107 protein-coding genes and 1 pseudogene (2 of these 108 running past the window's edge) are annotated in these 113526 nt (G+C 59.9%); 65 read left to right on the forward strand and 43 right to left on the reverse strand.

Features of this window, described 5'->3' with window-relative positions:
* Together FHP24_RS22520 and FHP24_RS22525 are read left to right on the forward strand one after the other, a co-directional pair.
* Positions 1-80: the end of a helix-turn-helix domain-containing protein gene (locus tag FHP24_RS22520; protein ID WP_139678482.1), read on the forward strand. Its footprint begins 472 nt before the window's first position; 80 of the gene's 552 nt are visible here — the last part of the coding sequence; the start codon falls outside the window, past its left edge; its stop codon occupies positions 78-80.
* Positions 81-331: 251 nt separating this feature from the next.
* The gene (locus FHP24_RS22525) at positions 332-730 is read left to right on the forward strand and encodes a response regulator (RefSeq protein WP_180356095.1); all 399 of its coding nucleotides are present in this window, start codon (positions 332-334) and stop codon (positions 728-730) included.
* Between the two features lie 6 nt (positions 731-736).
* On the opposite strand, the gene FHP24_RS22530 is transcribed toward FHP24_RS22525, so the two are convergent.
* Together FHP24_RS22530 and FHP24_RS22535 are read right to left on the reverse strand one after the other, a co-directional pair.
* Complete coding sequence (locus FHP24_RS22530; RefSeq protein ID WP_139678484.1) at positions 737-1714, reverse strand: agmatinase; 978 nt, start codon at positions 1712-1714, stop codon at positions 737-739.
* Positions 1715-1800: 86 nt separating this feature from the next.
* Positions 1801-3183, reverse strand: a complete 1383-nt coding sequence (locus FHP24_RS22535; RefSeq protein ID WP_139678485.1) for an aminotransferase family protein — start codon at positions 3181-3183, stop codon at positions 1801-1803.
* Positions 3184-3470: 287 nt separating this feature from the next.
* Here FHP24_RS22535 and FHP24_RS22540 point away from each other — a divergent pair, with 287 nt between their 5' ends.
* Entirely contained in the window at positions 3471-4673 is a 1203-nt protein-coding gene (locus tag FHP24_RS22540; protein WP_139678486.1) for a mandelate racemase/muconate lactonizing enzyme family protein, read from the forward strand.
* A gap of 11 nt (positions 4674-4684) precedes the next feature.
* Positions 4685-5599 (forward strand): DMT family transporter, encoded by a 915-nt coding sequence (locus FHP24_RS22545; protein ID WP_246091899.1) that lies wholly within the window; start codon positions 4685-4687, stop codon positions 5597-5599.
* 72 nt (positions 5600-5671) lie between these two features.
* Here FHP24_RS22545 and FHP24_RS22550 read toward each other — a convergent pair whose 3' ends face one another.
* From FHP24_RS22550 to FHP24_RS22575, 6 genes are all read right to left on the reverse strand, one after another.
* A complete protein-coding gene (locus FHP24_RS22550; RefSeq protein ID WP_139678487.1) occupies positions 5672-6679 on the reverse strand; it encodes a TRAP transporter substrate-binding protein in 1008 nt (335 codons plus the stop codon).
* Between the two features lie 50 nt (positions 6680-6729).
* Positions 6730-8007, reverse strand: a complete 1278-nt coding sequence (locus FHP24_RS22555) for a TRAP transporter large permease (protein WP_139678488.1) — start codon at positions 8005-8007, stop codon at positions 6730-6732.
* Between the two features lies 1 nt (position 8008).
* Complete coding sequence (locus FHP24_RS22560; RefSeq protein ID WP_139678489.1) at positions 8009-8542, reverse strand: TRAP transporter small permease; 534 nt, start codon at positions 8540-8542, stop codon at positions 8009-8011.
* Between the two features lie 19 nt (positions 8543-8561).
* On the reverse strand, positions 8562-9722 hold the full coding sequence (locus tag FHP24_RS22565) for a fumarylacetoacetate hydrolase family protein (RefSeq protein ID WP_246091900.1): 1161 nt from the start codon (positions 9720-9722) through the stop codon (positions 8562-8564).
* Positions 9723-9867: 145 nt separating this feature from the next.
* The gene (locus FHP24_RS22570; RefSeq protein WP_139678491.1) at positions 9868-10581 is read right to left on the reverse strand and encodes a FadR/GntR family transcriptional regulator; all 714 of its coding nucleotides are present in this window, start codon (positions 10579-10581) and stop codon (positions 9868-9870) included.
* Positions 10582-10605: 24 nt separating this feature from the next.
* A complete protein-coding gene (locus tag FHP24_RS22575) occupies positions 10606-12051 on the reverse strand; it encodes an FAD-binding oxidoreductase (protein WP_139678492.1) in 1446 nt (481 codons plus the stop codon).
* A 184-nt stretch (positions 12052-12235) separates the two neighbouring features.
* On the opposite strand from FHP24_RS22575, the gene denD reads away from it, so the two are divergent.
* From denD to minE, 6 genes are all read left to right on the forward strand, one after another.
* Positions 12236-13219 carry a D-erythronate dehydrogenase gene (denD, locus tag FHP24_RS22580; RefSeq protein ID WP_139678493.1) on the forward strand — a complete coding sequence of 328 codons (984 nt, stop codon included), beginning with the start codon at positions 12236-12238 and terminating at the stop codon, positions 13217-13219.
* On the forward strand, positions 13216-14106 hold the full coding sequence (locus FHP24_RS22585; RefSeq protein WP_139678494.1) for an NAD(P)-dependent oxidoreductase: 891 nt from the start codon (positions 13216-13218) through the stop codon (positions 14104-14106). The genes denD and FHP24_RS22585 overlap by 4 nt, the downstream gene beginning before the upstream one ends.
* Positions 14107-14381: 275 nt before the next feature.
* Complete coding sequence (locus tag FHP24_RS22590; protein ID WP_139678625.1) at positions 14382-15671, forward strand: MFS transporter; 1290 nt, start codon at positions 14382-14384, stop codon at positions 15669-15671.
* A gap of 307 nt (positions 15672-15978) precedes the next feature.
* Entirely contained in the window at positions 15979-16725 is a 747-nt protein-coding gene (gene minC, locus FHP24_RS22595) for a septum site-determining protein MinC (protein WP_139678495.1), read from the forward strand.
* A gap of 31 nt (positions 16726-16756) precedes the next feature.
* Entirely contained in the window at positions 16757-17572 is an 816-nt protein-coding gene (minD, locus tag FHP24_RS22600) for a septum site-determining protein MinD (RefSeq protein ID WP_139678496.1), read from the forward strand.
* Positions 17569-17832: a cell division topological specificity factor MinE gene (minE, locus tag FHP24_RS22605; RefSeq protein WP_139678497.1), complete on the forward strand. Its 264-nt coding sequence runs from the start codon at positions 17569-17571 to the stop codon at positions 17830-17832. The genes minD and minE overlap by 4 nt, the downstream gene beginning before the upstream one ends.
* A gap of 108 nt (positions 17833-17940) precedes the next feature.
* Here minE and FHP24_RS22610 read toward each other — a convergent pair whose 3' ends face one another.
* The 3 genes from FHP24_RS22610 to FHP24_RS22620 all read right to left on the reverse strand — a co-directional run bounded on the left by FHP24_RS22610 (position 17941) and on the right by FHP24_RS22620 (position 21371).
* Positions 17941-19200 carry an O-antigen ligase family protein gene (locus FHP24_RS22610; RefSeq protein WP_139678498.1) on the reverse strand — a complete coding sequence of 420 codons (1260 nt, stop codon included), beginning with the start codon at positions 19198-19200 and terminating at the stop codon, positions 17941-17943.
* Between the two features lie 10 nt (positions 19201-19210).
* Entirely contained in the window at positions 19211-20605 is a 1395-nt protein-coding gene (locus FHP24_RS22615) for a polysaccharide biosynthesis/export family protein (RefSeq protein WP_246091901.1), read from the reverse strand.
* An 85-nt stretch (positions 20606-20690) separates the two neighbouring features.
* Positions 20691-21371 carry a sugar transferase gene (locus FHP24_RS22620; protein ID WP_139678499.1) on the reverse strand — a complete coding sequence of 227 codons (681 nt, stop codon included), beginning with the start codon at positions 21369-21371 and terminating at the stop codon, positions 20691-20693.
* Between the two features lie 723 nt (positions 21372-22094).
* On the opposite strand from FHP24_RS22620, the gene FHP24_RS22625 reads away from it, so the two are divergent.
* The gene (locus FHP24_RS22625) at positions 22095-22391 is read left to right on the forward strand and encodes an exopolysaccharide production repressor protein (protein ID WP_246091902.1); all 297 of its coding nucleotides are present in this window, start codon (positions 22095-22097) and stop codon (positions 22389-22391) included.
* 111 nt (positions 22392-22502) lie between these two features.
* Entirely contained in the window at positions 22503-23513 is a 1011-nt protein-coding gene (locus FHP24_RS22630; protein WP_139678500.1) for a glycosyltransferase family 2 protein, read from the forward strand.
* Positions 23514-23577: 64 nt separating this feature from the next.
* Here the strand turns inward: FHP24_RS22630 and FHP24_RS22635 are convergent, their stop codons facing one another.
* A complete protein-coding gene (locus tag FHP24_RS22635; protein WP_139678501.1) occupies positions 23578-24546 on the reverse strand; it encodes a glycosyltransferase family A protein in 969 nt (322 codons plus the stop codon).
* Positions 24547-25209: 663 nt separating this feature from the next.
* On the opposite strand from FHP24_RS22635, the gene FHP24_RS22640 reads away from it, so the two are divergent.
* The 11 genes from FHP24_RS22640 to FHP24_RS22685 all read left to right on the forward strand — a co-directional run bounded on the left by FHP24_RS22640 (position 25210) and on the right by FHP24_RS22685 (position 38815).
* Entirely contained in the window at positions 25210-26130 is a 921-nt protein-coding gene (locus FHP24_RS22640; protein WP_139678502.1) for a glycosyltransferase family 2 protein, read from the forward strand.
* A gap of 80 nt (positions 26131-26210) precedes the next feature.
* Positions 26211-27707, forward strand: coding sequence for a lipopolysaccharide biosynthesis protein (locus tag FHP24_RS22645; RefSeq protein WP_139678503.1), 1497 nt, complete (start codon positions 26211-26213; stop codon positions 27705-27707).
* Positions 27708-27747: 40 nt separating this feature from the next.
* Positions 27748-28776, forward strand: a complete 1029-nt coding sequence (locus FHP24_RS22650; RefSeq protein ID WP_139678504.1) for a polysaccharide pyruvyl transferase family protein — start codon at positions 27748-27750, stop codon at positions 28774-28776.
* A 524-nt stretch (positions 28777-29300) separates the two neighbouring features.
* Entirely contained in the window at positions 29301-30452 is a 1152-nt protein-coding gene (locus FHP24_RS22655; RefSeq protein WP_394344659.1) for an acyltransferase family protein, read from the forward strand.
* A gap of 4 nt (positions 30453-30456) precedes the next feature.
* On the forward strand, positions 30457-31248 hold the full coding sequence (gene exoK / locus FHP24_RS22660; protein ID WP_139678506.1) for an endo-1,3-1,4-beta-glycanase ExoK: 792 nt from the start codon (positions 30457-30459) through the stop codon (positions 31246-31248).
* A 72-nt stretch (positions 31249-31320) separates the two neighbouring features.
* Positions 31321-32514, forward strand: a complete 1194-nt coding sequence (locus FHP24_RS28820) for a glycosyltransferase (protein WP_180356096.1) — start codon at positions 31321-31323, stop codon at positions 32512-32514.
* Between the two features lie 14 nt (positions 32515-32528).
* Complete coding sequence (locus FHP24_RS28825) at positions 32529-33557, forward strand: glycosyltransferase family 2 protein (RefSeq protein WP_180356097.1); 1029 nt, start codon at positions 32529-32531, stop codon at positions 33555-33557.
* Complete coding sequence (locus tag FHP24_RS22670) at positions 33554-34495, forward strand: glycosyltransferase family 2 protein (RefSeq protein WP_139678507.1); 942 nt, start codon at positions 33554-33556, stop codon at positions 34493-34495. The genes FHP24_RS28825 and FHP24_RS22670 overlap by 4 nt, the downstream gene beginning before the upstream one ends.
* Positions 34492-35448: a glycosyltransferase family 2 protein gene (locus FHP24_RS22675; RefSeq protein ID WP_139678508.1), complete on the forward strand. Its 957-nt coding sequence runs from the start codon at positions 34492-34494 to the stop codon at positions 35446-35448. Before FHP24_RS22670 ends, FHP24_RS22675 begins: the two co-directional genes overlap by 4 nt.
* Before the next feature lie 45 nt (positions 35449-35493).
* Complete coding sequence (locus FHP24_RS22680; RefSeq protein ID WP_139678509.1) at positions 35494-36399, forward strand: UTP--glucose-1-phosphate uridylyltransferase; 906 nt, start codon at positions 35494-35496, stop codon at positions 36397-36399.
* A gap of 70 nt (positions 36400-36469) precedes the next feature.
* Positions 36470-38815, forward strand: a complete 2346-nt coding sequence (locus FHP24_RS22685) for a polysaccharide biosynthesis tyrosine autokinase (protein WP_139678510.1) — start codon at positions 36470-36472, stop codon at positions 38813-38815.
* Between the two features lie 61 nt (positions 38816-38876).
* On the opposite strand, the gene FHP24_RS22690 is transcribed toward FHP24_RS22685, so the two are convergent.
* Positions 38877-39470, reverse strand: coding sequence for a TetR/AcrR family transcriptional regulator (locus FHP24_RS22690; RefSeq protein ID WP_394344662.1), 594 nt, complete (start codon positions 39468-39470; stop codon positions 38877-38879).
* Between the two features lie 72 nt (positions 39471-39542).
* Here FHP24_RS22690 and FHP24_RS22695 point away from each other — a divergent pair, with 72 nt between their 5' ends.
* The gene (locus FHP24_RS22695; RefSeq protein WP_139678512.1) at positions 39543-39761 is read left to right on the forward strand and encodes a hypothetical protein; all 219 of its coding nucleotides are present in this window, start codon (positions 39543-39545) and stop codon (positions 39759-39761) included.
* Positions 39762-40148: 387 nt separating this feature from the next.
* On the opposite strand, the gene FHP24_RS22700 is transcribed toward FHP24_RS22695, so the two are convergent.
* Positions 40149-40811, reverse strand: a complete 663-nt coding sequence (locus FHP24_RS22700) for a sulfite oxidase-like oxidoreductase (protein ID WP_139678513.1) — start codon at positions 40809-40811, stop codon at positions 40149-40151.
* A gap of 101 nt (positions 40812-40912) precedes the next feature.
* Here FHP24_RS22700 and FHP24_RS22705 point away from each other — a divergent pair, with 101 nt between their 5' ends.
* The 4 genes from FHP24_RS22705 to FHP24_RS22720 all read left to right on the forward strand — a co-directional run bounded on the left by FHP24_RS22705 (position 40913) and on the right by FHP24_RS22720 (position 44932).
* Complete coding sequence (locus FHP24_RS22705; protein ID WP_139678514.1) at positions 40913-42097, forward strand: aminotransferase; 1185 nt, start codon at positions 40913-40915, stop codon at positions 42095-42097.
* A 26-nt stretch (positions 42098-42123) separates the two neighbouring features.
* Entirely contained in the window at positions 42124-43398 is a 1275-nt protein-coding gene (locus tag FHP24_RS22710; protein WP_139678515.1) for a DUF763 domain-containing protein, read from the forward strand.
* Positions 43399-43558: 160 nt separating this feature from the next.
* Positions 43559-44590, forward strand: a complete 1032-nt coding sequence (locus tag FHP24_RS22715) for an alpha/beta hydrolase (protein ID WP_139678516.1) — start codon at positions 43559-43561, stop codon at positions 44588-44590.
* 135 nt (positions 44591-44725) lie between these two features.
* Positions 44726-44932: a hypothetical protein gene (locus FHP24_RS22720; protein ID WP_139678517.1), complete on the forward strand. Its 207-nt coding sequence runs from the start codon at positions 44726-44728 to the stop codon at positions 44930-44932.
* Positions 44933-44944: 12 nt separating this feature from the next.
* Here FHP24_RS22720 and FHP24_RS22725 read toward each other — a convergent pair whose 3' ends face one another.
* The 3 genes and pseudogenes from FHP24_RS22725 to FHP24_RS22735 all read right to left on the reverse strand — a co-directional run bounded on the left by FHP24_RS22725 (position 44945) and on the right by FHP24_RS22735 (position 48271).
* A complete protein-coding gene (locus FHP24_RS22725; protein WP_139678518.1) occupies positions 44945-46147 on the reverse strand; it encodes a pyridoxal phosphate-dependent aminotransferase in 1203 nt (400 codons plus the stop codon).
* An 11-nt stretch (positions 46148-46158) separates the two neighbouring features.
* A pseudogene (locus FHP24_RS22730) lies at positions 46159-46795 on the reverse strand (TetR family transcriptional regulator C-terminal domain-containing protein).
* Positions 46796-46909: 114 nt separating this feature from the next.
* The gene (locus FHP24_RS22735) at positions 46910-48271 is read right to left on the reverse strand and encodes an LLM class flavin-dependent oxidoreductase (protein ID WP_139678628.1); all 1362 of its coding nucleotides are present in this window, start codon (positions 48269-48271) and stop codon (positions 46910-46912) included.
* Between the two features lie 105 nt (positions 48272-48376).
* Here FHP24_RS22735 and FHP24_RS22740 point away from each other — a divergent pair, with 105 nt between their 5' ends.
* Together FHP24_RS22740 and FHP24_RS22745 are read left to right on the forward strand one after the other, a co-directional pair.
* Complete coding sequence (locus FHP24_RS22740; protein ID WP_139678519.1) at positions 48377-48931, forward strand: helix-turn-helix domain-containing protein; 555 nt, start codon at positions 48377-48379, stop codon at positions 48929-48931.
* Positions 48932-49020: 89 nt separating this feature from the next.
* On the forward strand, positions 49021-49593 hold the full coding sequence (locus FHP24_RS22745; RefSeq protein WP_139678520.1) for a phosphoribosyltransferase family protein: 573 nt from the start codon (positions 49021-49023) through the stop codon (positions 49591-49593).
* Here the strand turns inward: FHP24_RS22745 and FHP24_RS22750 are convergent.
* The gene (locus tag FHP24_RS22750; RefSeq protein ID WP_139678521.1) at positions 49590-50339 is read right to left on the reverse strand and encodes an endonuclease/exonuclease/phosphatase family protein; all 750 of its coding nucleotides are present in this window, start codon (positions 50337-50339) and stop codon (positions 49590-49592) included. The genes FHP24_RS22745 and FHP24_RS22750 overlap by 4 nt on opposite strands.
* 59 nt (positions 50340-50398) lie before the next feature.
* Between FHP24_RS22750 and FHP24_RS22755 the strand changes: the two genes are divergently transcribed.
* On the forward strand, positions 50399-51337 hold the full coding sequence (locus tag FHP24_RS22755) for a UPF0104 family protein (RefSeq protein WP_139678630.1): 939 nt from the start codon (positions 50399-50401) through the stop codon (positions 51335-51337).
* Here the strand turns inward: FHP24_RS22755 and FHP24_RS22760 are convergent.
* Positions 51317-52825 carry a phospholipase D-like domain-containing protein gene (locus tag FHP24_RS22760; RefSeq protein ID WP_246091903.1) on the reverse strand — a complete coding sequence of 503 codons (1509 nt, stop codon included), beginning with the start codon at positions 52823-52825 and terminating at the stop codon, positions 51317-51319. The two genes, FHP24_RS22755 and FHP24_RS22760, sit on opposite strands and share 21 nt — an antisense overlap.
* A gap of 79 nt (positions 52826-52904) precedes the next feature.
* Positions 52905-53111 (reverse strand): hypothetical protein, encoded by a 207-nt coding sequence (locus FHP24_RS22765; RefSeq protein WP_139678522.1) that lies wholly within the window; start codon positions 53109-53111, stop codon positions 52905-52907.
* A gap of 411 nt (positions 53112-53522) precedes the next feature.
* Here FHP24_RS22765 and FHP24_RS22770 point away from each other — a divergent pair, with 411 nt between their 5' ends.
* Entirely contained in the window at positions 53523-54029 is a 507-nt protein-coding gene (locus tag FHP24_RS22770; protein ID WP_139678523.1) for a ferritin-like domain-containing protein, read from the forward strand.
* Between the two features lie 57 nt (positions 54030-54086).
* On the opposite strand, the gene FHP24_RS22775 is transcribed toward FHP24_RS22770, so the two are convergent.
* The 6 genes from FHP24_RS22775 to FHP24_RS22800 all read right to left on the reverse strand — a co-directional run bounded on the left by FHP24_RS22775 (position 54087) and on the right by FHP24_RS22800 (position 59918).
* On the reverse strand, positions 54087-54299 hold the full coding sequence (locus tag FHP24_RS22775) for a hypothetical protein (RefSeq protein ID WP_139678524.1): 213 nt from the start codon (positions 54297-54299) through the stop codon (positions 54087-54089).
* A 200-nt stretch (positions 54300-54499) separates the two neighbouring features.
* Positions 54500-54712: a hypothetical protein gene (locus FHP24_RS22780; protein ID WP_112458929.1), complete on the reverse strand. Its 213-nt coding sequence runs from the start codon at positions 54710-54712 to the stop codon at positions 54500-54502.
* A gap of 98 nt (positions 54713-54810) precedes the next feature.
* Entirely contained in the window at positions 54811-55854 is a 1044-nt protein-coding gene (locus tag FHP24_RS22785; RefSeq protein ID WP_139678525.1) for a glycosyltransferase, read from the reverse strand.
* A gap of 162 nt (positions 55855-56016) precedes the next feature.
* A complete protein-coding gene (gene asnB / locus FHP24_RS22790) occupies positions 56017-57984 on the reverse strand; it encodes an asparagine synthase (glutamine-hydrolyzing) (protein WP_139678526.1) in 1968 nt (655 codons plus the stop codon).
* An 80-nt stretch (positions 57985-58064) separates the two neighbouring features.
* Entirely contained in the window at positions 58065-59432 is a 1368-nt protein-coding gene (locus tag FHP24_RS22795; RefSeq protein ID WP_139678527.1) for an FAD-containing oxidoreductase, read from the reverse strand.
* 9 nt (positions 59433-59441) lie between these two features.
* The gene (locus FHP24_RS22800) at positions 59442-59918 is read right to left on the reverse strand and encodes a DUF4126 family protein (protein ID WP_139678528.1); all 477 of its coding nucleotides are present in this window, start codon (positions 59916-59918) and stop codon (positions 59442-59444) included.
* Positions 59919-60153: 235 nt separating this feature from the next.
* Between FHP24_RS22800 and FHP24_RS22805 the strand changes: the two genes are divergently transcribed.
* The 5 genes from FHP24_RS22805 (at position 60154) to FHP24_RS22825 (ending at position 66952) form a co-directional block, all read left to right on the forward strand.
* Entirely contained in the window at positions 60154-61980 is a 1827-nt protein-coding gene (locus tag FHP24_RS22805; RefSeq protein WP_394344660.1) for a sensor histidine kinase, read from the forward strand.
* Positions 61977-63353, forward strand: coding sequence for a sigma-54-dependent transcriptional regulator (locus FHP24_RS22810; protein WP_139678529.1), 1377 nt, complete (start codon positions 61977-61979; stop codon positions 63351-63353). Before FHP24_RS22805 ends, FHP24_RS22810 begins: the two co-directional genes overlap by 4 nt.
* 346 nt (positions 63354-63699) lie before the next feature.
* Positions 63700-64683: a tripartite tricarboxylate transporter substrate-binding protein gene (locus FHP24_RS22815; protein WP_139678530.1), complete on the forward strand. Its 984-nt coding sequence runs from the start codon at positions 63700-63702 to the stop codon at positions 64681-64683.
* A 291-nt stretch (positions 64684-64974) separates the two neighbouring features.
* Positions 64975-65436, forward strand: a complete 462-nt coding sequence (locus FHP24_RS22820) for a tripartite tricarboxylate transporter TctB family protein (RefSeq protein ID WP_139678531.1) — start codon at positions 64975-64977, stop codon at positions 65434-65436.
* Between the two features lie 10 nt (positions 65437-65446).
* Positions 65447-66952 (forward strand): tripartite tricarboxylate transporter permease, encoded by a 1506-nt coding sequence (locus FHP24_RS22825; RefSeq protein WP_139678532.1) that lies wholly within the window; start codon positions 65447-65449, stop codon positions 66950-66952.
* A gap of 246 nt (positions 66953-67198) precedes the next feature.
* On the opposite strand, the gene FHP24_RS22835 is transcribed toward FHP24_RS22825, so the two are convergent.
* Positions 67199-68251: a LacI family transcriptional regulator gene (locus FHP24_RS22835; RefSeq protein ID WP_139678533.1), complete on the reverse strand. Its 1053-nt coding sequence runs from the start codon at positions 68249-68251 to the stop codon at positions 67199-67201.
* A 264-nt stretch (positions 68252-68515) separates the two neighbouring features.
* On the opposite strand from FHP24_RS22835, the gene FHP24_RS22840 reads away from it, so the two are divergent.
* The 6 genes from FHP24_RS22840 to FHP24_RS22865 all read left to right on the forward strand — a co-directional run bounded on the left by FHP24_RS22840 (position 68516) and on the right by FHP24_RS22865 (position 75990).
* On the forward strand, positions 68516-69766 hold the full coding sequence (locus FHP24_RS22840; RefSeq protein WP_180356101.1) for an ABC transporter substrate-binding protein: 1251 nt from the start codon (positions 68516-68518) through the stop codon (positions 69764-69766).
* Between the two features lie 252 nt (positions 69767-70018).
* Positions 70019-70945, forward strand: a complete 927-nt coding sequence (locus FHP24_RS22845) for a carbohydrate ABC transporter permease (RefSeq protein WP_210237864.1) — start codon at positions 70019-70021, stop codon at positions 70943-70945.
* Positions 70942-71823: a carbohydrate ABC transporter permease gene (locus tag FHP24_RS22850; protein WP_139678535.1), complete on the forward strand. Its 882-nt coding sequence runs from the start codon at positions 70942-70944 to the stop codon at positions 71821-71823. The genes FHP24_RS22845 and FHP24_RS22850 overlap by 4 nt, the downstream gene beginning before the upstream one ends.
* A 6-nt stretch (positions 71824-71829) precedes the next feature.
* Positions 71830-72930, forward strand: coding sequence for an ABC transporter ATP-binding protein (locus FHP24_RS22855; protein WP_139678536.1), 1101 nt, complete (start codon positions 71830-71832; stop codon positions 72928-72930).
* A gap of 244 nt (positions 72931-73174) precedes the next feature.
* Entirely contained in the window at positions 73175-74872 is a 1698-nt protein-coding gene (locus FHP24_RS22860) for a sensor histidine kinase (protein WP_139678537.1), read from the forward strand.
* Positions 74873-74961: 89 nt separating this feature from the next.
* On the forward strand, positions 74962-75990 hold the full coding sequence (locus FHP24_RS22865; RefSeq protein WP_180356102.1) for a DNA topoisomerase IB: 1029 nt from the start codon (positions 74962-74964) through the stop codon (positions 75988-75990).
* Positions 75991-76034: 44 nt separating this feature from the next.
* Here FHP24_RS22865 and FHP24_RS22870 read toward each other — a convergent pair whose 3' ends face one another.
* The 3 genes from FHP24_RS22870 to FHP24_RS22880 form a co-directional block, all read right to left on the reverse strand.
* Positions 76035-76595 carry a DJ-1/PfpI/YhbO family deglycase/protease gene (locus FHP24_RS22870; protein ID WP_139678539.1) on the reverse strand — a complete coding sequence of 187 codons (561 nt, stop codon included), beginning with the start codon at positions 76593-76595 and terminating at the stop codon, positions 76035-76037.
* A 53-nt stretch (positions 76596-76648) separates the two neighbouring features.
* Positions 76649-76846 (reverse strand): hypothetical protein, encoded by a 198-nt coding sequence (locus FHP24_RS22875; protein WP_139678540.1) that lies wholly within the window; start codon positions 76844-76846, stop codon positions 76649-76651.
* Positions 76847-77271: 425 nt separating this feature from the next.
* Entirely contained in the window at positions 77272-77532 is a 261-nt protein-coding gene (locus FHP24_RS22880; RefSeq protein ID WP_139678541.1) for a hypothetical protein, read from the reverse strand.
* Between the two features lie 211 nt (positions 77533-77743).
* Here FHP24_RS22880 and glgX point away from each other — a divergent pair, with 211 nt between their 5' ends.
* Entirely contained in the window at positions 77744-79822 is a 2079-nt protein-coding gene (gene glgX / locus FHP24_RS22885) for a glycogen debranching protein GlgX (RefSeq protein ID WP_210237865.1), read from the forward strand.
* An 80-nt stretch (positions 79823-79902) separates the two neighbouring features.
* On the opposite strand, the gene FHP24_RS22890 is transcribed toward glgX, so the two are convergent.
* Positions 79903-80163: a helix-turn-helix domain-containing protein gene (locus FHP24_RS22890; RefSeq protein WP_210237866.1), complete on the reverse strand. Its 261-nt coding sequence runs from the start codon at positions 80161-80163 to the stop codon at positions 79903-79905.
* On the reverse strand, positions 80150-80425 hold the full coding sequence (locus tag FHP24_RS22895) for a BrnT family toxin (protein ID WP_139678543.1): 276 nt from the start codon (positions 80423-80425) through the stop codon (positions 80150-80152). The genes FHP24_RS22890 and FHP24_RS22895 overlap by 14 nt, the downstream gene beginning before the upstream one ends.
* Before the next feature lie 155 nt (positions 80426-80580).
* Between FHP24_RS22895 and FHP24_RS22900 the strand changes: the two genes are divergently transcribed.
* The gene (locus tag FHP24_RS22900) at positions 80581-81105 is read left to right on the forward strand and encodes an antibiotic biosynthesis monooxygenase (protein ID WP_246091913.1); all 525 of its coding nucleotides are present in this window, start codon (positions 80581-80583) and stop codon (positions 81103-81105) included.
* Between the two features lie 24 nt (positions 81106-81129).
* On the opposite strand, the gene glgA is transcribed toward FHP24_RS22900, so the two are convergent.
* Together glgA and FHP24_RS22910 are read right to left on the reverse strand one after the other, a co-directional pair.
* Positions 81130-82608, reverse strand: coding sequence for a glycogen synthase GlgA (glgA, locus tag FHP24_RS22905; RefSeq protein WP_139678545.1), 1479 nt, complete (start codon positions 82606-82608; stop codon positions 81130-81132).
* A 355-nt stretch (positions 82609-82963) separates the two neighbouring features.
* Complete coding sequence (locus FHP24_RS22910) at positions 82964-83368, reverse strand: DUF2934 domain-containing protein (RefSeq protein ID WP_246091904.1); 405 nt, start codon at positions 83366-83368, stop codon at positions 82964-82966.
* A gap of 162 nt (positions 83369-83530) precedes the next feature.
* On the opposite strand from FHP24_RS22910, the gene FHP24_RS22915 reads away from it, so the two are divergent.
* Complete coding sequence (locus tag FHP24_RS22915; RefSeq protein ID WP_139678546.1) at positions 83531-83782, forward strand: hypothetical protein; 252 nt, start codon at positions 83531-83533, stop codon at positions 83780-83782.
* Between the two features lie 52 nt (positions 83783-83834).
* On the opposite strand, the gene FHP24_RS22920 is transcribed toward FHP24_RS22915, so the two are convergent.
* The 3 genes from FHP24_RS22920 to FHP24_RS22925 form a co-directional block, all read right to left on the reverse strand.
* On the reverse strand, positions 83835-84335 hold the full coding sequence (locus FHP24_RS22920) for a YciE/YciF ferroxidase family protein (protein ID WP_139678547.1): 501 nt from the start codon (positions 84333-84335) through the stop codon (positions 83835-83837).
* A 118-nt stretch (positions 84336-84453) separates the two neighbouring features.
* The gene (locus FHP24_RS28830; RefSeq protein ID WP_180356083.1) at positions 84454-84624 is read right to left on the reverse strand and encodes a hypothetical protein; all 171 of its coding nucleotides are present in this window, start codon (positions 84622-84624) and stop codon (positions 84454-84456) included.
* Positions 84625-84809: 185 nt separating this feature from the next.
* Positions 84810-85016: a hypothetical protein gene (locus FHP24_RS22925; protein ID WP_139678548.1), complete on the reverse strand. Its 207-nt coding sequence runs from the start codon at positions 85014-85016 to the stop codon at positions 84810-84812.
* A gap of 168 nt (positions 85017-85184) precedes the next feature.
* Here FHP24_RS22925 and FHP24_RS22930 point away from each other — a divergent pair, with 168 nt between their 5' ends.
* A complete protein-coding gene (locus FHP24_RS22930; protein ID WP_246091905.1) occupies positions 85185-85691 on the forward strand; it encodes a sigma-70 family RNA polymerase sigma factor in 507 nt (168 codons plus the stop codon).
* 28 nt (positions 85692-85719) lie between these two features.
* The gene (locus FHP24_RS22935) at positions 85720-86235 is read left to right on the forward strand and encodes a superoxide dismutase family protein (protein ID WP_139678549.1); all 516 of its coding nucleotides are present in this window, start codon (positions 85720-85722) and stop codon (positions 86233-86235) included.
* Between the two features lie 2 nt (positions 86236-86237).
* Here the strand turns inward: FHP24_RS22935 and FHP24_RS22940 are convergent, their stop codons facing one another.
* Positions 86238-86963 (reverse strand): glutathione S-transferase, encoded by a 726-nt coding sequence (locus tag FHP24_RS22940; RefSeq protein ID WP_139678550.1) that lies wholly within the window; start codon positions 86961-86963, stop codon positions 86238-86240.
* Positions 86964-87217: 254 nt separating this feature from the next.
* Here FHP24_RS22940 and FHP24_RS22945 point away from each other — a divergent pair, with 254 nt between their 5' ends.
* Positions 87218-89560: a glucose/quinate/shikimate family membrane-bound PQQ-dependent dehydrogenase gene (locus tag FHP24_RS22945; protein WP_139678551.1), complete on the forward strand. Its 2343-nt coding sequence runs from the start codon at positions 87218-87220 to the stop codon at positions 89558-89560.
* A 187-nt stretch (positions 89561-89747) separates the two neighbouring features.
* Complete coding sequence (locus tag FHP24_RS22950) at positions 89748-91106, forward strand: enoyl ACP reductase FabMG family protein (protein WP_139678552.1); 1359 nt, start codon at positions 89748-89750, stop codon at positions 91104-91106.
* A gap of 312 nt (positions 91107-91418) precedes the next feature.
* Here the strand turns inward: FHP24_RS22950 and FHP24_RS22960 are convergent, their stop codons facing one another.
* The 3 genes from FHP24_RS22960 to FHP24_RS22970 all read right to left on the reverse strand — a co-directional run bounded on the left by FHP24_RS22960 (position 91419) and on the right by FHP24_RS22970 (position 95003).
* Complete coding sequence (locus tag FHP24_RS22960) at positions 91419-91712, reverse strand: BON domain-containing protein (RefSeq protein ID WP_139678553.1); 294 nt, start codon at positions 91710-91712, stop codon at positions 91419-91421.
* Between the two features lie 53 nt (positions 91713-91765).
* Positions 91766-93694 (reverse strand): hybrid sensor histidine kinase/response regulator, encoded by a 1929-nt coding sequence (locus FHP24_RS22965; RefSeq protein ID WP_394344663.1) that lies wholly within the window; start codon positions 93692-93694, stop codon positions 91766-91768.
* 172 nt (positions 93695-93866) lie between these two features.
* A complete protein-coding gene (locus tag FHP24_RS22970; RefSeq protein ID WP_139678555.1) occupies positions 93867-95003 on the reverse strand; it encodes a helix-turn-helix transcriptional regulator in 1137 nt (378 codons plus the stop codon).
* A gap of 179 nt (positions 95004-95182) precedes the next feature.
* Here FHP24_RS22970 and FHP24_RS22975 point away from each other — a divergent pair, with 179 nt between their 5' ends.
* The 6 genes from FHP24_RS22975 (at position 95183) to FHP24_RS23000 (ending at position 102521) form a co-directional block, all read left to right on the forward strand.
* Entirely contained in the window at positions 95183-95668 is a 486-nt protein-coding gene (locus tag FHP24_RS22975) for a hypothetical protein (protein ID WP_394344661.1), read from the forward strand.
* 55 nt (positions 95669-95723) lie between these two features.
* Positions 95724-95996: a DUF4242 domain-containing protein gene (locus FHP24_RS22980; RefSeq protein ID WP_139678556.1), complete on the forward strand. Its 273-nt coding sequence runs from the start codon at positions 95724-95726 to the stop codon at positions 95994-95996.
* 173 nt (positions 95997-96169) lie between these two features.
* Positions 96170-96757: a TetR family transcriptional regulator gene (locus tag FHP24_RS22985; protein ID WP_246091906.1), complete on the forward strand. Its 588-nt coding sequence runs from the start codon at positions 96170-96172 to the stop codon at positions 96755-96757.
* A gap of 66 nt (positions 96758-96823) precedes the next feature.
* Positions 96824-97978 carry an efflux RND transporter periplasmic adaptor subunit gene (locus FHP24_RS22990; protein ID WP_139678558.1) on the forward strand — a complete coding sequence of 385 codons (1155 nt, stop codon included), beginning with the start codon at positions 96824-96826 and terminating at the stop codon, positions 97976-97978.
* A 28-nt stretch (positions 97979-98006) separates the two neighbouring features.
* The gene (locus FHP24_RS22995; protein ID WP_139678559.1) at positions 98007-101168 is read left to right on the forward strand and encodes an efflux RND transporter permease subunit; all 3162 of its coding nucleotides are present in this window, start codon (positions 98007-98009) and stop codon (positions 101166-101168) included.
* A 273-nt stretch (positions 101169-101441) separates the two neighbouring features.
* The gene (locus FHP24_RS23000; RefSeq protein ID WP_139678560.1) at positions 101442-102521 is read left to right on the forward strand and encodes an enoyl-CoA hydratase/isomerase family protein; all 1080 of its coding nucleotides are present in this window, start codon (positions 101442-101444) and stop codon (positions 102519-102521) included.
* 451 nt (positions 102522-102972) lie between these two features.
* Here FHP24_RS23000 and FHP24_RS23005 read toward each other — a convergent pair whose 3' ends face one another.
* The gene (locus tag FHP24_RS23005; RefSeq protein ID WP_139678561.1) at positions 102973-103371 is read right to left on the reverse strand and encodes a RidA family protein; all 399 of its coding nucleotides are present in this window, start codon (positions 103369-103371) and stop codon (positions 102973-102975) included.
* Positions 103372-103523: 152 nt separating this feature from the next.
* Here FHP24_RS23005 and FHP24_RS23010 point away from each other — a divergent pair, with 152 nt between their 5' ends.
* Complete coding sequence (locus FHP24_RS23010) at positions 103524-104129, forward strand: TetR/AcrR family transcriptional regulator (protein WP_139678562.1); 606 nt, start codon at positions 103524-103526, stop codon at positions 104127-104129.
* Positions 104130-104254: 125 nt separating this feature from the next.
* Positions 104255-106318 (forward strand): ATP-binding protein, encoded by a 2064-nt coding sequence (locus tag FHP24_RS23015; protein ID WP_139678637.1) that lies wholly within the window; start codon positions 104255-104257, stop codon positions 106316-106318.
* A 21-nt stretch (positions 106319-106339) separates the two neighbouring features.
* Here FHP24_RS23015 and FHP24_RS23020 read toward each other — a convergent pair whose 3' ends face one another.
* Positions 106340-107206, reverse strand: coding sequence for a DMT family transporter (locus FHP24_RS23020; protein ID WP_139678563.1), 867 nt, complete (start codon positions 107204-107206; stop codon positions 106340-106342).
* Between the two features lie 311 nt (positions 107207-107517).
* Between FHP24_RS23020 and cysP the strand changes: the two genes are divergently transcribed.
* From cysP to FHP24_RS23060, 7 genes are all read left to right on the forward strand, one after another.
* Positions 107518-108501 carry a thiosulfate ABC transporter substrate-binding protein CysP gene (cysP, locus tag FHP24_RS23025; RefSeq protein ID WP_139678564.1) on the forward strand — a complete coding sequence of 328 codons (984 nt, stop codon included), beginning with the start codon at positions 107518-107520 and terminating at the stop codon, positions 108499-108501.
* A 237-nt stretch (positions 108502-108738) separates the two neighbouring features.
* Positions 108739-109563: a sulfate ABC transporter permease subunit CysT gene (gene cysT / locus FHP24_RS23035; protein ID WP_139678565.1), complete on the forward strand. Its 825-nt coding sequence runs from the start codon at positions 108739-108741 to the stop codon at positions 109561-109563.
* A gap of 3 nt (positions 109564-109566) precedes the next feature.
* A complete protein-coding gene (gene cysW, locus FHP24_RS23040; RefSeq protein WP_139678566.1) occupies positions 109567-110445 on the forward strand; it encodes a sulfate ABC transporter permease subunit CysW in 879 nt (292 codons plus the stop codon).
* On the forward strand, positions 110442-111464 hold the full coding sequence (locus tag FHP24_RS23045) for a sulfate/molybdate ABC transporter ATP-binding protein (protein ID WP_139678567.1): 1023 nt from the start codon (positions 110442-110444) through the stop codon (positions 111462-111464). The genes cysW and FHP24_RS23045 overlap by 4 nt, the downstream gene beginning before the upstream one ends.
* A gap of 68 nt (positions 111465-111532) precedes the next feature.
* Positions 111533-111760: a DUF4160 domain-containing protein gene (locus FHP24_RS23050; protein ID WP_139678638.1), complete on the forward strand. Its 228-nt coding sequence runs from the start codon at positions 111533-111535 to the stop codon at positions 111758-111760.
* The gene (locus FHP24_RS23055; protein WP_139678568.1) at positions 111753-112166 is read left to right on the forward strand and encodes a DUF2442 domain-containing protein; all 414 of its coding nucleotides are present in this window, start codon (positions 111753-111755) and stop codon (positions 112164-112166) included. Before FHP24_RS23050 ends, FHP24_RS23055 begins: the two co-directional genes overlap by 8 nt.
* Before the next feature lie 165 nt (positions 112167-112331).
* Positions 112332-113526, forward strand: partial view of a DEAD/DEAH box helicase gene (locus FHP24_RS23060; protein WP_139678569.1) — the 5' portion only. It continues 860 nt past the right edge of the window; 1195 of the gene's 2055 nt are visible here — the first part of the coding sequence; it begins with the start codon at positions 112332-112334; the stop codon falls past the right edge of the window.

Consider the following 113526-nt stretch of genomic DNA (forward strand, 5'->3'; position numbering starts at 1 on the left):
TCCGGCGCGTCACCGGCACCACGCCCAGCGCCTGGCGCCGTTATTTTTCCCGTCCGGACGGCGCCGTCGCGCTGCAATAGGTGTCGGCAATGCCGTGCCGTATCGAGGCGCTGCAGGCTTCACCCCAAGGCCTGCCGCGTCTCGATTTGCACGCGGGTGTGATGCAGATGTGCCACAGTGATAAAGCATCTGCTGAGTTTGTATCAGAATGGGGAACCGCATCCCATCGATTGCGTTAGAGGTCCGGACGGAATGGCTTGAGACGTTTTGTCGAAGCCGGCAAGTTAGGATGCGGGTGGCAGATCAGTCGCCGCATCCGTTAGGACGGACCATGGCGGATGAGCTATCGATACAATTGCTTCTGGTCGAGGATGACCATCTCCTGCGGCTCGATGCCGAGGAACTGCTGACCGAAAACGGCTTCGAGGTTACGTCTTTTGCCTCGGCAGAAGAGGCGATTGCCGAGCTCGATGCCAATGCGGCGCAGTTTTCGGGTGTCATCACCGATATACGTTTGGGCAAGGGCGGCACCGGCTGGCAGGTCGGCCAGCACGCGCGGCAATGTGTATCGAGCATCCCAATCGTTTATGTGACGGCAGACAGTGCCGCCGAGTGGACATCGCATGGCGTGCCCAACAGCGTCCTGATCCAGAAACCTTTCGTGCCGGCGCAACTGATCGCCGCCATTAGCGGACTTCTCAACGACGCGAGCATGGCAAACGCTGTTTGAGCTAAGCTAGCCGGCTTTGCCGCGCTTTCCGATGATTTCAGCCATGACGCAGAGCAGCTCGAACATGACAGTGACGCCGAGGAAGGCCGTGGCGCCGCTGGTGTCGAAAGGCGGCGAGACTTCCACCATATCCGCGCCGACGATGTTGAGGCCGCGCAAGGCCCGCACGACCTGCAGCGCCTGATAGCTGTTCGGCCCGCCGATCTCCGGTGTACCTGTTCCCGGTGCGAAGGCCGGATCGATGAAATCGATATCGTAGCTGACATAGGTTTCGCCCGAACCGGCGATCTCCCGCGCCTCCAGCATGACATCATCAACACCGCGTGCGTGAAATTCCTCGATCGGGATGACGCGAATGCCGACGGCGTCGGCAAAATCGCGGTCCTCGAAATCGTAGGCCGGGCCGCGTATGCCGATCATGCAGACCCGTTTCGGATCGAGCAGCCCTTCTTCGACGGCGCGGCGGAAAGGTGTTCCGTGGGTGTATTTGAAACCGCCGAAATAGGAGTGGAAGAGATCGGTATGGCTGTCGAAATGGATCATGCCCAGCGGTCTGTCGCGGCCGAGAGAACGCAGGATCGGCAGCGAAGACAAATGATCGCCGCCGGCCGTGAGCGGCATGATGCCGGCTGCCTTCACCCGGTCGTAAAAGGCGGTGATGCGCTTCATCGAATCCTCGACATCGGCCGGGTTGGGTCCGACATCGCCCAGATCGGCGCAGTTGGCGAGATCATAGGGCCTTATCCGCGTTGCGCCATTTTCGTGCCTCACCATGCTGGAGAGATCGCGAAGCTGGCGCGGCGCGTGGCGCGGACCAGGCCGGTTGGTCGTACCGCCATCCCATGGCACACCGATCAGGCCGATATCCACCTGGCTCAAGCGCTCGTCATCCAGCAGAATATGCGGCAGGCGCATGAAGGTTGCGATGCCGGCAAAGCGCGGCAGGTCAACGCCCGAGACCGGGCGGAAGTCGGAATTGGTCATGCATGTTCCCCGGCGGCTTTACCGCTCATATCGCGCAAATCGATGCGGGCCGCCGTTTAAGGACGCAGCCCGCATTGCCTGGCCAATCAGCCGAACACCTTGGTGAGTGCCTTGTCGATCGCGCCGGTGACCTGATCGATCTCGGCCGCATTGATGATCAGCGGCGGGCTGAGGCACAGTGTGTTGTTTAGGCCCGGAACCGAACGGTTGGTGGCGCCGATGATGACGCCCTGCGCAAGGCAGTCGGCTGTGACGGCCTGGACCATCTTTTCCGGTGCCGGCTCCTTGGTCTCGCGATCCATCACCAGTTCCGCGCCGCAGAAAAGCCCGAGACCACGCACGTCGCCGATCACCTGATGACGGCTCTGCAACTCGCGCAGATTGTTCATCAGCCGTTCGCCCATCTTCAGCGTATTCTCCAACAGGCCTTCATCGACGATGATCCGCATGTTTTCGAGTGCCGCCGCAGGCCCCGAGGTGCAGCCGCCGAAAGTGGAGATGTCGCGGAAATAGGAGAGGGGATCGGATGGATCGTCCTTGAACATCTCGAAGACCTTTTCGGTCGTCACCGTGCAGGAGATCGCCGCATAACCGGAGGCCACGCCCTTCGCCATGGTGACGAAATCAGGCTCGATGCCGTAGTGCTGGTAACCGAACCATTTGCCGGTGCGGCCCATGCCGCAGACGACTTCGTCGATATGCAGCAGCACATCGTATTTGAGGCAGATTTCCTGCACGCGTTCCCAGTAACCCTTGGGCGGCACAATGACGCCGCCGCCTGCCGTCACCGGCTCGAGGCAGAGCAGGCCGATAGTTTCCGGGCCTTCGCGCAGGATCACGTCCTCGATCGCGTTGGCGGCGCGCAGGCCGTAATCTTCGACGTCACCCCACTGGCTGCGATATTCGAGGCAATGCGGCACCTCGACAAAACCTTCGGGCATCGGGCCGTATTGTTCGCGACGTTCCTTCTGGCCGGCGGCCGCCAGCGTGCCGAGCGTCGTTCCGTGGTAGTCGCGGTCGCGATAGAGGATCTTGTATTTGCCGCCATTGTGTTTGCGGTGCGCGATCTGGCGCACCATCTTGAACACCTTCTCGTTCGCTTCCGAGCCGGAGTTCGAATAATAGACGCGGGTCATGCCCGGCATCTTTTCGATCAGCTTTTCGGCAAACAGCGCTGCCGGAATATTGCCGGCGGCGCCGGCGAAATAGTTGAGTTTTATCAGTTGCTCGCGCACCGCATCGGCGATCGTCGTGCGGCCATAACCAACATTGACGGTCCACACCGCACCGGCGACGGCATCCAGATATTCCTTGCCCGTGGCATCCCAGACCCGTGTGCCCTTGCCCTCGACATAGATGCGGGGATCGGTGGCCTCATACTGCTTGTGCTGGGAGAGATGATGCCAGACATGGGCGCGGTCGGCCTCGATGACGGCCTGGATGTCGTTCGGACGGGAAGCGACGTTCATGATATTCCTCTTTCTGCCTTTATGTGTCGTCCAGGCCCTTTCCTCGGGGCATGGCGACGTTTCTTGACGCCATGAAAGATCCCTTCGTCGCTCATGTCAAAGGATTTGCGCGGGGAATTTTGCGAAAGCGGCGATGGCCGCATGGGCGGGCTCAAGGAGAGATCGCCAGACGCGCGAAAAACGCCGCAATTTTATTAGCTTCACGTACTATAGCGGCCTCAAACGGCTTTCGATCCCGCCTCAATTCCCTTAGAAATACAGGCTCTTGGGAACTTGTGGGAGGAAACATGAAGATCACCAAGCTGGAGACGGTGCGTGTCACCGAACGGAGCAACCTGCTCTGGGTTCTGGTTCACACCGATGAGGGCATTACGGGGCTGGGGGAGACCTTCTTCGGTGCCGAAACGGTTGAAAGCTACATACACGAATATGTCGCGCCGCGCGTCATCGGCCGCGATCCGCTGGCGATCGATCTGCTTGCGCAGGATTTGGTCGGGTATGTCGGCTTCCGCTCGTCGGGCGCCGAAGTGCGTGGAAATTCCGCCTTCGACATCGCGCTGTGGGATATTTTCGGCAAATTCACAGGCCAGCCGATCGCACAGTTGCTCGGTGGTTTTTCCCGCCGCGAAATCCGCACCTACAACACCTGCGCCGGCACCGAATATATCAAGAAGGCAACCGGCCAGACGACGGCCAATTACGGCCTGTCGACCGGCAAGGATTACGACGACCTGAACGGTTTTCTGCACCGTGCCGACGAACTGGCGGAATCGCTGCTTGCAGACGGCATTACGGCCATGAAGATCTGGCCATTTGATCAGGCGGCGGAAAAGACCAGAGGACAATATATCTCGTCTTCCGAGATGAAGGCGGCGCTCGAACCTTTCGAGAAGATCCGCAAGGCGGTTGGTGACAGAATAGATATCATGGTCGAGTTCCATTCCATGTGGCAGCTTCTGCCGGCGATGCAGATCGCCAAGGCGCTGACGCCATACGGTACCTTCTGGCATGAAGACCCGATCAAGATGGACAGTCTGTCCAGCCTGAAGCGTTATGCAGAAGTCTCGCCGGCACCGATCTCGGCCTCCGAGACCCTCGCCAGCCGCTGGGGTTTTCGCGACTATCTGGAAACCGGGGTCGCCGGCATCGTCATGCTCGATATCTCGTGGTGCGGCGGGTTGTCGGAAGCGCGCAAGATCGCCTCGATGGCGGAAGCCTGGCATCTGCCGGTCGCGCCGCATGATTGCACCGGCCCGGTCGTGCTCTGCGCTTCCACCCATCTGTCCTTGAACGCGCCGAACGCGCTGGTGCAGGAAAGCGTGCGGGCCTTCTACAACACGTGGTATCGCGATCTCGTCACCGCACTGCCCGAAGTGAAGAACGGCATGATTACCGTTCCGCCCGGTCCGGGTCTCGGCATGGAGCTCAATCCGGAACTGGACAAGGCCTTCACGGTTCATCGGCGTTTCTCCGATGCTTCAAGCGTGTAGGGAGCAGCAGGATGTCGCTCTCTTCCGCAGTCGGCCTGAGGAGCCTTTCGATGGCAGGCCCCGCGATCATGCTCTTGGGCATGCTGATGTTCGCGCTCAACGATACGTTGGGAAAATGGCTGGTCGCGAGTTATGGGCTTGGCCAGGTCGTTCTTCTGCGCAGCATCGCAGCACTCGTCATCCTCGTGCCGATCGTCTGGATGGCCGGCCTTCCGGCACTCACCAGGGCCGAGCGGCCGTGGATGCAGCTTGCCCGCGTGGTCTGCTCTACCGCCGAGGTGTTCTGCTTCTATTATGCGGTCATGTATCTGCCGCTCGCCGATGTGATGACCTACTGGCTGGCGGCTCCGATCTATGTCGCAGCTCTCTCGCCGCTTCTGCTCGCTGACAAGGTCGGCTGGCGGCGCTGGACGGCTATCGCCATCGGCTTCTTCGGTGTCATCATCACGCTTGAACCATCGACTGCGATGTTCACCATGCCGGCGGTGATTTCGATCATCGGTAGTGCCGCCTTCGCCTTCATGATGATTTCGGGGCGGTTCTTGCGCGGCACGCCGGATAGTACGCTGGTGTTCTTCCAGGTCTGCGGTGCAGGTCTTGCCGGGCTTTTCTTCGTGCCCTTCGACTGGTCGCCGATCCAGTCCGGTTTCGATCTCGGCTTGCTGGCACTTCTCGGGATCGTGTCGATGGCGGCGCATATGCTGGTCAACCGGGCGCTGAAAATCTCGGATGCGGCAACCGTCGCGCCGCTTCAATATACGCTGCTGCTGTGGGCGGTCATTTTCGGCTGGATGTTCTTCGGTGACGTACCGCGGCTCAGCATGATCGTTGGTGCCGCATTGATCGTCGCGTCCGGCCTGTTCATCTTCATCCGCGAGCAGATGCTGAAGAAGCGCGATACCGTTCTTCCGGCCATTCCGGAATGAAAAAATAAAGAAGCCCGCACCGGCGGGGTGCGGGCTTCACTCACGGTACTTTATCCGGGGAGTGTATCCGGATCAGTTGCCGCGGATGGTCTTCAGTTCGGCCAGAATGCCGTCGACCACGTCCGGGCCGATCTGGGCCTTGTGCTTTTCATAGACGATCATCGACTTCTCGCGGATGCGGGCCTGTTCTTCCGGCGAAAGCTGGTTCACCTGAAGGCCGGCTTCCTTGATCTTTTCCAGCGACTTCTTGTTGAGATCGGCAATCACCTGACGCTCCACATCGCGGCCGACGACCGCACATTCACGCAGGGCTGTCTGTTCTTCCGGTGTGTAGGTGTTGAAGATCGCCTTGGAGAAGAGGAACAGGAACGGCGTGTAGGCGTGGTTCGTCTCGGTTACGTATTTCTGCACTTCGAAGAATTTCGAGGTGTCGATCGTCACATAGGGATTTTCCTGGGCGTCGATCGCCTTGGTTTCCAGCGCCGAATAGACTTCGCCGAAGGCCATCGGCGTCGCATTGGCGCCAAGGTTCTGGAACGTGTCGAGGAAGATATTGTTCTGCATGACGCGGACCTTCAGGCCCGAGAAATCTTCCCACTTGGTCACCGGATGCTGGGAATTGGACAGGTTGCGGAAACCGTTTTCCCAGTATGCGAGATTGACCAGGCCGGAAGCGTCGAGCTTCTGGTTCATCTGGTCGCCGAACTTGCCGTCGAGAACCTTGTAGGCTTCCGCCGGGGTGGAGAACAGGAACGGCAGGTCGAAGACGCCGAGTGCCGGGATTATGCCGACGAGTGGCGAAGACGAGGTGACGACGGCTTCCTGGACGCCGGAACGCAGCGCCTGGGTTGCCTGAAGGTCGCCGCCAAGCGCGCCGCCCCAGAATGCAGTGAGTTTCAGTTTGCCGCCCGACTTCTGGTCAAGGCATTCCTGCATGGCCTTGATGCCGTTGCCGACCGGGTGATCGGCGTTGATGCCGTTCGACACGCGGATGTTGCGGCTGTTGAATTCGGCAAAAGCCGGAGCCGATCCCGAAATCGCCATGGCGAGCGCGGTGGTTGCGAAAAGAATTTTCCTCATAGTAGTCCTCCCAGTTAGACGTCAGATAGAAAAGGTTGTTGGTCAGGCCGTCAATGCAACCATCGTGCAGGTACGATCACGAGATCGGGAAACAGCACGAGCAGGAAAAGCACGATCGTCTGTGCAAGCAGAAACGGCCACACACCGGCGGTCACCTTGCCAAGCGGTATTCTCCCGACACCGCTGACAACGTTGAGGACAACACCGACCGGCGGCGTGATGAGGCCGATCGAGTTGTTGATGATGAAAAGGACGCCGAAATAGACTGGATCGATGCCCGCCTGCTTGATGATCGGCATCAATACAGGCGTCAGGATCAGGATGGTCGGCGTCAGGTCGAGGGCAGTGCCGACGACGAGCACGAGGATCATGATGACGAACATCAGGAGCGTCGGGCGGTCGATCAGCGGTTCGATGTAACCGGCGATTTCCGCCGGGATGTTCGCCGCCGTGATCAGCCATGCCGAAACAAGAGCTGCGCAGACGAGGAACATGATGACCGAAGTGGTCTTGGCCGCCTGCAGGATGACGCGGGGCAGGTCGCTCGGCTTGAGTTCGCGGTAGATGACCATGCCGACGAACATCGCATAGGCCGCGGCGATGACGGCGGCTTCGGTCGGCGTGACGACGCCGGCCTTGATGCCGCCGAGGATGATGACGGGCATGCCGAGCGCCCAGGCGGCACGTCCTGTTGCGCGCAGACGTTCCCTGTAGGATGTCTTCGGCAGTGCTTGGACATTGTCCTTGCGCACCACGATCAGCCAGGTCACGACCAGCGACAGGCCCATCAGGATGCCGGGAAAAATGCCGGCCATGAAGAGCTGCGTGATCGAGACGTTGGCCGCGACGCCGAAGACGATGAAGGCCATCGACGGCGGGATGACCGGGGCGATGATGCCGCCGGCAGCGATGAGACCGCCGGACCGCGGGATGTTGTAACCCGCCTTGGCCATCATCGGGATCAGGATGGCCGCGAGCGCTGCGGTATCGGCTGCAGCCGAACCGGAGATCGAGGCCATGATCAGGGCGGCGACGATCGCGACGATGCCGAGACCGCCACGGATGTGGCCGACGCAGGCGATTGCGAACTCGATGATGCGCTTCGACAGACCGCCGGAATTCATCAACTCGCCGGCGAGAATGAAGAAGGGAATGGCGAGCAGGGTGAACGTATCAGCGCCGGCGATCATGTTCTGGGCGATGATCTGGCTGTTGAACATGTCCATGTACCACATGAGCACGACGCCGCAGAACATCAGCGAAAAGGCGACGGGTACACCGATAGCCATGGCGCCCAGCAGGGAGCCGACAAAGACGAAAAGGGTCATATCAGGTGCGCTCCGCCATCTGCTCGATCGTCAGGTTTTCACCCGTGAAGGCTGCGATCTCGTCTTCGGTGACGCGACCGGTCAGCAGGCGGATAAGGCGTTCCAGCGCAATCAGCACGCAGCCTCCGCCGGTGAAGAAGCCGACACCGTAGACCCAGGCCATGGACAGGCCGGTAACCGGCGCGACCATGCTCGAATTGATCGGCAACTGCACCCAGGTGCCCCAGAAGAAGATGGCGGAACACAGGATGATGACGATGTTGCTGAGGACCATGCAGATGACGCGGCCCTTGCGGCCGAACATGGCCACAAGGGACTCGACACCCAGATGGGAATGTTCGCGAAATGCCACGACTGCGCCGATGAATGTCAGCCAGACGAAGAAGTAGCGTGACATTTCCTCGGAGACGTTCAGGCCGGAATTGAAACCGTAACGAAGTACGACATTGCCGAACACCATCAGGGCCATGCCTGCGAGAAGCAGGATCAGCAGGGCCTCAAGGACCCTGTAGAATAATTCGATAACCTTTTGCATTTGCTCCTCCCTGATGCCCCTACAAAAGACCGCGCTTGGCCAGGTTTTTCATCAGTGCCATTATGCCGAATGTCCATTCGGGGCAGGTGTCACTGTATTCCACCCGGTTGACCAGTCGCCCGAGCTTCGGGCTGGAGATCTCGACCACGTCGCCGATCTCGTGAGTGAAGCCGAGGCCTTTTCCACGTCGGTCCTTGACCGGTGCGAACATGGTGCCGAGGAAAAACAGCGCGCCGTCCGGATATTGGTGATTGCGGTTCAGCAGTTGCGACGCCAGGTTTTCCGGCGAACGGCTGATGGCCTTCATCGGGCTGATGCCGGTCATCTCGAAACCGTCCTCGCCCTTGACGGACAGGCTGATTTCCGCGGCCTTGACGTCCTCAAGCGTAAATTTGCCGTCGAAAAGACGGATGAAGGGACCGATCGAGCAGGAGGCGTTGTTGTCCTTCGCCTTGCTGAGCAGCAGCGCCGACCGGCCTTCGAAATCGCGCAGGTTGACGTCGTTGCCAAGCGTGGCGCCGATGATTTCACCCTTCGAGGTGATTGACAGCACGACTTCCGGTTCCGGATTGTTCCAGTCCGACTTCGGGTGGATGCCGACAACCGAGCCGCAGCCGACGGACGACATGGGCTGGGCCTTGGTGAAGATCTCGGCGTCCGGCCCGATGCCGACTTCGAGATATTGCGACCAGAGGCCCATATCCTGCAGCAGGCGCTTCACTTCGGCGGCCTTTTCGGAACCAGCGACGAGACCCTTGAGGTTGTCGCCGAGAACAGGCGCAAGACTGCCGCGGATTTCCTGGGCGCGCAATGGATCGCCCTTGGCCTGTTCCTCGATCACCCGTTCCAGCATGCTGTCGGCGAAGGTGACGCCCGCCGCCTTGATGGCCTGCAGATCGGCCGGCGCCAGAAGCGCTCCAGCCTTGCCGCTCAGGAAATCGTCGAGACTTCCGAGATCGGCGAATGACGATGTGTGTGAAAGTTTCTGGACAAGATCATCGATCTCCAGCAGCGCGGACAATGTCGGCGCAAGCGAAGAGAGGTCGAGAAGATGTCCGTTCGAGAAAAGAACCGGGCAGGGCCCGGCGGCTGCGTTCGACCATACACGTCCGACCAGAAGCGCGCTCGACGCATCCACCGGCAGGACAATATTCGACGACAGGGCATGCTGATATGCCAAGGAAATCCTCCCATGTTGAGAAAAGGCCTCCACCTTTTCGCCATTGTCAGATGTCTGACAACGCTTAATTCGTTCTAATATGACTTTTGCGTTTTGTCTAGAACCGCTCGCAGTCATGGGGGTGGAAAACCACCCCGCCTTACCGTCAGCTCATTTCCAGCTCGAGGTTGAGGCGCCGCGCCGCGCCATTCAGATGCCGCTTCATCGCGGTCTTGGCTGCGGCCGGTTCGCCTGTCGCTATCGCATCCCGGATTGCGACATGTTCGGCGATCGTCACTTCCACGATTTCCTCCAAAATCGCGGCGGCGCGGGCGGCATTGATGGCGACATGCGTCCGTTCGGTGATGAAGCCGACGAATTGCTGGAAATATTCGTTATGGGTGGCGGCGGCAACGGCACGATGGAAAGCAAGGTCGGCGACGACGCCCTGCTCCCCCCATTTTTCCGCACCGGTCATCTGCGCCAAAATCTCGTCCAGCTTCATGAGATCGTCCGGCGTGCGGTGCAGAGCGGCCAGTCCGGCAGATTCCGTTTCAAGTGCGAAACGAACCTGAAACAGGTCACGAAACGCGCCCTTGTCTCCGGGTGTACCTGCCTCGATGCGGATGGACTGTCGTTGTGCCAGTTCGGTTGCAAAGGCACCGACGCCCTGTCGCGTTTCAACCAGCCCTTCGTTGCGCAGATGGGCGATCGCCTCACGCACGACCGAGCGGCTGACGCCGAATGTCTGTGCAAGCAGGTGTTCGGTCGGCAGTTTCTGCCCCGGAGCAAAACGGCCATCGGCGATTTCCCTGCCGATTTCGGCGGCGATGCGCGTCGGCAGATGCTCGCTTCGTCTGATCTGGGTGAAATCGGCCATGGCGGATAATGCTCCTTGTGATGGCTAGCGAATATCCGCGTCGAGATCGATTTGGCAATGGGGGTTCAAGAGCAGGTCCGGATCGATGGCCTTCTTGATGGCGACGAGAAGGTTGCGCTTGGTCTCCGATAGGCGTTCCTCGAAATCCTCGCGTTTCAAGCGGCCGATACCGTGTTCGGCGCTGATGCTACCCCGGTACTTGTCGACCACGATGTTGACGACCTTCTTCGCCTTGTAGATCCGGTCGTGGCGTTCCTCAGGCGTGGCGCCGTTGGGCGGCAGCACGTTCAGATGCACATTGCCGTCACCGACATGGCCGTAGGAAACGCTGATGCAGTCTGGCAGGGCTTCCGCGACCGCGGCTTCGGCATCGACGACAAAGGCGGCGAGTTGCGACAGCGATACGGAGATGTCTGTGCGCATATGCGAGCCGCGCTTGGCCTGGCCCTCGTTCATGCCTTCGCGGATAAGCCAGAGATTGCGCGCCTGCGCCTGCGAGGTGGCGATCGTGCCATCGACCACGAGACCGCCCTCCATCACGCCTTCGAGGAAGCGGTGCATCAGGTCGTCGATATCGACGAGGCCCGAACCGGAAATTTCCATCAGCACATAGGCCGGATAATCGCCCGAAAGCGGGATCGGCAGGTCCGGCATTGCTTCCTGCGCCAGCGTGAAGGCGAGCGGCGGCATGAATTCGAAAGCCGACATCAGGTCGCAGCAATCGCGTCTCGCACGGCGGTAGAGGGTGATCGCATCGTCCAGCGAATTCAGCGCCAGAAGTGCTGTTGCGACATTGTCGGGGTAGGGTGTCAGCTTTACCGATACGGCGGTGATGATGCCGAGCGTGCCTTCGGCACCGATGAAAAGCTGCTTCAGGTCCAGTCCGCGATTGTCCTTGCGCAGGGTTGAGAGACCATCGAAGACGCTGCCATCGGGAAGCACGACTTCAAGCCCGAGCACGAGCTCGCGCGTCATGCCGTAACGCAGAACGTTGATGCCGCCGGCATTGGTGGAAACATTGCCGCCTATGCGGCAGCTGCCCTGCGCGCCGAGCGCCAGAGGGAAGAACATGCCCTTTTCGGCAATCACATCCTTGAGTTCGGCAAGCACGCAGCCGGCATCGACCACGGCGGAGAAATCATTGCTGTCTATGTTGCGGATCTTGTTCATGCGCTCGAGGCTGAGCACCACCTGACGTTCCGGTTCGTCCGGTATGCCGCCCAGAACGAGGCCGGTATTGCCGCCTTGTGGCACGATCTTGAGGCCGAGGTCGCGGCAGGCCTTCATGGCCGCCTGCACATCCTGCGTCGAGCGTGGCCGGATGACGGCAACGGCGCCGCTGGTCACGTCGCCATGCCAGTCGCGGCAATATTGCAGCATGTCTTGCGGATTGGTCAGGACAAGATCTTCGCCCAGAACGGCGCGTAACGAAAGGCGCTGCTCGGCGAGCGAGCCCGATAGGTCCGTCATGTGGTCTTCTCCTCCCCAGGAGTGCCCGGAATTTCCTCCGGCAGTCCAAAGCCTCATTTCAGTTTTCGCCCCCGGCTTTTTTGCCTGATGACGAACTCTTCTATTTCCAAACAGAGCATACAGGGTTATCAGACAACCTTACAAGAGGAATTCGTGGAGCATCCACGGTTGTATGGGAGGAAACATGCATATTCTTGTTATCGGTGCTGCCGGCATGGTCGGTCGCAAGCTCACCCAGCGTCTCGTTTCGGACGGCGCGCTGCACGGCAAGCCCGTCGATGTGTTGACGCTGGTCGATGTGATCGAGCCGGAAAAGCCGGCCGGCTTTGCCGGCAAGGTCGTTACGCTCGCCTCGGATTTCAGCCTGCCGGGCGAGGCGGAAAAACTGATCGCGACACGGCCTGACGTGATTTTTCATCTGGCCGCGATCGTATCCGGTGAAGCGGAACTTGATTTCGACAAGGGCTACCGCATCAATCTTGACGGCAGCCGCTTCCTTTTCGATGCCATCAGGCTCGAAAACCAGAAGGATGGTTATTTCCCGCGGGTGGTGTTCACCTCGTCGATTGCCGTTTTCGGTGCGCCGCTGCCCTATCCGATCCCGGACGATTATTTCCTGACGCCGCTCACCAGCTATGGCACGCAAAAGGCGATCAGCGAGTTGCTGCTTGCAGATTACAGCCGCCGTGGTTTCTTCGATGGGATCGGCATCCGCCTGCCGACCGTCTGCATCCGTCCCGGCAAGCCGAACAAGGCTGCCTCAGGCTTTTTCTCCGGCATATTGCGCGAGCCGCTTGTCGGACAGGAGGCGATCCTGCCGGTTTCCGATGACGTACGTCACTGGCACACGTCTCCACGCTCGGCCGTCGGTTTCCTCATTCATGCTGCAGGGTTGGACCTTTCGAAGCTCGGCTGGCGTCGCAGCCTGTCGATGCCGGGCGTCAGTGCCACGGTCGGTGAGCAGATCGAGGCTTTGCGTCGGGTGGCCGGCGAAAATGCGGTGAAGCTGATCCGCCGTCAGCCCGACGAGATGATCATGAAGATGGTCGCCGGCTGGGCGCCGGGTTTTGAAGCCAAGCGCGCGACCGAACTTGGCTTTACCTCGGAAAAGAATTTCGACGAGATCATCCAGGTTCATATCGAGGACGAGCTGGGAGGCAAGCTATGACCTCCGAGAGCCGGAAGAAGAGCATTGCCTTTATCGGCCTCGGCCTGATGGGCGGGCCGATGGCACGGCGGCTTGCCCGCGCCGGTTATCCGATTACGGTGTGGAACCGTGACACGGCAAAGGCCGCACCGCTCGAAGCCGAGGGGGCGGTTGTTGCTGCCTCGCCCGCCGAGGCCGTGCGTGATGCCGATATCGTCTTCACCATGCTGACCGATGGCAATATCGTCGGTGCGGTGCTGTTCGACGGCGGCGTGGCCGAGGCGATGAAAAAGGGCACTGTTCTTGTCGATACCAGCTCGATCGCCCCGTCGATTGCCCGCGAGCATTCCGCAAAGCTCGCGGCTATAGGCATCAAACATCTCGACGCCCCCGTTTCCGGCGGCGTCGTCGGTGCCGATGCCGGGACGTTGGCGATCATGGCTGGTGGCGATGCCGATGTGGTTTCTGGTCTTTCCGAGATCTTTGCCGTGCTCGGCCGCGTCACGCATGTGGGACCGAGCGGCGCGGGGCAGGTGTGCAAACTCGCCAATCAGCAGATCGTTGCAGTGACGATCGGCGCTGTGGCCGAGGCGATGATCCTCGTTCAGGCTGGCGGCGCGTCCCGCGAGGCGTTTCGCAATGCGATCCGCGGCGGATTTGCCGAAAGTCGAATTCTGGAGTTGCACGGCGCGCGGATGGTCGAGCGCAATTTCGAGCCCGGCGGTTCGTCCAACAACCAGCTGAAAGACCTGAAAACGGTCATGGCACTGGCCGAGGAACTTTCCCTGCAACTGCCTTTGACGCAGGCGGTGACGGGCGAATTTTCCGACTTCGTGTTCGAAGGAGGCGGAGAAAAGGATCACAGCGGTCTTCTGCTGCATTTCGAAAACATCAACCCGAAGTTCTGACAACGGGGATAAAGGGTCTATTAAAACCATGAGGGCGGCATGGTCTGCCTCTCTCCGAGAGATTTAATGCTGCACTGCGGTAATATGCCATATTGACAGTTTAATTAAGGCTGGCATCGGATGGCGTTCGGGCGTAACACGATCGGACACCCCAAGTCCTTTCAGGGACACCCAACCCCTTGGCGCGGCCCGCGATTGCGATGCCTGGGCACCCTTACGCCGCCGCGCTTTTCAGAAATGGATCTGCGCTCTTGGATAACACCTTGGCAAAAGACATGGCCTCGTCGCCCATCGACGAAAAGGTCAGACTGAAATCCATCATCGGCGGTTCCGCCGGCAATCTGGTCGAATGGTACGACTGGTACGTCTATTCCGCCTTCACCCTTTATTTCGCCCCGGTCTTCTTTCCCTCCGGTGACCAGACAGCCGAACTCCTGAGTGCCGCGGCCGTCTTTGCCGTCGGCTTCCTGATGCGGCCGATCGGCGCCTGGTTCATGGGCATCTATGCCGACCGCAAGGGCCGCAAGGCCGGCCTGACGCTCTCCGTCACGCTGATGTGCCTCGGTTCCTTCCTCATCGCGATTGCGCCGGGCTACGAGACGATCGGCATTGCCGCTCCGGCATTGCTGGTGTTCGCGCGTCTGCTGCAGGGCATTAGCGTTGGCGGCGAATACGGCGCCAGCGCCACCTATCTCAGCGAAATGGCCGGCCGCAACCGGCGCGGTTTCTTCTCCAGCTTCCAGTATGTGACGCTGATTTCCGGCCAGCTCGTTGCGCTTGCAGTGCTGCTCGTGCTGCAGGCTTTGCTCACGGCCGAACAGTTGCAGTCCTGGGGCTGGCGTGTGCCGTTCTTCATCGGCGGCCTTCTGGCGATTGTGGTGTTCTACATCCGACGGGGCCTGGCCGAAACGCAATCGTTCAAGAATGCCGATGCCGATGCGAAGAAATCGTCCGGCGGCTGGGCGCTGTTCACGCGTTATCCGAAGGAAGCCTTCCTCGTCATCGCGCTGACGTCCGGCGGCACGCTCGCCTTCTACGCCTATACGACTTACCTGCAGAAATTCCTGGTCAACACGTCGGGCTTCAGCAAGGAGACGGCGACCGAGATCACTACCGCGGCGCTGTTCGTCTTCATGCTCTGCCAGCCGATCGCCGGCGCCTTGTCCGACAGAATCGGGCGAAAGCCGCTGATGGTCGGGTTCGGTGTTCTCGGCACGCTGTTCACCTATCTGATCTTCACTTCGCTTGCCGCGACGACGAACGCCTTCACCGCGTTTCTCCTGTCGCTCGTCGGCCTGCTGATCGTCACCGGTTACACCTCGATCAATGCGGTGGTGAAGGCCGAGCTGTTTCCGGCGCATATTCGCGCGCTCGGTGTGGCTTTGCCATACGCGCTGGCCAACACGATCTTCGGCGGCACCGCGGAATTCGTGGCGCTGAAGTTCAAGCAGATGGGCCATGAGAACTGGTTCTTCTGGTATGTGACGATCATGATCGCCATCTCGCTGGTCGTCTATGTGAAGATGCGCGACACCAAACATCACAGCCATATCCAGGAAGACTGATTCTCGTCAGTCTGGCTGTTGGACGCTCAAAACTGTTCTTCATCGGAGGCGGGCCTGTGGCTCGCCTCCTTTTTCGTCTCCAGCACATAATTTTTTTGATGCGGAAACAAGGCTTGTCGCGATATCGGCTTGGAAAAGGAAACCCGCATAAGCCTCGATCAAGGCTGCGGGTTCAGGGTTTCGCGCATCACCTTCGCGGCCCTGTTTCCCCCGAGTTCCTTACCGCATCTTAAGACTTGGGCGGGCCGCGTTAACCATTTGTTAACCACGTCAGCGGTAGACATCGGGCAACGATTTCTTAACGTAGATGACCAAAGTGCTAACAGACGCTCGCTCCATTCGCATCAAGGGCCGTTCGTTCCTGGCGGTCGTTCTTTCACCGGATCTTCCGCTGGATCAATGGCTTGACCGCCTCGACGATCTGGCTGCCCGGTCTGCCGGTTTCTTTCTCGACAGGCCCGTCGTTCTCGACGTGTCGGAACTGCCGATCAAGAAGCCCGAACTGAAACAGCTGATCGACGACCTTGCCGAACGCAATGTCAGGGTGATGGGCGTCGAAGGCGCGCGTCCGTCGATGCTCGGTCCGGGCATGCCGCCGGCGATGAAGGGCGGCAAGCCGGCCTCCGACGTCGAGGTGACGGCAAGGGAGCCGGAAACGGAGACCGAAGCCGAGGCCGCCGCACCGGCGCCGCAGCGCCAGGAAGCGCCACAGGTTCGGGCGATCCCGCAGTCTCTGGTCATCGACGAACCGGTCCGTTCGGGCCAGTCGATCATCTTTCCGGAAGGCGACATCACCATTGTCGGTTCTGTCGCATCCGGCGCCGAAGTCATTGCCGGCGGTTCGATCCACATCTACGGCGCGCTTCGCGGCCGTGCGATGGCGGGCTCAATCGGCAATACCAACGCACGCATTTTCTGCCGCCGCCTCGAAGCCGAGCTGATCGCTATCGACGGTATCTACAAGATGGCGGAAGACATGGATTCGAGCCTTCGCGGGCACGCCGTGCAACTGTCGCTCGAGGGCGACACGATCATGGCAGACATACTTTTCTGAACCGGCATAAGGTTCAACACAGGAGATCAGGATGGGGAAAGTCATAGTCGTGACGTCCGGCAAGGGCGGGGTTGGCAAGACAACATCGACAGCCGCACTCGGGGCAGCGTTGGCACAGCGCAATGAAAAGGTCGCCGTCGTCGATTTCGATGTCGGGCTGCGCAACCTCGACCTCGTGATGGGTGCCGAACGTCGGGTGGTCTACGACCTCGTCAACGTCATCAATGGCGACGCCAAGCTGCCGCAGGCGCTGATCCGCGACAAGCGGCTCGACACGCTGTTTCTGCTGCCGGCCTCCCAGACGCGCGACAAGGACGCGCTGACAGAAGAGGGCGTCGAGCGCGTCATCGGCGAATTGAAGAAATATTTCGACTGGGTGATCTGTGACAGCCCGGCCGGTATCGAAAAAGGCGCGACGCTTGCCATGCGCCATGCCGATGTCGCCGTCGTCGTGACCAATCCGGAAGTGTCTTCGGTGCGCGACTCAGACCGCATCATCGGCATGCTCGATTCCAAGACGCTGAAGGCCGAGAACGGCGAGCGGATGGAAAAGCATCTTCTGCTCACCCGCTACGATTCCGTTCGTGCGGAACGCGGCGACATGCTGAAGGTCGACGACGTTCTGGAAATCCTCTCCATCCCGCTTCTCGGCATCATTCCGGAAAGCATGGATGTATTGAAGGCATCGAACCTTGGTGCCCCTGTCACGCTTGCCGACGCGCGCAGCGCACCGGCACAAGCCTATTTTGAAGCTGCCCGTCGTCTGGCCGGCGAAGTCGTCCCTGTGACGGTGCCGGGTGACAAGCGCGGCATCTTCGGAAAACTCTTCGGAAGGAAGGCCGCATGAGCATACTGCGTCTTTTCACCCGTTCGCCTCGGCGCTCTGCGCCGGCTGCACGGGAACGCCTGCAGGTTCTGCTGGCTCATGAGCGGGCGTCTGCCGGCTCCGACCTGACCACGATCCTGCGCGAGGAAATCCTTGCCGTCATCGCCAGGCATGTGCAGCTCGACGCTGACCGCGTCACGGTCAAGGTCGATCGTGACGAGCACGTCTCGATCCTCGAGATCGATGTCGAGATCCCGCTGGATGCCGCGAGAGCGGCCTGACCGGCGATATGGCGAGGCTTAAGGCCTCGCCTTTATCCGATTGAAAACGACCCGGAGCTTCGGCTCCGGGTCTTTCGCGTTTGAAACGGGGGTATCTGAGCGCGATGGTCAGGCGTGTAGCGGGGGATGGCCGAACCTGGATTGCCGGGGAGCGGCCGCGCGCCGCGGCAGTGTCAGCTTGCCGGCCGCGTAGAACATCATGAACGAGCCGATCTGGTAGGGGAAGATCACGTCGATTTCTACGAAGGAGCGCATCAGCAGCAACAGGCTGACGGCGAACAGCACGATGGATGACGGATCGTTGCGCCGGTTCAGCATGGCGCCAAGATGGCCGAATACGTTTTTCAGCAAGAGGAAGACGAGGATCGCCAGCCCGACAAAGCCATTCTCCACCGCCACCTCAATGTAGGTGTTGTGGAAATGGAAACCGCTGCGGGTTGCGATGAAGAACTCGTCCCAGAGCTGCTCCGGCTTGGCAAAGCCCTGTACCCAGAAACCCTGGTAGCCCATGCCGAGGATGGGATTGAGGCCTGCGGCTTCGATGCCCTGTTGCCAGAGATAGGTTCTGCCGGTCAGCGTCGAGTCCTTGCCGAAGAGGCCGAGGATCGCATCGACCGCGCCCATCTGCAGACCCGCGACGACTATGGCCAATCCGACCACGACGATGCCGACGAACAGAAGCTTGCGGGCGCCGGGCGCCAGCAGGCCGAAGGGGAGATACGCGACGCAGGCAGCGATAAGCCCGGCCGTGGTGATGACGGACGTGGCGGACTGGGACGCCATCAGGCAATAGGCGCAGAGAAGCGTGGCGGCTGCTGCCCCTACGAGCCACAGGTCCCGACGCCGGAAGACGATGGCATAGAGGATCGAGAATACGAGACCGAGCGAAGCGTAAAGCCCGAGCTGGTTCTTCGACGAGAACGAGCCGACGAAGCTGTAGCTGCCGTCCATCGCATCGTAGCTGTAGCTGCCGAAAGCGATCGAATAGAGCATCACCACGACAGTGCCGATGATCGCGCCGCGGGTGAAGGTCAATACGCTGATCGTGCGCATGGCAATCAGCGCGCACATGACATGGGTCAGCAGCTGGATGGCGGTTCGCAGCGAAACGCCGGGTGCCGGCGACCAGAAGGCCGACAGGAAGCAGAGCAGGGGAAAGGCCAGGATCCAAAGATACCTGAAATAATTCCCCAGCACCCGCTTGTAGTCGACCAGGATCAGCGGAAACCAGACAGCATAATAGGCAAGGATCGAGACCTGCCCGAAGCGGCTGGAATAGGCGAAGACGAAGAAGGATAGCGTCACTGCCGCTATCCCATAAGCCTGGTTCCTGTCAGGGTCGACCAACATCGACCGAGCGATCTTCATTCGCCACCTATCACTGCATCAGAAGGTCTGATGATACCTTGATCACGTCGCCGGGCCGAAGCATGGCGTTTTCATCGACGGTGAGCTGCTTGGGACCATCGCCGGCATCCCGGACGATGACGTATTTGATCGTCGCGTCCTTGTTGGACGGATCGAACTTCAGGGCTTCGGCCGATTGTGCCAGTGCTTCCGACATCAGTTCGCGGCTGGTGGACAGTTCGAGGCCGAGCTTTTCCAGCTGAGCTTCGGTGTCCTGCAGCTCCTGCGCGCGCTGGGCATCCCAGTCGTTGCGAAGGTTGATCTCGTCCTGGTTCGCCTTGTTGATATCCTGCCTGGCCCGCAGCGATGCCGTGTCGGTATCCAACATGTTGGATTCCAGATCCGCTGCACGCTCTTCCGCCGAAAGACGCCGGCTCGATGTCGCAAGACCCTGCTCGCTCAGTTTTGCCATGCGGTCGCGGTCGTCGTTGTAAAGCGCAAGCTGTCGCTGCTGTGTCACGGATTTGCGGCCAAGAGACTGGACTTCAGTGTCCAGCAGGGTCTTGAGATCGGCCAGTGCCTTCAACTGAAGCTCATAGCGCTCGCGCCGGGACTTCATCAGCGAGGCTTCGCTGGCCATCAGTTCCTTGGCGTTCGCAACGTCCTTCAGCTCGGGCGGCATTGCCAGTTCCTTGGCGTTGGCGATTTCCGCAATCAGCCGGGTTCTGCGGGCAATCAGCCGGCCGCGTTCCGAACCGCTGACCTGCGCATCGCCCCTTGCCCTGATGAAATCACGGGCGAACCGCTGGCCTGCATCGGCGCGTTTGAGGCCGCCTGCAAGGCTGACAGCCTTCAACACTGTCAGATTGGGGGAATAGGGGTACTCGCCCGGCTTCTCGACATCGCCGGCGAGGAAGAGCGGCCGGAACTCGGCGACTTCCACCGAGGCGGAGGGAAGATTGCGCAGGGCGAATTCGCTCTGCAGCTTTTCGCCGATCGCCTTGCCGACATCCGCCGTCGTCTTGCCGGCGGCATCGAGGTCGCCGATGAACGGAAGCGATAGCGAACCCGATGGGCCGACCGTGTAGTCACCGCTGACGGCGTCCCAGTTGCGGATGCTGCCATCGGCGGGCTGCCATTCCGCGACGCGGATGCGCAGCTTGTCCATAACGCCCAGGCGATAGGAACCTTCCTGGCTCTTTGCAGTGGCCGGCGCTGCCGCCTGTGCGGGCTTGGCCGACTTTGCCTGAGCCTGTGGGGCTTGCGCCTGTGGGGCCTGAGCCTGAGGTGCCTGAGACTGGGAAGCCGGCGATTGGGGCTGGGCGGCGCTCTGAGCGCCTGCGGATGTGGTCAGCGACAAAACCATTGTTCCCGCCGCCATTGCCAGCGTCGGGAAGCGTCGCGAAAAGACCATTCGGATACCCATCAGATCTCCTAGGTTCTCGTATGTTTCGTATGTCATCTTGATGTTCCGCGCCGGCGGGAGGTATGCGGCGCGGCCAGATGGGCTGTCAGTAGCTGCCGCGTGCCATGCAGACGGCAGGGATCGTCCTCAGGATGATCGAGACGTCCTGAACAAGCGACCAGTTCTGCACATAGTGCGTGTCGAACGCGATGCGGGTCTCGTAGGAGACATCATTGCGTCCGCTGATCTGCCACAGACCGGTCAGGCCAGGGCGTGTCTGGAGGTAATAGACAGCGGAGCTGTCGTAGACCTTCAACTCGTCATCGACGACAGGACGCGGACCAACCACACTCATTTCACCCCGAAGGATGTTGAGCAGCTGGGGCAGTTCGTCGAGGCTCAGCTTGCGCAGCACACGACCAACCGCAGTGACGCGGGGATCGTCGCGGAGCTTGCGGGTCTGCCGCCACTCTTCCGCGGCCTCGGGATTTTCCCGCAGGTACTTGCGAAGCAGTTCATCCCCATTGACCGCCATGGTGCGGAACTTGAGGCATTTGAATGTACGGCCCCTGTGGCCGATACGGCCGTGCCCATAAAAGGCCGGGCCCTTGTCGGTCAGTTTGACCAAAGCCATGATCATTAGAAACAGCGGGCTGAAAACGATCAGGGCAAGGCCTGCTGCGGTAAAGTCGAACGTTCTTTTGACCAGGCCGCCGATCGGGAGTGTCATGGCGGCATAGTCCAGGTCTGATAGCGGCGTATCTGCCGAACGTGTCGCTGACTTCATAGAGGAGACTCCATTTAGGTTTTGCGATAGTCGGTGCCTTAAGCGGCGCTTCATCGAGCTATTATGTGATAATAAGTCTGTGTTCGTAATTTGATGCCAGACAAAAATTTCTGCGGTGGTGACCGGAGGGGCCGAATGGAGGCCGGAAGGCGAGGGCGGTCACAGCTGCAGGTCGTGATGGTAAATATAAAGCCTTACACAAATACTACCGCAGGCCTGTAAACTTGAATCGATCTCGACTATTAATCGTAATCGAAACTTGATGCGGATGTATTACGAGTGTTTTTCAGCGGTCGGATCAGTCGCCGCTTCTTGAGGTTCAGGCCCAAAGTAGCTTGTCCTTAGGACCAAAGGCCTAGGCCTGCTGCACCGCAATACAATGCTGCAGCGCAAAAGGCGCATGATCGCGCCCGGTGACCTTTGTAACAATAATTGAACGGATAGGGCGGGCTCCTGGTAGCCGGCGGCACCCGTTTGTTCCAACTGGCGGCAAATCAGGCTTAAATGTGGCGAAAATGTGGTGTAGACATGTGGTAACGGGGTGTTGAACCGGTTGAAAGGCGCGTCTTGGGCCTTTGACGGAATCTTACCAAAGATTCACTGGCCAAAATCCTTGACCGCGCGAAAATCTTGAAAACTCTCTCGTTGCACCGTAATGTACAGGGCACGAGAGAGGACTGTTGAAATTTAAAAACTCATAAGAAAAGTCCCTCGGGAGGAATGATGATGTACGCACCGCGTGTATTCGTGAGCATGATTGGCACTCTCGCCGTGTTTGCCATCGCCGCGTATGTCATGTCAGGTTCCTTCTGGATGGCTCTCGGCGAAACTATTCTCTGCGCGGTAATACTTCAGATCGGTTATTTCATCGGGATCGTTTACCTGGTGCGGCGCGAGAAGGCGCAGATGGATTCGGCCCGCTCCAGCGACGGCGTTACGGCAAAGTCGAGAGCGGATGCTGGCGTCCGCGACAATTTGACTGCCGAAGCGCCGGCTCGCGTGCACATCCAGGATCACTGAGCTTTTATCAGGATTTGTCCCGAACATAAAATTAGCTCTTTCACATCGCTGCCATTTTCCTAAGTTCTTAGTCTGCGCCTGTAAGCGACGAGACGGACGATGGAGAAACTTATGGCGGAAGCCGTTGATGAAACGATCTGCGTAATCATCGCAGCGAAGAACGCTTCCGATACGATCGGTCTGGCGGTGGCTTCGGCTCTTCGCGAGGCCGTTGTATCTGAGGTCGTCGTCGTCGATGACGGCTCCAGTGATGGTACCGACCATGCGGCGCTGGCGGCCGATGACGGAAGTGGGCGCCTGAAGATCATTTCGTTCGAGAAGAATCAGGGGCCTTCGGCGGCAAGAAACGCGGCGATTGCCCAATCCAGCGCGCCACTGATCGCCATTCTCGATGCGGACGACTTCTTCTTCCCGGGGCGTTTTGCCCCCATGCTTGCCGAAAGCGGCTGGGATTTCATCGCCGACAATATCGCTTTCGTAGCGGACCCAGCGGCGCTTTCGGCGCCGGCACGGTTTCAGTCGCGGGCGCGCGCGCTGTCGCTCGTCCAATTCGTCGAGGGTAATATTTCCCAGCGCGGCAAGCCGAGGGGCGAGACGGGCTTTTTGAAACCGGTCATGCGTCGCACCTTTATCGAGGCGCACGCGCTTCGATATGACGAACAGTTGCGGCTTGGCGAGGACTACGATTTTTATGTGCGCGCCCTTGCCCTGGGCGCCCGATACAAGGTGATCGAGCATTGTGGTTATGGCGCCGTCGTGCGTGGCGATTCGCTTAGCAGCCGGCACCGGACCGAAGACCTGAGGCGGCTTTATGAGGCCGACAATGCCATTCTTGCGGTGATGGCACTGCCTTCGGACGCACGCGCTCTCATCACGCACCACCGGGATCACATCAAGGCACGCTACGAATTGCGCGAGTTCCTCGATGTGAAACGGCAGTCCGGCAACGGCGTGGCGATCAAACATCTGCTGTCGCGCCCGGATGCTCTTCCGGCCGTGGCGACCGGTATCTTCTTCGATAAATACGATGCTCTTCGTCGCAACAAGAACACGTCGGCCGCTTCGCTGCCGACGACGCCGCGTTATCTGCTGGCCGGTGTGCCTGTCGCAGGCCAACCATGATGGCAGGCGGGTGAAATATCTCCCGCCTAATAGTTTCATTCTCGTGAAATGATGTGTCTTCGGACTATCCGCGACGGCGGTCGAGTTTGCTGGCGCCAAGCCGCATGGCTGCGCCAAGGATTGCCGGATCGCGGATGACCCAGCGTGCCAGCATGCCGAATTCCGGTGACTGGCGACGCTTCAGTCGCCCTGCCTGGCTCCACAAAGCCTGGTGTCTTGCCATGTTCTTGTAGGATGTGATCGAGGCGACATCGTCAGGCCTGTCCTCGAAGCGCGTCTCGAGCGTGTCCAGCGCAACCAGAGTGTTGAACTGCTGCTGCAGAAATTCCGGCGACTCGTTGTCGATGCCGTGAAAAATGTTGACGCCCATGCCACGGGCCGCGCCGGGCGTGTCGCACAGCACTGTACGCTTTGATTTCAGAAGGCAATCGGCAAAAAACAGCACGTCTTCCGCTGCAAGCCGCAAGACGGGATCGAACCTCACCGTCTCGAATATCGGCCGCGAGATCACCATGCAGCTCAGGTGCAGGAAGGCCCAATCCTTCAGCATGACGCTGGCGAGGTTGGGAATTTCGAGCACGAGAGGGTCTTCTACCAGCGTCTTGCCGTCTTCGGTCTCGGCCAGCTTGGCCATGCCGAAATGATAATAGAACTCTTCGCTCTCCTGCATCGATGCCCAATAGCAATCAGCGTCGAAGCGGGTCATGAACTCATGCGCGTTTTTCAGATGGTCGGTCCGCCACATGTCGTCGGAATCGAGCAGGGCGACGAAGCGGGTCTCGGATGGAACGTTGTCGAGCCCGGTGTTGCGGGCAGCGCCCGGCCCGCCGTTTTCCTGCCGGATCACGCGGATCCTGGTTTTCCATTCTGCGGGGATGTCGCGCAGTTCCGTCTCGGAGGGAAATGGAGACTGGTCATCGACGATAACGATGTCGAAGTCCTGATAGGTTTGCGCGAATATCGATTTCAACGCGCGGGACAAAATTCCTTTTTTCCGTTGGAAGAACGGAATTACAACGGTGAAACAAGCCATATTTGTTGATTCCTTAGCAGTTTTGGAAAGGGCGCTGGGCGGTTGTCCATCTTTCTTGGCGAGAGGGCAGGAGGAGCATTTCATCGTGTTGAGATCGGACTGGTTGCCCGGCGCGGAACACACGACTGAGGGGGCGGTAGCGGCTGCGTCCCGAAGGACGCATATCTGTCTGCAGATCCGGCGATTCGTGCTCGGCTTCAAAGTTTTCGACCGGATCGATGCTCAAAGCGACACGTTCGATGTCGCAAACGCAATGTCCCGGTCGTGGATGCATGGGCGCAAATGCGCGATGTTAATGTTGGGCGCTGCACCAATTTTAGAAGGGTGAATACGGCAAAACGGTGAGTTCGAAGCCTGTTTTGTCCTCGGCTTGCGGCACAACATTTGCCGAAAAGCCGTGCTTTTCCCCTGAAAATTAAGGTTTTTGGCGATCAGCTATCATTTTTCCGACAAGAAATGAGGCTATGCAAAATATTTGCCGCTGGTGATGTTCAAACACCGATGGTGCCCTAACTGTGAGCAACAATCATGAAAATACCCCAATTGCATCCCTCATTGGTTTCGTGATTTGTTGCAGTGCAAAATGGCTTTTGGTAAGAGGTGGCGGCGAGCCATGTCTTTCGCTTCATGGTTGAAGGGCGCTTAATGGTTGAAGGGGACAGGATGACGTCCGAGGTTGCCGATATTAGCCTCATCATTTCTTCGCGTAATCGGGCCTCCGGGCTCGATAGCTGTTTGCAGGCCATTGCCGTTGCTGCCCTGCAGGCGAGTGAACTCAAGCTCGAGTTCATCTTCGTCGATAACGGATCGACCGACGGGACATCCGATGTCGTCTCCAGGTGGAGCGCAACCGCGCCGATCGCCACGACGCTGATCTTCGAAAGCCGTCCGGGCCTGTCGCATGCCCGAAATACCGGCATCCAGAATGCCCGCGGACGTATCCTCGCGTTTACCGATGACGACTGCGAGATTTCTCCGGATTATTTCGTCACCGTCGCCCGTCTTTTTGCCGAGGATACGGCGCGCGTCATGCGTGGCGGCCGCATCGATCTCGGCGACGAGCGTGATCTGCCGATCACGATCAAGACCGATACCGAACATGCGGTGATGAACCATTACAATCATCCGGGCGGCTTTATCCACGGATGCAACATGACCTTTCCCAAGGCGCTTGCGGATGCGGTCGGTCTTTTCGATACCCGCTTCGGTGCCGGCGCCACCTTCCGATCCGGCGAGGACACGGATTACATCCACCGGGCGTTCCGGGCAGGTTTCAAGGTGGAATACACGCCGCATCTCGTCGTCAAGCATTTCCACGGCCGGCGCAGCATGGATCAGGTACAGCGGCTGTTCGACGGATATTCCTACGGCAACGGCGCGCTCTACGCGAAATACATGTTCGTCCGGGATTCGAACCTGCGCGGCATGCTGCGCTGGGACATTCGTCAGGCGTTCAAGGAATTCTTCGGTGGCCGCAATCTCGATGGTGCGCTGGGGCTGACCTACCGAAACACCGTTCGCCAGAATATGGCCGGACTTTGGGCTTACTGGCGCAGCCAGGGCACGCGTCAGGCTTCATCATAACAGCACGGCAACGGTCCACCATGCGGGCCAAGACGCATATGGGGCGGCCTGGTGCCGCCTGCTAATCGATTGGATTGTTCATGGATGCGAGTGCCGTCGATCGTGGCGACCTGAAGAAAAAAACCGCAACGTCGATCCTGTGGTCGATCGTCCGCGTCGGGTGGAGCACGGTCGCGACGTTCATCATCTTCGTCGTGCTGGCCCGCATATTGGGACCGGCGGATTTTGGTACATTCGCGCTCGCCAGCCTGTTCGTCGAAATCGGCAGGGTGCTTGCCTATGCCGGGCTCGGCGACGCCGTGACCCGCCAGCTGGATCTCAACGAGGAATTGGCCGATACCGCGTTCTGGGCCTCGCTCGGCTTCAGCGTATCGGTCGCACTGGTCATCTTCTTCGCCGCTCCCGCCTATGGAGAGTTCGTCCGCGATCCGAATGTCGCCGAAATTCTCAAATGGCTGGCGCCGCTTCTGCCGCTTTCGTCGCTTGCGGTCATCCACAATGCCCGGTTGGCGCGCGAATTCGGCCACAAGAGCCTTGCGGCCCAGAGCATTGCCGCCAGCCTTCTGTCGGGTGCGACGGCGGTTGCCGCGGCATTTCTCGGCTGGGGCGTCTGGTCGCTGGTGGCGCAGACCGCGGTCAATGCCGTTGTTATCGTCGTCCTCGGCTGGCTTTCCTATCGCTGGATCCCGAAGCTGCGGTTCAACGTCACCATTTTCCGGTCGATCTTCGTGTTCAGCATCAGCCTCGTTGTCAGCCAGCTTCTCTGGATGATGCTTGCCCGCGTGCAGGACATTTTCATCTCACGCTGGTACGGGCCGACCGAAGTCGGTCGATACAGGATCGCCTGGCGGCTGATCGAGCTGATATCGCAGGCAGTGTTGTCGCCGATCGGCAGCGTCGCGCTGGTGACGTTGTCGAAGCTGCAGAACGATCGGGTCAGCTTCCGCAACGCCTATAACCGCATCGTCGGCTTGGCGGCTCTCGGAACTTTCCCGCTGCTGCTCGGCTTCGGCGCGCTATCGGACCAGCTGATCCTCTTCCTGTTCGGCGACAAGTGGGGCAATGCCGGCGATGTCTCGACCGTGCTGGTGATGATGGCCGTGCCCTTCGTGATGAACGTCTTTGCGTCGTCGGCGCTCGCCGCCGTCAACAAGGCCCAGAGCATTCTTTCGGTCGCCGCACTGCAGCTCGCAGCAACGATACTGCTCACCTGGCTGCTGGTGCCCTACGGCATCATCGCGGTTGCCGCCGGTTATGCGCTGCGGGCTTGGCTTACCATGCCGTACCAGCAATATGTGCTGAAGCGTTATGCCGATATCGATTCGCTCGGCACGCTGAAGGCGATCGCTATGCCGTTCATCGGCTCGCTGATCATGGCCGTCTGCGTCTGGTTCGCCAAACCGGTGATCCTTGCGGTGGTGACGCCTGCATGGCTCGGCACCGGCCTCTGCATCGCGCTCGGTGGCGTCATCTATGCCGCATTCATGCTCATTTTCGCCTTTAAAATGATCCGGCCCTATCTCGCCATGATCATGTCCATGCTGCCGGCACGCTTCAGGCTGCTGGCGCAAAGATAGACCCAGTTCGAATTCACGAAGTTTACGTCAAGGAGATCCCATGCAGGAAACAAGCGCTGCCACCATCAAGAGGCTTCAGGGCGTTATCCACGATAACCTCGCCGATCTGGTCGATCTGTCCGGGCGTTACGCGTTGCTGGACTTCCCGAACCACTACAATATCGGTGACAGCGCCATCTGGCTCGGTGAACTCGCCTATTTCGACCGGGTGAAATCGAAGCCCAGCTTCGTCAGCGAAATCCCCACCCACAGCGACGACCGGATGTTGTCGGCTATCGGCGATGGCCAGATCCTGCTGCATGGCGGCGGCAATTTCGGCGACATCTGGCCGGGTTTCCGCGAATTCCGCGAGCATATTCTGGGGAAATATCCGGGACGTCCGGTCATCCAGATGCCGCAGACGATCCATTTCAAGAGCCAGGAAAATGTCGACAGCACCGCACGCGCGATCGAAAAGCACGGCAATTACAAGCTGCTCGTGCGCGACAAGAAGAGCTTTGAATTCGCCAAGAAATGGTTCCAGTGCGAAGTCCGCCTTTGCCCGGACATGGCTTTCTGGATTGGTCCGGTAAAGCGCCTCGCGCCAAGCCACGACCTGCTGCTCAATCTGCGGGCCGACCAGGAAGTCGGCGCTGCGCATGACACGTCGCGTGCCACTGCGCGTCCGAATGTCATCGTGGCCGATTGGCCGGAACACGAGGAAGCCGAGTTTCAGAAACGCACCAAGCGCATCGCGATCATCAAGGGACTGCTGCGCGGTGATGTCGGCGGCCGGGCGAAGATGACGGAACTGGCCTATCGTGAGCGGGCGCAGCAGCGCTTCGATCGCGGCGTAAGGCTTCTCAGCTCGGCACGGCAGGTCATCACCGACCGCATGCACGGCCATATCATGAGCCTGCTTCTCGATGCGGACCATTGTGTGCTCGACAACAGCTACGGCAAGACCAGCACGTTCATCGATGCATGGCAGACCGCCAATGGCGACCGCGCGGCACTGGTGGCGAATATCGACGAAGCGCTGAACGTTCTGGATCAGCGCACCGCCCTCAGCCGCGCGACGGCCATCTAACGGCGAAGCGTTTGCCAAGACGGTAAACGAAGCACTAAATATTCTTGTCAACGCGGCCGGGTGGAACACGCTTGGCCGCGTTTTTTTATCGCGTTTTCGGGCGATGATGCCTTTGCAGGTGCTCAAAGCGCTTCAAGACAAGCGGTTTCCGCCGTATGTGGCGCTTCGGTGATTCGGCCCCATCTTTGCCACATTTTCGCCTCGATTTGCCATGGTTGATGCCGACACTTCACGGTCCAAGCACGATCACGCGAGAAAATGTGATTGTTTTTTCGATTTTAATTTCTGTTGCAATGCAGCATTCTAATATTAGCTATCAGTGTAGATCCCCTGCCTGCCAGCGCTTCCGGCCTGATAAATGCCAATGAACGAACGCCGGACGCCCCCCATTACTAGATTTCGCACCTGTCATTTTTGCTGCAATGCCACATTTTGCTCCAAACTTCACGTGATGCTTCTCTCTCACGCGGGCTCAAGTCTGCTCTGATTGAAATGGTGGTGACGGGAGGCGCTGCCCAAAAAGGGTGACTGGTTTGACTGTTGATCAGAACATATCCACCCGTATCAATTTGATGCGTATCCTGCTGATCTGCGGCATTGTCTTCGTGCATGTGCCTCATGATCCGGCTGCCGACGCCGTTATAACCGAGACCGGCTGGTTCAACTGGCTGAGTGTGTTTCTTGGCGATAGCCTGTTCCGTATCGGCGTGCCGTGCCTCAGCATGATCTCGGGTTATCTTCTGCTGCGCAAAGGCGCGGCTTCCTTCGATTACGGCAAGGTCGTCCGGTCCAAGACGATGACGGTGCTCGTGCCGTTCCTGATCTGGAACCTCGGCCTGTTCGTCGCAATCCTCGGCCTGCAGCGTGCCGACGTCGGTGTCGGCTATTTCCCCGATATCACGGCATCGTTCCGCGAGATGCTGACATATGCCTTTGCGCTTGAGGGACTGCCGGCCAATGTGCCGCTCTATTTCCTGCGCGATCTGTTCGTCTGCATCCTGTTGTCGCCGGTCCTTCTGTTCCTTCTGCGCCGCGCGGCCTGGCCGACGCTCGCCATTCTTTTCGTGCTCGCCGTTATCCCGGACCTGAGCTTTGCCATCGTCGTCAAGCGTTCGATCCTGTTCAGTTTCGCGCTCGGCATGTTCCTCGGGTTGCGTGGCGCCGATCTCAAGGCGCTGGACCGTTTCGCATGGCCGGGTTCGATCGCCACACTTTTTGCAGCCTTTGCGTTGTCGCTGGCGATCTATCTCAGCCTGCCCGCTTACCCCTGGAGCGTCGATCTTGCCCGCAACATCCTGTCGATCGTCGGCCCTCTCGGCGTCTGGATGATCTCTGCAATCGTGATCGAGACGCGGCTTGGCAAAAGATTGGCTGCGACCGGCAGCCTGAGCTTCTGGGTCTTCTGTGCCCACTATCCGCTGCTGGTAATGCTTTGGATGGTCTGGAATCGTGTGGGAACTCCAGAAGCCTATCCGGTCTTCTATTTCGGCTCGGTTGTTACAGCGCTTGTCATGCTGGTGATCAGCAACGCCGTCATCATGCGAGTCTTGCCGCCGGTCTACCAGCTTTTGACCGGCAGCCGCGGTCGCAAGGAAAAACTCGCGAAAGCGACTTCGAGCCGTTCCGTCGGGTCTTCGCACCCGATGGAGCCGAAACTCTCACAGCAGCGCAGGTGAAACCATGACGACCATCGCCATCAAAATCGCGGCCGCCATCTCCACTCTGGGCCTTTCCATTCTCTCCGTCGCCATGCCGGCTTCGGCGCAGGGTACTTTGAACAACAAGTCGTTCGTCGAGAATTTTGACAGTTTCGACCGGTCCTTCTGGTATGTCGCGGATGGCTGGGCCAATGGCTCGCACCAGAACTGCACCTGGTCGAAGAAGCAGATCGATACCGCCAATGGCACGCTGACGCTGAACTTTTCCGAAGGCCAGTCGAAAGACCGGAAATTCATTTGCGGCGAGGTGCAGACCAAGTCGCGATACCTTTACGGCACCTATGAAGTGCGGATGAAGGCGGCGACGGGTTCAGGCCTTAACTCCGCGTTCTTCACCTATATCGGCCCAACCGACAAGAAGCCCTGGGACGAGATCGACTTCGAGGTGCTCGGCAAGAACACCAATCAGGTCCAGGTCAACCAGTATATCAACGGCAAGGGCGGCAACGAAAAGCTCGTTCCGGTCGATGGCGGTGCCGACCAGGGTTTCAACGATTACGCTTTCGTCTGGGAAAAGGACCGGTTGCGTTATTTCGTCAACGGCAAGCTCGTTCACGAAGTGACGGACCCGTCGAAAATTCCGACCAATGACCAGAAGATCATGCTCAGTCTGTGGGGTACCGACACCCTGAAGGACTGGATGGGCCGCTTTTCCTATCAGGGGCAGGCATCCATGGTGATCGACCGGGTTTCCTTCACAGCTCCGGGGGACGCGTGCCAGTTCCCCGAATCCGTCGCCTGCAATCTCGATTAACCGTATCCGCAGTCCAGCCATTTCGTCGTTTTTCATATTGCGTCGAATTTTTCAGCACAGGAGCATGCCCGTTTGAGCATACACGTTCTCTACCTCGCCCATGATCTCGCCGATGCGGCGATCCGGCGGCGCGTACTGACCCTGAAGGCCGGGGGAGCAGACGTGACGGTTGCGGGGTTTACCAGAGGGCGGAACCTGCTGGAGGGCGAGCCTGATGTTCGCACGATCGTGCTGGGTGAGACCTCGGACGGGAAATTCGCCCAGCGGATCGGCGCCATCGTCAAGGCGAGCTTCGGGCTGAAAAGCAGGCTTGCAGGTGTTGCGCGGCCGGATGTCATCATTGCCCGCAATCTGGAGACGCTGGCGCTGTCGGGGCGGGCCGCAGGGGTTTTCGACCAGAATATTCCGGTCGTCTACGAATGCCTCGATATTCACCGCCTGCTGCTCGACAATGGCTGGAAAGGCCGTCTGACACGCGCATTCCAGCGCCATTTCGGCAGCCGGGCAAAACTGCTGATCACCAGTTCGCCGGCTTTCGTCGAGAATTTCTTCAAGCCGAAATCCGGGCTTTCGCTGCCGGTGCTGCTCCTTGAGAACAAGGTCCTCTCGCTCGACCCGGATGCCTTGCCTGTCCAGCCTGCACCACGGCCGCCGGAACCTGGTCAGCCCTGGCGGATCGGTTGGTTCGGGGCGATCCGTTGCGCCAAGTCGCTGGCGATCCTGACGGATTTCGCCCGCCGCATGGACGGCAAGGTGGAAATCGTGCTGCGCGGCCGTCCGGCCTATAGCGAGTTTAACGATTTCGACCGGATCGTCACCGATGCTCCGCATGTCACCTTTCACGGTGCCTATCAGAACCCTGAGGATCTCGCCCGCATCTATGACGAGGTGCAGTTCAACTGGGCTATCGATTTCTTCGAGGAAGGCCAGAATTCCGAATGGCTGCTCCCGAACCGCCTTTACGAAGGCGGGCTTTATGGCGCCGTGCCGATCGCGCTCAAATCGACCGAGACCGGGCATTTCCTCGCCCGCCGCGATATCGGCGTGACGATCGACAAGGCAACGCCGGAGGCGCTGGAAGCCCTTTTCGACGGGATGACAGCGGAAGTCTACGGCGAACATTTCGCCCGGATCGCTGCCGTCGAACGCGGTCAATGGATTACCGGGCCGGCAGATTGCCGGTCGCTGGTTGCAAAACTTGCATCGTTAAAACCAGATTTACGCTCACCTGCTGAAATGCAGGCTGCGTCAACCATGCAGTCGTGAGGTGGAATATGGTCATGAGTAGCATTCCCGGTTCCGACGTGTCGAACCAGAACCCCGATCTTCAGCGCAATCCGCGTGTTCTTCTCGTCATCCCCTGCCTCAATGAGGCAAAGACGATCGAACCGCTTTTGCGCAAGTTTTCGCTTCAGCGGGGCGATACCGACATGCTGATCGTCGTTGCCGATGGCGGCAGCCGCGACGGCACGCCGGATATCGTGCGCCGTATGATCGGAGAAATCTCCGATCTCGTGCTTCTCGACAATCCCAAGCGGATCCAGAGCGCTGCGATGAACCTTGCGATCCAGCAGTTCGGCGAAGGTCGCGATTATCTGATCCGCATCGATGCCCATGGCGACTACCCGGACAATTATTGCCAGGCACTGATCGAGGAGGCTGTCGAGCATCAGGCGGATTCCGTCGTGGTCGGCATGGAAACGGTTGGCTTCGGCGCCTTCCAGCAGGCAGCGGCGATCGCCCAGAACTCCAAGCTCGGCAATGGCGGCTCCAAGCATCGGGCCGGCGGTGGCGGCGAATGGGTCGATCACGGTCACCACGCGCTGATGCGGATCGCAGCCTATCGTAAGGTGGGTGGTTACGACGAGAGCTTCAGCCATAACGAGGATGCCGAGCTGGATTTCCGGCTCAGAAATGCCGGTTTCCGCATCTGGATGACGGGCGAGACCTTCATGACGTATTACCCGCGCTCCAGCGCCTCGGCATTGTTCCGCCAATATCTCGGTTATGGCCGGGGCAGGGCGAAGAACCTTCTCAAGCATCGCTCCATTCCAAAAATCCGCCAGGCCATTCCACTTGCGGTCGCGCCGGTTGTGGCTGGTGGGGTGCTGGCTTTGCTGCACTGGTGGGCCGCGGTGCCGGTTGCCGTCTGGATGGCTGCCTGCCTCGCCTACGGTGCCTATATGGCGATTGGTCAAAGGAACTCGATCGCGCTTTTTGCCACCATTCCGGCAATGATCATGCATCTGGCATGGTCGGCCGGGTTCTGGATGGAATTGCTTCGTATTCGACGAAAGAAGGTCGCATGACGACGGATCTCACCGTGGCAAGCATCGACATCGACATCGACATCGGCATCTGCACCTATCGGCGCCCGGCGCTGAGGGAGACGCTTGAATCGCTGTTCAATCTGACCGTGCCCGAAGGTGCTTCGGTGCGTCTGATCGTGGCCGACAATGATGCCGTTCCGAGTGCTGCCGATCTGGTGGACAGTTTGCGTGAGCGCTCTCCGTTCCCGATTCTCTATGTGCATTGCCCGAAGTCGAATATCTCGATTGCCCGCAATGCCTGCCTGACCTCGGCCGATGCGGATTTTCTCGCGTTCATCGACGACGACGAGACGGCGACGCCGGAATGGCTGGCAGCCCTTTACGACAAGGCGCGCCAGACGGGTAGTGAGGCCGTGCTCGGTCCGGTGCGCGCGCTGTACGGTGACGACAGCGCCGCATGGATGCGCAGCGGCGATTTCCACTCGACCATGCCTGTCTGGGTCGATGGCCGGATCATCACCGGTTATACCTGTAATACGCTGCTCGACATGCGCTCTCCGCTTGTCATCGGCCGACGGTTCGCGCTTGCGCTTGGCCAAAGCGGCGGTGAGGATACGCACTTCTTCTCGCAGCTGACGGAAAGCGGCGGTCGGATCGAATTTGCCGAGGATGCGCTGGTGCTGGAGCCGGTTCCGCAAAGCCGGGCGAGTTTTCTGTGGCTTGCCAAGCGGCGCTTCCGTTCGGGCCAGACCCATGGTCGCATCGTCGCTGCCAAGAATGGCGGCATCAAACGTCTTCCCAAGGCTCTCATCGCCGCCACAAAGGCCGGTTATTGTGGCGCTATCGCCGCAGCCTTCACGCTCATGCCTGTGAAGCGCAATCGATATGCCCTGCGTGGCGCGCTGCATGCCGGCGCCGTCATGGGCATGCTCGGCGTTCGTGAAATCCGCCAGTATGGCGCAGCGGAGGCTGCATGAGTATCGACAACGCGATACCCGATATCAGTTTCATCATCGCCGCCTATAACGCGGAGGAGACGCTGGCGCGCGCCATTGACAGCGCGCTTGGGCAAGTCGGCGTGACCGTCGAGGTCATCGTCGTCGATGACTGTTCGACCGACGAGACGGTAGAGATTGCCGAAAGCTATACCGATCCCCGCGTCCGGCTGATCCGTCAGCCGCAGAATGGCGGGCCGGGCAGGGCGCGCAATACCGGGATCGCGGCGGCAGCCGGCCGTTTCGTCGCGACGCTGGATTCCGACGATGCGGTCTATCCGGAACGCTCGTTATCGATGCTGCAGAGAGCCAAGACGCTCGATGCACCGATCGTGGTCGACAATGTCGATGTCGTGCCGCTGGAAGGCGGATCTGCGAAGACGATGTTCGACAAACGCTTTCTCCAGCAGAAACGGGAGATCACGCTTGCAGAATTCATCGATTCCAACCTGATCTTCAAGACAACCTTCAACTACGGTTACATGAAGCCGATCTTCGATCGCGAATTTCTGGCCCGCAACGATCTCTGGTTCGATGAGGCGCTTCGGATCGGCGAGGATTACATCCTGTTCGCCTCGGTTCTGGCCAGCGGCGCGCGCTGCGCGATCGATCCGAACCCGGGTTATGTCTATTATCTGCGGCAGGGATCGATTTCCCGCGTGCTGAAACATCAGCATCTCGATGACATGCTGGAAGGCGACAGCCGGTTCATGGCGCGCTTTCCGCTGGGCCAGGCTGAAATGGCGGCGCAGCGTCGTCGTACGCACAGCATCGTCGAAGCCCGCTCGTTTCTCACACTCGTCGACGAAGTGAAGCGCAAGTCGCTCGGCGGGTTCCTCAAAACTGCGATGCAGGCACCGGGAGCGCTCAAGCACTTCCGGATGCCCATCGCCGTTCGCATGCGCCGGTTCGTGAAAGCGGCCGGTGTCAACTGACATCCTGTCAATCGGGCGTGTATGCCCCCTGGAAAGGACTAGGGAATGGATTTGAAAAGACCAGTTCGGAAGGCGGTTATCCCCGTCGCAGGCAACGGAACCCGGTTTCTGCCGGCAACGAAAGCCATGCCGAAGGAAATGCTGACGATCGTCGATCGTCCTGTCGTGCAATATGCCGTCGACGAAGCCATGCAGGCCGGTATCGAAAACATCATTTTCGTCACCAGCCGTAACAAGACCGCCATCGAAGACTATTTCGACAGCAATCCCGAATTGATCGCCAGCCTGACCCGTTCCGGCAAGACTGTGCAGGTGGCGCAGCTGGAAAAGATGCTGCCGCTTGCCGGTACCGTCAGCTACACGCGCCAGCAGGTTCCGCTCGGCCTCGGCCATGCCGTATGGTGCGCCCGTGAACTGGTGGGCGACGAACCGTTCGCGCTGCTTTTGCCCGACATGGTCTCCTATGGTTCTCGCGGCTGCATGTCCGGCCTGATGGATCTCTACGAGGAAGTCGGCGGCAATGTGTTTGCGGTCGAGCAGTGCGCGCCGGAAGAAACGTCGAGCTATGGCGTCGTGGCTATCGGCCAGGACGTTCGTCACGGTTTCCAGGTCACCGGCATGGTGGAAAAACCGAAGCCGGCCGACGCACCGTCGAACTATTACCTCAATGGTCGTTATATTCTGCAGCCGCAGATCTTCGAGCTTCTTGAAAGCCAGGAACGTGGTGCCGGCAACGAGATCCAGCTGACCGACAGCATGCAGAAACTGTTGAAGGTTCAGCCGTTCCATGCGCATCCTTACCAGGGACGTACGTTCGACTGCGGATCCAAGCGCGGCTTCATCGAGGCGAATGTCGCCTTCGCGATGATGCGTGCCGACATGAGCGGCGATCTGGCGGTGACGATCCAGGAACTGCTCGACGCGCATGCCACCAAGGTCCGCGCGGCTTAACGCATTATCATTACAGGGAAGGCGAGACATTCGCCTTTCCTGCACTACTTTCCCAAGAGCGGATGAAACAATGGATCAGGCAAACTTTCGACCGATGACGATCTTTCCCCCAGAACAGAAAGACCACGACACGTTCATCGATCTCGATAAGCTGTGGTCTGCAGCCATGCGCCGGCTGGGAGTGATTGGCGCCTGTGTCGGAGCCATGGTCGTGCTGGCCGGCCTCTATCTGGTTTTCGCGCAGCCGATGTATACGGCGATGACGCAGATCCTGATGGACGACAACCTTTCTCGTTATGCGGAAGAGAGCGCATCGGACAGCCAGTCTTCGCAGATGCTCGACAACCGCATGTCGAGTGCCGTCGAAATTCTGAAATCCAAGGAACTGGCGCTGAGCGTCGTCGACAAGGCGAAGCTTGCGGATGTCGACCTGATCGTCGATCCGCCGAAATCGCCGGTCGATCTGGTCAAGGGCATGATCCGCAGCGTCACGTCGATCTTTGCAACGGATAAACCGCCGGCTACGGAAGCGCAGATCGCGGCCGGTCGCCGTGAAAAGGCTGCAGCGATCATCCAGCAATGGTTGACTGTGGAGCGCACCGGCCGCAGCTCGGTCGTCGCCCTGTCTGTCCGTTCGCCGGATCCGCAGCTTTCCACCATGATCACCAAGACCTATGCCGAATCCTATCTGACGGAACAGCTGAACGCCAATTTCGACGCGACCGAACGGGCCAGCATCTGGCTGCAGGAGCGGCTGAACGATCTCAATACGCGCTCGCAGCAGGCATCGCTCGCCGTGCAGCAATACAAGCGCGACAAGGGCCTTATCTCTCCGCGCGGCGAACTTCTGTCGGCGCAGCAGCTTTCCGACCTCAACAGCCAGCTGATCGTGGCCCAGGCGGATGCGGCGACCGCCGCCGCCCGCTACAACCAGTACAAGGCGATCATCGACAAGGGGCCGGAAGGGGCAGTGGCGAATGCCGTCGTCTCCAACCGCGATACCGACAACACCGTGATGCAGGATCTGCGCAAGCGCTATATCGGCATCAACGACCGCGAACAGTCGATCATCCAGCAGTTCGGTGCAGATCATCCGCAGGCGATCGCGATGAAGGCTGAAAAGCAGGACATCACCAACCAGATGTTCCGCGAATTGCAGCAGCTGACCGGTAGCTTCAAGAACGAGTTGGACGTATCGCAATCGCGCGTGGAGTCGATGCGGGAAAACATCCAGCGTGTTGCCGGCAGCAATGCCGATGCGAACGTAAACATGGTGCAGTTGCAGGAACTGGAACAGAAAGCCTCCGCTCTCAGGACGCTGTATGAATCCTATCTGCAGCGTTTCGAACAGGCGTCGCAGCTGCAGTCCCTGCCGATCGCCAAGGCTCGTGTGATTTCCGATGCCGGTGTTCCGACCTCGCCGTCCAGCCCGCGCAAGACGTTGACCATGGCGCTGTCGGTCGTTCTCGGTCTGCTGATCGGCTGTGCCGCGGCTGCCGTACTTGAACTGCGCGAACGGTTCTTCCGCACCGGCGATGACGTGCAGCAGAAACTCGGCATGCGTTTCCTTGGTTATCTGCCGCGGATTGCCGGTGCAGCGCGTGAAGATGCGCCGAAGCCGAATGCTGCGCCGGAACAAGGCGATGCCGCCAATCAGCCGGTGGGCGATCCGATCTCGTTCCGCCGCATGATGCGTGTTGCGGTCGAAGCGCCGCGTTCGCAGTTTGCTGAAACACTGCGCAACACCAAGCTCGCCTGTGATATCGTGCTGCAGGGCAAGAAATGCGCCGTCATCGGTGTCGTTTCCTGCCTTCCCGGCGAGGGCAAATCGACTGTGGCGGCCAATCTTGCCGGTCTGATTTCCTCCAGCGGTTCGCGTACGCTCGTCATCGACGCCGACCTTCGCAATCCGGGCCTTTCCAAGATGCTGGCAAGCGAACCGGAAGTCGGTCTCGTCGATGTTATCCTCAACAAGACGTCGTGGACGAGTGTCGCCCGTGTGGACCGCCGTTCGCGCCTCACCATCCTGCCGATGACGACGCGCGGCCGTCAGGTCACCCATACGAGCGAGTTGCTTGCTTCCACCGGCATGAGCCAGTTCCTGGAAAGCATCAAGGAAACCTTCGACGTGATCGTCGTCGACCTTGCGCCGCTCATCCCGGTCATCGACGCCAAGGCGTTCGAACCCTATGCGGATGCCTTCGTCTTCGTAACCGAATGGGGTGCGACACCGGCCAAGGCGGTACAGAGCGTGCTTCAGTCCGAGCCGCAGATCGCCGCCAAGACGATCGGCGTCATCCTCAACAAGACGGATCTTTCCGAACTGCACAAATATGCAGATCCGGGTGCGCCGGAGCGTCTGCGCGGCAATTATCTGTCCTACTACCGGGATTACAAGGAAGTCGCGGCCGAGTAATGGCCTGACTATCTCCGATCAGCAAACGGCCCGGTTTTTCCGGGCCGTTTTCGCATGAGCCTCAGGGCTTGACGCGCAGTCCATCCATCAGGAGACCGATCAGGCGATTGGCGCTGTCGCGCCATTCAGGTGTGTCGGGGATCGAATAGATGCTGGACATGGCATGCATCAGGTCGGACTGGCCGATATCCTTGCGGATGAGGTTCTGGTCCTGCGCCTCCGTCAGGAGCTTGTCGAAGGATGAGCGGATACGTCCGAACCCTTCGGCAAACATGGCCGAGTTGGAGCTGGCGATGATCTTCAGGCTGCTCGCCATGCCGCGCTTGGTCGCCATGTAGCTGACGAAACGGCGCATCCACTGTTCGAGCGCGACATCGGCCGCTTCGGTGCGGGAGAGTTCATCGGCGGCATCTGCCAGATTCTGCAGTTCACGCCGATAGACCACTTCGACCAGATGCTCGCGTGTCGGGAAATGGCGGTAAAGCGTGCCGATGCCGACACCGGCCTTGCGCGCTATGTCTTCCAGCGACGTCTCGACACCATTGTCGGCAAATGCCTGGGCGGCGATCTCTATCAGCTTGTCGCGATTGCGGCGGGCATCCGCCCTCAGTTTCGGCGTCTTCTGATCTGCAGTTTCCGGCGTGGCCGAGGCCAAAGTCATGCTCCCACGGAATCGGCACCTGATGTTACGCATCAAGTCGCTGGTTTGAATGGAGGAGCCTCCGAATTGGAAGTCCTTCTTGTTTTAAACCGGAAGCAGGGCGGATGTCATGCCCGAAATGTGGCGTTCCTCGCGACCGGCAAGCAGATGCGCAATCGAATGATGACCAGAGAGGTTGACGCGCTCGACGAAAGCATCATTGCGCTCTTCTACGGGGAGAAGGCAACGGTGCTCTCCGGCGTGGCGTGGGTCTTTATCCGCCGTCTAAGCGGCGCCCTACTATAATATTTCCTGACGTGAGCTTGGGATCTCCGTAGACCCGGTAGGTATATCCGGTGTTCGGTTTTGCATGCGGCTTCTCAGAAGCGAATGTCGTTCGCGCAAACTGCATGTATCGTGCATCGGCTTTGGGATTGCCCGTCGAATCTCGCATGGACACGGACGCCATTTTGCCGTTTGCGTCGGTTTTGACCAGCACTGTTCCTATACGTTTGCTCATAGGACTACAGCCCGTAACAAGCAGGCCCAGAAGGAAAACCATAATAAGGCGCATAAATAGCTTTCTGGAAAAAATCGGATTATTGCTGGACCTGATTGGTACGCATCTTCTGGAAAACGGCAATCCATAGAGATGTCGCGGCCTCACTTGGAATGCAGCAGGGTATCAGGCCCTCAGTCCTCCGAATATCTTTCCTCCGCCCACGGGTCACCGCGCATGTGATAACCGTTCTTCTCCCAGAAGCCGGCATGGTCCAAGCCGTTGAAGTCGATGCGCTTCAGCCACTTGGCGCTTTTCCAGAAGTAGAGATGCGGCACGACGAGGCGTACCGGGCCGCCATGCTCTTCGCTCAGCGGCTTACCCTCCCAGTCGGTCACGATGATCGCGTCCGGGCTTGAGAAATCGGAAAGCAGCAGGTTGGTGGTGTAACCGTCATAGCTTGTCAGCATCACCGACACGGCCTCATTCATCGGATCGACGAAATCGAGAAAATCGCGGGTCGAGACGCCCTTCCAGTTGTTGTCGTAGCGGGACCACGTGGTCACACAGTGGATATCGGACAACATGTTCGTCTGCGGCAGGGCCTGAAATGCCGACCAGTCGAGCGTCACCGGATTGTTGACGAAGCCGCGCACGTCGAGTTTCCATTGAGATGTCGATACGCTTGGCTGCTGGCCGAGATCGAGTACCGGCCAGTTCTTCACCAGATGCTGGCCGGGTGGCAGCCTGTCCGTCTCGGGTCGGGCATGGCGGCCGGTGAGGAATTTTCCCTCGTCTGCCCATTTGCGCTTGGTGATCGTCAGTTTCGAGTCCTGAGCCGGGGTGTCGTCGGCCATGAACGTCTCTCCTATAGCGGCGGTCTTGCGTCTCCCGATAATCTGATGAACATGGGCGGCAAATCAATCGCCCGTCTTTCACATTCCCACTCCGGAACCCCATGCTCGCCTTTAATTCGCGCTTCAATCCGCTCGTAGACAAGCTTTCCCTTCCTCCCGTTCCGTCCGTTGCAGCCTGGGGTCGTGCCTATGACGGCAGCGTTGGCCCACTGATCGATCTGTCGCAGGCGGTTCCCGGTTATCCGGCCCATCCCGAGATGTTGCGACTGCTTGGCGAGACGGCATCATCCACCGCCTATACCGGTTACGGACCGATCGAGGGCGATGCCGCGCTGCGGACGGCGTACGGTGCCCATAGCGCCGAAGTCTATGGTGCAGCTCTCTCTGCGGCTAACACGCATATCACATCCGGCTGCAACCAGGCCTTTGTCTGCGCCGCGATGACGGTCGCGGGTCCCGGCGATACGGTGCTGATGACCGAACCCTTCTATTTCAATCATCAGACGACGCTTGCGATGATGGGCATCGGAACTTCATTCGTGTCCTGCAAGGCTGAGGACGGGTTCCTGCCGGAGATTTCAGCGATCGAGGCGGCGATCACCGAAGATGTTAAGGCGCTGGCACTGGTTTCGCCCAACAATCCGACCGGTGCGATCTATCCACCGGCGCTGCTGGAGGCGATCTTCAAGCTCTGCCGACAGAAAGGCATCTGGCTGATCCTCGACGAGACCTATCGCGATTTTCTTGCCGAAGCGGGGGAGAAACCGCATGACCTCTTTGGTCTCGATGGCTGGGAAGAGACGCTGATCAGTCTCTACAGCTTCTCCAAATCCTTCTGCATTCCCGGCCACCGGCTGGGTGCGATCACGGCTGGCGAATTGGTGATCGGCCAAGTCGCCAAGATCATGGACAACCTGCAGATCTGCGCGCCGCGCGCAGCCCAGGGAGCGGTCGCGATGGCACTGCCGCTGCTTGCCGCATGGCGTGAGGAAAACCGGCAGAAGATCGGCCGTCGCGCCGAGGCGCTGAAGGCTGTGATGCAACAGCTTCCGGACTGGAAGCTTGATGCGATCGGCGCCTATTTCGCCTTCGTCCGTCATCCGTTCGCCGGCGTCGGCTCGGCAGAGGTTGCGGAAAAGCTGGCGAAACGCGCCGGGATCACCTGCATTCCCGGCGTCTATTTCGGCAGTGGCCAGCAGAACTACCTGCGGTTTGCCTTCGCGAATGCGGACGTGTCGACGATCGGGCGGCTTACGGAACGTTTGAAGAACTTTTCGCTGTCGTAACCGACACGGCGCGCTTATAACGAGGCATGGCTCAACGTTCAGGCAGTGCCGATCTTCCGCTTCATGGCGGCCGGGTTCCCCGGTGGCTCGGCGAACGCATGACGCGGCTCGGCGCCGTCATCACCGAGGCGATCGTCATCCATTACGGCCGCGACGAGCTGCTGGCACGACTGGCGCATCCCTTCTGGTTCCAGTCTTTTGGCGCCGTGATGGGCATGGACTGGCATTCGTCGGGCATCACTACCAGCGTCATCGGCGCACTCAAGCGCGGTATTACCCCGATGTCGGGCGAACTCGGCATCCATGTCTGCGGTGGCCGTGGAAAAAACTCGCGCCAGACGCCGGATGAACTGATCGCCATCGGCAACCGCGTCGGCATCGACGGGGGAAAACTTGCCCAGACCAGCAAGCTGGTGGCCAAGGTGGACAGCGCCGCGGTGCAGGACGGGTTCGATCTCTACCTGCACGGTTTCATCGTCACCGACGACGGCAAATGGGTGGTGGTGCAGCAGGGCATGAATGACGCCCGCCGGCAGGCGCGGCGGTATCACTGGCATTCGGAGGGGCTGAAAAGCTTTCTCGATTCACCCCATGCGGCAATCGAGGGCCGCGGGCAAGGCGAGATCGTCAATCTCGCCGACCACCGGGCGCTGGCATCGCGCACCGGCCAGCTGGATCTTCTGGCGTCGCTTGGTCCGGACAGGATCGTCCGTGAGGTGATCGCCATCGATCCGTCGCGGGTGAAAAAGGTTTCGGCCCAGCCGATGCTGCCGCATCTGATCATGCCGGAGCATCACGATGTCCGCGAAGAGGATGTCAACATGCGCCGCCTGCACGGCACGCTGGCCGCTGCCGCCGAGCGCGGCCCGAAGGATTTTGAGGATCTGCTGATGACGCCCGGCGTCGGCGCCCGCACGGTCTCGGCGCTCGCAATGGTGGCTGAAGTCGTGCATGGCGCGCCCTGCCGTTTTTCCGATCCGGCCCGTTTCTCGCTTGCCCATGGCGGCAAGGACAGGCATCCGTTTCCAGTGCCGCTGAAAGTTTATGACGAGACGATCCGGGTGATGAAATCGGCTGTCGGCAAGGCCAGGCTCGGCCGCGAGGAGGAGCTGCAGGCTTTGCGCAGGCTCGACGATCAGTCCCGCCAGCTCGAACGGTATGTCACCGGCCCCGATTTCAAGGAAATCATCGCGGGTGAGTTCCGCCATTCGCATGAATGGGGCGGGCGAAGCGTCTTCGGCTGGGAACCTCCGGAGGAGGAGAACGGGAAGCCGACGCATGGTGGGCAACAGGCTTCCTGACGTTTCCGTCCGATATTTGACAGCAGTCACTTGCTGCCTCTGACAGAGTGTCGCGGTGCAGGTTTTGCCACGGCCCTGCGGCATGTCGGCTGCTTGTCACGTTCCGCTTACCCCCTAGGCTGCGCATCAGGAGTCACAGGAGTAGGGAGTACTCATCATCATGCCAACCATCATGGATCGCCGTCAGCTTCTCACCGCCGTTGCAGCCTCTGCGTTGTTGCCGGTCGCCGCACTCGCGCAGAATGCCGTCACGGTGCCGGTTGCTGTCGCGGGAAAGCCGGGTAAGGTACCCGAGGGGATGAAGCTGCCGCTTCTGCCGCAGCTCGAAAGTTTTCCGCTCTGGCCAGAGGGCAAGGTGCCGGGCAGCGCCGGGGTGCCGGCCAAGGAAGAGTGGATCCTGCGCAACCCGAAGGATGGCGATCCGAATGATACGGCCGCCCTGCACGTGACCAATCCGATCCTGATGGTGCGCCGTCCGGCCAAGCCCGATGGTTCGGCCGTCCTGATGATCCCCGGCGGCAGCTATACCCGCGTGGCGGTGACCCGCTCCGGCAGCAGCATAGATGAGACCTTTGCCAATCTCGGCTCGACAGTGTTCATCATGACCTATCGCCTGCCGCATGATGGCTGGGCTACAGGCCCGGAAGCGCCGTTGCAGGATGCCCAGCGCGCAATCCGCCTGATCCGCCACCGCGCCAAGGAATTCGGCATCGATCCGGCCCGCGTCGGCGTCACCGGTTTTTCCGCGGGCGGGCATCTGGCCGGCTGGCTGACCGAAAGTTTTGGCCGCAATACCTATGAGCCGGTGGATGAAGCCGACAAGCTTTCGAGCAAGCCACTCGTTACCGGCCTTTTCTATCCGGTCATGAGCATGATGGCGCCTTACGCCCACGAAACTTCGGTCAAGAACATGTTCCCGAAAGGCGGGACTGACGAGGAGAAGCGCAAGATCTCGCTGGAGTTCAACCTGCCCGCCGACATGCCACCGACCTTCCTTGCCCATGCGGGTGACGACCCGGCGGTCGCGCCGGAAAACAGCCTGATCCTGTTCCAGGCCCTGCGCGCCCAGAAGACGCCGACCGAGCTTCACCTGTTCGAAGTCGGCGGGCATGGGCTGATCGAAAACGGCAAGGATCTTCCGCATCTGGCGCTGTTCGAGATCTTTGCGAAGCGGCATGCCTTGTGGAAGTAGGAGAGAGCGGCTGCTGAACGGTCTGTATAAGCTCCCGCGGTTCATCTGCGGGGGCTGGTGGAGGATGAGACCCTAAAAGTCGATGAAGGAACCCTCTGCCGGCTGCGGTGTTACCGCTTGAGCTTGGAGGACATCATGACCCGCGAAACCACATCCAATGAAGCCACCCGTTTCGGCAGCAGCCAGCCGAGCGTTGCCAAGAGCTCTGGAACCGGCGAGGCCCCGGCCAAAAAGCAGCCGAGCCCTGCCAGCATCGAAATCAACAAGGCGCGCAAGGCCGTTGGTGCGGATGGTGTGACCGAGCAAGACGAGCGCGTCGCCGATGCCGGCGACGCGGGTTGAATTGATCGATAACTAGCGGATGTGCAGCGGCGCTTCCTTATGCGCGACGATGCGGCCGGCAAGGTCCGTGATCCGCTGCATGGCGGTTTCCAGCACATCTTCCGGCACGGTCAGCGAGATGCGCAGGAAACCGGCTGCCTGATCGCCGAATGACGTGCCCGGCATGACCGCCACCTTCTGCTGGCGCAGCAGTTCCCAGGCGAATTCCTCGCCGTTCAGACCCGTCGCCGTGACATCGAGAAGGATGAACATGCCACCTTCCGGCGGCATGGGTTTCACAAGATTGCTGCCTTTGAACGCCTTTTCGACGATCGCCGCGCGACGAGCATAGTTTTCGCGCATCACATCGGCGGTATCGAAATGCTGCGACAAGGCGAGCGCCGTCATGTCCGAGATGAAGGGCTGTACGCCGAACAGCATGGTTTCGGAAACCGGCAGAAGCCTCTCGCAGAATTCTTCCGGGCCGGCGGCCCAGCCGGAGCGGAAACCGGGCGCCGCATGGGATTTCGAGATCGAGGAAACCGCGATCGTCCGTTCCGCCAGTTCCGGCAAATCGAAGGGTGATGCAAACTCGGTGCCGTCGAAGATCAGCTGTTCATACACTTCGTCGGAGATGATCCAGAGATCGTGTTTGCGGCACACCTCGCCGATCGCGGCAATTTCCGCCTTTGTCAGCACCGCACCGGTCGGGTTGTGCGGCGTGTTCAACAGCAGCACGCGAGCTTCCGGGGTGATCGCCCGTTCCAGATCCTCGGCCTGAAGGTGAAAGCGCTTTTCCGGCCGAAGCGGCACCGGGATCATATGCGCGCCGGTTGAGGCAATAACGCCTTCATAGGTCGCGTACAGCGGATCGCCGACCAGCACGCCGTCGCCGGCTTCGACAAGGCCGGTCATCACGCCGTAAAGCGCTGTCTGGGTGCCGGGGAAGCAGAGAAAATTCTTCTCGGTCACACCCTTGCGGCGCTTCGAATATTTTTCGACCAGCGCCTTCAGCACCGCTGGTTCGCCGCGGCCGTTGGAATAACGCGTGCGGCCGGCATACATGGCACGCGACGCTTCATCCAGCAGCGCCTTGTCAGGCGCCACATCCGGCTCGCCGATCGTCAGCTCGATGATCTCCTCGCCTTCGGCCTTCATCCGCCGCGCGGTGAGATGCAGGGCCCAGCGGCCGGAGCCCAGATGGGCGAGGCGGTCGGTGATCGAAGCGTAGCGCATGAAAAGTCCTTTTATCGTTCGGAAGCCAGTTCGCCCGGCTTCAGTCTTAGGAGCGCCTCGACGGAGGCGAGGGCGCTATCGGCCAGTTCGTTCTCGGCAAACAGGTCCGAGGTCAATGTTCCTTCCAGCCACAGCCCGTCGATCAGCGCATTCAGCGAGATGGCGAAGCTGCGGTTTTCCTTCTCCGAAACGGGCGTGCCCCGCTCGTCGAAAAAGTCCGCCACAAGCACCTCCAGCGCGGTCAGGAAGGCAAGATAGTTTTCGCGGTGGATGGCGGCGAAAGTCTGGTCGGTCTGGATATGGCTGATGAAGGCCGCCCAGAGCGACAGCGTGCGGCTGTCGGTCACCGGCGGCGTGACGTTGGCGACGATGAACCGGCGAAGCCTGTCACAGGCCGTATCGCCCGCGTCGGCTGCCGTGACCGCGATTTCCGTCATGCCGTTCATCACGGCAAGATAGGCCGCCTGCAACATCTGGTCCTTGCCGGTGAAGTAGTGCCGGATCAGGCCGGCCGGCGCGGTTGGCGATCTGGCGCACGGTCGCGCCCTGAATGCCGGATTCGGCGATACAGTCCAGCGTCGCGACGATCAGGTCTTCGCGGCGCTCAGCCTCGCTGGCGCGGGTATAGGAGCGACGGGCTGGTGCCATGGGGCGGTCACATTCGTGTTCTTGCTGCCAATCCGGCCCGTATTATACGACCGGATAATTCCCGTACAGAAGCAAGTTGCGATCAGTCATCCTCTGCGCGCATGGCGACCATGTTCAGGTCACGGACCTGAATCTCGCGCCGACATGCCTTGCCGGCAGGCGCGGGCTGTCGAACAGCTTCTCCCGCAGCGTGCCTTCCCGGTAGGCCGTCTTGTAGAGACCGCGGTCCTGCAGGATCGGGATGACCAGTTCGATGATATCGTCGAAACATTCCGGCACGACGGTGCGTGACAGGTTGAAGCCGTCTATGCCGACCTGATCCACCCAGTCGATAAGGGTGTCGGCGATCTTTTCGGCAGAGCCGACCATCGGCACCTGGCGGCTGCCGAGCACCATCTGCTCAAGCAGTTTGCGCTTGGTCCATTGCGGTCCGGCGCTGCGCGTCATGGCCTCGACATTGGAAACGATAGCTGCCGTTTTTGCCGTCCGGATCGGTTCGTCGAGATCGTATCCGGCAAAATCGATGCCGAGAGAGGCGGCGGCATGCACGAGCGCGCCCTCGGAACTCGCATGACTGCGATAGTCCTCGAATTTTTCGCGTGCTTCCTTGTCGGTGCGGCCGGTCACGATGGTTGCACCCATAAAGATCTTGATATCATCGGGGAAACGTCCGGCAGCGATGGCACGGGCGCCGATATCATCGACGATTGCCCGGACGCCCTCGATCTTCTGGCCGTTGACGAAAACACATTCGGCATGGGTGGCGGCGAATTCCCGCCCGCGGGTGGATGAGCCCGCCTGATAAAGAACTGGCGTGCGCTGCGGCGAGGGTTCGCAGAGATGCATGGCGTCGAGGCTGTATTGCTTGCCCTGATGCCGGATCTTTCGCACCTTGGCGGGGTCGGCATATACGCCGTTCGCCCGGTCGGCGACGACGGCGTCGTCCTGCCAGCTTCCCTCGAGCAGGCCGTAGATGACCTCCATATATTCGTCAGCCAGATCATAGCGGTCGTCATGGGCGCTCTGACCGGCAAGGCCGATCGCCCTTGCGGCGCTGTCGAGATAACCGGTGACGATATTCCAGCCGATCCGACCGCCGGTCAGGTGGTCGAGGGTCGACATGCGGCGGGCAAAGAGAAAGGGCGGTTCGTAGGTCAGGTTGGCGGTTACGCCGAAAGAGAGATGTTTGGTCACTGCCGCCATTGCCGGCACCAGCATCATCGGGTCGTTGACCGGCACCTGAACGGCGCCTCTCAGCGCCGCGTCTCCGTTGCCGCCGTAAACGTCGTTGATGCCTAAGACATCGGCCAGAAAGATGCCGTCGAACAGGCCGGCTTCGAGCCTGCGGGCATAATCCATCCAGTAGTTCAGCTGCGCATATCTGTGGGACTGGTCGCGCGGATGGGTCCAGAGACCTTGCTGGATGTGACCGACGCAGTTCATGTCGAAGGCGTTGAACCGTATCTCGCGTCGCATCTGGCCAGCCATGCTATCGCCCTCTCGTTGCGGAAAACTCTCGTCTCCTATATGAATTCAAAGTCTACTATATGAGACAATTTGGATGCAAGGAGCCGTGTCGCGATGGAGCATGATCCTGCCGATGCCATAGCCTCGACGCTGAAGCAGGAGAGGGAGGCGCGCAAATGGTCGCTTGCCGATCTCGCCGAACGTTCGGGCGTCTCCAAGGCGATGATCAGCAAGATCGAGCGTCGGGAGGCAAGCCCGACTGCGACCGTGCTCGGCCGGCTCTCCGGCGCTTTCGGCGTGCCTCTGTCGGTGCTGATCGCATCCGCCGAAAAAGCCGCCGAGCGATTAAGCCTTGCGGAAAAGCAGCCGGTCTGGACCGACCCCGAAACCGGTTATCTGCGCCGGGCGATTTCACCTGCGGGGGCGCCTGCGGAGCTGATCGAGGTTTCGCTCCCGGCCGGTGCCCGGATAACCTATCCCGCATCGGCTTTCGCCTTCCAGCAACAGCAGATCTGGCTGATCGAGGGGCGCCTCGATTTTTCCGAAGGCGGTGTGGAGCATGCTTTGAAAGCAGGCGACTGCCTTCTGCTCGGCGCGCCAAGCGATTGCGCCTTTTCCAACCCCGGCACCTCGCCGGCACGCTATCTGGTTGTGCTTTCTCGCGGCTAGAGTGTTTTCGTGATAGGGTGACGGAACAATCGGCTGATATCGCCGCTTTCTGTTTGAGGAGATGAAGCAACTCTGGGAAGAGGATTTTCATGCAGCCTGAAACACACCCATCCGGTCATGCAGGGCGTGAATTAGCTGACACGCTGTCGGCGCTTTCCCTTGCCGATACGGTCATCATCGCGCTTTCACCTCAAAACGTCGGTCTCGCCTTCGATGTCGCGCAACGTCTCGGCTGTGAACTCGATCTACTGCTCGTCGGCCGCATTCACGCACCCGGTCACCCTGAAACGACGATTGGTTCGGTGATCGATCTCGACGAGCCGCAGACCGTGATCGACGAGGATCTGGCGCGGGAGTTTCATGTGCCGCCGGGTTATCTGAATACCGAAAGACAGCGCCAGCTGTCGGATCTCGAGCGCCGGCATTTCATGTATCTGGGAGATGGCGATGGCCCCTGCCACGATCATGCCGGCAAGGATGTGGTGATCGTCGATGACGGCGTGGAAGCAGCCATACTCCAGCTCGTGCTTCAGCGGCTGGGTACATCAGGCGCGCAGTCGGTTCGCGTCGTCCGGATTGCTTCCAACGACGAGCCGATCGACGATCGCGCGATTGCCCAGTTGCTGAAACAGGCACGGCGCTTCCACAAGCTGCTGCACTAGATCTCGATTGTCGCCAGCAGCGGCAGATGGTCTGAAGCAAGTCTGGCAAGCGGGGTGGAGATCACCTCGGCGTTCAGCACCGCGATTTCCTTTGATGCGAATATGTGGTCGAGCCTCAAAAGCGGAAAACGTGAGGGAAAGGTCGGGCGCAGTTGTCCGGCCATTGTGTTGCGCGCATCCGCCAGCGCGCCGGCAAGCCGCTTGTAGGGCGGGCTGGACGGGATCGAGTTGAAATCGCCTAAGAGCACCACCGGCTGATCGGTGACCCGATCGTTTCCCAGCCATTCCGGCCCGAGCAGGACTTCCGCCTGACGCAAGCGGTCGATGCGTCTCAGGCCCAGATGGGTGTTGAAGACCTGCAGGCGTTTATCGCCAATCTCGACCTCGATCCACAATGCGCCACGCTGCTCGCCGACCGATGGCAGAGGCCCTGCCTTGACCATTTCGGCCGGAAAGGCGGTCAGGATCGCATCGCCATAGCGTTCCTCCTCGACATCGAGGGCGGCATGGAAATGATGCTGCATCTTGAGGATTTCGGCGATCGCATGCGCCTGATCGATGCCACCTGAGCGCTTTCGTCCGACGTCTAGTTCCTGCAGGCCGATGATGTCGGGCTTTTCCGCCGCGATCACCTCGGCGACACGTTCCGGTGCCAGCCGCCGGTCGGTGCCGATGCAACTGTGCACATTGTAGGTCAGGAGTTTCAGGCGGCGGGAAGCCGATAATTTGGCCGGCGGTGACTGCATGGGCAGGGAACACCTTGGACGGGTTTTCGTTCCCCTTCTTCAATATGACAGGAGCAATGATGATCGGCAGGAAGCATATTTTACAACTGGCTGTCCTTGCCGCCGTCTGCGTTGCCGCCTTTCTCGTTTATCGCAGCCTTGGCCGATACACCTGGGACGAGGTGACGGAGGCCGCCGAGGCCATTCCCGTTGTCAGATTTGCGGGTGCCCTTTTCTTCGTCGCCGCATCCTATCTGTGCCTCACCGGTTTCGATACGCTGGCGGTCCGTTACGTCAAAAGAACGCTGGCATGGCGGCAGACGGCACTTGCGTCCTTCTGCGCGCTGTCGATCGGCCATAATGTCGGCATGGCGGCGCTCAGTAGCGGTGCCGTGCGTTACCGGTTCTATTCGCGATGGGGGCTGACGGGAGGAGATATCGCCAGGGTGATCGGCTTTTGCGGCATTACCGTCGGGCTGGGGCTGTCGACACTCGCAGCGATCGTGCTGCTTCTCGATCTGGGGCCGGATACCGATCTTTTCGGCATCGGCCAGGAAACGAGGGTGGCGGCGGGGCTTGCCTGCCTGATCGTGCCCGTTGCCTATCTTTGCCTCTGTGTTTTCCGTGTGCCGGTGCGGCTTCGAACATGGCGTCTGGAACCGCCGTCGCTCGGTCTGGCGCTTCTGCAGATCGGCGTCGGCACACTGAATTTTGCCTGTGTCGCCGCGGCAATCCACCAGCTCACGGCGGTGTTCGGCGATATCACCTATTTCGAGGTTGCCGGCGCCTATGTCACGGCCAATGTCGCGGCTTTGATCAGCCATGTTCCGGGCGGGCTCGGAGTGCTTGAGGCGACCATGCTCGGCATCCTGCCGGGCACGAAGATCATCGGCGCACTTGTGGCCTTCCGGGTGCTGTATTTCTTCGTGCCGCTGATGATCGGCCTGCCGACATTTCTTGCCAGCGAGGCCTATTATCGTCGTCGGCCTTACCGCTTCTCAGAACATTCGATGGGCTGAGAAGCGCGACAGGAGGCGGCGGAAGCCTGACTGGATCTGCGGAACCGGCCAGAAGGGCTGCTTGGGATCGATGATGCTGGTGCCGGGAAGGGATTCCGTCTCGCCCTTTTCGACATCCACATCGAAAGGCTTCAGGTGCCGCCCATTGACGTTCAGCATCTCGATGGTGCGGATCAGCGATCCGGTTTCGGCGAAATGCTGGCGCACCAGCGCCGGCTCGGCTGCCAGGTGTTCGGCAATGAGGTCGATCCGCAATTCCGCAATGGCTTCGCGCCCGGCCGCGTCCTGCGGCTCCATGGCCAGATCGCTCTCGGTATCGAGGCCTTCCGAACGGTTGTTGAGATTGGACGAACCGACGCGCACGAAGCAGTCGTCGGCGATGATCAGCTTCGAGTGGACGATGATCTCGCGTTCGCCGCCCTTGCCATCCGGCGTCACCGCATAAAAGACCCGCAGCCGGTCGTAGCGGTCGGCGCGTTTCAGCCGGCGGATCAGCCGCGTGCGATTTTGGCCCATCATCAGCTTTTCGAGAAAACCGTGGGATTCGCGGGTGACGAGCACGACGATTTCCGGGCCGTTCTGCTTGCGCAGCCGCTTGGCGAGCGTGCGGGCCACGCCGAAGGAGGCGAGATATTGCGTCTCGATATAAAGATGTTTTTCGGCCGCCTTCAGCGCATCATGGGTCAGGCGTATCGCCTCGCGATGGCCGCGGCGTCCCTTCCACTTCCATGGTTCGGTCAGTGCAAGGCCGGTCGGGCAATCGCGCAAGGCGGGCTCGATATCGGACGGCCAGGGGGCTGGGCCGGGCACGTCGACGGGTAAAAGCTCCTCACTATGGGTCTTTTTCCACCTGCGCCGCGCGACATCGCCGATCAGCCTTGCTGCGTCACCGGTTACGATGGTCTGCATGTCATGCACCGGTCCATAGGACGTGCCGTCCGGCGAGATCCGTGCCGGATTGACGATCGTGTGCTGCCGGTCGTCCCAGCGGCGGGCGGTCAGGTCGATACCGCCCATGAAAGCGGTCTTGTCGTCGATCACGACGATCTTCTGGTGGTGGCTTGCTCTCAAGGGGTGACGGAAATCGAAGCGCAAGGCGATGCGCGGGTGGTCTGCCCATTCCATCTTGCCGAACATGCGGAAACTCTTGCCAGAATAGATCGGCCCCATGCCCCAGACGAGAATGCGGATTTCTAGGTCCGGCTTTTCCTCGACCATGCGGCGCAGCAGGGCGCCGATCGTTTCGGAACCTTCCTGCCGCGGACGCAGGCGAATGTCGGGATTGAAATCCCAGCCGACGATAAGGACCGATCGTTCCGCCTTGCGCAGGACTTCGTCGAGGCGGTTGAAATAATCCTCGCCATCGATGAGAAAAGCGATGCGCTCCGCCTTGGCGGAACGCCAGACGTTCCGGCCGGGCTTGATGACCCGCATGCGACCGGAAACCGGATCCATCAGATCAGGATTGGAAAAACTGCTCACGTCCACCTTGCGCCACCTCGTCATGTCTGACGGATGAACGCCAAGGTTTTAGATTTTGTTCCCGCGACAGGAACGCTCTTTCAGCTTATCCAGCCTTCTGCATCTGCGGTGCAGAGACCTTGGTGTCGAACGAACCCGTATAGGTATCATCCACAACTTCCATAGCAACGAATACGGCGACCAGAATCCCGGCCGTCACCACCAGCAGTTTCCACAGGCACGGTTTGAATTCTGCCGGCTGCTGGGACCGAGACGCATCGCGGCCCGGCATGCTCTTACTCGATACTGTCATGTCGTTCTCTTTGATGCCGCCGGTTACGCCGCATTTGCTGGCGGCATGTAGACTGGCGGTCTGTTTGTCTCATCCGGATTAGGCAACGGCGCCTCATCGGGCAGCCTGTCAGGTTCCGGTTCGTCGATCGGCGGATCTGGGGTCCATCCTGGCGCCGGCATAGGCGGCTGCTCTGTGGGCTCTCGTGGATCTGGGATCATCGGCGCCTCCATTAATGCATCGACAACCCTCGGCGCAAGTGATGGTTCCCACTTTTTTAACAGGAGCTGATATGCCGCGTTTGCATCTCTCGATGGCATATAGCGACAATTTCGCGCAGTATTGCGTGGAACTTCCCGCCATGGTTCGGGGTTGCCTCTGGCGATCACGGACCTGTGTATTATCTTCGTGATGAGACGAGGGAGAAGCCGGATGACCCATGCGAAAGACAATTTCATTGCCTGGCTGAAGAGTGCTCACGCGATGGAGGAACAGGCGATCACCTCGCTCACGGCGCAGACGCGGCGGCTGGAAAACTATCCCGATCTCAAGGCGCGTATGCTCGAACATCTCGACGAGACGCGACGCCAGGCAGAAGCGCTGCAGACCCTGCTCAACGATTTTTCCGGTGCGCCTTCTACGCTCAAGGACATTGCCGGTCGCATTGCCGCCACCGTACACGGTATCCCCGCATTGGTGATGAGCGACGAGGTGGTAAAATTCACGGCTCAGGCCTATGCGTTCGAGCATCTGGAGATCGCCACCTACCGCATGCTGATCACGGCCGCCGACGAATTGGGTGAAACCGAAGCCCAGGCCGTGTTCAAACGAATCCTTGCGCAAGAGACGGCGATGGCCACGTGGCTTGAAGACAATCTCGATCCCATCACCCGCGTTTTCCTGATGCGCGACGAACGGGATCTTCAGGCGAAGCGATAGAGCAATTCCAGCAAAAGCAGGAAGCGTTTTTGCGCCTGGAATTGCGGTGAAACTGTTCTAGCCGAAGAAATTGTTGTCGTCGAAGTGGCGATGCAGGCTTTTTTCGTCCTTCACTCCGCGCTGGTAAAGCTGGATCATGGCGACCGCCACTTCACTGGCGGCAGCACTGCCGCCATGCAGGCCGCGCTCCACGCACACGTCGTCGAACACGCGTTTCAGGAAAGTCAGGTCGTTCGGATCGAAAGCATTGCTTTCTACTGCCGGAATCATGCTCTGCCTCCATCATGGGGGCGAAAGAATTCAGGTCGAAACCCTCCGTCTTCCAGTCGCCGGAGCCCTGTCCAGTAGCCGACGATGGGGTGAGCCTACTCCGTTCCGCCGCCGTTTCAAGCGGCGGCAGATTAAATCGAAGTAATGATTCGGTGATCCCGTTTCACTCGCCCTTCACTGGCGGTGAATGCCGGCGGATGTCAGTCCAGATGGTTGGTTTCGTTGTCGTGAAACTGCTCGTTGCGAACCGTTTTGCCGTCCAGTCCGCGCTCGCGCGAATGCTGGGCCTTGTCGCGGTTGGACAGTACCATGTTGTCGGGGAGAATAGCCTTGTCGATATCGGTCATCGCACCGTTGCCGCTGCTTTTTCCCTGTGCGCCGGAACCGATATGTTTCGAGCTGGCATTGGCCATGTGGTCGTCCTCCTTGTCACGTGGCTACCATCTCGAAACGAGCCAGCGGAGGATTTGATCCGAAGAATGTTTGGTACCCCATGCGGCGAAATTGCAGCTTAGTGGGTAACCTTGGCCAGGCCGGCATCATAGCCGGTCATCGCTTGATCGGTCTCGCGGCTGACTTCCGCATCGGGCTCGCCGAGAATGCGGCTTTCGATCCAGGAGCGGGGGTTGCGGCGCGGAGTGATGTAACCGACCGGAAGCGCCACCGCCTGAAGGAAGCGGACGATCACGGTATAAAGACCGGTCTTGAGGCGACCGGTACGATAGGACGTGATGCCGACCGCAACGGCAAGGCCTGCGGCGATGATGAGGGCCGGCTGGGTCATGCCGGGAAGTGTCGCCAGCAGCACGGCTGAGGCGAGGATAAAGGTCGAGGCAAGCGCCAGCATGCCGAGTTCCGGCAGGTCACGCAGCAGCCGATAGAAATAGGGTTTTCCTGTTGCCGCCCGCAGCAATTCGCCGATGCCGAAGGGTTCCTTGGTTCTGACCTGCTGCAGAAGCAAATCGCGCGAGCGCGCATCGCGACCGTGATGACGGGCGAAAGGGCGATCCAGCCGGTGCAGCTTCCAACCGGTGCTGCGCAGCCGGATGCCGAGGTTCAGCTCCTCGTAACCATGGAGGTTGCGGTCGGCCATGTAATCGATCGCATCGACAGCCCGGCGGCGGTAAAGCCCGCCTCCCGCCAGCTGATCCACCGAGCCGATGCGGTTGTCGGAGGCAAAGCCGTTGGCGGATGCCGCCGTCTCGATATGGCCGGTGACGCCGCCGCTGCGCGGATGGCGGTCGAGAAAATGGATCGCCTCTTTCAGGAAGCCGGGATCGAGCTCCATGTCGCCTTCGATCATGCAGACGAAATCGTGCTGCGCATATTGATAACCGAGCTGCGCGCCGGCGCCGCTGCGAAAACGCGCGGGGCGGGCAATCTGGGCCAGCCGCACGGGGTAACCCGCTGCAATCTCGGTCGTACGGTCACGCGAGCCGAGATCGGTGACGATCACCTCGCCCTGTCCATCCGGCAGGGCTTTGAGCGCGGTCTCGATCGTGCGCGCAATGCGCTTTTCGTCGTCCAAAGTCTTGATGATGATCGATACGGTCATGGTGTCTAACTCCCTGACTTGGTCGCGATGTCTGCCACACGTTTCGATCGTGGCACGGCTTGACCGAAGGCTTAAAGGCAGCTCGTTCCGATCCTCATAAAGACAATACTAAAATTTTAGCGATCACGCGAGCGTGAGGTATGAAAAGCTGCGCTCGCAGCCTCACGGCTGACTTTTCGCAACCGCTGCCGTCTCGGTAACCGATTGTTTTATCGCGAATTGATCGGCCCATAATTGCGTCGAAAGAATTCCGACAAAGGCGGCGTTATCGCGGAAACCGGCGACATCCTGCTTGCGGCATTTCGCATAAAGCTTGGAAACAGCCATTGGATTGAACAGACCGGTTGAAGCAACCGTGCGTTCTGACAGCATCTCGGCGACATAGGGCCGTTCGTCGGTGCCGGGGCCGGTGAATGAGCGGCTGTCCGGTGCGCGATAGGGCTGTTTCTGCCGCTCGATCACGCTTGGTGGCACAAGCCTCGTCGCAGCCTCGCGCAGAATGTGTTTTTCGCGCAGGCCACGCAGCTTGGCATCCGGCGAAAGTCTGGTCGCGAACTCGACCAGACGGTGATCGAGAAAGGGGAAACGGCCCTCGATGCCATGCGCCATCGCCATTCGGTCGCCTTGGCTGGACAGGATATAGCCCGGCAGCAGAAGACGGGTTTCGAGATACTGGGCCTGATGTAACGGGTGCCAACGACCGAAACGCTCGGGAAGCCGTGCGGCAAGCTCTTCGGCTGCATCGTAATCGCCGAGCGTCTGGCGCAGATCTGCGGAATAAAAGATTTTTGCCGCTGCCGTGCTTTTCATCCGCGGCCGGTGTGAGAAAAGCGGATCGGACCGATCGGTGCCAGATATGTTGAAGAAGGCAGCCAGATATTCTGCCGATTGCTGTTTCAGCCCCGGCAGATAGGGGTAAAGTTTTTTGAACAGATGCGGCCTAATCTTCGAACCCGGCTGACAGGCGCAGAAGCGGCGGACTTTTGCTTCCCTGAAAATGTCGTAGCCGGCAAATATTTCGTCGGCGCCTTCGCCGGTCAGGACCACCTTCATGCCGTTGTCGCGCACCAGCCCTGCCAGCGTGTAGAGCGGCGCAGGGGCGGTGCGTAATATCGGGCGTTCGGTAAAGCGGACGATCTCGGGAAATGCCGCCGCGATGGCGTCAGGTGATGACGCGACAGAGCGGTGACGGGTGCCGAGCGCCGAAGCCACCTCACGCTGAAAACTGCTTTCGTCATGTTCGGCGCTGTCGAAGGTGACGGAGAAGGTGTTCAGCCCGTCTGGTGCCATCGGTGCGGCCAGCGCCGTGATCAGCGAGGAATCGAGCCCGCCGGACAGATAGGAACCGACCGGCACGTCTGCACGCATCCTAAGCCGCACCGCGTCGCTCAGCAGGGCGCGCAGTTCTTCGCAATGGTCGGTATCGCCAGACAGCCCACGCTCGCCCGCATCGGGATAATCGAGTGACCAATATGATCTCAGCCGGTTCCTTCCGCCTTCGCGGATCAGCAGCTGGCCGGGTTCCAGCTCGAAAATATTGCGGAAAGCGGTGCGCGGGGCGATCGGCGCCCAGAGGGTAAAGATCTGGTCGAGCGCGAAAGGATCGAGTTCGGCATCGATGCCGGGCACCGTCAGCAGCGCCTTCACTTCCGAGGCGAAATAGAGCGTTCCCTTGTGTTCGGTGTAAAAAAGCGGCCGCACGCCCATCCGGTCCCGCGCCAGCATCAGCTTGCGTTCCGTTGCGTCCCATATGGCGAAGGCGAAATCGCCGTTCAGCTTTTCCAGGCAGCGCTCGCCGTCAAAGGCATAGAGCTGCAGCAGCACTTCCGTGTCGGATCCGGTGCGGAAGATCGCTCCGCGTGCCTTCAACTCGTCGCGCAGTTCGACATAGTTGAAGATCTCGCCGTTGAAGGCGATCGTGTAGCGCCCGTCGGCGCTTGTCATCGGCTGCTGGCCATCGACAAGCCCGACAATCGACAGGCGCACATGCGAGAGGCCGATGCCGGGTGCAGTCCAGATGCCGCTGCCATCCGGCCCGCGATGGACGATCGCCTGTCCCATGGAGGACAAAAGCTGCGGCGCGTATTCCGCTCCCAACCCTTCTCCCGCGTAACCTGCAAATCCGCACATGTTTTCCATCCAGAACAGGATCGTCCGATCCCGTTCATAAGCGGAAAAGCTTGCCGATCCCCTTATGCCAAGAGGATGTCCTATTTCATCGACAACACGACGGTCGGCCAGAGTTCCGATACGGTCGGATGGATTGGTACTGCCCAGCGCAGGTCATCGTAACTCGCGCCGACATTCATCAGATCGAGCACGCCGTGGATTGCCTCATCGCCGCCGGTTCCGAGCAGCGCGGCACCAAGAATCTTCTTCGTCTTCGCATCGGCGACGATCTTCATGAAACCCTTGGTCTCGCCCTTTTCGACGGCGCGGCCGACATTGGTCATCGGTCGCGTGCCGACCAGCACATCATGGCCCGCCTTGCGCGCCTCTGCCTCGCCCAGGCCGACACGGCCGAGCGGCGGGTCTATAAACAGCGCATATCCGAGGAGGCGTTGTGAAACCTTGCGGTCCTCGCCGTCGAAGAGATTGGCGGCGATGATCTCGAAATCGTTATAGGCGGTGTGGGTGAAGGCGCCACGGCCGTTGCAGTCTCCCATCGCCCAGATGCCTTCGACACCGGTGGCCAGCCTGTCGTCCACCCTGATGAAACCACGTCCATCGAGTTCCACGCCGGCCTTGTCGAGGCCGAGATCGTCGGTATTCGGCCGGCGTCCGACGGCGAGAAGCACGTCTGATCCGATCACTTCCGGCTCGCCTTCGTCGCAGTTCACGCCGATCGCGATACCCTGTTCATGCCTGCGGAAACGGATACATTCAGCACCGGTCCGGATATGGATACCCTCGGCCTCGAGGATTTCGCGAACCGCGGCGGAAATGTCATCGTCCTCGCGGCCGATCAGCCTCGGGCCTTTTTCGACAACGGTCACTTCCGCGCCGAAGCGCCGATAGATCTGCGCATATTCCAGCCCGATATAACTGCCGCCGACAATGACGAGATGTTTCGGCAGCCGGTCGAGCAGAACTATGTCGGAATTTGTCATGTAGGGAACGTCGCTGATGCCGGCGAAATCTGGGATTGTTGCCCGCGAGCCGACATTCAGGAATATCTGCGGGGCAGTCAGAAGTTCGTCACCGACACGAATGACGTTTTTGCACTCGAACCGGGCATGGCCGCGGATGAGCGTGCAATGCGGCATGCCTTCCAGCCAGGTCTCGTTGCCATGACGGCTGTCGAGCGTCACCTTGTGCGAACGGCGCATCACCGCCGGCATATCAACCGAAACCTCACCGCCGATGCCGATACCGTAATCCGACGCGCGGCGAGCTAAATGGGCGGCATAGGCGCTGGCGACCAGCGTCTTGGTCGGCTTGCAGCCGGTATTGACGCAGGTTCCGCCGACATGTTTGCGCTCGATGATCGCGACGGTCTTGCCGGCATCGTTGAACCGGCCGGCAAGCGAAGGTCCTGCCTGACCCGCACCGATTATAATCGCATCGAAGCTTTTCATGCGATTTCCTCAGACGGTGGGCGTTCCGGGTAGCAACATCATGATGACCACGGCGGCGACGATTGCGATCGCATCCTCGATGAAGGCGGCCGGCGGGTCCTTGCCGAAGCTTGTCGCAAGCGTGGCGCGAAGCCAGGCCCCGCCATAGGTGCCGGCGACGGCACCAAGGACGCCGGATACAAGACCGGCGATCCAAGTGCCGTAAGGCGCGCCGATCGCGGCACCTGCGAGAGCACCGGTCAGAAGACGGGTGATGAACTGCTGCGGCACCTTGCGGCTCGGCGTGTTCGGCAACTGGTCGGTCACCAGTTCGACAAGCGCGACCACGGTGAGCAGCATCGCTGCCCATATCGTGCCGAGAAAGGCGATCCAGGTGCCGGAAAGATCAAGAAATCCGCCATAAGCGGCCCAGGAAACGGCCGCCAGCGGCATCATGGCCCGCAGGCCGGCGACGATGCCCATGAAAAGCGCAAGCAAGGAAACCATTCGAACCCCTCTTGCCGCCTGTAGCGGCCTGCCCTCATTGAGTGCACATCGACGCGATATCCTACCGCAAGTCAAGCGTCTTGGACGGGACTGCTGCTGTTGGCGGCATTCCTTGTCGGTCTTTGCTCATGACAGAGTTCTCGAACACACCCGTAATGCGAGAAGCCAGTAGTAAATTCCGCCGTGCTCCGTAAGATATGCGCGTTATGGTCGAGGGAGGAGGAGCCCTTCGGACGTGAAGCATCGTATTTCGGCAGTTTTTATCCTGTGTCTTGCGCTCGGTCTCGTGCTGACGTGGAAGGTGCACGACCTTGTGGCGCATAGCTACATGGACGAAGCGGAACTGCAGGCGGCGACGACCTTGAGGCTGGCGGTTTCGGCGCTCGACGGGCATCTCAAGCGCTACGAGGCGCTGCCAGCGCTGACCGCCGATGACGAGATCATCGAGGTTCTGATCGAGGATCCGGGCAACGCGGCGCTGCGGCTCTCCGCCAACCGCTATCTGAAATCCGTCAACGCGCTTTTGAAATCCTCCGACATCTACATCATGACCATGGACGGCACGACGATTGCTGCCAGCAATTACGATACGGCCGTCAGTTTCGTCGGCGAGAACTTCAGCTACCGCCCCTATTTTCAGGAGGCGGCGCGCGGCGAACAGTCCCGCTTCTTCGCGGTCGGCACGACATCGGCCAAGCGCGGCTATTATTTCAGCTCGCCCATCGTGATGTATGGCAGGATCGCGGGTGTCATCGTCTTCAAGGTTGATCTCGATACGATCGAGGCTTCTTGGGCCGGCGGTGACGACCGGATTTTCGTGTCCGATCCGGAAGGCATCATCTTCATGACGGGCAGCGATGAGTGGCGCTTTGCCGCCATCTTAGCCCTGACGCCGGACCGCATTGCCCGCACCGAAACCTCGCGGCGTTATGCGGATGCGAAACTGCATGAACTGCCGCTTTCTTACGGCAGCTTTGCCGGCCACGAGACGATGCTGATCCGGAACGGCAGTGCGGAACGGGAATATCTTTATGTATCGCAGGCCATGCCGGGGGCGGGATGGACGGTGAATGTGCTGATGGACGCGGCCTCGGTGCGTTGGCAGGCGCAGACGATGATGGCGGCGGTGTTTCTTGCGCTCTGCCTTGCCGGGCTTGCCTCGGCGATCGTGTTGCAGCGGCGAGCGCGGCTTGCGGAGCGGATGCATTTGCAGGCGGAAGCGCAGAACGAGCTGGAGCGCCGGGTGGAGGAGCGCACCGCAGCACTTGCCCGCGTCAACAGCCGGATCGAAAAGGAGATTGCCGAGCGTCGGCTGACGGAACGTCGGTTGCGCCAGACCCAGGCCGATCTCGTACAGGCCGGAAAGCTGGCAGGCCTCGGCCAAATGTCGGCAGCCCTCTCCCACGAACTCAACCAGCCGCTTGCGGCGGCCAAGACCTATGCGGAGACGACCGGATTGCTGATCGACCGCGGCCGTGTCGAGGATGCCGCCGACAATCTCAAGCGCATTTCGGCGCTGATCGACCGCATGGCCTCGATCAGCCGGCATCTGCGGAATTTCGCCCGCAAGCCGAACGAAAAGCTCGGAGCCGTCAGCGTCGAGGATGTTATTCGCGATACGATCGAAATCGTTTCGGCGCGGCTCAAGGCCGCCGATGCGGAACTGCACATCACGGTCGAACCGGGGTTAGTTCGAGTGATGGCGGGTGCCGTGCGATTGCAGCAGGTTCTGGTCAATATCGTCACCAATGCTGCCGATGCCGTCGAAGGGCTTGAAGACCGGCGGATCGACGTTTCAGCATCTGGTGCCGGCGAGAAGGTCATGATCATCGTGCGCGATCGCGGGCCGGGCGTGCCGGCTGCCATCCGCGAGCGCATCTTCGATCCGTTCTTCACCACCAAGGGTGTCGGCAAGGGGTTGGGGCTCGGCCTGTCGATCTCCTACAACATCATCAAGGATTTCGGCGGCAGCCTTTCCGTCACCGATCATCCGGAAGGCGGGGCGGTGTTCGCCATCGAACTCGATGTGGCTGATGCAAGCGTGATGGAGGCGGCCGAATGACAATCCAGCAACGAGTGCTTCTGGTCGATGACGAGGAGGAACTTCGCCGTTCCACCGCACAGGCGCTGGAACTCTTCGACCTCACCGTCGATACTTTCCCTAACGCAGAAAACGTCCTGGAGCTTTCCGGATTCGGTTTCGATGGCGTGATCGTCAGCGATATCCGCATGCCGGGGCTGGACGGCATGACGCTGCTGCACCGGATCCGCGAACTCGATGCGGAAATCCCGGTCATCCTCGTCACCGGCCATGGCGACGTGCAATTGGCGGTGAAGGCGATGCGCGAGGGGGCTTACGACTTCCTCGAAAAGCCGTTCACGCCACAGCATCTTGCCGGCGTCATCCGCCGGGCGCTGGAGCGGCGCTCGCTGATCCTCGAAAACCGGCGCTTGAGAGCGGTTGCCGGCAAGCGGGACGATGTCGAGGCTCGCATGCCGGGTCGCACGCAGGTGATGGTCGACCTGCGTTACCGGATCCGCGCGATCGGCGCGACGGATGCCGATACGCTGGTGATCGGCGATACGGGTGTCGGCAAGGAAGTGGTGGCGCGGGCGCTGCACGATATCAGCCCGCGCGCCAACCGGCCGTTTATCGCGATCAACTGCGCGGCGCTTCCCGAAACGCTGATCGAAAGCGAGCTTTTCGGGCATGAGGCGGGAGCATTTCCGGGGGCGCTGCGGCCGCGTTACGGGAAATTCGAACATGCGCGGGGAGGGACCATCCTTCTCGACGAAATCAGCTCCATGCCTTTTGACCTGCAGGCAAAGTTCCTGCGGGTGCTGCAGGAGCGGGTGATCACAAGGCTCGGATCGAACGAGACCGTGCCGCTCGATGTGCGGTTCATCGCCACCAGCAAGGTGGATCTCGAGGCCGAGGTGGCGGCCGGGCGGTTCCGTGCCGATCTTCTCTACCGGCTGAATGTCGCGACGGTCCATGTTCCGGCGCTATCGCAGAGGCGGGCGGATATTCCGCTTCTCTTTCTGCAGCTGGTGCGCGAGGCGGCGGCGCGTTACGGCCGCGAGGACATGATCGTGCCGCCGGATATCATCTCGCTGATCGCCCAGCGGGACTGGCCGGGCAACGTCCGCGAGTTACGCAACGCCGCCGACCGGCTGGTTCTGGGGCTCGATCCGGGCTCGGGAGAGCCGGGCGGGGCGGTAAAGGAGAATGGTGGAAGGCTGGCGGAAAAGGTCGCCGCCTTCGAGCGCAGTCTCATCGCTGGCGAGATCGCGGCCCATGGCGGGGCGCTGAAGCCGGTTTATGAAACGCTCGGTATTTCCCGCAAGACGCTTTACGAAAAGATGCAGAAATACGGACTCGACAAAAAGATGCTGGGAGTCGAGAGCCTGTCGCAGGACGATCGCGGAGAGTGAGGTGATCTCCTCCCTCATTCCTGTGCTCGTCACAGGAATCCAGTCACGCGAAGTCCTTCGCGTGAAACGAGTCTTTGCACCGCAGACGCGGCGCTGCTGGATCCCTGTGACAAGCACAGGGATGAGGAGAGGTGACAATCCGCCATACCATCCTTGGGTGGAGATCCACCCATCGCATTCAGGCATTGTTCCCAAATCCACCCATGGTGCGCTGCGATTTGAATATTATCATCTCTGGTCAGTGTTGGAGCCAATTGCCAGCGCTTCGGTAAGCTCCGCAAATGAAGCCAAGCAGGCGCCGGAGGAGATGTGCGCCAGCGGATTTTGGTCCTTGGAGGAGGAAATCATGAAATTGTTCAACGCCGTTCTCGGCGCAACTGCGCTTGCCGCCGTGTCGCTCGCATCCGTGCAGGTTTACGCGCAAGGTTATCCCGAGCGCCAGATCACCATGGTCGTGCCGTTTGCGGCCGGCGGGCCGACCGATACGGTTGCCCGTCTCGTTGCCGAATCGATGTCTAAGGATCTCGGCCAGCAGATCGTCGTCGAAAATGTCGGTGGTGCGGGTGGCTCGCTCGGTGCCGGTCGTGTCGCGGCGGCCGAAGCCGACGGCTACACCGTGCTGCTGCACCATATCGGCATGGCGACCAGCGCCACACTTTACCGCAAGCTCGCCTATGACACGCTGAACGCCTTCGAATATGTCGGCCTCGTCACCGACGTGCCGATGACGATTGTTGCCCGCAAGGACATGGAAGCGAACGACCTCAAGGGCCTCGTCGACTATGCCAAGGCCAATGCCGACAAGGTGACGGTGGCCAATGCTGGCATCGGCGCTGCCTCGCATCTCTGCGGCATGCTGTTCATGAGCGCCATCCAGACGCCGCTCGTTACCGTTCCCTACAAGGGCACGGGACCTGCGATGACCGATCTTCTCGGTGGCCAGGTCGATATCATGTGCGACCAGACGACGAACACGACGAAGCAGATCCAGGGCGGCACGATCAAGGCCTATGCGGTCACCTCGCCGGAGCGTCTCGAGATCTTCAAGGACCTGCCGACCGTCAAGGAAGCCGGGCTTGAAAGCATGACGGTGGGTATCTGGCACGGCATATACACGCCGAAGGGCACGCCGGCCGAGATCAACGAACGGCTGTCGAAGTCGCTGCAGGGCGCGCTGAAGGATCCGAACATCACCGCACGCTTCGCCGAACTCGGCACCAAGCCATCGCCCGAAACCGACGCCACGCCGGCGGCGCTGAAAGCCAAGCTCGAAAGCGAAATCACCCGCTGGAAGCCGATCATCGAGGCTGCAGGGCAATACGCGGATTGATCAGACGGTCGGATGGGGGTGCGGCATGCAGCGGCGGCGCTGGAGCAAGCTCGCCCCCTCTGGCCTGTCGGCCATCTCCCCCACAAGGGGGAGATCAAGTGCCTCATGATCATCGCCTCCAACAGTCCTTGAGTGGCCAGACAAAGCGCAGAACGCAAACGCCGAATTTGATTGGCGAGCGGCGCCCCAGCTGATCTCCCCACCTGTGGGGGAGATGCCCGGCAAGGCAGAGGGGGGCGAACTTGCTCCAGTCATCAACGCAAGACCATCTCCCACACCAACGGAGACACCATGAATTCCCAGTCATTCGACAAAGCCAATCTGATCTGCGGTATCCTACTGATCCTGGCCGGTATTTTCTTCGCCTATCAGTCGATCGAACTCGAACTCGGCACGGCGTTCCGCATGGGGCCGGGGTATTTCCCGTTCATTCTGGCGATGGCGCTGATCCTTTTCGGTGCGATCATCCTCTTCCAGGCATTCCGCGTAGAGGGGGAGCCGATCGGGCCGATCGCCTGGCGCGGGATCATCTTCATTCTCGCGGCGCCGATCTTTTTCGGCATCACGGTACGCGGTCTCGGCTTCGTGCCGTCGCTGTTCTTCACCGGGCTCATTGCCGCTTTCGCATCCCACAAGATGAAGCCGCTGACGGCTGTCGTGCTTGCCGCTCTGCTGACGATCTTTTCGATCGCGGTGTTCTCCTACGGCCTCGGCCTTCCCTTCCAGCGTTTCGGCCCCTGGGTCCGGTTTTAGGATTTGACTGATGGATCTGTTCAATAACCTTCTTCTCGGCTTCCAGACGGCAGGGTCGATCGAGAACCTGTTCTTCTGCCTGATCGGTGTGCTGCTCGGCACGCTGATCGGCGTTTTGCCCGGCATCGGTGCCACGGCGACGATCGCCATGCTCCTGCCGATCACCTTCCAGCTCGAGCCGGTCTCGTCGCTGATCATGCTCGCCGGCATCTATTACGGCGCGCAATATGGCGGCTCGACCACGGCGATCCTGATCAATATGCCGGGCGAATCCTCTTCGGCCGTCACTGCCATCGACGGCTACCAGATGGCGCGCAAAGGCAAGGCGGGGGCGGCACTTGCGATCGCCGCAATCGGCTCGTTTTTCGCCGGCACGGTCTCGACCTTTTTGGTTGCGATCTTCGCGCTGCCGCTCACCGGGATTGCGCTGCAATTCGGGGCTGCCGAATATTTCTCGCTGATGGTTGTCGGCCTCGTCTCGTCGATAGCACTGGCGCACGGCTCGATCATCAAGGCGCTGGCCATGGTGGCGCTCGGCCTGCTGCTCGGACTTGTGGGCACCGATATCTATACCGGCGCGCCACGCTTCACACTCGGCATCCGCGAATATGCCGACGGGCTGAATTTCGTGGCGGTTGCCGTCGGTGTCTTCGGCATTGCGGAAATCCTGCGCAATCTTGAAAACGAGAGGACCCGCGAGGTGCTGATGGCCAAGGTTTCCGGCCTGATGCCCAGCCGCGAGGATCTGCGGGCGATCGTCGCGCCGGTGCTGCGCGGCACGGCGATCGGATCGGTTCTCGGCATTCTGCCGGGTGGCGGTGCGATCCTCGCATCATTCGCCTCCTATACGGTGGAGAAGAAGGTCTCGAAACATCCGGAAGAGTTCGGCCACGGCGCGGTGGCCGGCGTGGCAGGCCCGGAATCGGCCAACAATGCCGGTGCCCAGACCTCATTCATCCCGCTTCTGACGCTCGGCATTCCCGCGAACCCGGTCATGGCGCTGATGGTCGGCGCGATGATCATCCAGGGTATCGTGCCGGGTCCGAATGTGGCGGCAGAACAGCCGGCCCTGTTCTGGGGCATCATCGCCTCGATGTGGATCGGCAACCTGATGCTGGTCATCCTCAACCTGCCGCTGATCGGGCTGTGGGTGAAGCTGCTGACAATTCCCTATTATCTGCTTTTCCCGATTATCATGGCCTTCTGCTCGATCGGCGTCTACAGCGTCAATTCCAACGTCTACGACCTCTATGCCGTCGCCTTTTTCGGCCTGCTCGGTTACCTGCTCTTGAAGCTGCGCTGCGAGCCGGCACCGCTACTGCTGGGCTTCGTGCTGGGACCGTTGCTGGAGGAAAACCTGCGGCGCGCGATGATTTTGTCGCGCGGTGATCCATCAACCTTCGTCACGCGCCCGATCAGCGCCGGGCTGCTGTTCATCGCAGTCGTCGTGCTGATTGTCGTCTTCCTGCCGAGTGTGCGGAAGAAGCGCGAAGAGGTGTTCGTCGAGGAGGATTGAGCATGATGCATGCGCCGGCGAGCGTCGGCGCATGCCGGCCCCCCCCTCTGGCCTGCCGGCCATCTCCCCCGCAGGTGGGGAGATCACACGCGGCGCTACCTTCGCTTCCTGTTGAGCGTAGAATGGTAGCGACGCCAAAAATGAAGTTTGCTTGAGGTGAGGAGCAGGCGCCCAGCTGATCTCCCCCCTTGTGGGGGAGATGCCCGGTAGGGCAGAGGGGGGCTTTGTTGCCCACCGAAAGTAACTTCACACCTCTAGCACCGCCTGCAATTCACCCACCGGCGTCGCCCCCGCCATGCGTTTCAGCAGCAAGGTCGCCATCAACCGTCCGGCCTCCGAAAGGTCCTCGTAGATCGTCTCGATTCGTGGTCGCACCTGATCGAACAGGCCGGATGTCTGCTTGGCCACCAGCCGCACGTCGCGGCCGATCGCAAGGCCCAGATCGTGGGTGGCCGACATCACCGCCATGGCCGACACTTCGCCGCCGCAGATGAAGCCATCCGGTGGATCGGGCTCCGCTAACCTCGCCGCAACATGATCGCGAACCGCGTCCGCCTTGCTGTCGAGCGTGATGCCCGCAGCGATCTCGAAACCGATGCCTTCCTCCCGCACGGCCGTCATGAAGCCATGGCGCATGTGATGATGGAAGGTGAAGCGTTCGGGCGGCAGGATGATGAACAGCCGCTGACAACCCGAGGCGATCAGCCTTTTCGCCGCGTCATAGGTGAAACGGTAATTGTCGTAGTCGACGTAAGGGTGCGGCGTCGCGAGTTCCGTGCGCCCATGGCAGACGAAGGGAAACCCCGCTTCCAGCAGGAATTTCACCCGCTCGTCCGATGGTTCGGTGCGGCTGAACAATATGCCGTCGGCCATCCTGTTGCGGACGATATGGCGGACGGGATCGATCTGCGGGATGTCGGAAAAATGCGGTGTGATGACGAGGTGGTAGGGTGTGCCGCGCAGCGTCGCCGTCATGCCTCTGATCATCGACGTGCCGTAGCCGAGGATTTCCTCGTGGGGATCGAGAACCAGGCTGATGACGTTGGTGCGACCGGTGCGCAGGCGCTGGGCCGCCCGGTCTGGCAGATAACCAACCTTCGCTGCGGCCGCCTGAACGCGCTGGCGCGTCTCGCGGGCAATCAGCGGATCGTCGCCGAGCGCACGCGACACGGTGGTCACGGCCAACCCTGTGAGTTCGGCGATCGTCTTCAGCGTCGGTTTGCGGTGGGAACCGGGATTTGAAGGCGAAGCGCTGGCCGTGTTCGGCTTGCCTTCGTCTTCCGCATCGTCCAGCGGCATGTGTGATCCTCCATCCAGCCGCTGATCGCGACCGGAGCTCGATATATATCGTTACAAATTCCACGCCGATTTCCAGAAATTTCTTTCTGGTCGCCGGATATTTTCAGGATTCTCTGAAATTCGCGATATGGATCAATACTTTAAAAAATTGATCGAGAGCAATTCAAAAACCTTCGCGTATGGGTTGACACTTGCTCGGGTTATAACGTTATAAATTGCCCTGTCCGGAGAGGAGCCCGGATTTGGAGGAGATCACCGATGAATATTCGAGCCATTACAAAACTGGCTGCGGGCGTGGCTTTGCTTGCCATGACGGCCGGTGCGGTCAAGGCCGCCGAAGAGGTTGAAGTGCTGCACTGGTGGACGTCCGGCGGGGAAGCTGCGGCGCTCAACGTGCTGAAGGAAAATCTGCAGAAAGAGGGCGTTTCCTGGAAGGATATGCCGGTTGCCGGCGGCGCCGGTTCCGCCGCCATGACCGCGCTTCGCGCCCGTGTAACGGCCGGCGATCCGCCAACCGCCGTGCAGCTGCTCGGTTTCGACCTGCGTGACTGGTCCCAAATGGGCGTTGCCGCCAACCTCGACGAGCTTGCCGCCAAGGAAGGCTGGGACAAGGTCATCCCGCCGGCCCTGCAGGAATTTTCCAAATATGACGGCCATTGGGTCGCAGCCCCGGTCAATATCCACTCGACCAACTGGCTGTGGCTGAACAAGGCGGCACTCGACAAGGCCGGCGGCAAGGTGCCGACCAATATCGACGAGCTGTTTGCGCTGCTCGACAAGTTCAAGGCCGAAGGCATCGTCCCGCTCGCGCATGGCGGCGTTCCGTGGCAGGATGGGACTTTGTGGGAAGCAGTCGTGCTTTCCGTCGGCGGGCCGGATTTCTACAAGAAGGCCGTGCTCGAAGCCGATCCGGCAGCACTGTCCGGCGACACGATGAAGAAGGTCTTCGACGACATGTCGAAGCTTCGCACCTATTTCGACCCGAATTTCTCCGGCCGCGAATGGAACCTGTCGACCGCTCTCGTCATCGAAGGCAAGGCCGGCGCGCAGGAAATGGGCGACTGGTCGAAGGGCGAATGGCTGCGCGCCAAGAAGGAACCGGGCAAGGATTTCGTCTGCATCCGCTTCCCCGGCACGCAAGGCTCGGTTCTGTTCAATGCCGACCAGTTCATGATGTTCGACGTGGGCAAAAAATCTGCCGACGCGCAGATGAAGATGGCATCCGCCGTCGAAAACCCGGCCTTCCAGATCGCCTTCAACAAGGTGAAGGGTTCGGTTCCGGCCCGTACCGACATTCCGGATACGGATTTCGACGATTGCGCCAAGAAGGGCATGAAGGATCTTAGCGAGGCCTCGTCCAAGGGCACGCTGATGGGCTCGCTCGCCCATGGTTACGCCCAGCCGGCCGCCATCAAGGAAGCCATGCTCGACGTCATCACCCAGCATCTCAACGGTCAGCTGACGACGGATGCTGCGCTGAAGCGTCTGCCGGAAGCGGTGGCTGCGGCGAAGTGATGGAACAGCGCGGTGGGGGAGGTGATCCCCTCACTAGCGATTTCTAACACTTAGCTAAAGCTAAGATGTTGAAATCGCTTTCTCTCCCACAAGGGGAGAGATGAGTGCGCCGCGCCGTCCGCGAATCTACCTCTCCCCTTGTGGGAGAGGTTACAAAATCAAGATCTTAGCTTCAGCTAAGTCTTAGATTTTGTTGGTGAGGGGGCTGACGCCGATCCCTTTTCACAACCGTATTCCCTACCGGAGAACCCCATGACGACAATCGAACCGATGCCGGTGATCGCTGCGGAACGGCCGCGAAAATCCTTTGCCGACAGGTTGCGCAGCGGCCTGCCCAAGCTGGTGCTGGCGCCGTCCTTCGCCGTCATCCTGATCTTCGTCTATGGCTTCATCCTCTGGACGATCACGCTGTCCTTCACCACGTCACGCATCCTGCCGGTCTATAAATGGGGCGGGTTCGATGCCTATTTCCGGCTCTGGTCGCAGCCGAACTGGTATGTGGCGATGCAGAACCTCGCGATTTTCGGCGTGCTCTATATCGCGCTCTGCACGGCGATCGGGCTTTTCATCGCCATCCTGATGGACCAGCGCATTCGCGCCGAGGGCGTGCTTCGGCCGATCTTTCTTTATCCGATGGCGCTGTCATTCGTCGTCACCGGTACGGCATGGAAATGGTTCCTCAATCCCGGCCTGGGCTTGGAACACACGATGCGCAATCTCGGCTGGGAAAGCTTTACTTTCGACTGGCTGGTGAACCCGAAAATGGCGATCTATACCGTCGTAATCGCTGGCGTCTGGCAGGCGTCGGGCTTCATCATGGCGATGTTTCTGGCCGGCCTTCGCGGCATAGACGGCGAAATCATCAAGGCGGCGCAGATCGACGGGGCTTCGACGGTCAGCATCTACCGACGCATCATCATTCCGCTGTTGCGCCCTGTGTTTCTCTCAGCCTTCATCGTGCTCGCGCATATGGCGATCAAATCCTACGACCTCGTCATCGCGCTGACCGGTGGCGGGCCGGGCAATGCGACCGAGCTGCCATCCACCTTCATGTATTCCTACACGTTCAACCGCAACCAGATGAATGTCGGTTCGGCCAGCGCCGTGATGATGCTGATGGGCATTACCGCGATCATCGTTCCCTATCTCTATTCGGAACTGCGGGAGAAGAAACAATGAGCGCCGCACCCGAAACCATCAGCGCCGGCTCGGCACGTTTCACCCGCTTTTTTATCTACGGCGCGCTGATCATCCTCGCGATCGTCTACCTGCTGCCGCTTTACGTGATGCTGTCGACCTCGCTGAAATCGCTCGACGAAATCCGCGGCGGCGACATGCTGGCGCTGCCGACCGATCCGTCTATCGCGGCCTGGATGAAGGCCTGGGGCGAAGCCTGCATCGGGGTCTCCTGCGTCGGTATCAAGGGATATTTCTGGAACTCGATCAAGATGGTCGTGCCGGCCGTCGTCATCTCGACTTTGCTCGGTGCGCTCAACGGTTACGTGCTGACCAAATGGCGGTTTCCCGGCCACAAGCTGGTTTTCGGCATGATGCTGTTTGCCTGCTTTATCCCGTTCCAGGCGGTGCTGATCCCGATGGCGCGGCTGCTTGGCCTGATGGGCCTGTCGAATTCGACGACCGGCCTTGTCATGGTCCACGTTGTTTACGGCCTCGGCTTCACCACGCTGTTCTTCCGCAACTATTACGAAGCCTTTCCGGATGAGCTGGTGAAGGCTGCGATGATCGACGGTGCCGGGTTCTTCAAGATCTTCTGGCGAATATTGCTGCCAAGTTCGGGGCCGATCATCGTCGTCACCGTCATCTACCAGTTCACCAATATCTGGAACGACTTTCTGTTCGGCGTCTCGTTTTCGTCCGGCGAAGCCTCGCCGATGACGGTAGCGCTCAACAACCTCGTTTCGTCTTCCACCGGCGTCAAGGAATACAATGTCGACATGGCGGCGGCCGTCTTTGCCGCTTTGCCGACGCTGTTCGTTTATGTCGTCGCCGGACGTTATTTCGTGCGCGGTCTTATGGCCGGCGCCGTCAAGGGATAAACCTTCATGAGCTTTCTTGAAATCAGGAACATCCGCAAGAAGATCGGCAGCGTCGAGATCCTCAAGGGTATCGATATCAGCCTTGAAAAGGGTGGCTTTCTCGTGCTTGTCGGTCCATCCGGCTGCGGCAAGTCCACGCTTCTGAATGCGATCGCCGGCCTGCTGCCACCGTCCTCGGGCGACATCGTCATTGACGGCCAGGTGGTGACGGACCTGCATCCGTCGAAGCGCGATATCGCCATGGTCTTCCAGTCCTATGCGCTCTACCCGAACATGACGGTGGAGGAGAACATCGCCTTTGCGCTGGAAATGCGCGGGGTGGACAAGGCCGGGCGTGCCAAGGCGGTGGCGCAGGTGGCAAAAACCCTGCAGATCGAACATCTTCTGAAGCGTCGCCCGAGCCAGCTTTCCGGCGGCCAGCGCCAGCGTGTTGCGATGGGCCGGGCGCTGGTGCGCCAGCCGCGCGTCTTCCTGTTCGATGAGCCGCTCTCCAACCTCGATGCCAAGCTGCGTGTCGAAGTCCGCGCCGAGATCAAGGCGTTGCATCAGAACACTCATGCAACGATCGTCTACGTCACTCATGACCAGATCGAAGCAATGACGCTTGCGACCAAGATCGTCGTGCTGAAGGAAGGCATCGTCCAGCAGGTCGGCACGCCGGCGGAAATCTACAATCGTCCGGCCAATCTCTTCGTCGCCGATTTCATGGGCTCGCCGGCGATGAACATGCTGAAGGGCAGGGTGGTCGCAGGCGGTATCCAGTTGTTCGGTGCCGGCGGGCAGGGGGTGACGGTCAAAATCCCGCCTTCGGTTACGACTTCCATTCCCGAGGGCAGCCAGGTTGTCCTCGGCCTGCGTCCCGAAGCGATCTCGGACCAGGGGTCTGCCGATGCGGCTGCTGCTGCCAGCGCGCATATAGATGCGCAGGTGATGATCGTGGAACCGACCGGATCCGATACGTTCGTCACCGGCAAACTCGATGGCACGACCTTTACCGGCCGTGCCCGTGCGGAAACGGTGGTCGAACCCGGCCAGACCTTTCGCTTTGTCTTCAATCTCGACAAGGCGGTGGTTTTCGACCCGGAGAGCGGCAGCCGCATCGACTGAATACGGTGGTGGAAGGGTTTCCTGCGCCCCTTGCCACTGTCCCGAAACGGTACGGCTGATACGTTTCCGTAACACCGTGGGGCAAGGTCGCGTCCGGTTGTTCCAAACAGCTGTTGGCGCGATCTGTAAAAGCGGTTAGAACCGTTTTGGGCTAAGATGTATTAGCGTAGGGCGGGACGAACTGATGATCAGTGACAGCGGGCAGCTTTTGCCTGCAGCTTTATTATTGGCTTAAGATAGCGGAATGTTTAGATTTTCGCGTCTTTTCCCCACAGCCTCGATCGGCGCCTATCTGATGGCGCTGGTGATTGTTGTCGCCCTGCCGCTGCTTGCCTTCGTCAGTTTTCTCGTCCTGCAGCTTGAGGGCCAGGAGCGCGAGGGGCTGGCCAACGAGACGGCCGAGGATGCGCAGCTGATCGCCCGATCCGTCGATCGCGAATTGCAGGATATGGCGACGACCTTGCGTCTGCTGATCACATCGCCGGAGCTTGAAGCGGGCGATCTGAGAGCCTTCCACGACCGTACCCAGCGCAGCCTCCGCTCCAATTCGCTTTATGTCATCGTCGTCGACAAGGATGGCCAGCAGCGACTGAATACCCGTTCGCCCTTCGGCGAACCGCTGGTCAAGATGTCGAACATGCCGGCATTGGAATCGGTGCTCAAATCGCGCATCACCGAAGTTTCCAGCGTGTTTTTCGGCAAGACCAGCAACAAGTGGGTGTTCAACGTCGCCATGCCGTTGCCCGACGAGCTTTCCCATGCCGGCTCTGCCGTGATCATGACGCAGAATGCCGAGGACATGGAAAAGCTGGTTTCCGTCGAGGGTCTTCCTGCCGGCTGGTCGGCGGCCGTCATCGATGGGCAAGGTCAGGTCGTGGCCTCGGCCGGGGCTGAAAAGATCGCTTCGGGCAAGCCGTTCGACAGTGAAACCCTGCGCCTGATGACGGGTTTCAAGGGCACGATCGAAGATGTCGATGGCGATGAAAAGCAGATGTACGGTTATGCCCAGATCACCGGCTGGACCTGGAAGGCCGTCGTCTGGGGGCCGATCGCATCGGCACAGGAAGGCATCATCACCACGTTCAAGCAGCTGATTGCGGGCGGCGTGATCTTCCTGACGCTGGCGGTCCTGTTTGCCTATACGATCGCCCGTCAGCTTCGCACGCCGATCCGGCAGATTGCCGATATGGCAGAGCGGATCGGCAAGGGCGAGATTGTGTCGCCGGTCGAGACGCGGATCACCGAAGCCAACCAGGTGGCGGTGGCGCTGTCGAACGCATCCTTCGACCGCAGCGAGGCGGAAGACCGCATCCATCTCATCCTGCACGAACTGGTGCATCGGACGAAGAACATCCTGACGCTGGTGCAGGCGATGATGCGCCAGCTCGGCCGTCAGGATACGACCATGCCGGAATTCCAGAAGGCGATCAGCACCCGCCTGCAGGGGCTGGCGAAATCGATCGAGGCGCTGGCCAAGGAACAATGGGCTGGCGTTCGCCTGAGGCGTGTCATCGAGATCCACCTGTCGAACTTTGAGGCCGGTGACCGGCTGCTCGTTCAGGGCGAGGATTTCATGCTTAAAGCCGAGGCGGTACAAAATCTCGGCCTGGTGCTGCATGAACTGGCGACCAACTCGGTGAAATACGGTGCGCTTTCGGTTCCGCATGGCCGCGTGCGCATCCGTTGGGATGATGTCTCCCCCGAAGATGATGGACGGCCAAAAATCCGGCTTGTCTGGGAGGAAAGCGGCGGCCCGCTGGTGAGCGAGCCATCCCGCAAGGGGTTTGGAACGACCATCATCCAGCGCCATGCGATTGCGGCTTTCGGTGGACAGGTGGATGTCGAGTTCCGCCCGGAAGGTCTGATCTGGCGGCTTGTCGCGCCGCGCGCCAATCTGGAACGCGACGAGGCGAGCGAAGAGCGCCGCAGTCTGGCAATCTAGTTCGTGACGATTTGATCGACCGGCGCAGGAACGAAGAATAACCCGTCGCCGTTCTAGCGCTCATGGACCTGTCGCTCAAAACCATCGAAATCGATGCCGTTTCTCTGGAAACAATCGGGCTTACCTATGTCCACGGTACCGAGCCGGGCATCCGCCGGCTAAGGCGTGGCAAAGGGTTCTCCTACAAGCTGCCGGACGGTACGGTTCTTTCGAGCGAAAAGGATCGCCTGCGTATTACCGCACTCGGTCTGCCGCCGGCTTACGAAAATGTCTGGATCTGCATCGATCCGCGTGGCCATCTGCAGGCGACGGGTTATGACTCCCGCGGACGAAAACAGTATCGGTATCACACGGAGTGGCAGAGTTTCCGCAGCGAGCAGAAGTTCGACCAGCTCTTGCGTTTTGGTGAAGCTCTGCCGCGTATTCGCCGCAAGGTGAAGCGTGATCTGTCGCTTGGTCTCGACCACTCGGATTGTGTTCTCGCCGCCCTTGTTGCACTGATGGATGTCACGCATCTGCGTGTCGGCAACCGCGCCTATGCCAAGGAAAACCGCACCTATGGTGCGACGACGCTTCTCAAGCGGCACATGGTTCTCTCCGGCGATGGCGTTCTGTTGCGCTTCACGGCCAAGGGCGGCAAACGCGTCCAGCATACGCTCAAACATCCGAGGCTGCAGCGTATCTTCGAGGAAATCGCGGATCTGCCGGGCCGCCAGCTCTTCTCGTTCCCGGATGAACACGGCACGCCGCGGCCGGTCGATTCCGGTAGGCTCAATGCCTATCTGGCAAAGGCGGCCGGTTTTCCGGTCTCCGCCAAGACTTTCCGAACCTGGGGAGGCAGCCTCGCTGCCTTCATGACGGCGTGGACGGTGTTGGAAGACGAGGATAAACGGCCGAAGATAAAGGTGCTCACCAAGGCGGCGTCGGATGTGTTGCAGAATACCCCTGCTGTCTGCCGGTCAAGCTATATCCATCCAAGCATTCTTGACCTTTCGGAAGATGACACGCCGCTTCGCCGGGTCATGAATGACGGGAATTCTTCCAAGGCACCGCGCGGATTGCGCATCAACGAAGCCCGATTGGTGACGTTTCTGAAAGAGACAGGTTCAAACGAATAGGCCGCCCCAGAAGGACGGCCCGTCAAGGTCTGGACTGATGTGCCTCACGCAGCGCGGCGCTGGTGTCTGCCTTCTTCGACTTCCTCGATGATCTTGGCGACAAACTGGGCCAGATCCTTCGGAGAACGCGAGGTGATGATGCCGTTGTCGGTAACCACCGCCTCGTCCTTCCAGTTGGCCCCGGCATTGCGCATGTCGGTCCGGATCGAAGGATAGGATGTCGCCTTTCGGCCGCGCAAGGCGTCGGCTTCGACCAGCAGCCATGGTCCATGGCAGATCGCGGCAACCGGTTTTCCGCTGCTGATGAACTGGCGGACCAGCTGAACGGCGTCCTCGTTGTTGCGCAGGACGTCCGGGTTGATCTGGCCGCCCGGCAGAACGAGGGCGTCGAAATCCTCGACATTGACCGCATTCACCTCAAGATCGACGGCCACACAGTCACCCCAGTCCTTTTCGTCCCAGCTTTTGATTTCGCCGGATTTGATCGAGGCGATTTTGACATTGGCACCGCGCTTGGTCAGCTCTTCCAGCGGAACGCGCAGTTCCGAGCGCTCGTAGCCATCGGTAGCCAGAATGAGGATGTTGGCGGATTGGATGTTCGCCATGATAAGCTCCTTATTGGATTGTTTTTTTCAGGTATTCGGCGGCCTGTCGGTGATCAGAGCCGTCCGGTAGACAGGTCGCGCCCGTTGATCGACGCCGGCACGCTGATTTCGTCCCGCTGCGTCTTTGGAAGCGGAAGCCAAACTGCACCCGGCACGGCGACCTGAATGTCTTTAGGACGCACAGCCTGGAACGTCGGTTGAACCCGATGGGATAAAAAGCGGTTCCTGAGCATCGTGAAAAAGTGCTGCATGGTAGTCTCCCGTGTCAGTCGTTGACAACTTGCGTTGCGACCTGTCTCGATGGGCTAACAAGCCGGGGAGGCGAAACGTTCCCTGAATTTTACGCCGGTTCATCCATTGTGAAGCAGCACGACACGCTATGCCATGTCGAAAATATGATGCTCTCGCAGCCTCTGGCCACGAGAGCTTGGGGCCTCTTTCGTCGAGGCCTCATTCCCCTCCTCGGGAAACTTCAAACCGGAATGACGAACATATAACAGGCGGCTATCACCAGCGCGAAACCTGCAACCTCAAACCATTCCCTGACCATTGTCGCCTCCATCGAACTCTGGATCCAAGAACGTGCTGTTGCCATTGTAGTTCCATGAAATCGCCATAAACATGGCAGGTCGGCCACAAATGTGAACAGGTGTTAAAATAAGCCCTCAGTCGATGCCTAGCTTGCCTCGGCCCGGGCGCGTGCGGCTTCCAGAATGGCGCGGATTTCTCGCGCCGAGGCGTTTTCGATCGCAAAAGCGGTGTCCGGCATAACACCGGGATCTTCCTCATGGTCCTTGAATGTTGCGTCGTCGCGCAGCTTTCTCAAAAATGTCGTGATTGTCACTTCGCCGCCGATCATCGCCGAGAGCATTTCGATCATCAGTTCGCGATGGGCGTTCAGCCGCCCTTCCAGTTCTTCCGGGGTCAGCGATGTCATTGAGGTTTCCTCTTTGTTGTTTCCGCCCGTCCTTCGTCAGATAGGCGGTCTCCCGGCATTGGGAACAATCACCGATGCGGAAAGTTTCAGGAGGGCGGCTTCCGTGGCCTTTTCCATGTTTTATCGAGAAGTCGTCATCTGAGCGTTTCATCACGGAACAAAATGCCGCGCCGCACCATTGTCAGGCAGATTTTATCCAGTGGGGTGCGGTATGGACATGAAAGCCAATCAGTTCACGATTCAGGCGGGCGACTGGACGCGGCTCGGCGCCAATTTCGATGGCGAGGGGATCAATTTTGCGATCTTTTCCGCCCATGCGGAACGCGTCGAACTTTGTATCTACGATCCGACCGGAAAGATCGAAATCGCCAGACTCGAACTGCCGGAATACACGCATGAAATCTGGCACGGTTATGTACCCGGCCTGAAACCCGGCGCGCTTTACGGCTATCGTGTGCACGGCCCATACGACCCCGAAAACGGCCATCGTTTCAATCCGAACAAGCTGCTGATCGACCCCTATGCCCGCGAACTTTTCGGTAACATCGAGTGGAACGAGGCGCATTTCGCCTATGATCTTCTTGCCGAAGACAAGGACCTCACCTTCGATACGCGCGACAGCGCGCAGTTCACGCCAAAAGCAAAGGTGATCGATCCGAACGAATTCGACTGGCAGGACAGGAACCGCCCGAACATTCCGTGGTCGAAGTCGCTTATCTACGAGACCCATGTGAAGGGGTTCACCCAGCTCAATTCAGCTCTGCCGAAGGAACTCCGCGGCACGTTCGAGGGGATGGGGCACAAGGCTTCCGTCGATTACATAAAGAGCCTCGGCATCACCTCGGTCGAGCTTCTTCCGGTTCACTGGTTCCCGGATGACCAGCATCTTCTCGACAAGGACCTGAAGAATTTCTGGGGCTATAACTCGCTCGGTTTCTTCGCGCCCGCCTCGCGTTATTATGGCCCGAACGGCATCCAGGGTTTTCGCGACATGGTGCGGTCTTTCCACGATGCTGGTGTCGAGGTCATTCTCGACGTGGTCTACAATCACACGGCGGAAGGCAACGAGCTCGGTCCGACATTGTCGTTCAAGGGCATCGATAACTTCTCCTACTACCGCACGATGCCGGACCAGCATCGTTATTACATCAACGACACGGGCACCGGAAACACCGTCAACACCTCGCATCCGCGAGTGCTGCAGATGGTGATGGACAGCCTGCGCTACTGGGCGGAATCGATGCATATCGACGGTTTCCGCTTCGACCTTGGCACCATTCTCGGTCGCGAGCCGGAAGGGTTCGACGAGCGCGGCGGATTCTTCGATGCGGTGACGCAGGATCCGGTTCTCTCCAGGCTCAAGCTGATCGGCGAGCCCTGGGATATCGGCCCCGGCGGTTATCAGGTCGGCGGTTTCCCGCCGGGCTGGGCCGAGTGGAACGACAAATATCGCGATACGGTGCGCGAATACTGGAAGGGCGACAATGTCCCGACAGATTTTGCCGCCCGGCTTCTCGGTTCCGGCGACCTCTACGACCAGCGCGGCCGCCGGCCCTGGGCCAGCGTCAACTTCATAACGGCCCATGACGGGTTCACGCTGAACGACCTCGTCTCGTACAACGAGAAGCATAACGAGGCCAATGGCGAGGACAATAACGACGGTCACAACGACAACCGCTCCTACAATTACGGCGCCGAAGGTCCGACCGAGGACGAAGGCATCAATGCGGAGCGCGAGAGGCAGAAGCGGAATTTCCTCGCCACGCTGCTCTTCTCCCACGGCACGCCGATGCTGCTTGCCGGTGACGAATTTGGCCGCAGCCAGCTTGGCAACAATAACGGTTATTGCCAAGACAGCGAGATTTCCTGGGTCCATTGGGACGACCTGCCGGAAACCTGCGAAAGCCTGCGGGAGTTTACCCGCGAGGTAATCAGGCTTCGCGCCGAACAGCCACTGCTGCGCCGTGAAAGCTGGCGCGACGGGACCGATATCAAGTGGTTCAATGCCGGTGGCGGTTTCCAGCAGCCGGAACAGTGGGACGAGGGCACCACGCTCGGCGTCTATCTCGGCCGCGGCGACCTGCAGGAAGAAGAAGGCATCTGGCACGACGTGCTGCTGCTGTTCAATCCGTTCGAAGGCAACGTCCCGTTCCGCATTCCGCAATTCGGCGAGGGCGGATGGGTGTTGGAACTGACCACCTGCGACACAAAGAAACGTGGGCTGACGATTACCAAGGAGAAGGATTTCGAGCTCGAAGGGCGGAGCCTGGCGCTGTTCAGGCGGCCTTGATCGGGTTCTGACGATGCTTTGCCAGTGGCAAGCAAGCAGATGTTCGGTCGCAAATTCGGGTATTTGCGACCGAACGAAAACTACGCGACGGCTTTTGCCACCATCTCCGGATGCTGGGCGATCACCTTCACATAAGCGACGGCAAAATCAGGTGCGGTGACGCGCGCCTGTTCCCAATCACGCAGTGTGCCGACAGGAACCCGGAACCGGCTGGCGAACTCTGATTGCGACAGGCCGAGGCTCATCCGCGTATTGCGGATCAGCCGGGAGCGCAGGCCTCGCTCCACGGCTTCGTCCGTAACGTCGAAATCCTCGGAATCGGCCAGGTCAGCAGGTAGCATGATATGCTCTTTCTTCACCCTTATTGCTCCTTCTCACCGAGATAAAACGGGGTTGGTCATCCCGCCAGACGAAGACGCCGGTGAACAGCTTCTCCTCAACCATGCCAGTCACTTTGAAACGCTCTTCATTGTCGATCGGGCGGATGGATGGTAAGATCAGGTGATGGTCGTCGCCAAAAATCCGATCGCCAAAGGATAGCGAAAGATTGTGCTTTTCGCGGTTGGTTTCGTCCTTGTCTGGGTCGAACCGGTCTTCCGTCATGAGAATGATTTATACGGAATTTCCGTATAATGCGCAAGCTCGACATCCTTTCGTTGACAATGCCGTTTTGCTCTCCTAGCAGACGGTATGGCCCGCCATGGCTTTAACAGCCGCCTCCCTTAAGTCAGAAAAGCAAGGATAAGCATTTGTCCCAGGTGACACGTATCGTTCATCGGCGCGCGAATGCCGGCTGCGAGCAGCAATACGAGGAACTGGCACGCGGCATGCTTGAGGCTTCTTCACGGGCGAAGGGGTATCTTTTCTCAACGCTGATCCCGCCACGTATCGAGGGAGAAGAGTTTCACTTCGTGCAGGTTTTCGCCAGCCAGGCGGATCTCGATGCGTGGGGCCGGTCGAACGTTGCGCACGAATGGCATGAGCGGCTGAAAGACGTTTCCGACCATCCGCCGGAATACCGCATCTTCAACACGACTGACCTCTGGTTCTCGACGAGCGGGCTGACCATGCCGAAGCAGCCGGCGCGCTGGCGCATGGCTTTCGTCATCTGGATGGGGATTTTTCCAACCGCATCCTTTTACGTCTATTTCCTGTTTCCGTGGCTCGCCGACATCCCGTTCCTCTTGAAGATGTTCATCGCCACCGTGCTGATCGTGCCGACCATGTATTTTGGCGTACTGCCGTATCTTCTGCGGTGGATGGGCTGGTTTCTCAGGCGGTAAATCCTTCTCCCGCCCGGCCAGGCATTACCAGAATTTCAGGCGTCGCAGGCCGGTGGCCGGCTGCGATGCCTTTTGCGCCAGGCTTCGATAGACGGCGGCATATTGCTGACCGCTGCGTTCCCACGAGAACTTCGTTTTCATGCCCTGGTTCTGCAGCCTTGCCCACATCTTCGGCTGCTCGTAGGCGTGAAGAGCACGGCGCAGCGCCAGTCGCAGGCCGTTGGTCGTTACGGGATGGAACTGGAAGCCGGTCGCAACTCGGGCCGACATTGCTGCATCATTGGCGTCGATGATCGTTTCCGACAGTCCGCCGGTACGCGAAACGACCGGCACACAGCCGTAGCGCAGCGCGTAGAGCTGGGTGAGGCCACAGGGCTCGAAACGCGAAGGCTGGACGATCGCGTCGGCGCCGCCCTGGACGAGATGGGCCGTCGGTTCGTCATAACCGATATGCACCGCCATGCGGCCGGGATAACGCGATGCCGTTTCCAGCAGCGATTGCTCGATCGCATGGTCGCCCTGGCCGACGATGATGATCCTGCCGCCATTGTTGATCACTTCGTCGGCAGTATCCGCCAGCATGTCGATGCCCTTCTGCCAGGTGATGCGGCTGATGGCAGCAAAGATCGGACCTTTGTCGTCCGCATCCAGGCCGAAACGGTCCAGCAGCGGCTGCCGGTTCTCGCGCTTGCGGCGAAGGTTGGCGATGTCGAATGTCTGTGGAAGGAATTCGTCGGTCGCGGGGTCCCATACGTCGAGGTCGATGCCGTTGACGATGCCGCGCAACACTTCGACGCGTTCGTTCAACACACCATTCAGCCCCATGCCGAAACGCGGCGTCAGGATTTCGCGGGCATAGGTCGGGCTGACGGTGGTGATCACGTCTGCCGTCTGCAGCCCGCCCTTGAGGAAGCTGATGTCGCCGAAATATTCCAATCTGTCGACGGAATAAGCTTCCGGCGGCAATCCGAGCAGGGGCACCAGATCGGACGAATACTGGCCCTGGAAGGCGATGTTGTGAATGGTGATGACGACCGGGGTCATGCAGCCGTTCTGGCGCATGTAGACTGACGTCATCGCCGACTGCCAGTCGTGGGTGTGCACGAGATCCGGCACCCAGCCGGGCAGCGCGCCTGCGGCAATCTCGGCTGCGGCAAGCGATAGGACGGCGAAGCGTTTCCAGTTATCCGGATGATCCTTGCCATGCTGATCGACATAGGGGCCGCCGGGACGGTCATAAAGCGTAGGAGCATCCAGTACGAGAAGATCGAGGCCTTCCACGTGGCCGTGGCGGAGCGTCGCCCGTTCGCCGAGAAGATCTTCGAACTCAAGAAGAGTGGTCGCTTGCCCAAGCTGTTCGATCACCTTGGGGTAGCCCGGCACAAGCGATGTCGTCTCGATCCCGTGCGCGGCAAGCGCCTTGGGAAGCGAACCGGTTACGTCAGCCAGTCCGCCGGTTTTTATCAGCGGATAGATCTCCGACGTAACGGACAGAATTTTCATCTTGGCACTTTCCCCCTGGGCCGTGACAGAACCCAAGCCTACGCGATTCCGCCGCCGGTGATAGCTATTATTATTCAGTTCGATGGAAACATAAGCGCTCATCAGCTTGCGCCCTGCAAGATCGCGTGATCACGGGACGAGAGGCTGCCGCAGCCAGCTTTTCGCGGGATAGATGAACTGAGGTGAGGGCGCTGGCGATGATGCCGGTCAAACAGCTTTCGAGGAATGGTGTTCAAGCCGGTCGTCGAGCCCATGTCTTTAATCCAATACAAAAATACAGAAAGAATTGCCCGGCGACAGGGTCGCCGGTCACTGCATCATTCGCGTTTTTTAAGGCCGGCTCTGACGTTCGAGCCTACTCGGCGGCCGCTTTTTTGGGCCGCTTCTTGGTCTGTTCCGGCTTTACCGCAGCAGCGGCAGCTGGAATTTTGGGCTTGGCATCGGCCGCAATTGCCGAGGCAGGCTTATCTGTCTTTTTGGCCGCCTTGGGAGCGACTGTCTTGGTTGCCTTTGGGGCTGCAGTTGTTTTTGCCGCGCCGTTTTTGGATGGTTTGGCTGCGACGGGTTTCCCTGCCTTGGCCGAAGCGCTGCGCTTTGGCGTATCAGTTTCCGCCGCCGTGGGCTTAAGCGTTGCATATTCCAGCTTCGCCCGTTCCCAATGCTCCGTATCCTTGCCGGAGGGGTAACCCTCCTGCTCCCACAATTCGTACGCTCTGTGCTTGATCCAGTTTTCCTGAGAGGCCGCCATAATCGTCTCCATTGCCCAAATCGCCTAACTCATGCACTGCAGATAGGTTCCGAATGAATGTTAAAAACTGCAATGTCGCGTGAGAACGCCACAAAATATTGGTAGAAATCTCCCCGATGTGATGGAACTTTTGCGTCGCAGCTCGGTTCCGTGAGCGGGAAGGAGAGACTCGTCATGCACAACTACTGCGATATAATGCCTCATGCGACCGGATGGGTCTATGTCATCGATGGCGTTCAATCCGCGTCATTCTATCACAGTTACGAATTGGCGCTCGATGCAGCCCGAACCTGCCTCGCCGCACGCGGCGGGCGCGACAGCCGTGTCTTCCGCTGCCAGAGCCTGAACGGCAATATGCTGCCGATTGAAATCGCCGCTGTGATGCAGCCACCCGGAACAGGGATAGGACCGATCGCCTATCGTTGACGAACAACGTAAAGCCCGGAGCGATCCGGGCTTTACTGTGATGCAGTCTGTCTCAGGCGGCTTTCTTCGCGGCGATGTTGACCGCGCTTTCAGCAAGATCCGACAGAAGATCGTCGGTCTTGGATTCTTCCTTCAGCGTCTCGTCGAGAAGCTTTGCCGCATCCTTCAGGCCCAGCTGCAGAGCCCAGGCGCGAAGCGTGCCATAGCGGCTGATCTCGTAATGCTCGACAGCCTGAGCTGCGGCAAGAAGACCGGCATCGAGTGCAGGCGTGCCCTTGAACTCTTCCAGAATTTCATCGCCTTCGGAAAGAATACCCTCGATCGCATCGCAGGTCTTGCCCTGGGCGCGCTTGCCGATGATCTCGAAAACCTGCTTCAGGCGTTCGATCTGGCCTTCGGTCTCTTCCTTATGGGTCTCGAAGGCTGCTTTCAGCTTCGGGTCCTGGGCGCCGCGCGCCATTTTCGGTAGAGCCTTCACGATCTGCCGTTCGGCGTAATAAATGTCCTTCAGCGTTTCGTAAAAGAGATCGTTGAGCGTCTTTGTCGTCGCCATCGTGGTTTCTCCCTATCAATCCGGTTGACGATTGCAGGTGCCTAACCATGGGGAGATGTCGATAGTTCCGGGTCTGTACGGTTTCAGACAATTGGCCGGATGGCTGCGCTAAAACGGTTTAGCGCTCAAGCTTCTCGTTGAGGGCGGTCTGGAGCTTACGGGCAAGTTCGAGCAGGCGATCAGGAATGTCTTCCTTCTCGATCTCCGTCAGCAGGGTCGAGACTTTGCCATTGACGCGGCGCCCCATTCTTGCCTCCCGCTCATCGACCTGAGCATTTTCCTTCGTCATTCCGACCCCTGACGTAAGAGGCGCCGAATATAGTTCCGGCGACCGACATGCAGACCTGATCTTTACATTAGATTTCCATACAGCAAGACCGGCATTCTCGGATATCCCGAAAATGTCACAGATGAATACAAACAAAAATAATGGACGGCTCGCATAACGAACCGTCCATGCGTCATGTGTTCTGATCAGTGTTTTGGTGGCTTTGGCGTGCCGGCAGGTATGGATGTCGTACTGGCCGCAACCGGATCGCTTGCGGGAAAGGTATCTTCCAATCCTTCGTTCAGCTGTTCTTCCAGATCACTTTTATCTTTCTTCGTGCGTGCGGATTCCTCGGTCTGTCTGAGGCTATCGTCAGGGCGTGGTGTATTCGGCGAATTTTTGTCATTGCCCATGGCATCGTCTCCTCGTGTCTGGGTGGCATCACCGATTAAAACGGGAGCCGCTTGGCCTTTGTTCCGCCGCGCAAAAACAGGCTTCCGAGTTTTCGGAACCAAATCGCGAATGCATGCGTTTGCCACCCGTCAATTCAGCCTGAATAGAGTAAGGAGAGGTAGGCAACGGTGTCTGACTCACAGTTGAACGGTGACCCTGCTCGTCAAGATATTGTCAGGCTGATACCGGCTCTTCGCGCATTTGCCCGTACCTTCTGCCGCAATTCTTCGGATGCGGACGATCTGGTGCAGGAAACGTTGATGAAGGCGCTTGCCAATCTCGACAAATTCGAACGTGGCACCAAGCTTAAATCGTGGCTTTTCACGATCATGCGCAACACGTTCTACACACGGTCCAAGATCCTCGGGCGTGAAGCGCCCGGTCTCGAGGAAAACGTGTCCGGCGATACGCCGATCGCCGCCTCGCAGGAAATGGCGGCACGGGCAAAGGAAGTGCAGCGCGCCCTGCAGAAACTACCTCCGCATTATCGCGAGGTGCTGACGCTCGTGGCAATCCTCGGCGAGAGCTACGAGGCGACAGCCGTCATCTGCGATTGCGCTGTCGGCACGGTGAAAAGCCGGCTCAACCGCGCACGGCACCAGATATTGCAGGAACTCGGGGAGGAAGCGGGCTGAGGCCCGTCCGACAGATCAGGAGAACACCATGAAATATCCGCTCGCTACGGCTCTTGCGGCTGCCTCCATCACCATGCCGGGCATGGCGATGAGCCAGGATGCTTCCAAGGCAACAGCCAGATTTATCGGCGCGGATGGCAAGGAGATCGGCACTGCCGACCTTACCGGCACCAAGGCCGGCGTGATGATCGCTGTCGCGATCAGTGGATTGCCTGCCGGTCAGTGGGTCGCCTTCCATGTGCATCAGACCGGGACCTGCGATCATACGACCGGCCATGAATCGGCAGGCGGTCATTTCAATCCAAAAAATGCGGAACATGGCTATCTTGCCGCAAAGGGTCAACATGCCGGCGACATGCCGAACCAGTATGTGCCGGCAGACGGCACGCTCAGGGCGCATGTCTTCAACACGGCCGTCACGCTGGAAGATGGCGACAGTGCCATCAAGGGCAAGGCGCTGATGATCCACGCCAATCCCGACGACTACTCCGGCCAGCCCTCTGGAAACGCCGGCAAACGGCTGGCCTGCGCCGTCATCGAATAGGCTCAGCTGTTCAGATCGAGTTCGGGATAGTGTCGGAAAATCCCGGATTCGCTGAACGGCAGGCGTCGTTCGGACTTCAGATAGGCCTTGATATTCGGTCGTTTGGAAACGTTCTGGCGTAGGGCTGAGAGCTTGGGATAGTCTTTCACCAGCGCCTTCATCGCTTTTGGGAAAGCATAATGCAGGCCTTCCATCACCTGAAACAGTGACAGATCCACATAGGTGAGGTCCTTGCCGATGCTGAAACTCCCAGTCGACGGATTGGCCGACAGCATGCGTTCGAAATAGCCGAGGAATTTCGGGATGCGGTCCTTGATGAATGCTGTAGAGCGGGCCTTCGCCTCAGTCTTCTGATCCTCGTAATAATCACTGGTGCTGATCGGGTGGTGGGTGTCGTGCACCTCGGCGACGAAATCCGTGATCGTCAGCTCCAGCCCATTGGCAATCAGACGGCTCTTTTCGTCTTCCGGAACAAGGCCGAGCTTGGGGCCGAGATAGAGCAGAATATTGGCGACGTGGGAGATAACGAGTTCGCCGTCCTTCAGGAAGGGCGGGGCGAACGGCATCTGGGCGTGGCCGTGGTCTCCCTTGAGGAATTCCATCATCGCCTGTGTGCCGGTCGAACTGCGGCACTTGTCGATATATTTGGCACCCGCTTCTTCCAGCGCCAGGCGTATAAATTCGCCGCGGCCCTGAATGCCGTCCCAGTAGTAAAGTTCGTATGGCATGCGCTGTGAGAACTCCCTGTTTCCAGAAGAGACATAGCGACCGCAGCAAGTTTTCAAGACCGGTATCCTGATCGCCCCGGCCGGCTGGTACAAACCTGCCGCTTTCGACAACCAACCTCTGTCCTTTCCAACCGTTCCTCCTAATTTACGTTCTGCGCCGGACTGGTTGCGGTTTTCACCGGATGGCCAGATCGAAGGGTGCGGGCGTGCAGAGGGTCGTCTGCCGCTTTCTCGGGACATGATGAGGGTGCTTCATGGCTATTCGGATTACGGCAATCATCATCGCGCTGATGGGGCTGGCGCTTGCGGGCGGCGGGGCCTATCTGCTTTCGCTCGGCGGCAGCGCCTATTACCTCCTCTGCGGTATAGGCTTTCTCATTACCGCAGCCCTTCTTATCGCGCGTAAGCTGCTGGCACTGCATGTCTATGCGGTGATCGTCGTCGCCTCGCTTGCCTGGGCGATCTGGGAAGTCGGGTTCGACTGGTGGCAGCTCGGCCCGCGCGGCGGGGTGATCATTCTACTCGGCATGTGGCTGCTGACGCCGTGGATCCGCCGACCGCTTGGTTTCGTCAGTCCGACAGGCGCGCGTTACGGCGCCAGCGCCAAGCCGCTTGCCGTTGCGGTGGCGCTCGCAGTCCTCATTGCAGCAGTCTCGATGTTTTTCGATCCGCTCGACCAGAGCGGCAATCTTCCGGAAGAAAAGGTCGCGGCTGCACCTGCGCTCGGCGGCAATGTGCCGGATGGCGAATGGCACCAGTATGGCCGCACACCTTATGGGCAGCGTTATTCGCCGCTCGATCAGGTCAATGTCGAGAATGTCGGCAAGCTTACGGAAGCCTGGCGTTACCAGACCGGCGACGTGAAGCGGCCGGACGATGTCGGCGAGACGACCTATCAGGTGACGCCACTGAAGATCGGCAACAATCTCTATCTCTGCACGCCGCATAATCTGGCGATCGCGCTCGATGCGACGACCGGCAAGCAGGTGTGGAAATTCGATGCAAATTCCGGCATGAACCCGGACCGGCAGCACCAGACCTGCCGCGGGGTCAGCTACTACAAGGACCAGGCGGCTGCCGCCGACACACCCTGCGCCGAACGTGTCTATGTGCCGACATCGGATGCCCGGCTGATCGCGCTTGATGCGAAAAACGGCGAGGTTTGCCCGTCCTTTGCCGAAAACGGCACGCTGCATCTGGAAAAGGGGATGAAGTACAATCCTGCCGGCTATTATTACTCGACCTCGCCGCCGGCGATCGTCGGCAACAAGATCATCATCGGCGGGGCGGTCAACGACAATTATTCGACGCAGGAACAGTCCGGCGTCATCCGCGCCTTCGACGTCAATTCCGGACAGCTGATCTGGAACTGGGATTCGGGAAATCCGAGCCAGACCCAGCCGTTGCCGGAGGGGCAGACCTACACGACCAATTCGCCGAACAGCTGGTCGGTCTTCTCGGTCGATGAGGAACTGGGCCTCGTCTATATCCCGCTCGGCAACCAGGTGCCCGACCAGCTCGGCATGGGCCGGTCGGAAAACGTGGAAAAGTATTCGTCGTCGATCGTTGCGCTCGACATCAATACCGGTGCCGACCGCTGGGTGCGCCAGACCGTGCATCACGATCTGTGGGACATGGATGTGCCGGCGCAGCCGGTGCTGCTCAATATCACCAAGTCCGACAATTCTGTCGTGCCGGCGCTCGTCGGTCCGACCAAGCAGGGCGATATCTATTTACTCGACCGGCGCACCGGCGAGCCTATCATTCCGGTGACCGAACAGCCGGCGCCGGGCGGCACGATCCCCGAGGATCACGCCTCTCCGACGCAGCCGATTTCGGCACTCAACTTCCGGCCGCGCAAGCTGGAAGGTCGCGACATGTGGGGTGTCACCATGTTCGACCAGATGGTGTGCCGCATCCGGCTGGAGCAGATGAATTACGACGGGCAATACACGCCGCCGTCGCTCAACGGCACGATCGTCTATCCGGGTAATTTCGGCACGTTCAACTGGGGTTCTGTCGCAGTGGATCCCGAGCGGATGGTGATGTTCGGCATGCCGACCTATCTCGCCTTCACCTCGAAACTGGTGCCGCGTGCCGACATTCCGCCGAAGGGGCAGGACGAAAAAGGCTCCGAACAGGGTCTGAACCGCAATGACGGCGCGCCTTATGGCGTGCTGATGGGGCCGTTCCTCGGGCCGCTGAACATTCCCTGCCAGGCGCCGCCTTGGGGGTATGTTTCCGGTGCGGATCTCCGGACCGGCAAGATCGCCTACAAGCATCGCAATGGCACGGTTCACGACATGACGCCTCTGCCGCTGCCGTTCAAGGTGGGTGTGCCGGGTATTGGCGGGCCGATGATCACCAAGGGCGGCGTCGCCTTCCTCGGTGCGGCCGTCGACGACTATCTGCGTGCCTACAACCTGACCGATGGCAAGCAGCTCTGGGAAGCCCGGCTTCCGGCCGGCGGGCAGGCGACGCCGATGACCTATGCGGTCGAGGACGGTCGTCAATTCGTCGTCATCGTTGCCGGCGGTCATGGCTCTGTCGGCACAAAACCGGGCGATTACGTGATCGCCTATGCACTGCCGAGGTAAGCAATATGGCTGCGGCGCAAGACGTCGCAGCCATTTTTTAACGGTAGACGGTTATCCAGGTCAGTTCACGCTTTGAAATGTACAGTCATTTAATATGACTTCCTATTCCGTGCCATTCCGGTCATGAGACTATCGACACCCCGTCCGAGTGACGACTCGACGAACCATAGACTAAAGAGCTGACAGCATGAAAAATCCAGTCGCAGTTAATCGCCTTGCCGAAAATACCGTCTTCCGCAAAGGCGACGTTTTCGTTCTCTTCGGCGAATTGTTCGGTCGCGGATATGCGACGGGCCTGCTCGACGAAGCAAAGCGGGCCGGCATGGAGATTGTCGGCGTCACCGTCGGACGCCGCGACGAGAACAACGCGCTTCGGCCGCTGACCACAGAAGAACTCGCAGAAGCCGAAGCCCGTCTGGGCGGCAAGATCATCAACATCCCCGTCATGGCTGGCTTCGATCTCGATGCGCCTGCGGGCGGCCCTACGCCGACCGATCTGCTTTCGAAGCTGACGCTTGAAAACTGGCAGAGCGAAAAGCTCGACTGGGACTACATCCAGCAGTGCCGGGACGTTGCCACAGCGCGGTTCAAGAATGCGGTTTCCGAGGTTATGGCCGTTCTCGACGGCATGATCGGCGAAGGCCGCAATGTCTTCTTCGCCCATACGATGGCCGGCGGCATTCCGAAGGCCAAGGTGTTCCTGGTCATCGCCAACCGCATCTACAAGGGCACCGCCGGCCGTCACATGTCGTCCCAGGCTCTGGTCGAAAGTGATCTCGGCAAGCTAATCCTGCAGAATTTCGATGAAGTTTCCGCAATCACCTTCCAGCATCTGATCGATGCCAGTGCTTCGATCCGCGCGCGTGTCGAAGCGGCAGGCAATCAGGTCCGTTACACGGCCTATGGTTATCACGGCACCGCGGTGCTGATCGACGGCGATTACCGCTGGCAGACCTATACGAACTACACTCAGGGCTATGCCAAGATGCGTCTCGAAGGCATCGCGGAAAAGGCTTGGGCAGCGGGCATCAAGGCAAGCGTCTATAATTGTCCCGAAATCCGCACCAATTCTTCCGACGTGTTCACCGGCATCGAGCTGCCGCTGATCCCGCTGCTGCTCGCCTTGAAGAAGGAGAATGGTGGTGCGTGGGCGGAAAGCCAGTGGCAGGCCTGCGAGAAGCTTCTGAAGGACGGTTTCTCGATGAAGGACGTGCTGCAGAAGATTACCGACATGCAGGGCAGCGCTGTCATGCGTCCGTTCTACGATTTCTCGGCATGGCCGATGGCGAACGGCCAGGAGCAGGCAGATCTCACCATCGGCACGTCCAGCGAGATCTCCCAGATGCATCGTGACAGCAAGGCGCTGATCAGTGACCTGCTGAGCGTGTTCGTCGTTGAAGCAACGGGCAAGCTGATCTTCGCCGAATCGTCCGAGCCAACTGGCCCCGTCCAGTGGCTCAACCACGATATCGTTGCCCGCCGACTGAATGCTTCGCATGCACAGTCCGCTCACGAAGTTTCCGCTTCGACCCGCGAAGTGGCCTGAGTTATCCCTTTTTATGAGTAAGCTTGCCACCATACAATACGGGTGGCTGGATGAGAGCCTCAACCGAGGCTCTCGCCCTTGCAGCGAAATCATGTTCCAGCTCAGATTGGGGAGCGAGCCTCGTCACGTAGGCATCGACGGCTTGTTATCCTATTCCGCAGTTCCCGGATCCGTCGCGCTCGCATATTCGACCAATGCCTTTATCACGGTCCGATACGCCATTTTATGCGCACCCGCAGCCACGTCATATCTGTCCGGCGTTGCTTCTTCCGGCACCAATATCTCCATGTTTCAGGCTACGCGTAGAGGCTCTCAAATCCCGCGTTGAACCTGATCCGGGCCTGTCGCAGCGATCTCGTTCCTGACCTTGGTGACGCCTTCGACACTGCGAGCGACTTCCTCGGCGCGAGTGACTTCTTCCAGCCTGAGGACTGCGCCGGCAAGGGTGATGGTCGAGCCGTTCGCGGTCACCGTCACATCGCTGGCATCGATGCCGCCGGAAGAGGCAAGCGCGTCGGATACCGCGGATTCCAGAGTTGCGCGGGCCGGGAATTCGACTTCGATTTCCGGCGGCGCTTCGTAAAACTGCTGATGCTTGAAGACCATGTCGATTCCTCCCGTATTGGAACGGGAGGACAACGCATCGCGCCGGGAATGGTTCAGGTGCCGGTGACGGTACCGATCATATCGCTCAGCTGCTGCTGGGAGAATGGTTTGGGCAGACGGGGCAGATGGTTGCCGCTACCGTCGGGAAGCTCGGCGTAGCCGGTTGCCAGCACGACAGGAAGGCCGGGCCATTCGGTGGCGATTTCTGCGGCGAGTTCCGCGCCCGTCATCTTCGGCATGGAATGGTCGGTGATGACGAGATCGATGCGGTTGTCTTCCTGCCTCAGGGCTGCAAGCGCCTCGGAGCCGCTATAGGCCTCGATCACCTGATGGCCGAGATCTTCCAGCATCAGCGTCGTGTTCATCAGCACGAGCGCATCGTCATCGACCGCAAGTACGATGAGCGGGCGATCGCCCAGCTTCTCGCCGTTACCGGCTGCCTGAGCATTTTCCTTCGGGCAGTCCTCTTCGTCTATCGTCGGCAGAAAAAGCGACACGGTGGTGCCCTCGTGCCTGACGCTTTCGATCGAGAGCATGCCGCCCGATTGTTCCGTCAGTCCCTGTACCATCGACAATCCCAATCCTGTTCCCTTGCCGACACCCTTGGTGGTGAAAAAAGGTGTCGTTGCGCGCGTTACCGTTTCCGGGTCCATCCCTTCGCCGGTATCGCTGACGTATATACGCAGATAGTCACCGCAGCGCAGTTTTCCACCCTCATCCTCAACATAGTGACGTTCAGCGCTGATCGTCACTGTTCCGCTTTCGCCCATCGCATCGCGGGCATTGACCACGAGATTGAGCAATGCGGTCTCGAGTTGCACGCTGTCGGTCAGCACGTTCGGCAGGTCCGGCGGGAAGTGCGTTTCGATGCGCATCGACGAGCGCAGCGAACGTTCGAGAAAATCCATCATGCCGGCGACCAGCAAGGGCACGTTGACCGGGCGCATGTTCAGTTCCTGCCGGCGGGAAAAGGCCAGCATCCGCTGCGTCAGTGCCGCACCACGTTCCGTACCCTGCAGTGCGTTGTCGAGAAGGGGGCGAAGGGCAGGGTCGTCCGGCATGCGCTTGCGCAGGATTTCGAGGCTGCCCATGATCGCCATCAGCAGATTGTTGAAATCGTGGGCGATACCGCCGGTCAGCTGGCCGATCGCCTCCATCTTCTGCGCCTGGAACAGTTCCTCGCGGGTCTTGGTCAGCGCCTTCTGCGCCTCGACCTTTTCGGAAATATCGCGGGTGATCTTGGCATAACCGATCAACTGGCCGGTCTCGCCGCGGATGGCGTCGATAACGACATGCGCCCAGAAGGTCGTGCCGTCCTTGCGCTGTCTCAGGCCCTCGCGCTCGACCCTGCCGATGCGGCGGGCGATTTCGAGATTGCGTTCCGGCTCGCCCTTCTTCTGGTCTTCCTCGGTATAGAAATGCGAGAAATGCCTGCCGACAGCCTCCTCTGCCGTATATCCCTTGATGCGGGCGGCGCCTGCATTCCAGTTGCTGACGAAGCCATCGGGATCGAGCATGTAAAGCGCATAATCGCTGACGCCGTTGACGAGCAGCTGGAATTTTTCCTCGCTCAGCCGCAGCTCGGCTTCCGCCTTCTTGCGTTCGGTCAGGTCGCGCGTCACCTTGGCGAAACCGAGAAGATGACCGCTGCGATCCCATATCGGATCGAGAATGACATGGGCCCAGAAGCGGGTGCCATCCTTGCGGATGCGCCAGCCCTCGCTTTCGAAGCGGCCCTCGTTCATTGCCGTTTCAAGCGCCTTTTCAGGCAAGCGTGCGCGACGATCTTCGTTGGAATAAAAACGGGAAAAATGATGGCCGAGAATTTCCTCGGGCTCGTAGCCTTTGAAGCGCTGCGCGCCGGCATTCCAGCTCGCAACGTGGCCGGATGGATCGAGCATGTAGATGGCATAGTCCGAGATTGCATCCACCAGCAGGCGATAGCGCTCCTGGTCGAGCAGTGAACCGTCGTGACTTTCCATCATCGCATGCATATTCCCCCCCGAAGCCGCACTCTTTCGCGGCTCGGCGCCACCAAACGTGCAAACCGGAATTTCGTTCCCGCGGACTACTTCTATTTACGCAGCGGTCCGGTGATACCACGATCTCTGAGGGCGTGCCAGAAAAACGGCTTTTAACTTGAACAAGTCATTACTAAATGTGTCTTTGTATTGGCGGCGTCAGTTCGCGTATCAGTTGCTGAAGGCTTCGCTGATCTGACGCCCCGGTCTTGTCATAAACCGCACCCAGTTGCGATTTGACGGTCCCGTCGGTAACGCCCTGAACCTCGGCAATCTGGTTGCGCGTGAGACCTTCTGCGACATAGCCGACCACGCGGCGTTCGGCCGGTGTCAGGGCGAAGAGCGCTGCGACGGCTTCCAGAGCAGTTTGCACCACTGTGCCTGCGGCGGCGACAAAAATTGCGGCTGCCGCATTGCCCTCGTAACCGCCGCCTTGCCGACGGCGCTGGAGGGGCAGGACATGCGCAACGGCGGGCCGTTCGCTTGAACCAAGGGGTACGTCGATGCCGGCTGCACCAAGCCTGATTTCGTCACGGGCGCCGAGCGCAACGGCGGCGGCGAGAGCGCTGCCCGCATGGTCATGTGCGCAGACAAGCCTGCCCGCATGGGCGCGCACGACCTTTTGCTCGCGTAGCCGCGCTTCTGCGGCTTCGTTGGCGAAAACGATCGACATGTCGTCTGCGACGATAAAGACCGCGTGATCCAGAGCGTTGATGACCTGACGCAGAACCGCGGTCTGGCCACGTTCGGTTTCCAGCATGTCGTGGATTGTCACCGCGCGTCGGATATGGGGGCCGAGCAGGCCGACGAGATGGAATATTTCCGGATCTTTCGGCTGATACCGGACCGATATGTTGATCGTGCCGACGCGGCGAGGGCGCTTCAGGATCGCCATGTCGATCGAGTTCAGCACGCCGTAGCGGGAATGGAAATTGCGGTAGAGATCGCCACGTTGCCAGACCTCTTCGCCGTCGGGGCCATACAGTGCGAACATGCGCTCCAGCGTATCCGGCTCGTCCAGCTCCATCCGGTGCAGCAAATGGAAAAAGGGCACGTCCTTGGCGTATTGCATCAGGGTGCGGATAGCTTCCTCGTCGTCGCAGGCAATCTGCGCAAGGCTTGCCGAGCGGGTTTGGGTGTCGAACACCGCGATGGTCGTGAGAAAGCCGTCAATCCTCTGGTTGATCAGGCGCATGGCTTCGGGCCATGAGGCCTCGCTGGCGACGCAGTCGTAAATTGCGCCGATTATTTCGGACAACTTCTGATCCATGCCGATGATCCTGTGCCTGCCGCGCCATGGCGGTCAATCCTGACAATCTGCAATTGTGATAGTGTTTCGGAAAATATCAATCATCCCCCGTGCGGGAGATGTGCGGCGAGCCATCTTCCCTAGAAATGCGCCGGCCGGAGGGGATCCGGTATCAAGCACATTTCAAGGAGATGACACGCATGACGCGAATAAGAACGTTGTTGGCAATGCTTCTCGTATCTGCCGCATTGCCGGCGATGGCCGCCGCAGAAGGAGGCCTGCCGGCCAAGGTCCGGGAAGCGAATGCCCGGTTCAAGGATGTGAAACAGGCGGTCAAGGAGGGATATTCGCCAATCCCCTGCACGAGTGGTGTGGATGGTGGGGCCATGGGTATCCACTACGTCAATGGAGACCTGATCAAGGACGAGGCCATCGACCTGTCGAAGCCGGAAGCCGTGATGTACGAGCCGGACGCGCATGGCCGGATGGAGCTGGTCGCGGTCGAATATATCACCACCAAGGGGCCGGCAAATCTGGAAGGGCAATTGTTCAGCCTGACCGGAGCGCCGAACCGCTACGGGTTGCCGGCCTTCTACGAACTGCATGTCTGGGCCTGGCGCAAGAACCCCAAGGGAGCCTTCGCAGACATGAACCCCACCGTCAGCTGCGAACATGCGCATGGCTGACCGGCGCGCAAAGCGGCCGGCAGCATTCGAAACAAATCCACGAAAGGATACCTCAATGCCTCAATTCGTCATCGAACGAAATATTCCGGGTCTCGGAAACATGGACCAGCAAACGTTGAAGGAGATCTCGGCCAAATCGAACGCGGTCGTCGACGGGCTGGGTGAACCCTATACCTGGGTCACCAGCTATGTGACCGGTGAAAAGATGTATTGCGTCCACGAGGCGGAAAGCGCCGATGTGATCTACCGTCATGCCAGGGAGGGTGGCTTCCCGGCGGACCGGGTGACGGAGATCACCAGTCTCATCGGGCCGCATACGGGTCGATGAGCGGGGAGGGCGGCCGGCGGGGTGAGGCCGCCTCTTCCAAAGCCTGACTTTCTGCCACGCTCAAGGCTCTGCCGGCTCGGGTCCAGGTTGACAGTTTTTCGCTTTTGATTTACGACTGACGAAAATTAAAATTCGTCAGTCGTAAATCGTGAGGAAATATGGATAACGCCGACATGCATGCTGAGGCTGTGCGTCAGGAGAATATTCAGCGGATTCTCGATACCGCCGAGCGGTTGTTCAAGCATTACGGCTATACCAAGACGAATGTCGCCGACATCGCCAAGGATCTCGGCATGTCGCCGGCAAACATCTACCGGTTTTTCTCGTCGAAGTCGGATATCCACAAGGCGCTGGCCGACAGGCTGTTGAATTCCGGCCGTGCGGTTGCGCTTGAGAACGCCAGGCGACCGGTGAGTGCTGCGGAACGGATACGCGACCATTTTATGCAGCAGCATGCGATCACGATCGAAACCCTGCTGCATGAAAACAAGGTCCATGAAATGGTGATCGTCGCCATTCAGGAGCAGTGGTCCGTCATCGAAAGCCATATTCGGGAAATGCGGGAGATCGTGGCAGGCATCGTCCGCGAGGGTATTGCCGCCGGTGAATTTCGCGCTCAAGATGCCGATGCTGCCGCGGAATGTCTTTGTGATTGCACGGTGACCCTCTGTCACCCGCAGATCATCGCCGAATGCCTCATCGAGAACCGTCGTACGACGCCGGCCGATCTGGTCGATTTCGCCATCAGGGCGCTGAAATAGAAAAACCTCGAAATGAAAAGCCGGTGTCGCAAGACGCCATATGCAATCGCCACCGGAGTGGGGGCTATGTCCTTGATCACTATTCGACGTTCTTGCGTTTTCGCAAAAGGACTGCTTTTCGCAGTCGCCTTCAGTGCCCTGGCGGGCTGCTCGGAAGAGAAGAAAGTCGAGGCGCCGGATCCGGTTCGTCCGGTCAAGGTTGTCGAGATCGGCGGGCCGGAGATCGGGCGTAGTCTGGTCTATTCCGGTTCGGTCAGGGCTCGGACCGAGATGAATCTCGGCTTTCGCGTTGCCGGCAAGATTACCGAACGACTCGTTGATGTCGGCGACCGGGTTAAGCCCGGCACCGTGCTCGCAAGGCTCGATGCGGTGGATTACCAGCTTTCGGTGCGCAGAGCCGATGCCGATCTGAGATCCGCCCAGAAACAAGTTGAAATTACGGGGCTTGCCCGCAAGCGTGCGGAAACGCTGGCGGAAAAGAGCGTCACCTCACAGTCGCAGCTCGAACAGGCCCAGCTTGCCGCCGATCAGGCGCAATCGCAGCTTCAATCTGCTCAATCGGCGCTTGAAGAGGCGCAGAACCAGGTCGCCTATACCGAACTGAAAGCCACCCAGAACGGTATCGTGACCACGGTCAGTGCCGATATCGGCCAGGTCGTCAGTGCCGGCACGACGGTGGTTGCGGTTGCGGTCGACGGCGAAAAGGAAGTGCAGATCGCCGTGCCGGAAACGGATATCGTCCATTTCAAACCCGGCAAATCGGTAAAGGCCAGCTTCTGGTCGGCGCGAGATCTGGTGCTTGAAGGCAAGGTCCGCGAAGTGGCCGGCAGCGCCGACGCGCAGTCGCGTACCTTCGCCGTCCGGGTCAGCCTGCCGGCAGATGACCGGGTGCTGATCGGCATGACGGCAACGATCGATGCGGTCGAGGACAATGTCGCGCCAACATTCGGCGTGCCGCTCGCAGCGCTTTCCCAGAAAGACGGCAAGCCGGTTGTGTGGATCGTCGATCGCGAAAAGGGCGAGGTCAGTGCCCGGCCGGTTACTGTCGCGGGATATGGCGACAGCAGTGCGCGGATTTCCGAGGGGCTTGCCAAGGGCGACCTCGTCGTCTCGGCCGGCACGCAGTTCATGAAGGACGGGTTGAAGGTCAAGCTGCCCGAAACGGTCGCGTCGCGCTTCGGCAGCGTATCGACCCAGTCCACCGCTTCGATCCAGCCTTAATCGCCCTGCGCTGAAAAGGACAACCCCAATGAGTTCCTCCAATCAGGCAAATCCGCAGCCAAAGGGCGGTTTCAACCTTTCGCGCTGGGCGATCGGCCATCCGAGCATTGCGCGCTTCCTGTTCGGCCTGATCATCGTCATGGGCATTCTCGGCGTCATGAACATGGGCCAGAAGGAAGATCCCGACTTCACCTTCCGCGTCATGGTGGTGCAGAGCGTCTGGCCTGGCGCCTCGGTTGAAGACATGCAGAACCAGGTCGTCAACAAGATCGAGCGCAAGCTGCAGGAAACGCCTCATCTCGACTGGGTAAAGTCCTACACGCGCGCCGGTATCGCTATCACCACGATCCAGGTGAAGGGCGATACGAATTCGCAAGAGGTTGCAGACGCCTTCTATCAGGTGCGCAAGAAGGTCGGCGACATCAAGCAGGATCTGCCGAGCGGTTTGCTCGGTCCCTATTTCAACGACGAATTCGGCGATACTTATATCACGCTGCATGCGATCACCGGCGAGGGCTACAGCTACCCGGAACTCAAGCAATTTGCCATTCAGGCGCGCGACATGCTGCTTGCCACGCCCGGCGTGGAAAAGGCCACGATCCTCGGCGACCAGCCGCAGAAGATCTTCATCGATATTTCCTCCAAGGCGATGGCCGAGCGCGGTCTCAACGTGACCAATATCCAGGATGCCTTGGCCGGCCAGAATACCGTCGATGCTTCGGGCAGCGTGCAGACCGCGGATCGCTCGGTGCGCATCTCCGTCGAAGGCGACGTGAGGACGCCGGAAGACATTCGCGAGCTGAGGATCAAGGCTGGCGATCAGGTGATCCGGCTCGGCGATATCGCTACCGTCAAGGATGGCCTCGTTGATCCGTATGAGCGGAAATTCCGCTTCAACGGGCATGACAGCGTCCAGCTCGGCGTCGTCATGGCCAACGGCTTCAAGGTGACCGATGTCGGCCATGACATCGAGGAGACCTACAAGCGATTTGCCGAAACGCTGCCGATCGGCGCCGAAGTGCATCAGGTTTCCAACCAGCCGGAAGTCGTGACCGAAGCGGTCGGGGAATTCACCCAGGCACTGATGGAGGCGCTTGCCATCGTGCTGGTCGTGTCGCTGATCTCGATCGGCTGGCGCTCGGGCATCGTGATCGCGATCGCCATCCCGCTGGTGCTCTCGGCAACACTGGCGATCATGTATTATCTCGGCATCGAGCTGCAGCGCATCTCGCTCGGCGCGCTGATCATTGCGCTCGGGCTGCTCGTCGACGATGCGATGATCGTGGTCGAGATGATGGAGCGCAAACTGGAAGAGGGGCTTCCGCGGCTGGAGGCTGCGACATTCGCCTATTCCTCCACCGCCTTCCCGATGCTGACCGGCACGCTGATTACCACAGCCGGCTTCATCCCCGTCGGGTTTGCGGACTCGACGGCCGGTGAATATGTGCGCTCGCTGTTCTACGTAGTCGGTATCGCGCTGATCGTGTCGTGGTTCGTGGCGGTCTATTTCACGCCGTGGCTCGGCTACATGCTGCTGAAACAGCGTGCCCATGCCGGAACCGGTCATCACCACGACGCCTATGATACGCGCATGTATCGCGGTGTGCGGCACACGGTGACCTGGTCTGTGCGCCACAAGGCGATCATTCTTCTCGCAACGCTCGGCATCTTTGCCGGCAGCCTGTGGTCGTTCCAGTTCATTCCGCAGAGCTTCTTCCCGCAATCGTCGAGGCCGGAAATTCTGGTCGACATGTGGCTGCCGGAAGGAACTGCGATCGAGGAGGTGGAACGTCAGGCCAAGGCGCTCGAAGACAAGATCATGCCCGATCAGGACAAGACCTTCATCGCCACCTTCATCGGCGAAGGCGCGCCGCGTTTCTTCCTGCCGCTCGACCAGCAGCTTCGCAATCCGAACTACGCCCAGTTGCTGATCATGTCGAAGGGGCTCGAGGAGCGCGAGCGGATGATCGTGAAGCTGCGGCAGATTCTTGCCGACGATTTCCCGACCGTACGCAGCAAGGTCGACCGCCTGTTCCTCGGTCCGCCAACCGGCTGGCCGGTGCAGATGCGCGTCATCGGCCCTGACAAGGCGGAAGTGCGCCGCATCGCCGATCAAGTGAAGGAGCGTTACCACCAGAACCCGCTTTTCGGTTCGATCCACGACGACTGGATGGAGCCGGTGCCGGGCATGAAGCTGGTCATCGATCAGGACCGCGCCCGGGCGCTGGGTGTCTCGTCGCAGCGCGTGCGGCAGATGCTGCAGGCCGCAACAGCCGGCGCTCCGCTTGCGGATTTCCGTGATGGCGAAGAGACGGTCTCGATCGTGCTGCGCGAACCGGATGCGACCCGCGACCTGCTCTCTGCCGTCCAGTCGGTCTATGTGCCGACCGATTTCGGCGGCTTCGTGCCGGTGTCGCAGATCGCCCAGGTCGTGCCCGTGATGGAGCAGGGGATCGAGTGGCGGCGCGATCGCCTGCCGACGATCACCGTCAAGGCGACATTGCCCGATGGCATCGAGGCGACGCAGGCGTCGATGAATTTTTACAATTCGATTGCCGATCTGAGGGGCGCGCTTCCCGCCGGCTACCGGATCGAGATCCAGGGCGGTGCCGAGGATGCGGCCGAAAGCCAGGCCTCGATCGCCGCCAAGGCGCCGATCATGCTGCTGGTCATCATGCTTCTGCTGATGATGCAGTTGAGGCATTTCGGCAAGGCATTGCTGGTGCTCGCCACCGGTCCGCTCGGGATCATCGGCGCGGCGATGGCTCTTCTGATCACCGGGGCGCCGTTCGGCTTCGTGGCGATCCTTGGGGTGATTGCGCTGCTCGGCATCATCATCCGCAACTCGATCATCCTGATCGACCAGATCGACCAGGATATCGCGGCGGGCATGCATCGTCAGGAAGCGATCGTGGGCGCTGCCGTACGTCGTTTCCGGCCGATCATGCTCACCGCAATGACGGCGGTGCTGGCGCTGATCCCGATTTCCTGGGGTCTGTTCTGGGGGCCGCTCGCCTATGCGATGATGGGCGGCATTCTGGTGGCAACCGTGCTGACACTTCTGGTTCTGCCGGCGGGGTATTCGTTGTTCTTTGGGCGCGAGCCGAAGGCGAAGGACGGCGAGGGCCAGCCGGCCAATCAGGGCGATCTATTCGACGGGAAGCGGGAACTGCCGATGGCTGCGGAGTAGAGGGCTTCGTGGGCGCGGAAGGTTCCCCTCAGCAACAAAATCTAAGACTTAGCCTTTGGCTAAGATCTTGATTTTGTAACCTCTCCCACAAGGGGAGAGATACCGGTGAGGCATCTTAGCTTTAGCTAAGATGTTGAAATCGCAAGTGAGGGGATCGCCATCCATACTGCCGGCAACTCTCCCGATGCGGCAATCAGGTCCAATATTATGTCTGGCATCATCGATTTGCTGACCGTTATGATCACGGACCGCTAATGACATTCAGGGACAGGCATGACCGATAGGGCAGTTCAGACCGACGAAATCCTTTTTTCCCGCATCGGGTCGGCGGCGATCATCAGGCTCAACCGGCCGAAGGCGCTCAACAGCCTCAACCTTGCCATGGTGCATGCGATGAAACCGGCGATGGAGCGGTTTGCCAATGACCCCGAGATCTCCTGTGTCATCCTGACGGGCGAAGGCGAACGCGGGCTTTGCGCCGGCGGTGATATCCGCGCCATCTACCAGCTCGGCAAGGCAGGCGATCCGGACGTCACCCGCTTCTGGCGCGAGGAGTTCCCGATTAACTACACGATCGCGCGCTATCCCAAACCCTATGTGGCGCTGATGGACGGTATCGTCATGGGCGGCGGCGTCGGTGTCGCGTCGCATGGCAGACACCGGATCGTCACCGAGCGAACGAAGCTTGCCATGCCCGAGACAGGCATCGGTTATGTGCCGGATGTCGGCGCGACATGGCTTCTGCCGAGGGCGCCGGGCGAGATCGGCACATGGATGGGCCTGACCGGCGAAATCGTCGGCGCGGCGGATGCCATTTTTGCAGGCCTTGCCGACATGTTCGTTCCCTCAGAACGGCTAGGGGCGCTGACGCAGGCGCTGGGCGAGCTGAAAGCCGGATCATCGGATAGGGATGTCCGGGCGGTCATCGACGGGTTTGCCGGAGCGCCGGGGGAAAGCCGGCTTGCAATGCATCGCGACCTCATCGATCGCGTGTTTGCCTTCGATACGGTGGAGGAGATCATCGCGGCGCTCGAAACGGAACCGGGCGAGTTCGCGGCTGAGACACGCGCCGTGATCGCCAGGCGTTCACCGACGAGCCTCAAGCTGACTTTGCGATTGCTGCGTGCCGGGCGGAAAAGTTCCGGTCTGGTGGAATGCCTTGAGCGGGAGTTCACAGTCGCTTCGGAGCTTCTGCGCAACCGTGACTTCTATGAGGGCGTGCGGGCCGCCGTGATCGACAAGGACCGCAATCCGCAATGGCAGCCGGCGACGCTGGCGCAGGTGAGCGATGCGGATCTGGATCGGTATTTTGTCGGTGGTCATGCAGTGTTGTTTCCCGAGCATCGGCTGTAACCCAAGCAATAGGCTTGGCGGATTTGCTGAAGGGGCTGAACTTCGGGTACCCCCTTTGCCGCAAACACCTACATCCACGCGGGCCTGAGCCGGCATGGTTGGGTTGGGAATGGGGCAGGCAAGTGGGTATTGTGGGGTAGTTGGTAGATCTGGTCTGCCTGCCCCGGCCGTTTCATCCGGTCTTTCGGGACTTGTCAGTTCCCTTTAGACCATATTTTCGACCATCACCGGAAACCGGGCTGCGACCAGTTGAAGGAGGAGGCCGGTTCGCGAACCCGGTTCCCATCCGATGACGGGAGGATTGTCGCGCGCTTCTCGGGCGCGGGGATGAAATCGATCGGGCGGTTTCGGCAAGTCTTTGCGAGACAATGCGAATAATTTCAACGCCCGGTCCGATCATCCCCGCGACAGAGGGGCATGGTATCATGCCGATACGAGCGCGGGCGGCGTGTCAGGCGGCCTGCGGAATGCGGGCGATGACCTTGATTTCGAAATCGAAGCCCGAAAGCCAGGTGGTGCCGACGGCGGTCCAGTTCGGATAGGGGGCTGTAGGGAAGATCCGGTTCTTGACTTCCATGATCGTGCCGAACTGGTTTTCGGGATCGGTGTGGAAGGTGGTGACGTCGACGATATCTTCCAGCCCGGCGCCAGCGGCTTTCAATACGGACTGGAGGTTGTCGAAGGCGAGTTCGACCTGGGTCTTGAAATCCGGTTCGGCCGTGCCGTCCTCACGGCTGCCGACCTGGCCCGAAATGAACAGAAGGTCGCCGGAGCGGATGGCCGCCGAATAACCGTGCTTTTCGTAAAGAGCGTGGCGGTTCGGCGGGAAGATGGTTTCGCGTTTTGTCATGATCTGGCCTCTCAATGTTTCCGGTGCGTATCCGACAGGATGCGCTTCACAAGCCGGGGTGGAATTTGATATACGGCTCGTATGTAAATATGTAGCATACGGTGCGTATGTCAAGTTCATATACGTTGCGTATCTGAAATTCGGAGTTTGCAATGGCTGGAAAGCGTCTGGAAAAGATGGAAGAAAACCGCGCAAAGCTGATAGCGGCAGCGCGAAAAGCCTTTGCGGAAAAGGGGTTCGCCCATGCTTCGATGGACGAGCTTACTGCCGATGCCGGGCTGACGCGCGGCGCGCTCTATCACAATTTCGGCGACAAGCGGGGGCTTCTTGCTGCGGTCGTCGACCAACTGGATAGCGAGATGGCGGCCCGGGCAAAGGAGATCGGCGCGGAGAGGGCAGGCCGGGACGAGGGTGATATGTGGCAGGCGCTACTTGGCGAAGGGGCGGCCTATATCGAGATGGCGCTTGATCCGGAAATACAGAGGATCGTGCTGCTTGACGGCCCGGCCGTGCTGGGCGATCCGTCCTTGTGGCCGAGCCAGAACAGCTGCCTTGCCGAGACGAGGAAGGGGGTCAGTCTGATGGTCGAGAACGGGATCATGAAGCCGGTCGATATCGAGGCCGCTGCCCGGCTTCTCAACGGCGCGGCCCTCAATGCCGCGCTCTGGGTGGCGGCGAGCGACAATCCGGCCGAGGTGCTGCCAAAGGCGGTCGAGGCATTCGCGCTGATGGCAGGCGGTTTGCGCGCCACGGCGTGAAATCGTTACACCGCAACACATGGAAGACATTGCAACGTAAGACGTGGCAACCGATTTCCTTTGATGCGCGTTATGCTAATTAAGCCCATCGCCGTTAAGAGGATCGATCCTTGAGTTCTGACGAAATGCTTCATCTTCCGGATGACGATGCCCTCTTCCGGAGCGAAGCGCGTTATCGCGCCTTGTTCGAGGCGATCGACGAAGGTTTCTGCATCATCGAGTTTATCGATGGCCCTGAAGGACCGCTGAGCGATTATGTGCATATCGAAGCCAATTCCGGCTACGAGCGGCAGACGGGTATTACGAATATCGTCGGCAAGCGGCTTCGCGAAATCGAGCCCGCCGCCGCGGACAAATGGATCGAGCTTTATGGCGGTGTTTTGCGCACCGGCGAGCCGATCCGTTTCGAACAGGAATTCGAAGCGATCGGACGGCATATCGAAGTGTCGAGTTCGCGTGTCGAGCCGCCCAGCCTGAGGCAGGTATCGGTGCTGTTTCGCGACATAACGGCCCGAAAGCATGCTGAAGCGGCGCTGAAGGCGAGCGAGGCCGTGGCGCGCGAAAATATCCAGCGTGTCAAGCTAGCGCTGGCAGCCGGAGCGATCATCGGCACATGGTTCTGGGATATTCCGGCCGATAAGTTCACCATCGACGAGGCGTTTGCCGATGCTTTCGGCCTCGATCCGGCACTCGGGCGCAGCGGTCTGAGCCTCGACCAGATCATCGAGACGGTGCATCCGGACGACAAGGCTGGGCTTTCGGCAGCGATCACGGAGGCGCTGACGCGCAGCGGCCCTTGGGCGCATCAATACCGGACACGGCGTCTGGACGGGAATTTCTACTGGCTGGAGGCCAACGGCCGGGTGGAGCTTTCAGCCGACGGCAAGCCGTTGCATTTTCCGGGCGTGCTGCTCGATATCGAGGCCCGCCGGAGCGTCGAGGCGGAGCGTGACCGTGCATCGGCAGCGCTGCGGGCATTGAACGATACCTTGGAACAGCGGGTTTCGGAGCGCACCACCGAATTGATGCGTGCCGAAGAGCAGCTGCGCCATGCCCAGAAGATGGAGGCGGTTGGCCAACTGACTGGTGGTCTGGCGCATGATTTCAACAATCTGCTGGCCGGCATTTCCGGCTCGCTGGAACTGATGCAGACGCGGCTGGCGCAGGGACGGATCAGCGATCTCGACCGCTACATTACCGGTGCGCAAGGGGCGGCCAAGCGCGCCGCGGGCCTGACCCAGCGTCTGCTGGCGTTTTCGCGCCGACAGACGCTCGATCCGAAACCGGCCCTTCTCAACCGTCTGGTTTCAGGCATGCAGGATCTGGTCACCCGGAGCGTTGGTCCCACCATCCATGTCGAAACGGCATTCGCCGGCGGTTTGTGGACGACTTTCGTCGATGTGGGGCAGCTCGAAAACGCGCTGCTCAATCTGTGCATCAATGCGCGCGACGCTATGCCCGATGGCGGCAAGCTGACGATCGAGACGTCCAACCGCTGGTTCGACGAGCGTGCTGCCCGCCAGCGCGGGTTGCCGCCCGGACAATATGTGTCGCTCTGCGTCAGCGATACGGGTACCGGCATGCCGCCGGAGATCGTCGAGCGTGCCTTCGATCCCTTCTACACGACCAAGCCGATCGGGCAGGGCACGGGGCTCGGGCTTTCCATGGTGCACGGTTTCGCCGGGCAATCCGGGGGCACGGCGCGGATTTATTCGGAACTCGGCAAGGGCACGATGATCTGCATCTACCTTCCGCGCCATCTCGGCGAAGAAGGGATCGATGAGGATGTGGCCGAGGTGGCCTCGGCACCGCGCTCCGCCGACCACGAAACCATTCTTGTTGTCGATGACGAGCCGCTGGTGCGGATGGTTGCGGTCGAGATCCTCGAAGAGCTCGGTTATCATGTGCTCGAGGCCGGTGACGGGCCGACGGCAATGAGGATCATGAATTCGGGCCAGCCGATTGATCTTCTGGTCACCGATGTCGGCCTGCCGGGCGGCATGAACGGGCGGCAGCTGGCGGATGCGGTGCGCGCAGACCGGCCGGATTTCAAAATCCTGTTCGTCACCGGTTACGCCGAAAACGCCGTGCTGAACCATGGCCATCTGGAACACGGCATGCATGTGATGACCAAGCCGTTCCTTAGCGACGCCTTCGCACGGCGGGTGAGGGAGCTACTGTCGGAGTAGGCCAAGGAAGCCGGGAGATGGCTATTTGATGCCCAGCCGATGTTCTCGCCAGACGGTGAAAAGCCCGGCTGCGACAACGATCACGGCGCCGACCACCATGTTCATCGTGATCGTTTCGCCGAAAAAGAAGGTGGCGACGCCGACGCTCAGCACGATCTGCAGATAGGTCAGCGGTTGGACTTCAACCGCGCTCAGGATGCTGTAGGCTTTGATCAGGAAGAAGTGGCTGAGCGTGCCGCAGATGCAGAGCGCGATCAGAGCCGGCCAGTCTTCCATGGCGACCGGTGTCCAATAGAAAACCCCAACCGCAGTGGCGGCGATGGCGCCGAAGACGCCGGTATAAAGAACGCTGGTGACCGCCGAATCCTCACGGCCTACCGCGCGCGTGGCGATGCCGTAAAGACCGAAGGCAAAGGCGCCGGCAAGCGGCCAGATGAGGTGGGTGCCGAACTCGATGCCGCCCGGATTGAGGATGACCAGCACGCCGATCAGGCCGACAAGCACGGCAACTCCGCGCCGCCAGCCCACTTTTTCGCCCAGAAGCGGGATCGACAGGACCGTGATGATGAGCGGTGTTGCCTGCATGATCGCCTGGGTCATGGCCAGTCCAGCCCCAGTATAGGCGTAAACCACGAGGATGATTTCGAGCATCAGAAGCGGGCCGCGCAGCATCTGCAGGAAGGGGCGGCGGGTGACAAAGGCCTGGCGCAATCCGCCGGGCGAGAAGGCGGCAAACACAATGACGAAGGCGGCGAAAGCCCAGAAGCGGATCATCGTGAAGGCGATGACGGGATATTTTTCGGCGAGAAATTTTGAAAACCCGTCCTGTGCGGCAAAAATGGTGATGGCCAGCAGGACGTAAAGATAGCCAATGCTCTTGTTCTTCATGGGATAGCGACTTCGGCAAGGGATAAGGGCGGAAAGCGAGCCGGGCTGTCGAGAAGGGCAGGAGGGCTGTCGTCCGGGTCCTACACGGTTGCATCGCGCTTCGCCAGATCAGTCAGTCCGGCCGGAACCGATTTCTCGTCGCGGAAGGGCTGAATATCAAAATCAGGCACAACCGTTGCCAAATATGGCGAAAAATGGACGGAAATTCTAAGCCCGGCTTATGTTAGGGAGGGTGATTCCTCGCGATTTCAAATGCGTGTCGATAGTTTCCGGCCACATCCAAATTCTTGGCCCATTCCCGGAGACACCTGATGAAACGCCTCCTTATTCTCGGTACTGCCATTGCGGCTCTGTTCGTCCAGCCGGCTATGGCACAGGAGCAGAAACTGCTCAACGCCTCCTATGACGTTGCGCGCGAACTGTTCGTCGCCGTCAATGAGGCCTTCGTGAAGGGCCATCCGGGGGTTACGATTGACCAGTCGCATGCCGGCACATCGAAGCAGGCGCGGTCGATCGTCGAAGGGCTCGAAGCAGACGTGGTGACCTTCAACCAGTCGACCGATATCGATTTCCTCGCCAAGAACGGTTTTGTCTCCACCGACTGGACCAAGGCATTCCCGAACGACGCTTTGCCGTTCTATTCCTTCCCGGCCTTCCTGGTGCGCGCCGGCAATCCGAAGAACATCAAGGGCTGGGCCGATCTTGGCCGTGACGACGTTCATGCCGTCTTCCCGAACCCGAAGACATCGGGCAATGCGCGCTACACCTATCTCGCCGCCACTGCCTGGGCGAAGGAAGAGTACAAGGACGACCAGGAAAAGATCCAAGCCTATATCACCAAGATCTTCGACAACGTTCCGGTCTTCGATACAGGCGGTCGTGCGGCGACCACTACCTTCGTCGAGCGCGGTCAGGGCGACGTGCTGATCACGTTCGAGGCCGAAACGCGTGGCATCGAAAAGCAGTTCGGAAAGGACAAGGTGGAAAGCGTCATTCCGTCGGTCAGCCTGCTGGCCGAATTCCCGGTCGCCGTGGTCGACAAGGTTGCCAAGAAGCATGGTACCGAAGCGCTGGCAAAAACCTATCTCGACTTCCTCTACACGGAAGAGGGCCAGAAGATCGCTGCCGAATTCGGCCATCGCGTCCATAACGAGAAGGTCGCCGCCGAGTTCAAGAACCAGTTCCCCGAAATCCGCCTCGTCAAGGTCGACGACGTGTTCGGCGGCTGGGAGAAGATCCAGAAGGAACACTTTGCTTCCGGCGGCACGCTCGACAAGCTTTACGGCAGCCGCTAGTTTTTTTCCAAGGTGGTCTTTTAAACTAGGCCGCCACCTCCACTCCCTCATTCCTGTGCTTGTCACAGGAATCCAGCCAGCCCAAGTCCTTGGGCTGGAAAAAGTCCCTTCGCCGCGCGGACACGCGTCGGCTGGATCCCTGTGACAAGCACAGGGATGAGGGACGTCGAGAATTGCTGTATCCACCCGGCGGATTTTCATCCACCGGGTTTTGCCATGTCATAAGGAACCGACCGCGTGAGACGACGTAATGTCCTGCCCGGCCTGCCGTTATCGCTGGGCGTGACCCTGTTTTATGTCGGCCTGATCGTCGTACTGCCGCTTGCGGCACTCGTCATCAAGGCCGCCAGCCTGGGTCCGGCCGATTACTGGCAGATCGTTTCGTCGTCGCGGGCGGTGGCGAGCTATCGCGTCACCGTGCTTTCGGCTCTCGGTGCCACCATCTTCAACCTGTTCTTCGGGTTGGCGCTTGCTTGGGTGATCACCCGCTACCGGTTTCCCGGCCGGCGGATTGTCGATGCGGTGGTGGATCTGCCGTTCGCGCTGCCGACGGCGGTGGCTGGTATCGCGCTGACGGCGCTTTTTGCCAATAATGGCTGGTTCGGCTCGGTGCTCGAAGGGTTCGGCATAAAGGTCGCCTATACGCCTTTGGGCATCATGATCGCAATGTGCTTCACCTCGCTGCCGTTCATCGTGCGCACGGTGCAGCCGGTGCTCGAGGATCTCGATCCGGCGCTGGAAGAAGCGGCGCAGTCGCTCGGCGGTTCCGACTGGGCGATTTTCCGCAGGGTCATCCTGCCGCTTCTGGCGCCGGCACTGCTGGCGGGCGTGTCGCTCTCCTTCGCGCGCTGCCTCGGTGAATTCGGGGCGATCATCTTCATCGCCGGCAACCAGCCGATGTCGACGGAAATCACCGCATTGCTGATCTTCATCCGGCTGGAGGAATACGATTACCAGGCCGCTGCGGCGATCGCTTCGGTGCTGCTGCTGGCCGCCTTCTTCATGCTTGCCGTTACCAACTGGCTGCAGGCACGGGCGCTGCGTTATACGGTGAAGGGGTAGTCGATGAGCGTTTTTTCTGCCCATAGAAAGCCGCCGCGCGTCGGCGACAATCCGGTCTTTCGCCGCGGGCTGATCGGCATCGTGCTGGTGCTTGTCGCCTTCGTCATCGTCGCGCCGCTTGTCATCATCGGTGTCGAGGCCTTTTCAAAGGGCTGGGCGGTGTATCGCGATACGATCACCCATCCCGACACGCAGCATGCGATCATGCTGACCGTGCTTGCGGCGCTGATCGCCGTGCCGGTCAACACTGCCTTCGGCATTGCCGCCGCATGGGCGATCACAAAATTCGACTTCTGGGGCAGGCGGTTTCTGCTCGTCGTCATCGAGATCCCGTTCTCGGTGTCGCCGATCGTTGCCGGTGTCGCCTATCTGTTCGTTTATGGCCTGCAAGGTCTGTTCGGGCCGCTGCTTGAGGCTTACGACATCAAGATCCTGTTCGCCGTTCCGGGCATCATCATCGCCTCGATGTTCGTGACGGCGCCTTTCGTTGCCCGCGAATTGATCCCGTTAATGCAGGCGCAAGGCAGAGATCTGGAAGAGGCGGCGACCTCGCTTGGCGCGTCCGGCTTCCGCACCTTCTTTGCCGTGACGCTGCCGAACGTCAAATGGGCGCTGCTTTACGGCGTCATCCTTTGCAATGCGCGGGTGATGGGCGAGTTCGGGGCGGTTTCTGTCGTCTCCGGCAATATTCGTGGGCAGACCAATACGCTGCCGCTGCATATCGAACTGCTCTATCACGATTACCAGGCGGCCGGTGCCTTCGCGTCGGCCTCCATCCTGGCGTTGATCGCCGTCTTCACCATCATCGCCAAGGTGGCACTCGAGCGCCAAGGGGCGGGCCGCGTCCGCAAGCAGGCTAATACGGCAGAGAAAGCATCATGAAGATCCGCCTCGAAAACGTCGTCAAAACTTTTCAGACCTTTCGCGCCGTAAAAGACGTGTCGCTGGATATCGAAAGCGGTGAGCTGGTGGCACTGCTCGGGCCATCGGGCTCGGGCAAGACAACCATCCTGCGCATGGTAGCGGGTCTCGAATATTCGGATGGCGGCCATATCTATTTCGGCGATCAGGACGCGACCGATATTCCCGTGCGCGACCGTGGCGTCGGTTTCGTCTTCCAGCATTATGCGCTGTTTCCGCATATGACGGTGGCCGACAATATTGCTTTCGGCATGAAGGTGTCGAAGGTGAAACGCGACAGGGCGGCGATCGACAGCCGCGTGACCGACCTTTTGCGGCTGGTGCGGCTCGAAGGTCTTGGTGACCGTTTTCCGGCGCAGATTTCCGGTGGCCAGCGGCAGCGCGTGGCGCTGGCCCGTGCACTGGCGGTCGATCCGAAAGTTCTGCTGCTCGACGAACCGTTCGGGGCGCTCGATGCCAATGTGCGGCGTGACCTTCGGCGCTGGCTGCGCGAGATCCATTCGGAACTCGGCATCACCACCTTGTTCGTCACCCACGACCAGGAAGAGGCGCTCGATCTCGCAGACCGGGTGGTGATCCTGAAGGACGGGCAGATCGTGCAGCAGGGCACGCCGGAAGAGGTGTGCCGCGATCCGCAGTCGGCCTTCGTGATGAAGTTTCTGGGCGATGCGAACGTGATTGCGGCCGAGGTGCGTGACGGGCGGGCCTATGCCGGCGAGATATCGGTGCATGCCGTCGGCGTGGCGGATGGCAGGGCCGAGCTTTATACACGTCCTGCCGATCTCAACTGGTCGACGGCCGGGCCGGGGATCGCGGCAACAATCGCTCGGGTGCTGGACCGCCCCGACGGGCGCCGCGTGCTGGCAACGACGGGCTCAGGCGAGCCGCTGGAATTCGACGTCGAGCCGGAACGGGTGGTGAAGGCGGGTGAGCAGGGGTTCGTGACGCTGCGGCGGGCGAAGGTGTTTGCCGGAGGCTGATAGGCTTACAAACCTCTTTCAGCCAACCCGTCCTTTGTATTTCCCAAGTAGTTGGGTTATTCTTGGCGATGGTCACCGTCCTGAAACAGCATGGAATGCGATTTGTCATCTACACGGCTGACCACGAGCCGGCGCATGCCCATGTTTTCGGCGATGGCGAAGCACGGATCGATATCGTCAATCTGTCTGTCATCACTCAGGGAGGAATGTCCGACAGAGATGTCAGGCGTGCCGTGGATATCATTGAGGCCAACCGGCAATTGTTTCTCGATACATGGAGAAAATATCATGGCTGAGGTTACCGGCGAAGAACTCGCACGAGCAAAATCGAACTGGCAGGCGGAGCGTCTGGCGCGCCCGACGCCCTCATCCGTTCGCTTCGATGTTCCTTCCGAGCGGATTGTTGTCGACTTTCTCAATGGCGCTTCCTTCATCTTCCCTGCTCGATCAATCGAGGGGCTGGAAAAGGCCACCGTCGAGGAGCTGTCCGAGGTTGTACTGCTCGGCGAGACTGGTCTGCATTGGGAAGCTCTGGACCTCGACTATTCGATCGCCGGTCTGATGAGTGGAATATTCGGCAGCAAATCCTTCATGGATGCGCGCAGTCGCGGCGGCCAGTCCCGGTCGGAGGCAAAGATTGCTGCAAGCCGGGCGAATGGTGCAAAAGGTGGACGGCCGAGGAAATCGAGCACCGGGATATAACGGTCGTGATCGATAAGCGCTTCATCAGCGGCTTGCTCCAAAGAACGCGCATTCCACCCATCCTTTGACTTTTTGCAGCTTACACTATACGGACGGCGCAAACGTTCGGCTGCGATCGTTGCAGCCTTGGGCCGAGAGCCCATGAAAATCCGAAAGACAACATTGATGACCGATATCAACGGCGCCGTTCCGGCGATCGCGAAGGCTTTGCAGAAGCGTGGTTATGAGACGCTGACCCCCGTTCAGCTGGCCATGCTGGACCCGGCGCTCGTCACCGCCGATGCGCTGGTTTCCGCCCAGACGGGTTCCGGCAAGACCGTCGCCTTCGGCATCGCCATGGCGCCGACGCTGCTTGGTGACGCCGACCGGTTCGGCCGCGCCGGCGCACCGCTGGCGCTGGTCATTGCGCCGACACGCGAACTGGCGATGCAGGTGAAGCGCGAACTCGACTGGCTTTATGCCGAAGCGGGCGCCGTGATCACGTCCTGCGTCGGTGGCATGGATATCCGCGGTGAGCGTCGCGCCCTGCAGCAGGGCGCCCATATCGTTGTCGGCACGCCGGGCCGCATCTGCGACCACATTCGCCGCAACGCGCTCGACATGTCGGAAATCCGCGTCGCGATCCTCGACGAAGCCGACGAGATGCTCGATCTCGGTTTCCGCGAAGACCTGGAATTCATTCTCGAATCCGCACCGGACACGCGCCGGACGCTGATGTTTTCGGCCACCGTGCCGGCAGCGATCGCCAAGCTGGCGAAGAGCTACCAGCGCGATGCCGTGCGTATTGCCACCCAGGCCGAGCAGAAGCAGCATGTCGATATCGAATATCGCGCCCTGCTCGTCACGCCGTCCGACCGCGAACATGCGATCGTCAACGCGCTGCGTTTTTACGAAGCGCCGAATGCGATCGTATTCTGCTCGACGCGTGCTGCGGTCAATCATCTGCATGCCCGGCTTGCCAATCGCAATTTTTCCGTCGTGGCCCTTTCGGGCGAACTGACCCAGAACGAGCGGACCCATGCGCTGCAGGCGATGCGCGACGGCCGTGCCCGCGTCTGCATCGCGACCGACGTCGCTGCCCGCGGTATCGACCTGCCGGGACTTGAACTCGTCATTCACGCGGACCTGCCGACCAATTCGGAAACCCTGCTGCACCGGTCGGGCCGTACCGGCCGCGCGGGTCGCAAGGGCGTCAGCGCGCTGATCGTGCCGGTCACCCAGCGTCGCAAGGCCGAGCGCCTTCTGTTCGGCGCCAAGGTGGAGCCCACCTGGGCGAACCCGCCTTCGGCAGACGAAGTGATCGCGCGTGACGAGGAAAGGCTGCTGGCCGATCCGATCTTCACCGAAGTGGTGAAGGACG

The sequence above is a fragment of the Aliirhizobium smilacinae genome (assembly GCF_006335145.1).
GTDB lineage: Bacteria > Pseudomonadota > Alphaproteobacteria > Rhizobiales > Rhizobiaceae > Neorhizobium > Neorhizobium smilacinae.

Coding starts and splice junctions, on each gene's coding strand:
- FHP24_RS22525 (WP_180356095.1), top strand. CDS start 332: ATGGCGGATGAGCTATCGATACAATTGCTTCTGGTCGAGGATGACCAT.
- FHP24_RS22530 (WP_139678484.1), bottom strand. CDS start 1,714: ATGACCAATTCCGACTTCCGCCCGGTCTCGGGCGTTGACCTGCCGCGC.
- FHP24_RS22535 (WP_139678485.1), bottom strand. CDS start 3,183: ATGAACGTCGCTTCCCGTCCGAACGACATCCAGGCCGTCATCGAGGCC.
- FHP24_RS22540 (WP_139678486.1), top strand. CDS start 3,471: ATGAAGATCACCAAGCTGGAGACGGTGCGTGTCACCGAACGGAGCAAC.
- FHP24_RS22545 (WP_246091899.1), top strand. CDS start 4,685: ATGTCGCTCTCTTCCGCAGTCGGCCTGAGGAGCCTTTCGATGGCAGGC.
- FHP24_RS22550 (WP_139678487.1), bottom strand. CDS start 6,679: ATGAGGAAAATTCTTTTCGCAACCACCGCGCTCGCCATGGCGATTTCG.
- FHP24_RS22555 (WP_139678488.1), bottom strand. CDS start 8,007: ATGACCCTTTTCGTCTTTGTCGGCTCCCTGCTGGGCGCCATGGCTATC.
- FHP24_RS22560 (WP_139678489.1), bottom strand. CDS start 8,542: ATGCAAAAGGTTATCGAATTATTCTACAGGGTCCTTGAGGCCCTGCTG.
- FHP24_RS22570 (WP_139678491.1), bottom strand. CDS start 10,581: ATGGCCGATTTCACCCAGATCAGACGAAGCGAGCATCTGCCGACGCGC.
- FHP24_RS22575 (WP_139678492.1), bottom strand. CDS start 12,051: ATGACGGACCTATCGGGCTCGCTCGCCGAGCAGCGCCTTTCGTTACGC.
- denD (WP_139678493.1), top strand. CDS start 12,236: ATGCATATTCTTGTTATCGGTGCTGCCGGCATGGTCGGTCGCAAGCTC.
- FHP24_RS22585 (WP_139678494.1), top strand. CDS start 13,216: ATGACCTCCGAGAGCCGGAAGAAGAGCATTGCCTTTATCGGCCTCGGC.
- FHP24_RS22590 (WP_139678625.1), top strand. CDS start 14,382: ATGGCCTCGTCGCCCATCGACGAAAAGGTCAGACTGAAATCCATCATC.
- minC (WP_139678495.1), top strand. CDS start 15,979: ATGACCAAAGTGCTAACAGACGCTCGCTCCATTCGCATCAAGGGCCGT.
- minD (WP_139678496.1), top strand. CDS start 16,757: ATGGGGAAAGTCATAGTCGTGACGTCCGGCAAGGGCGGGGTTGGCAAG.
- minE (WP_139678497.1), top strand. CDS start 17,569: ATGAGCATACTGCGTCTTTTCACCCGTTCGCCTCGGCGCTCTGCGCCG.
- FHP24_RS22610 (WP_139678498.1), bottom strand. CDS start 19,200: ATGAAGATCGCTCGGTCGATGTTGGTCGACCCTGACAGGAACCAGGCT.
- FHP24_RS22615 (WP_246091901.1), bottom strand. CDS start 20,605: ATGGGTATCCGAATGGTCTTTTCGCGACGCTTCCCGACGCTGGCAATG.
- FHP24_RS22620 (WP_139678499.1), bottom strand. CDS start 21,371: ATGAAGTCAGCGACACGTTCGGCAGATACGCCGCTATCAGACCTGGAC.
- FHP24_RS22625 (WP_246091902.1), top strand. CDS start 22,095: ATGATGTACGCACCGCGTGTATTCGTGAGCATGATTGGCACTCTCGCC.
- FHP24_RS22630 (WP_139678500.1), top strand. CDS start 22,503: ATGGCGGAAGCCGTTGATGAAACGATCTGCGTAATCATCGCAGCGAAG.
- FHP24_RS22635 (WP_139678501.1), bottom strand. CDS start 24,546: ATGGCTTGTTTCACCGTTGTAATTCCGTTCTTCCAACGGAAAAAAGGA.
- FHP24_RS22640 (WP_139678502.1), top strand. CDS start 25,210: ATGACGTCCGAGGTTGCCGATATTAGCCTCATCATTTCTTCGCGTAAT.
- FHP24_RS22645 (WP_139678503.1), top strand. CDS start 26,211: ATGGATGCGAGTGCCGTCGATCGTGGCGACCTGAAGAAAAAAACCGCA.
- FHP24_RS22650 (WP_139678504.1), top strand. CDS start 27,748: ATGCAGGAAACAAGCGCTGCCACCATCAAGAGGCTTCAGGGCGTTATC.
- exoK (WP_139678506.1), top strand. CDS start 30,457: ATGACGACCATCGCCATCAAAATCGCGGCCGCCATCTCCACTCTGGGC.
- FHP24_RS28825 (WP_180356097.1), top strand. CDS start 32,529: ATGAGTAGCATTCCCGGTTCCGACGTGTCGAACCAGAACCCCGATCTT.
- FHP24_RS22670 (WP_139678507.1), top strand. CDS start 33,554: ATGACGACGGATCTCACCGTGGCAAGCATCGACATCGACATCGACATC.
- FHP24_RS22675 (WP_139678508.1), top strand. CDS start 34,492: ATGAGTATCGACAACGCGATACCCGATATCAGTTTCATCATCGCCGCC.
- FHP24_RS22680 (WP_139678509.1), top strand. CDS start 35,494: ATGGATTTGAAAAGACCAGTTCGGAAGGCGGTTATCCCCGTCGCAGGC.
- FHP24_RS22685 (WP_139678510.1), top strand. CDS start 36,470: ATGGATCAGGCAAACTTTCGACCGATGACGATCTTTCCCCCAGAACAG.
- FHP24_RS22700 (WP_139678513.1), bottom strand. CDS start 40,811: ATGGCCGACGACACCCCGGCTCAGGACTCGAAACTGACGATCACCAAG.
- FHP24_RS22705 (WP_139678514.1), top strand. CDS start 40,913: ATGCTCGCCTTTAATTCGCGCTTCAATCCGCTCGTAGACAAGCTTTCC.
- FHP24_RS22710 (WP_139678515.1), top strand. CDS start 42,124: ATGGCTCAACGTTCAGGCAGTGCCGATCTTCCGCTTCATGGCGGCCGG.
- FHP24_RS22715 (WP_139678516.1), top strand. CDS start 43,559: ATGCCAACCATCATGGATCGCCGTCAGCTTCTCACCGCCGTTGCAGCC.
- FHP24_RS22720 (WP_139678517.1), top strand. CDS start 44,726: ATGACCCGCGAAACCACATCCAATGAAGCCACCCGTTTCGGCAGCAGC.
- FHP24_RS22725 (WP_139678518.1), bottom strand. CDS start 46,147: ATGCGCTACGCTTCGATCACCGACCGCCTCGCCCATCTGGGCTCCGGC.
- FHP24_RS22735 (WP_139678628.1), bottom strand. CDS start 48,271: ATGCGACGCGAGATACGGTTCAACGCCTTCGACATGAACTGCGTCGGT.
- FHP24_RS22740 (WP_139678519.1), top strand. CDS start 48,377: ATGGAGCATGATCCTGCCGATGCCATAGCCTCGACGCTGAAGCAGGAG.
- FHP24_RS22745 (WP_139678520.1), top strand. CDS start 49,021: ATGCAGCCTGAAACACACCCATCCGGTCATGCAGGGCGTGAATTAGCT.
- FHP24_RS22750 (WP_139678521.1), bottom strand. CDS start 50,339: ATGCAGTCACCGCCGGCCAAATTATCGGCTTCCCGCCGCCTGAAACTC.
- FHP24_RS22755 (WP_139678630.1), top strand. CDS start 50,399: ATGATCGGCAGGAAGCATATTTTACAACTGGCTGTCCTTGCCGCCGTC.
- FHP24_RS22765 (WP_139678522.1), bottom strand. CDS start 53,111: ATGACAGTATCGAGTAAGAGCATGCCGGGCCGCGATGCGTCTCGGTCC.
- FHP24_RS22770 (WP_139678523.1), top strand. CDS start 53,523: ATGACCCATGCGAAAGACAATTTCATTGCCTGGCTGAAGAGTGCTCAC.
- FHP24_RS22775 (WP_139678524.1), bottom strand. CDS start 54,299: ATGATTCCGGCAGTAGAAAGCAATGCTTTCGATCCGAACGACCTGACT.
- FHP24_RS22780 (WP_112458929.1), bottom strand. CDS start 54,712: ATGGCCAATGCCAGCTCGAAACATATCGGTTCCGGCGCACAGGGAAAA.
- FHP24_RS22785 (WP_139678525.1), bottom strand. CDS start 55,854: ATGACCGTATCGATCATCATCAAGACTTTGGACGACGAAAAGCGCATT.
- asnB (WP_139678526.1), bottom strand. CDS start 57,984: ATGTGCGGATTTGCAGGTTACGCGGGAGAAGGGTTGGGAGCGGAATAC.
- FHP24_RS22795 (WP_139678527.1), bottom strand. CDS start 59,432: ATGAAAAGCTTCGATGCGATTATAATCGGTGCGGGTCAGGCAGGACCT.
- FHP24_RS22800 (WP_139678528.1), bottom strand. CDS start 59,918: ATGGTTTCCTTGCTTGCGCTTTTCATGGGCATCGTCGCCGGCCTGCGG.
- FHP24_RS22810 (WP_139678529.1), top strand. CDS start 61,977: ATGACAATCCAGCAACGAGTGCTTCTGGTCGATGACGAGGAGGAACTT.
- FHP24_RS22815 (WP_139678530.1), top strand. CDS start 63,700: ATGAAATTGTTCAACGCCGTTCTCGGCGCAACTGCGCTTGCCGCCGTG.
- FHP24_RS22820 (WP_139678531.1), top strand. CDS start 64,975: ATGAATTCCCAGTCATTCGACAAAGCCAATCTGATCTGCGGTATCCTA.
- FHP24_RS22825 (WP_139678532.1), top strand. CDS start 65,447: ATGGATCTGTTCAATAACCTTCTTCTCGGCTTCCAGACGGCAGGGTCG.
- FHP24_RS22835 (WP_139678533.1), bottom strand. CDS start 68,251: ATGCCGCTGGACGATGCGGAAGACGAAGGCAAGCCGAACACGGCCAGC.
- FHP24_RS22845 (WP_210237864.1), top strand. CDS start 70,019: ATGACGACAATCGAACCGATGCCGGTGATCGCTGCGGAACGGCCGCGA.
- FHP24_RS22850 (WP_139678535.1), top strand. CDS start 70,942: ATGAGCGCCGCACCCGAAACCATCAGCGCCGGCTCGGCACGTTTCACC.
- FHP24_RS22855 (WP_139678536.1), top strand. CDS start 71,830: ATGAGCTTTCTTGAAATCAGGAACATCCGCAAGAAGATCGGCAGCGTC.
- FHP24_RS22860 (WP_139678537.1), top strand. CDS start 73,175: ATGTTTAGATTTTCGCGTCTTTTCCCCACAGCCTCGATCGGCGCCTAT.
- FHP24_RS22870 (WP_139678539.1), bottom strand. CDS start 76,595: ATGGCGAACATCCAATCCGCCAACATCCTCATTCTGGCTACCGATGGC.
- FHP24_RS22875 (WP_139678540.1), bottom strand. CDS start 76,846: ATGCAGCACTTTTTCACGATGCTCAGGAACCGCTTTTTATCCCATCGG.
- FHP24_RS22880 (WP_139678541.1), bottom strand. CDS start 77,532: ATGACATCGCTGACCCCGGAAGAACTGGAAGGGCGGCTGAACGCCCAT.
- glgX (WP_210237865.1), top strand. CDS start 77,744: ATGGACATGAAAGCCAATCAGTTCACGATTCAGGCGGGCGACTGGACG.
- FHP24_RS22890 (WP_210237866.1), bottom strand. CDS start 80,163: ATGCTACCTGCTGACCTGGCCGATTCCGAGGATTTCGACGTTACGGAC.
- FHP24_RS22895 (WP_139678543.1), bottom strand. CDS start 80,425: ATGACGGAAGACCGGTTCGACCCAGACAAGGACGAAACCAACCGCGAA.
- glgA (WP_139678545.1), bottom strand. CDS start 82,608: ATGAAAATTCTGTCCGTTACGTCGGAGATCTATCCGCTGATAAAAACC.
- FHP24_RS22910 (WP_246091904.1), bottom strand. CDS start 83,368: ATGGAGACGATTATGGCGGCCTCTCAGGAAAACTGGATCAAGCACAGA.
- FHP24_RS22915 (WP_139678546.1), top strand. CDS start 83,531: ATGCACAACTACTGCGATATAATGCCTCATGCGACCGGATGGGTCTAT.
- FHP24_RS22920 (WP_139678547.1), bottom strand. CDS start 84,335: ATGGCGACGACAAAGACGCTCAACGATCTCTTTTACGAAACGCTGAAG.
- FHP24_RS28830 (WP_180356083.1), bottom strand. CDS start 84,624: ATGACGAAGGAAAATGCTCAGGTCGATGAGCGGGAGGCAAGAATGGGG.
- FHP24_RS22925 (WP_139678548.1), bottom strand. CDS start 85,016: ATGGGCAATGACAAAAATTCGCCGAATACACCACGCCCTGACGATAGC.
- FHP24_RS22935 (WP_139678549.1), top strand. CDS start 85,720: ATGAAATATCCGCTCGCTACGGCTCTTGCGGCTGCCTCCATCACCATG.
- FHP24_RS22940 (WP_139678550.1), bottom strand. CDS start 86,963: ATGCCATACGAACTTTACTACTGGGACGGCATTCAGGGCCGCGGCGAA.
- FHP24_RS22945 (WP_139678551.1), top strand. CDS start 87,218: ATGGCTATTCGGATTACGGCAATCATCATCGCGCTGATGGGGCTGGCG.
- FHP24_RS22950 (WP_139678552.1), top strand. CDS start 89,748: ATGAAAAATCCAGTCGCAGTTAATCGCCTTGCCGAAAATACCGTCTTC.
- FHP24_RS22960 (WP_139678553.1), bottom strand. CDS start 91,712: ATGGTCTTCAAGCATCAGCAGTTTTACGAAGCGCCGCCGGAAATCGAA.
- FHP24_RS22965 (WP_394344663.1), bottom strand. CDS start 93,694: ATGGAAAGTCACGACGGTTCACTGCTCGACCAGGAGCGCTATCGCCTG.
- FHP24_RS22970 (WP_139678555.1), bottom strand. CDS start 95,003: ATGGATCAGAAGTTGTCCGAAATAATCGGCGCAATTTACGACTGCGTC.
- FHP24_RS22975 (WP_394344661.1), top strand. CDS start 95,183: ATGACGCGAATAAGAACGTTGTTGGCAATGCTTCTCGTATCTGCCGCA.
- FHP24_RS22980 (WP_139678556.1), top strand. CDS start 95,724: ATGCCTCAATTCGTCATCGAACGAAATATTCCGGGTCTCGGAAACATG.
- FHP24_RS22985 (WP_246091906.1), top strand. CDS start 96,170: ATGCATGCTGAGGCTGTGCGTCAGGAGAATATTCAGCGGATTCTCGAT.
- FHP24_RS22990 (WP_139678558.1), top strand. CDS start 96,824: ATGTCCTTGATCACTATTCGACGTTCTTGCGTTTTCGCAAAAGGACTG.
- FHP24_RS22995 (WP_139678559.1), top strand. CDS start 98,007: ATGAGTTCCTCCAATCAGGCAAATCCGCAGCCAAAGGGCGGTTTCAAC.
- FHP24_RS23000 (WP_139678560.1), top strand. CDS start 101,442: ATGACCGATAGGGCAGTTCAGACCGACGAAATCCTTTTTTCCCGCATC.
- FHP24_RS23005 (WP_139678561.1), bottom strand. CDS start 103,371: ATGACAAAACGCGAAACCATCTTCCCGCCGAACCGCCACGCTCTTTAC.
- FHP24_RS23010 (WP_139678562.1), top strand. CDS start 103,524: ATGGCTGGAAAGCGTCTGGAAAAGATGGAAGAAAACCGCGCAAAGCTG.
- FHP24_RS23015 (WP_139678637.1), top strand. CDS start 104,255: ATGCTTCATCTTCCGGATGACGATGCCCTCTTCCGGAGCGAAGCGCGT.
- FHP24_RS23020 (WP_139678563.1), bottom strand. CDS start 107,206: ATGAAGAACAAGAGCATTGGCTATCTTTACGTCCTGCTGGCCATCACC.
- cysP (WP_139678564.1), top strand. CDS start 107,518: ATGAAACGCCTCCTTATTCTCGGTACTGCCATTGCGGCTCTGTTCGTC.
- cysW (WP_139678566.1), top strand. CDS start 109,567: ATGAGCGTTTTTTCTGCCCATAGAAAGCCGCCGCGCGTCGGCGACAAT.
- FHP24_RS23045 (WP_139678567.1), top strand. CDS start 110,442: ATGAAGATCCGCCTCGAAAACGTCGTCAAAACTTTTCAGACCTTTCGC.
- FHP24_RS23050 (WP_139678638.1), top strand. CDS start 111,533: ATGGTCACCGTCCTGAAACAGCATGGAATGCGATTTGTCATCTACACG.
- FHP24_RS23055 (WP_139678568.1), top strand. CDS start 111,753: ATGGCTGAGGTTACCGGCGAAGAACTCGCACGAGCAAAATCGAACTGG.